This window comes from Ruegeria sp. CE6 (assembly GCF_056537485.1).
This window is the reverse complement of the sequence record NZ_JBQFRR010000001.1, coordinates 282,177-393,572: the sequence shown is the minus strand read 5'-3', so window position 1 is coordinate 393,572 and position 111,396 is coordinate 282,177. Positions and strand designations below refer to the sequence as shown.

Here is a 111,396-nt window from a genome sequence, read left to right as displayed (position 1 = left end):
CAGGAACGCATCACCTCGACCAAGTCGGGCTCGATCACGTCCGTGCAGGCCATTTATGTTCCTGCAGACGACCTTACCGACCCTGCGCCAGCAACCTCGTTTGCTCACTTGGACGCGACCACCGTTCTTAACCGTGCGATCTCGGAAAAGGGTATCTACCCGGCGGTTGACCCGCTCGACTCGACCTCGCGTCTGCTCGACCCGGCCATCGTTGGTGAAGAGCACTACAAGGTCGCAACCGACGTTCAGCAGATTCTCCAGCGCTACAAGTCGCTGCAGGACATCATCGCCATCCTCGGCATGGACGAACTGTCGGAAGAGGACAAACTGACCGTGGCACGTGCCCGTAAGATCGAGCGCTTCCTGTCGCAGCCGTTCGACGTGGCCGAAGTCTTCACCGGTTCGCCGGGCGTTCAGGTTCCTCTGGATGTGACCATCGCGTCGTTCAAAGCGGTTGTCGCTGGCGAATACGATCACCTGCCCGAAGCGGCCTTCCTGATGGTTGGCGGCATCGAAGAAGTGATCGCCAAAGCGGAGAAGATGGCCGCAGAAGCCGCCTAAGGAGTATCCCTGATGGCAAACACGATGCAATTCGACCTCGTCAGCCCCGAGCGGAGCCTTGCTTCGCTCGAGGCCACCGCGGTCCAGATTCCCGGCGCGGACGGGGACATGACGGCAATGCCCGATCATGCCCCCACAATTACAACTCTGCGCCCGGGCATCCTGAAGGTCGAAGCACCCCAAGGCTCCAGCGAATACCTGGTCACCGGTGGGTTTGCTCAGATCAATGGTGATGGCCTGTCGGTTCTGGCCGAAAAGGCCATTCCGGTTGCTGAAGTAACACGTTCGCATCTGGACGATCTGATCGCTGACGCCCGCGCCTCGCACGAGGCAGCCAAGGCCGGTGACGATCAGACCATCGTCGACGATGCTGCAAAGTTGCTGGCTGACATGGAAGCTCTAGGAACGCATATGAGCCTGTAAGGGTTCATGACATTCTGATCACTTGGAACGGCCCCGTATCCGCGGGGCCGTTTTTTTGTCGTGATTTTGCCATTCGCTGAAGTTAAGCTGCAGGAATTGAACAATAAAAGACGATATATGAAAAAGTTTCAAACCCATCCCATCGGCATTGATCAGGGCGAGGAGGTCTTGTTTTCCGATTTCGCCGATGGTGGCGTGATGTGGACTGGTGAGGGCCCGCGTGAGCGTCGCGTAAGCGTCCGTTTTTCAGAAGTGTTCCGCTCTGTGCCAATCATCCAGATAGGCGTGGTACTTTGGGATGTGGATACGTCTTCCGCTTTACGGGCTGAAGTTCAGGCCGAAGATATAACGCCGGAAGGATTCAATGCGGTGTTTCGCACCTGGTCCGATACGCGTATCGCCAGAATTCGGGTGAGTTGGACCGCAATTGGAGATGTTTCGCATGAAGACGATTGGGATATCTCGTGAAGCAGGCCTGTTCGTGACATAAGATTGCGCACCTTCGCGCGTCGTCCCATAAAGAAGACTGGCCATCCCAAATAGCGGCTAACGCAACCGGAGTATCTTATAGGTGTTTGCACGAGATCATATCGAATACGAGGCCCTGGACCTTCCGGATCGTATGGACTTGTCTGATGAAGAAATGCTGGCCGAAGCGCGAGCGTTCTACAACAAGATGAAACGCCGCCATACCGTGCGTGACTATTCGGACCGGCCCGTCGAGCGCACGGTCATCGAAGAGTGCATTCGCGCAGCCGGAACAGCGCCCTCAGGGGCCAATCATCAGCCCTGGCACTTTGTGGCCATCTCGAACCCTGAGATGAAACGCCGTATTCGGGAAGAGGCAGAAGCTGAGGAGCGCAGGTTTTATGAAGGCGGTGCCGGAGATGAATGGCTGAAGGCGCTTGAACCAATCGGGACTAACGATCAGAAGCCGCATCTGGAAGACGCACCGTGGCTGATAGTGATTTTCGCCCAACGTTGGGGTCATTTCGATGATGGAGATCGGTTCAAAAACTACTACGTGCCTGAAAGCACGGGAATTGCCACGGGCTTTTTGTTGACGGCGCTGCACCATGCAGGGCTGGTATCGCTGACCCACACACCCAACCCGATGAAATTCCTGAATAAACTGCTAAACCGCCCTGATCATGAAAAGCCTATTATGATCGTAGCTGTAGGCCATCCGCAAGACGACGCGAAGGTGCCAAAAGTTGCAAAGATGAAAAAGCCGTTGGAAGAAATCATGACGGTCGCCGAATAGGCAGGCCGTCATGAATTCAGACATTATCTATGGTAGTCAGCAGTTTTTCGATCAATCCATATGATAAAGTGACTCGTAGATCGGCGTCAGTGTCTTGTCTTCGAACAGCGATGATACACTTGTGCCGTTCCAAATGTTCAGGATCGCCTGCGTAAAGATCGGCGCGGTGGGTACGATGCGGATGTTGGCGGCCTTGTTGATCTCGGCCGTAGGCTGGATCGTGTCCGATAGGACCAGAGATTTCATCACCGAATTGGTCACACGTTCAACCGCCGGTCCACTCATGACACCGTGGGTGATGTAAGAGTGTACTTCCTTGGCGCCGTTATCCATCAGCACCTGGGCAGCTTTGCACAGAGTGCCAGCGGTATCGCAAATGTCATCGACGATCAGGCAGATTTTGTCTTTCACATCACCAATGACAGTCATCTCGGCCACTTCGCCTGCCTTCTCGCGGCGTTTGTCGACGATCGAAAGTGGTGCATTGATGCGTTTGGCCAGTTCGCGGGCGCGGGCCACACCGCCGACATCTGGCGAGACCACCATCAGGTCGTCCATCTGATCCTTGAATTGTTTCTTCACATCCAGGGCAAAGATCGGAGAGGCATAAAGGTTGTCCACCGGCATGTCGAAAAAGCCCTGAATCTGGGCTGCGTGCAGATCCATAGTTAGAATCCGTTCGATACCCGCACCAGTCAGCATGTTTGCCACCAGCTTGGCGCTGATTGGTGTGCGCGCCTTGGTGCGGCGGTCCTGACGGGCGTACCCGAAATACGGAATGACAGCGGTGATCCGGGCTGCGGATGAACGGCGCAGCGCATCTGCGATGATCAGCAGCTCCATCAGATTGTCATTGGCGGGGTTCGAGGTTGGTTGAACGATAAACATATCCTCACCGCGCACATTCTCGAAAACCTCGACGAAAATCTCTCCGTCGTTGAACCGTTCGACCCGAGCATCGACCAGCCCCTGGTCAACGCCGCGATGCAGGCTCATGCGACGTGCAATGGTTTCGGCAAGCGGAAGATTGGCGTTCCCAGCGATAAGCTTGGGTTCGTGAAGTGTCGGCATCGGCTGATTTTCCCCGGGCAGCAGTGGCAATGTGACAGATTCGTGATGTTGACACCGCTTAGCATGGGTCTACCGTCCCGCAAAGATAACGCAGCGGAGAAAGTGAACATGGCCCAGATTGACTACTTTTTTGCGACACTCTCGCCCTATTCCTATCTGGCGGGAATGCGCCTTGAAGAGATCGCGGCAAAACACGGTGCGACGATCAACTATAAACCTTTGGATATTGTTGCCCTGTTCGGCCGGACAGGTGGAACGCCACCAAAAGACCGACATATATCTCGCATCGAATACCGCGCGCAGGAATTGGTGCGCCAAGCGCGCAGTCTGGATATGCCGTTGAACCTGCAGCCTGCGCACTGGCCGACGAACATGGCACCGTCCTCTTACGCTGTGATCGCAGCAGTACAGGATGGATCAGGTGATGTGGGTAAACTTTGCCATTCCTTCTTGCGTGCCTGCTGGGCAGAAGAAAAGGACATCTCTGATGATGGCGTGATCCGGGATTGCCTGGAACAGGCAGGATTTAATCCAAATCTAGCTGATAGTGGCCTGTTGGTAGGTGCGGAAACCTACGCCGCAAATCTGGAAGAAGCCGTGGACCGGGGTGTTTTCGGGGCACCATTTTACATCACACCGGACGATCAGAGGTTCTGGGGACAGGACCGTCTTGATGATCTGGACAAGCATCTGGCTGAGATGAAATAGCCGGGGCAGGGAGGCACGGCTACAAGAGGTTCAGAAACCGATCGATCTGCTCGGTTCCGATGGACCAGTCACAGACAAGGCGGCAGGCCAGCATCTCGTCTTCGTCGTCACCGTCCAACGTATCGCCCCACAGGTGATAGACGGCGCCGGCCTCGTGCAGGCGCTTGTGTTGGCTGCGGGGAAAGCTTGCGAAAATCATGTTTGCCTGGGGTTCATGCAGGAATTCTGCCCCGACTGCCCGCAGACCATCCGCCAATCGCGCGCAATTGGCATTCGCTTTGCGAGCTGATTTCAGCCACAGGTCATCCTGCAGATAAGCAGCCATCTGGGCCGACAGATAACGGTGCTTGGAAAACAGGTGCGCCCCGCGCTTGCGCCGCAGCTCGAACTCCCAAGCTTTGCTTTCGTCGAAGAAGATTACGGCCTCGACACCCATCAGCCCGTTTTTGGTGCCGCCAAAGCTGACTGCGTCAACACCAGATTTCCACGTCATCTCTGCCGGTGAGCAATTCAAAGCGACCAGAGCGTTAGTGAAGCGTGCACCATCCATATGCACCGGCAACCCATACTTCTTGGCAACGCCACACAAGGCTTGAAGTTCGGCAAGCGAGTAAACCGAGCCACGCTCGGTCACCTGAGTGATCGAGACAGGCCCGCGCTGCGGACCATGCACGCCGCGGGTTTCTTCCCCCTCAATGGACTTGGTCAATGCTTCGGGGGTCATCTTGTCGCCACCCGGCACCAGAGTCAGTTTCGCGCCGGTGTAGAATTCGGGAGCATTGCACTCATCCTCATGGATATGAGCAACGGGTGAACAGAACACGGTTTCCCACGGCTTGCTCAGCGTTGCCAACGCCAGTGAATTAGCTGCCGTTCCCGTAGCGACCAGATAAACTGCCGCACCCGGTGCTTCGAAAATGCCGCGGATTTGGTCGCGCACTTCGTTCATCAAGGTGTCGGCGCCATAAGCCATCTGATAGCCCTGATTGGCTTCGGCCAATGCGGCCAGAACTTCGGGATGAACAGGCCCGGAATTATCAGAGGCAAAATGCATTAATTCGGCTCCTCGATGATGTAGTCTTCCCACTCTTCCATGGGCGTTTCGAATTCAGATACGGTTCGCCGCTGCACGGAGACTCCGGCGGTGTGAACGCTTTCAGGCGTACCTGATAGCAAAGGGTGCCAGTCGTAAAGCGGTTTGCCTTCCCAGAGCAGTCGATAGGCGCAAGTCTGGGGCAGCCAATAGGCATGGTTGTCGATGTTGTCGGGTGTCATGACGATGCATTCGGGCACGAATTGGTGGCGGATATCATATTGGGTGCACCGGCAAGTTTCGTCATCCAGCAGGCGACAGGCAACACAGGTCAATGCGACCTCGCCCGTATCTTCGTCTTCCAGCTTGTTCAGACAGCATTTTCCGCAACCATCGCACAGGGCCTCCCACTCACGCTGGTTCATCTTGCGCAGCGGCTTGCATTCCCAGAATCGGGGCGCGAGGCCAGCTCGATCGATTGGATCCGTAGTCATGTACTGGCCAGTATCTCTCTCGCGCGCGCGCAATCGGCATCCATCTGCGAGATCAACCCGTCGAGGCCGTCGAATGTCATTTCGAGCCGCAGATAGTCGACCAGACCAACGGACAGCGTGGCACCGTAAAGATCACCTGAGAAATTGAACAGAAATGTCTCGATGTTAGGAACCTCGCCTTGGAACATGGGCCGGGTCCCGACCGATGCCGCCCCGTGATAGCTGCCCTGATGCGGGCCATCCAGGACGTCGACCAAAACTGCATAAACGCCGAATCTTGGAGGGTGCAGTCCTTCGATCGACATATTGGCTGTCGGGTACCCCAACTCTCGTCCGCGTTGCTCGCCTCCGACGACCTCACCCTCAATCCGGTGCCAGTGCCCCAGCATTGTTGCCGCATCGCGCGGGCGCCCCTCTGACAGAGCTGTCCGGATCGCAGTCGACGAAACCACATTCTCGGTGCGCTCCAACAGGGGCGCGATGGTCACACCGAACCCCATCTCTTCGCCAAAGCGAACCAGGTCCTGAGGGTTACCGCTGCGCCCTTTGCCAAAACAAAAATCGGCACCCACGACAACATGAGAAAGCCCCAGACCATCGCATATGACATTCCTCGCAAAAGCTTCGGGCGTCATTCCCGCGAGCGTTGAATTAAAAGGCAGTTCATAAAGCTTCTGCACGCCGAGTTTTTCCAGCCGGTGCGCGCGCGCATTGCCGCGCATCAGACGAAAGGGCGGTGCCTCTGGGGAAAAATACTCTCGTGGATGCGGCTCAAATGTCATGACCCCCAGCGGCGCGTTCAATTCAGCATTGCGCGCCAACTCGATGACGGATTGATGGCCAAGATGAACACCGTCAAAGTTCCCGATGGCGACACTTGCGCCTCGGTCTTCTGGTTCAACAAACTGGAAGTCCCGGATGATATGCATGCGGCTTGCCTAGCGGGACTGCCCGTCAGGTTCAAGCCGCAGTTCGATTAAGGTGGATTATCAGTCGAACTTGCGGCTCGGAGCCAGCACCATGGCCTCACCCACCAACACTTTCTTTCCGTCAACTGCGCAGTGGCAATCCAGTTTCACCCGACGTTTGGCAAAATCGATATCGATCACCTTGACCTCGGCATAAACCATGTCGCCCGGACGCACCGGCGCCAGAAATTTAAGCGATTGTCCCATGTACACGGTTCCATGTCCGGGCAGCTGCTCTCCGATCACGGCAGAGATCAGGCCGGCGGTCAGCATGCCATGCGCAATACGTCCTTCGAATATCGTATCGCGGGCATAGTCATCATCCAGATGAACCGGATTCCGGTCGGTCGATACTTGAGCGAACATCTCGATATCTTCATCGGTCACGACTTTGCGCAAGTGCCGCGACATGCCCATTTCGATGTCTTCGATGCAAATCGTTCCGCGCGGAAGGTTGTCCAACATGCTGCCCTCATTCGAGATCGAAAGAGCAACAAAAGACCATCATCTGCCGCTCGTCGGCAACTTTATTACTTCGCAGTTGCAGAAAATCAAGTCTTTTTTGCTATCTCAGGCGACCAATCGAATAGGTTGGATTGATCTGTTCCTTCTCGTTATGAGCTTTCAACGCGTCTTCGTCTGGATGATGTGATGTTTTGGTTTCTGCGGCTGCCAAACCGCCGGTGATGAAGAGGGTATCAATGCCTTCCCCCATGCCTCCAGCGATATCTGTTTGCGGCCCGTCCCCTATGGCAAGTATTTCAGAATCCGACACATCAACCCCAATCGCCTGCAACCTGCGCCGGGCCAGATCGTAGATCGGCGGGTGTGGCTTACCGAAATATAGGCTTTCACCACCCATCTCCGTATAAAGTCGGGCCAAAGCACCTGCGCACCATTCGCGCGTTTCGCCTCGGTCCACCACGATGTCTGGATTGGCGCAGAGCAGTTTCATCCCTTTCTGCTTGGCATAAAGAAAGTCGGGCCGGTTCACATCCGGGTCCGCCATCGGGTCGAACGGGCCGCAACACACGATGCCTTCGGCCGCGTCCAGCGGAACGCGTTCAATATGGATCGGATGATCCAGCAGTTTCAGGGGTTCAAAAAAACCGGCATCCCGCTGCCATTCCCCCATGAAGTAGACTTTTTCGCCAATCGCCCCGCGAAACATCGCTGAACGCGCCGAATCACCGCTGGTTGCAATCGTGTCATAGGCATCCGCTGGCACATTGAATTGTAAAAGCTGCTCGGCAACCCCGGCCCGAGGCTTGGGGGAATTGGTTACAAGAACCACCGTGCCTCCGGCTTTGCGATAAGCTTGCAGTGCCGCGACGGCCTCGGGGTAGGCTGTGATCCCGTTGTGGACGCATCCCCACAAATCAACGAATAACGCTTTGTAGCGGTCAGAGATTTCAGCGAGTGAAGAAACGATCTGGGTCATGGCGCGCCTCGTGCAGCAGGGAATGCGAGATGTCAAAGCCTATGGCAGAGCGCGGGGGGATTGGCCAGAGGTGCAGCCCAAGGCGGAGCGACCGAAATCTGTTTCCCTTGTTCATCTGGCCAAAAATATCTCGGAGCGCGAGGCAGAGCCTCGCAAAAAAAAAGCGCCCGGTTTCGGGCGCCTTTGATGATCTAATTTCAAACCTTGAGGTTCGGAATGATCTGCTTTTTCCGGCTCATCACGCCGGGCAACACAACCGCGTCACCGTCCACGGTTGCGCCAAAGCTCTTCTCAGCGACGCTTTTCACCAGATCATTTGGAACCAATAGCGTCGCTTCTTCGTTCAAAATATCGACCACGAACAGCAACACCTGATCAACGCCGTCTTCCTTGGCCACATCAGCCATCGAGCTTACGATGCTGTCCTTGCGATCCAGCACGACACCGGGGGCAGTGGTTTCCAGAACCGAGACCCGGAACTTGGTGCCGTCGACTTCGTATTCTTTGCTGTCCATGCGGATCAGTTCGGCGTCCGAGAATGACGATACATCCGATTTTGCTGCAAACATGTCGGCGGCGTAGGCCGAGACATCCAGACCAAGTTCAGCCGCCAGTTTCTCAGCCACGGCGCGGTCGTGCGCGGTGGTTGTGGGTGAGCGGAATTCCAGTGTGTCCGACAGGATGCAGGTCAGCGCGGCACCTTTGATCGCGTCGGGCATCTTGGCGGCGTCGTCACCCATCAGGTCGACCATGATGGTTGCCGTGCAGGCCAGCGGGCGCACAGTGATGTCGATGGGGCCTTTGGTTTCAAGCCCGCCAACCAGTTTGTGGTGGTCGATTATGGCGCGGATATCGGCGCTGTTGATGCTGGCGGGCAGCTCGGCCGGATTGTTGGTGTCGACGATGACAACCGGTGCATCCTCGGCCACGTCCTCGATGATTTGCGGCTTGGGCAGGTCCCAACGCTCAAGCATAAAGGCGGCTTCGGTGTTGGGTTCGCCTAGCAAAACGGGCTGTGCCTGTTCACCTTTCACTTCGTTCAGATACCACGACCACAGGATTGGAGAGCCGGTGGAATCGGTGTCGGGAGATTTGTGGCCAAAAACTAGCGTTGTCATGTCTCGTGTCCTGAAGAATATGGATTTGCGCGCCTTATAGGGTGGTCAAACACGGTTGTCACCCGGAAGCAAACTTGCTGCGACCCTTGGTCTGAAAACCTAGAATTCAGCGCGTTCCAGTGTATATCCGGCTTGCTGTAGCTGGTTCAGTAAGCCGTAGTCGTTGCTCAGATGTCCGGCCCCGACAGCGATCACCGCGGTCTGATCCTTCAGGTCCAGAATCTTTTCCATCCAGTTGGCGTTGCGTTGCACCAGAAGCTGATCCTCGAACCCTTTCCATTCGGCGTTAAACTCTTCTGGTGTCATCCCTGAAGCTTCAAGTCCCTGAATTTTCGCAAGCTCAATGATCGCGGCGTGCTGCTCTTCGATATAGGCGTTCGCCATCGTGATCATTTGGTCGTCCCCGGCCTGCAGCGCCCCGGCCAGCCTGGTCAGTGAGGCCACTTGTTCCTCTAAAGAATGGCTGTCGAACATGGCGATCAGATCCTCGATCCGCTCTAGCGAATACTGGGGTATCCCGTGTTGTTCGGCCAGTTCCGTCAGGCGCGTGTCCATGCCGCGATCAAAGTCTGGGGTATTCATCAGGCAAGGCGGAATGCCCAACATCATGCCTAGAAACCAGGGGCGCATCTTGGCGGCCATCCAGGCGGGAATGCCACGCTCGGCCAGAGTCGCGGACAGCGCTGTCCAATCTTCTTCCGACATCAGGTCAATCAAAGTGGGGCCGGACGTAATCAGGACCGGGCTGAAATCATCGGCCAGATCTTTTTCGAACGCGTCCATTTCGTCCTGTGTGACCTCGAAGAAAAACGCGTCGGCCTGACTCAGAGCTGGCTCCAAGCGCTCGACCACGGGTGCCATGCGGGGGTCGCTGGTGTGGAGGGTGCCGATCAGGTGCAAGACGGTCCCGTCTTTTGTCGCGATCCAGTGGTTGCCCTCCGGAAACGGAATGTCACTGATTGTCTTCTCGAGATCAGCTTGACTTTCGGCCGACAGGTCAAGCCTAAGATCTCTCCCTTCGCAGGCCGCATGGGCGGTAATCGGAAGCAAAAGGCCGAGACAAAAGCTGAGCAAGCGCATATGGAACCTTCCGGAAATGGCGAATATGACCAAGACGTACTCCTGCCTTCTTGTAAGTTGCAATGTAGTTTGTCTTCAAACCGTGGCTGGCAATCCGCGCGAAACTACATAGCATAGCGTTATGAAGCTCGAGCAGGATCTCTATCCACCCATCAAAGCCTTGTTGGAACGTCAGGGATATACCGTGAAAGGTGAGGTTGGCGCCGCCGATATTGTTGCTCTGCGGGATGGGCAGGAGCCGGTGATCGTGGAACTCAAGCTGCGCTTCAGTCTCGCGCTGTTTCATCAGGCCATCACACGACTGAAAATAACCGATCAGGTCTATATTGGGGTCTGTAAACCAAAAGGCCGGGCAGCGAGACGGGCGTTGAAGGATAATCTGGCGCTGTGCCGCCGCCTGGGATTGGGCCTGATCACCGTGCGCTCTGATGGAGCGGTCGAGGTTCAATGCGATCCCGGCCCCTATGCGCCGCGCAAGGATAAGGTCAGGGCTAAGCGATTGCTGCGCGAGTTTGAAAGGTTGCAGGGCGATCCCAATGCGGGCGGTGCCACGCGTCATGGGATCGTAACGGCCTATCGGCAAGATGCGCTAAAATGCGCGGCCCATCTGGCAGAGAACGGAGCGGGCAAGGGGGCCGATGTCGCAAAGGCCACTGGCGTAAGTGCGGCGACACGTTTGATGTACGACAATCATTACGGCTGGTTCGAAAAAGTGGAAAAGGGCGTCTACGCGCTGTCTGAGGCAGGGCAAGAAGGTCTGAAACACTGGGCGTACAGCTGGGATCAGCCAGACTAGGTGCCTTGTTCTTGCCTGCTTATCGCGCCAGGCAAAAAAAATCTTTCACATATTGTTGACTCGCTTCCTGCAACTCCCTAGCTATGCGTCGTTATCACTCATGAGACCCGAGTGCTAACGCCTCGTCAGTCGGCGAGGGGAGGATAACAAACTTTGAGCCCAAGGAGCTGCAAAGATGGCATTGAAACCGCTTCATGACCGTGTGCTGGTTCGTCGCGTAGAAAGCGAAGAGAAAACCGCAGGCGGACTGATCATTCCCGACAGCGCAAAAGAAAAGCCCAGCGAAGGCGAAGTCGTTGCAACCGGCGAAGGCGCGCGCAAGGACAGCGGCGAACTGATCGCAATGGCTGTAAAAGCTGGCGACAAGATCCTGTTCGGCAAATGGTCGGGCACCGAGGTTCAGGTCAACGGCGAAGAGCTGCTGATGATGAAAGAAAGCGACATCATGGGGATCATCGAGTAAGCGTACCCGCTTTCTCTGATCTTCATTTCAACAGATATTCTCAAGGAGAGACAACATGTCTGCAAAGGACGTCAAGTTTGACACCGATGCCCGTAACCGCATGCTGGCCGGTGTAAATGTTCTGGCCGATGCTGTTAAAGTGACCCTGGGCCCGAAAGGCCGCAACGTGGTTCTGGACAAATCCTTTGGCGCGCCGCGCATCACCAAAGACGGTGTTTCGGTTGCCAAGGAAATCGAACTGGAAGACAAGTTCGAAAACATGGGCGCGCAGATGGTGAAAGAAGTCGCCAGCCGCACCAATGACGAAGCCGGCGACGGCACCACCACCGCAACCGTTCTAGCCCAAGCCATCGTTCGCGAAGGTCTGAAGCAGGTTGCTGCTGGCCTGAACCCGATGGACCTGAAGCGCGGCATCGACCTGGCAACTGCCAAGGTTGTCGAAGGCATCAAAGACGCTTCGCGTGAAGTCAAAGACTCGGCAGAAGTTGCTCAGGTTGGCACCATCTCGGCCAACGGCGAAGCCGAAATCGGCCAGCAGATCGCAGACGCGATGCAGAAGGTTGGCAACGAAGGCGTTATTACCGTCGAAGAAAACAAAGGTCTGGAAACCGAGACCGATGTTGTCGAAGGTATGCAGTTCGACCGTGGCTACCTGTCGCCTTACTTCGTCACCAACGCAGACAAGATGATCGCAGAACTCGACGACTGCATGATCCTGCTGCACGAAAAGAAACTGTCCTCGCTGCAGCCGATGGTTCCGCTGCTCGAGCAGGTGATCCAGTCGCAGAAGCCGCTGCTGATCATCGCGGAAGACGTTGAAGGCGAAGCGCTGGCGACCCTCGTGGTCAACAAACTGCGCGGCGGCCTGAAAATTGCTGCTGTCAAAGCACCGGGCTTCGGCGACCGCCGCAAAGCCATGCTGCAGGACATCGCGATCCTGACCGGTGGTCAGGTGATCTCCGAAGATCTGGGCATGAAGCTCGAGTCCGTCACCATGGACATGCTGGGCACCGCCAAGAAGATCGAGATCACCAAAGACGAAACCACCATCGTCGACGGTGCTGGCGAGAAAGCCGAGATCGAAGCACGTGTTGCTCAGATCCGCACTCAGATCGAAGAAACCTCGTCGGATTACGACCGTGAGAAGCTGCAAGAGCGCGTTGCCAAACTGGCAGGCGGTGTTGCCGTTATCCGCGTTGGCGGCATGACCGAAGTTGAAGTGAAAGAGCGTAAGGACCGTGTGGACGATGCTCTGAACGCAACCCGCGCTGCTGTACAAGAAGGCGTTGTTGTGGGCGGTGGTGTTGCTCTGGTTCAGGCCGGTAAAGCACTGGAAGCTCTGGAAGGTGCAAACGCCGACCAGAACGCAGGTATCAACATCGTTCGTAAGGCAATCGAAGCGCCTCTGCGCCAGATCGCCGAGAACGCTGGTGTCGACGGTGCGGTTGTTGCTGGCAAAGTTCGCGAAAGCGACGACGCAGCATTCGGCTTCAACGCTCAGACCGAAGAATATGGCGACATGTTCTCGTTCGGTGTGATCGACCCGGCCAAAGTTGTCCGTACCGCTCTGGAAGATGCGGCATCGGTTGCGGGCCTGCTGGTCACCACCGAAGCAATGGTTGCCGATAAGCCCGCCAAAGAAGGCGCGGCACCAGCCGGCGGCATGCCCGACATGGGCGGCATGGGCGGCATGATGTAAGCTGCTTAAGCCTTAGTGCTTAATAGCGGGGTCGCCTTTGGGCGGCCCCGGTTTTGTTTGGAATGTCTGTTGTGCATTCGTATCATTGGCGCTGGTAGGCTCTGGTCCGAGGAGGGTCGGGATTGGCTCGGCAATCGGGAATGTGAGTGTGCAAATCCCTTTGAAACGGCTATGCGGTTGATATGCGACTGTTTCTTCTGACCGCTTTAACCATGTGCGCCTTCGCCGCGAATTCGATCCTGAACCGCCTTGCTATCGACAGTGGCGCAAGTGATCCGGCGGGATTTGCCATCATCCGGGTTTTGGCTGGTGCCTTGGTTTTAACGGTATTGGTGGCGCTTAGGGGCGGCTCGATCCCTGTTTTGGATCGTCGACGTGTTGTTGGGGCCGGGTCACTGTCGCTTTATATGATCGGGTTTTCAGTAGCGTATCTGACGCTTGATGCCGGGCTTGGTGCGCTGATCCTGTTCGGGGTTGTGCAAATTACCATGTTTGCGATTGGTGCAATGACCGGTTCTGCACCCACGTTGAGACAGATATTGGGTGCCGGTATTGCGCTTGGTGGACTGGCGTTTGTTCTTTGGCCTGCTGGGACGGTTCAGGTCGACCCGACAGGGGCCGGCTTAATGACGGCTGCCGGGGTCGGGTGGGCCATATATTCCATCGCGGGCCGGTCCGAACCAGATGCATTGTCGGGAACTGCAGCAAATTTCATCATGGCGTTGCCCGTCACGGGATTTGCCCTGTTCCTGCTGGGAAGCAATTGGCAAATGTCTCCGCTTGGCTATGGGCTGGCTGCGCTTTCCGGAGGCGTCACGTCCGGTCTCGGCTATGCGCTATGGTACCGTGTCGTGCCACAGCTTTCACCGGCGGTGGCCGCGATCGTGCAACTCAGCGTTCCAGTTATCGCAATTGCTGCCGGGGTCATCCTGTTAGCCGAGACGGCAAGTCTAAGGCTTCTGCTCGGCGCCGGATTTGTACTCGGCGGCATCGCACTGGCGGTGCTGCGCCGGAACCGTGGCTAGGGGTTCCCTCGGCCTGGGTTAGGCCTTATCTGGCGTGTATGAAATTTCTTGCTGTTCTCCTCTTGTGCCTTATGCCTGCGGTGGCCAATGCGAAATGCGTGGTTCTTCTGCATGGCCTCGCGCGCACAGAGGCCTCGTTTACCGTCATGGAACAGCTTTTTCATGCGCATGGTTACACTGTGGTTCGTCCAGGTTACCCTTCGACAGACCTACCAATACCAGACCTCGCCAACCAGACTTTACCAGCTGCGTTCGCCGCCTGCGGAGAGGATACGGTTAACGTTGTAGCGCATTCGATGGGGGGCATTCTGCTGCGCTATTGGTTGCAGGACAACGACCCCGAGAATCTGGGACGCGTTGTCATGCTCGGACCTCCTAATCAGGGCAGCCAACTGGTAGACGAGCTTGGCGCCTGGGAGGTTTTCGGCTTTCTGAATGGCCCTGCAGGGCTTGCGTTGGGAACCGGACCAGAGGGTATTCCACGCCGCCTGCCGCCCGTGGAGTTCGATTTGGGGGTGATTGCAGGCGAGAACTCATTGAACCCATTGTTCTCGTCTCTGATCGATGGTCCAGATGACGGCAAGGTATCGATAGAGACCACAAAGGTTGAGGGTATGGCTGATCACATCGTCTTGCCGGTGACGCATACGTTCATGATGAACAACCCGCGGGTCATGGCGCAGACCCTGCATTTCATCGAATTCGGACAGTTCGATCCACAAATCACCTGGCTTGACGGGGTGATGGATATCATCGACCAGATCTGTCTTGGGGAAGATTGCTCGGAACCGGACTCGGAGCCCACTCAATGAACTCATTGGAACTGACATTGACCGGCGCGAATGTTCTGTTGCCCGGCGAAGGGGTGTCGCGTGCTGAACTGACGATCGCCGAAGGTACCATTCAATCCGATAGGGCAGGGCGGCAGATTGATTTGTCAGGATACCTCATCCTGCCTGGCATCATTGATTTGCATGGCGACGGTTTTGAACGTCACATCGCGCCCCGGCGCGGTGCCATGAAGCAGATGGCAGAGGGCATTTTATCGGTCGAGGCGGAACTGGCCGCGAATGGAATAACCACAGCTGTTCTGGCGCAGTTCCACAGTTGGGAAGGCGGCGTGCGCGGGCCCGAGTTTGCTGGTCAGGTTTTTGACGCCATCGCTGCGGTTCGGGATGATGTTGTAACCCAACTGATCCCTCAACTGCGCTTCGAAACCCATATGCTGGACGACTATGACGGGCTGCCCGAACGTATCGCGGATTGGCAGGTGCCTTATGTGGTTCTGAATGATCATCTACCTCATGACCGGCTGGCTGAGGGGCGAAAACCACCCCGCTTGACGGGGCAGGCACTGAAGGCGGGACGGAATCCCGAAGTGCATTTTGAGATGCTGAAGGCAATGCACAACCGCAGCGCCGAGGTGCCAGCAGCACTGGACAGCCTTTGCACTGTCCTTGCGAACCGAGGAATTCGGCTCGGCAGCCATGATGATACAACGCCGCAGGATCGTGCTGAGTGGCGCGAGCGCGGGGTGATGATCTCGGAATTTCCGGAAACGCTGGAAGCCGCCGAATGTGCCCGGGCGGGCGGAGATCACATCATCCTCGGCTCACCCAATGTTGTGCGGGGCGGCTCACATAAGGGAAATGCCAGCGCGGTGGATCTGATCTCGATGGGTTTGTGTGATGCATTGGCATCGGATTACCACTACCCCAGCCCGCGCCGCGCTGCGCTGATGTTGGTAAAATCTGGCCTGCTGGATATTGCGAGCGCCTGGGCGCTTGTCTCGTCCGGTCCCGCGCGGGTTTTAGGCCTGAAGGATCGCGGAACGTTACAGCCCGGATATCGTGCTGATCTGGTGATACTCGATGCGACAACCCACAAAGTCGCCGCCACACTATCAGGCGGGTGTGTCAGCTATATGTCCGGTAGTATCGCAACACGTTTCTTGAGCTGATCCCGGCTTCATCTGGCTAAAAATACCTCCGCCGGAGGCATCGCGCTTAAGCGCGATTACCTCATCGCGAAATCCGGTTGAAATGCCCCATCTTGCGGCCGGCCTTGACCTCGGCCTTGCCATAGAGATGCAGTGCTACGTCCCGTTCGCGTGAAAGCTCGGGTACGCGGTCCATGTCATGCCCGATCAAATTCTCCATCACGACGTCCGAGTGGCGCTGACCGTCGCCCAAAGGCCAACCGGCCACGGCGCGAATATGTTGTTCAAACTGATCCACGGCGCAGCCGTTCTGGGTCCAGTGACCCGAGTTATGAACGCGCGGCGCGATTTCATTCACGATCAATCCTTGTGGCGTCACAAACAATTCGACACCCATGACGCCGACATAATCCAGCGCGTTGAGAATGTTGGCGGCCAGCAATACCGCATCTGTCCGCTGCGCCGGAGACAGGCGTGCCGGTATTGTGGTCGTGTGCAGGATGCCATCGCGATGGACATTCTCTCCAGGATCGAAACAGGCAACTTGCCCGTCCAGACCGCGTGCTGCGATGACCGAAACCTCGTGGCTGAAGTCCACAAACCCTTCCAGTATGGACGGCGCGCCCGCCATATCGGCCAGTGCCGCCCCGGCATCTTCGGGTGCGCGCAGCCGGGCCTGACCTTTACCGTCATAGCCGAAGCGGCGGGTTTTCAGGATGGCGGGGGTGCCAATGTCATCAATTGCGGCGCGCAAGCTGTCCAAATCGGAGATGTCTGCAAAGGGCGCGGTTTGCAGGCCTAAGCCTTGTAGAAATGTCTTTTCGGTCAAGCGGTCCTGACTGACCCGCAACGCCTCTCGACCCGGGTGAATGGGGCGGTGTGCCTCAAGCAGATCCAGCGCCTGGGTGGGGATGTTTTCAAACTCGTAGGTGATCACGTCGACCGACTCAGCAAAGGCCTTCAATGCGTCGGCGTCATCATAGGCTGCGGTCGTGACCTGATTTGCAACTTGACCGGCCGGAGGATTTGCGCCCGGCTCGAATATGTTTGACTTGAACCCCAACCGTGCAGCCGCGATCGAGAGCATCCTGCCCAGTTGACCGCCCCCCAATATCCCGATTGTCGCACCGGGCGTAAGCATATCTGACATCGTCATGTCTCCAATCTCTTGCCAATCGCACTCAGTGCAGCACGCAAGGCATCATGCGCGCCCTCGGATTGCAAAACATCCGTCATCTGAAGGCTCAGTGTGCCCTCGGTCGCAAGCGCGTCACGCTCGGCTGCCAATTGGCCCGCATGCTCTTTGTGCATTGATGTCAGAAACCCTGACACAAGCTGCGTGGTGTAGAATTCGGCCCGGTCTTTGTCGCCGGTCTGATCAGCCAACCATTCGGTGCCTGTTGCCATAAGGTCCAGGATACCTGGCACCATGGCGCAGATGGCGAAGTGGGCGTTCAACGCGGCCTCATTGGCAACCTTGACCACAGGGTTTTCGGGTTCGAACAAATCAGCCAAAAGGCGATCGTTGCCGTAAGCGGCCAGCGGGCAACCCCCTGTCTGAAGGAACCCCAGCGGGATGGTTTGCACGAAATCCGATGCTGGCGCGCACAGGCTGGCAAGCTGCACCTCAGAGACGGCGGCCATCACCGAAACAATCTTCTGATCTGCGCGAAAGCTTAGCGGGGCCAGAACGTCCTCGGCCACATGGGGGCGCAAGCAGAGAAACACGATCTCGGACGCATCAATCACGTCTTGCGGAGTGCCAACTTGGACCCCAAGTTCGGCCTGCAGGGCCGAGGATACCTGGGCATTGCGTTCTGTGACGTGAAGATCATGACCTTTTGCGGCCATCAGCCGCGCGATTGGCGCAGCGATGTGGCCTGTGCCGATGAAACCGATACGGCTCATTGCTGAGGTTCTTCCGGGATCGAAGCAGAGAGGGCCTCGCGCCAGGCATCCAGCCGTTCCGCAAGCGCAGAATCCTGCAGCGCCAGAATGCCTGCGGCCATCAGACCCGCATTGGCCCCGCCGGCCGAACCGATAGCCATGGTCGCAACCGGAAAACCTTTGGGCATCTGCACAATGGAATAGAGCGAATCTACGCCCGACAACGCGCGGGTTTGCACCGGAACGCCAATCACGGGCACGCGTGTTTTCGACGCCATCATTCCGGGCAAATGCGCCGCGCCACCCGCGCCCGCGATAATGACCTGCAAGCCGCGCGACACGGCGGTTTTGCCATAATCCCAGAGGCGATCCGGCGTGCGGTGGGCCGAGACGATCCGCGCCTCATAAGCGATGCCCAATTCATCCAGAATATCGGCGGCCTCTTTCATCGTGGGCCAGTCCGACTGACTGCCCATGATGATCCCTACTTTCACATCGCTCATCCGCTTACGCCCCTGCCATCGGAAAGAGCGCGCACTATAGCCAAATCCGCATATGTGGCAATGCGGTACGCGCGTCTCAGGCGATGATATCGGGGGTCAATCTGTCTTCGATCAGACGGATGATGTCTTTCAGGCGCAGTTTCTGCTTTTTTAGCCGCTTGATCGTCAATTGGTCCGAGGTCCCCTTGGCCTGCAAGGCCTCGATCGCTTCGTCCAAATCACGGTGCTGGCGTCGAAAGACCTCTAATTCCACCCGTAGGACTTCATCGGTTTTCATCGAAAGATCGGTGGGTGCGTTCATGGACGACTCAGTGTTTCAAGTGGTGCTTCTAACACAAGATAGTGTGTCAGGGTTTATCCGGCCAGACCTTGTGGACATCCCTGTATCTTCCCATATTCTATATCACGCGGTTGCCGACATCGGGACCGCAGAATACGTCGCTTTGACAATGAAGGACGAAAATACGTGTCGAAACTTACCTTAGGCTCATACCCGCATCTTTTGGGGTTCGAGCAGTTGGAACGCCTTCTGGAACGGTCTGCAAAGGCCGGAAATGAAGGATACCCGCCCTATAATATCGAGCAGACCTCGGATTTTTCCTATCGCATCACCTTGGCGGTGGCCGGTTTCGCGGAAGAGGACCTGTCGATTACAATCGAGGATCGCCAGTTGGTGATCCGGGGCCGTCAGCGCGACGACAGCGAGGGGCGCATATTCCTGCACCGTGGCATCGCGGCGCGTCAATTCCAGCGCATGTTTGTGCTGGCTGACGGGGTCGAGGTGGGCGAGGCGATCATGGAAAACGGTCTGCTGCATGTGGACCTGACCCGCGCCGTGCCTGAAACCGTGGTTCAGACAATCAACATCAAGAAGGGGTAAGAGCAATGAATACACCGATTGAGATCAACGCCGAAGGCAATCGGATTGTCTATGTAAAGGCCGTTGATGTGGCAGACCTTCCGCAGGATCTGCGAGAGCAGGCAGGCGATCTGGATCAGCTGTATGCTGTCCACGATTCCGATGGGCAGCAATTGGCACTGGTTGCCGACCGCAAGCTGGCCTTTGTACTGGCACGCGAACATGACCTGTCCCCGGTGGCCGTTCACTAGGCCACCAAACATTCCGCCGAATTGACGTGACATTTTCTGCCTCAGCGGTGATCGTGCCGCTGATTGAAACGCAGGAGTGCGCGATGAGCTGGTATGATTTCGATTGGGTGGATGCGTTCAGCGATCAGGCCTTTGGTGGCAACGGCTGCGCAGTTGTGCATGAGGGTGCAGGGCTGTCGGACGCGGTTTGCATGGCATATGTGCGCGAGACTTCTCTGGTTGAATGCACTTTTACCGGGCCATCCGATATCGCTGATATCCGGGTCCGGTACTTCCTGGCCAGCCGGGAAATCCCATTTGCCGGGCACCCGACCATAGCAACCGTTGCAGCGATGCGATCACGGGGGTTGGTTCAGGGTGATGCTCTGACGCTTGAGACCGGAGCAGGGATTGTATCGATCAAACTGAATGGTGATGACATCGAAATGACGCAGGTCGCCCCGCAATTCGGCGATCATGTGCCCGCAGATCTGGTTGCCGCCGCCATCAGCCTGCCTGAAGAGGTGGTAATTTCTCCACCGCAGTTCGTTTCAACCGGTCTGCCCTTTTGCATTACGGTCCTGCGCGATCACGAGGCGCTGCGCGCTGCCAAGCTGGATGTTGCTTTGCTCAGTCATATTACCGAAAAGGCCGGTTTCTCGGGGTCGGACATGGCTGAACCGTTTCTTGTAACACTGAAAGGCGCAACGACTACGGGCGACACATTCTCGCGCCTGATGATGGCGCCCCCCAGCCCGCCCGAGGACCCGTTCACCGGATCGGCCACCGGTGCGATGGCGGCCTATCTCTGGAAACACGGACTGATGGACAAAGAGACATTCATCGCCGAACAGGGCCATGACATGGGCCGCCCCGGTCAGGCGACCGTGACACGCGTTGGACCTTCGGATGCGATGACGGGGATCAAAGTTGCCGGGCGCGGCCATGTCCTGATGCGCGGGCAGGTGAATTTGCCCGACTGAACCAGACCCGCACCTGCGAAAAAGGCCCTCAGAAATCTGAGGGCCTTTGATGTATTTTTTCGTCTTAAGTGATCAGGATGCTGCAATCAGCCCCATGCTTTCCAGTTTAAGCAGAACCTGATGTGCGCAGTTGTCAACCTCGACATTCTCGGTCTCGACGCGCAGCTCTGGGTCTTCAGGGGCGTCGTAAGGGTCGGAAATCCCCGTGAACTCTTTGATCTTGCCCTCACGTGCCAGTTTGTACAGACCCTTGCGGTCTCGGCGCTCGCATTCTTCAATGCTGGTCGCGACATGCACCTCGCAAAATGCACCGAATTGTTCGATCTCTTCACGCACAGCACGACGGGTAGTTGCGTAAGGCGCGATAGGAGCACAGATGGCAATACCGCCGTTCTTGGTTATCTCAGACGCGACATAACCGATGCGGCGGATGTTCAGATCGCGATGTTCCTTCGAAAAGCCCAGTTCCGAGGACAGGTTCTTACGCACGATATCCCCGTCCAGCAAGGTAACCGGACGATCCCCGGTCTCCATCAGCTTGACCATCAAGGCGTTGGCAATGGTGGATTTGCCCGAGCCTGAAAAACCGGTGAAAAATACGGTGAATCCCTGTTGCGAGCGCGGCGGGAAGCGGTTGCGCAGTTCCTGAACAACTTCGGGGAACGAAAACCAATCCGGAATCTCCAGCCCTTCGCGCAGACGGCGGCGCAGTTCAGTGCCCGAGATGTTGAGGATCGTGACGTTGTCCTTGTCCAGGATCTCGTCATTCGGCTCGTATTGCGCGCGTTCCTGCACATAGACCATATGTTTGAAATCGACCATCTCGACGCCGATCTCGTCCTGATATTTTCGGAACAAGTCTTGTGCATCATAGGGGCCGTAGAAATCCTCACCGGCAGAGTTTTTGCCTGGACCTGCGTGGTCACGACCGACGATGAAATGGGTGCAGCCGTGGTTTGCGCGGATCAACCCGTGCCAGACTGCCTCGCGCGGGCCAGCCATGCGCATCGCAAGGTTCAGCAGCGACATCGACGTAGTCGAGGCCGGATATTTATCCAACACGGCTTCGTAGCAACGCACGCGGGTGAAATGATCCACATCGCCCGGTTTGGTCATGCCAACCACGGGATGAATTAGCAAGTTGGCCTGTGCTTCTTTTGCAGCACGGAAGGTCAATTCCTGATGCGCACGGTGCAAAGGGTTACGGGTCTGGAACGCAACGATCCGGCGCCAGCCCACTTTGCGGAAATAGGCGCGTAGCTCGTTCGGCGTGTCGCGGCGGGCTTTGAAATCGTAATGCACGGGCTGCTGGATGCCAGTGACCGGGCCGCCCAGATAAACTTTGCCCGCTACATTGTGCAGGTAATTCACAGCCGGGTGCGCATCATCATCAGCGCCAAAGACCTTTTCCGCCTCACGCGCCTTGTCTGGTGTCCAGCGGTCGGTCACGGTCATGGTGCCGAGGATCACGCCTTCCTGATCGCGCAGGGCAATATCCTGGCCCAGCTCGATCGATGCGGCAAAATCCTCATCAACATCCAAGGTGATCGGCATTGGCCAAAGTGTTCCATCGGCGAGGCGCATGTTTTCGACCACGTTGTCATAGTCCGCTTCGCTCAGGAAACCTTTGAGCGGATTGAACCCGCCGTTCATAAGCAGTTCCAGATCGCAAATCTGCCGGGGCTTAAGATCCCAGCTGGTCAGATCAGCGGCTTCTATCTTGAGTTTCTGCGCAGACTCGTAGGAAACATACAGTTCGGAGATAGGGGCCAGATTGCTTAACATCGTCATCGGAAAACTCTTATCGCAGTTCTGTTGGCATTTGTTTCAAGGGTGTTTGCAGGGCATGTGCCTCGGCCTGAGGGTGAAGTCCATAGACTTGCAAAAACTAAGGATGAAATGCGTGGTTTTTTCTCGAAATGGAACGGTTTTCTGTTTTTTGTTTCAGGTTATTGAAAAAATCCCGCCGCTCAGGCTCATTAGGCGCATTCTCAGGCAATCTGTTCCAGTGGTGAGGTTTGCGACTCAAGGTCGGCTGCGTGCCTGACGGGCAGGGCGGGGACAGGTTCAGAGACACCGCGCAGGCTGAATTCCCGCAGATCGCGGGGATCACATTGTAATCCAGCCGCGTCCAAAACCTTGTCCGATACAAGGAGTTCGACCCCCAGTGCTTTGGTTTCAGCCTCCAAACGGCTGGCAACGTTTACAGCGTCTCCAATGATGGTGCGTGGCGCGTGTTTAGCCGCTCCGATTTCGCCCAGCACAAGATCACCAAGATGTAGACCCATACCAATGCGCACAGGTTGGCTGCCTTCTGCTTGGAGCTGCTGGTTGAAACGCTCCAATGCGTGTCCGATCCCGGCCGCTGCCCTCAGACCGGCACTTGCCGAACTTGCGGCGTTGGCTGTTTCGAACATCGCCAGCAACCCATCGCCCATGTATTTGTCGACAACCCCGCCTTGCGCCGTGATTGCTGGGACAATTGCGTCGAAGAAACGATTCAACAGAAACACGATATCATACGGCAATTGCCCGGTTGTGCGGGCGGTGAACCCGCGCATGTCCAGAAACAGAACCGCCAGTTGCCGTTCTTGCCCTTGGCTCGCATGCGCACGATCACGCGCGCCGTCGGGGCGGAAAACACGAAACACCGTGAGCGGATCGGACGGCCGCATCTGGCAGGCCAGGCGGGTTCCTTCTGGCGCGCTGATCGCTTTCAGACTGCGGGCCTCAACTTCGGTTGGCGGGTGCAACTGATCGGCACCATCTTCAACCACTACGCGACAGGTCGTGCAGCGCCCCTTGCCACCACACAGCGCGGTATGTGGGATGCCATTTGCGCGTGACATCTCCAAAAGGGTCATGCCTTTCTCCGACACAACTTCTGGACCGTTGACATAGCGCACCCGCACCGAATGCCGCCGCCGCCAAAGCTTGCGCCCGAGATAGACCAAGCCTGTTAGTGCAAGCGCGGCCCAGAAAACCCACTGCGTATAGTCTGTGACGGAAAACAAGGACTGAAACTCTTCTTGCGAAGGCCAGTTATAGTATTCGACATACTGTTCTCGCAGATCGGGGTCGGCAAAATCGGCCCAGATTCGCCGCCCCTCGGTCAGAAGGCCTGCGAAGGCGAAGCCCGGTACAAAGACGGCGAGACCGATCAGATATGGAACCATCGCGCGCCACCATGTGGTCAACCGTAACCACATATGTAGCCCTATACATCCGTGGACCCACACCAACAGAAGCAATAGACTTTGAAACCAGATCGCGGAGCTGGGCCACATCAGAATGATGATGTAACCCATTTCATCATTCACCCCGAAAATCTCATGCGCGTATCGGGTCTGAACCAGATGTGAGATAAGCTGCAGCGGGATCAACAATCCAAGAATAACCTGAAGCGCGACGCTGAAAGGCATTCTGAGCGTGCGGCGCTGCGCGAGTGAGACAAGCGCCAGTCCCATGTGCAGCAGCAATGCGCCATATATCACGATGCTGCCGATCTCATTACGGCTGACAGCTTTGCGTCCGCCCTGCATCCCGTGCAGCAAATCAGTGTGAAACAGACCAAGGCCGATATTGATGAAATGAAAGAACGCAAAGACAAACAGCACGAGCCCGCTTGCGATTCTGAGCCGGCTCATCCATCCGCCGCGCCAAAGAACGTTTTCCAAAAGCTCACCTGTTCTTCGCGTTACTATGGTTGATCCTGATACGGTGCCGGGCACCGGTCAAGATAGGCGCGGTCACCTTTCGTGGAACCAGTCGCAGGGGGCGCCTGCGGTTTGTATCATCTGGTGTTCTGCGTTGAACAACACCAGATGGCTCAGTTCAGGACGCGAGCGCGAACTGTATAACAGCCCATCCGCGCCGTATGTGCGGGCCTTGTCCGAAAATCGCCATGTTGGAGAGGGTATGCCGGTTGCCCGCATGTCTTGCCAGACGATCGAGGCAGAAGGTTACCCTCGCAAATCCAATACTTGCGCCTTGGATATCTTCAAGCGATGGATCGCCCGTGGAGGGTCGCACTGCGAGACATAGCGCCGAATGGCGATCGCGGCCCCTTCAGCGCTAAGCGACGCATAAAGCGCGAATTGGCCAGAATGATGAAACCGTCCTTCGGGGGCACGGGCCGATGATAGCGGGTCACCCGATTGGGTGCGGAACAGAATTCTCCAGACGAGGCCGGAGAAATCTGTGATCATCTTAGTCGTTCTCCGCCAAGAATCGTTCTGCATCCAGCGCGGCCATGCAGCCCATACCGGCACTTGTCACAGCCTGACGGTATACGTGGTCGGTCAGGTCTCCGGCAGCGAAAACTCCCGGAACCGAAGTTTGCGTTGTGCCCGGCTTGGTCACAACGTAGCCACCCATGTGGGTTTCCAGCGTATCTTTGACCAGCTCATTTGCCGGGGCGTGGCCGATAGCGACAAATACGCCTTTGCACGGAATCTCCGTGATTTCGCCGGTCTTTACATTCTTGACCTTGACGCCTTCCACACCCAGTGGGGCATCGGTTCCGATCACCTCATCCAGTTCGTGAAACCAAAGCGGCTCGATCTTTTCGTTCTTGAACAGCCGATCCTGAAGGATCTTTTCAGCTCGCAACTCATCGCGGCGGTGGATCAGAGTGACTTTGCTTGCGAAGTTGGTCAGGAACAGCGCTTCTTCCACGGCAGTATTTCCGCCGCCGATCACAACGATTTCCTGACCGCGATAGAAGAAGCCGTCACAGGTGGCACAGGCTGATACGCCAAACCCTTTAAATTTCTCTTCCGAGGGAATGCCTAACCACTTGGCTCGTGCGCCCGTTGCCAGAATCACCGCGTCAGCGGTGTAGACGGTGCCACTGTCGCCTTTGGCTGTGAAGGGACGCTTGCTTAGATCGAGATCGCTGATGATATCGCCGATCACTTCGCATCCCATTGCCTTGGCGTGATCCTGCATCCGAACCATCAGGTCTGGCCCCTGAACCTCGGTGTCACCCGGCCAGTTTTCCACCTCGGTTGTGGTGGTCAGTTGTCCACCGGGTTCGATACCCTGCACCAGGATCGGTTCCAACATGGCCCGGCTTGCATAAACGCCCGCGGTGTATCCTGCAGGTCCCGACCCGATGATCAGAACCTTGGTGTGTCGTGTTTCGGCCATGGTATCCTCACTCAAACTGCCTCGGCGGACGTGTTGTCCGGTGCGGATCGATATAGCGACCGCAGGGCAGGGCTTAAAGCCCCTTCATATTGCAGGTCCGTGATGTGCCTAATGATTGGCTTTGCGGCCAATTATGTATCTGAAATAACGAAAATTGCGTGGCTGTGAAATATTATTGCGCCTCCCGGGGCTGCTGATATAACAACTGAAAAACTCAGGAGCATTCGATGGTCACGACCCGGTTGGATGAAATCGACCGCAAAATTCTTGCGGAACTGCAGGCCGATGGCCGTATGACCAATGTTGAGCTTGCCAAGCGCGTAGGAATATCCGCTCCTCCTTGCCTGCGACGGGTGCGGACGCTGGAAGATTCGGGGTACATTCGCGGCTATCATGCCGAGGTGAACGCCCGCGAGCTTGGGTTCGAAGTGCAGGTCTTTGCCATGGTCGGACTTGAAAGTCAGGCTGAATCCGAACTCAGCGCCTTTGAAGACCGGTGTCGGGAATGGCCATTGGTTCGCGAATGCCACATGCTGAATGGCGAGGTTGATTTCATCCTGAAATGCGTCGCACCGGATCTCAGCAGTTTTCAGCAATTTCTGACAGGCGAGTTGCTGACCACGCCAAACGTGGCCAGCGTCAAGACTTCGCTTGTTATCCGAGGCGCAAAAGACGAGCCAGGCGTACCATTTGACGTACTGGAAGACCGGATGAACCGGACGGCCTGAACCTACCTCTTGTTTGATCCACAGGACAGGGTGGCAGCATCGCTGCCAGTGCAAGGGTTAAAACCCAACTCAGTAAAATCTGCATAATGCCCCACGCTTGCAGTAATAGTTAACCAGTTCACGCTGTCATAGCGTCAATTTCACCATCTCCGGCTCTTGGCAAGAGCAACGGCCCAAAATCATTCAACGATTCGATATGTGAGAATAGATTCAAATAGATCGAGCGCAAAGAGTGACTGATCATTCGGACTGCGTTGATGCCCGGATGATAGGTCTCGAATTGCAGGCCATCGACCCGAATCACGGAATGCCGGGCGACACAGATATGAAACAGCTCGACCGGAGTCGGCGGCAGCGTTTCAATGATACCCATTCCATCCTGAAACTCACTGACGGGTGTCAGCATGGGCTGCCCGCCGTTCAAATGACGCATGTGCGTAGGCGTACCCAGCAGACGTGCGGCGGGGCCCGTGATGACGCCCGACATCGGTTTTTGCATCCCGAACGTGTCGGCCATGATCCGTGTCAGCGGCCGGGTTCGCCCGCGCGTATCCTCGCGTCCGGGTATCAGCGTGACAGACCCTTTCCAAAGCACGGTTTCCGATGATCCGTCCTGAGTGAGGACATCATCACCCGGCAGCAGATCTTCGATCGCCATCTGGCCTTGCGGCGTCTCGACCAACGATCCGCGCGTGAACGCACAAAATGCATCTTCAAACATCGGCAAAGCTGGCGCGATATGGCGTGTCTGTGAAATATCCCCGTTTTTCAGCAGACTGCACACTTCATAGCGTCGAAGCTGTGCTTTTTGTTTTGTCGCGGGACGAGGCGCATCGCGCAATAGCGCTGACGTCTCGACCGCGTTTCTGGCAGCGCGGGCCAGAGAATTTGGAATAGTCATGGTATTCCGTCCCCTCTAAATTCCGTCCGACGGCTTGAACCCCCGTGCAATATCGCCGGACGACCTTGTTCTTTGTCTGTAATCAGATGGGTAAACACAGGCCGGTCGCCGCGAATGCACAGCGCCGCATCAGAAAACACCAGTGTTTTGGTCAAGTTCTTGACCCCCCAGACAAACTCGTAAACCGCAGGCTGCAATTGCCTGCACACACGCGCTCCGAACCCTGGTCGCAGTCCTGATTGCGACCCCACACACCGAACCGGAGCTTCATCCGGTATGCGTTTGCCCTCTGAGACCGGCAGCTGGTCTCTTGGGGTTGCTGTGTCAGCGTCGCGCCGCCAGACGGCGTGCAACTCTGACTGAGTGACTTGAAACCCGCTTCCAGGGCATTTCTGGTTCTTGATCCCTGACAGCCGCAAAAACGGCGCTGAGAAAGCGTGATTTCGATTTCATATCCATTGTCCTGCTTCGATAGGGCGGTCGCCCTGTTCCCGTTTATGAAGCCAATGTGACGCTGATTTGCGGCGCCTATAAGGCTGATCCGGGTTGAATTGAGGACAAATTGAAGGTTTCAGGTACCTCTTAGTTGCTTCCGCCCATGCCATGACGACCCCACTTGGGGTAACCGTCTGTGCATTGGCGAAAATTTGAGACGATTCTGACTCTGATAAACACAAGAAATGTGGCGGAAACTGGGCAAAGCTGCCTTAATCTGGGCCAGATTTACAACCTGATAGCGGAAATCAATCTGCCGTAGTCGGCCTCGTTGGCATGGGTCGATCGCCGGTAGGAATAAAACCTGTCGGGGTCGGAGTAGGTGCAGTGACGGACCCACTCGGCCTGGCCGATACCAGCTTCGCGCAGACGATGCAGGCCAAAGGCGGGCAGGTCGAAATGCATCCGGTCACCTTTGCCATTTGCAAAAAAACGCGCGTTCTCTGGCGTGTCAGCAAGGAAGTCGTCCAGAAACTCTGAGCCGACCTCGTAAGCGCGTTGTGAAATCGTGGGGCCGATTACGGCAACTGTGTTATCCCGGTTGGCTCCGAGCGCTTCCATCGCGTCCAGTGTTGATTCCAGCACACCGTCCAACGCGCCGCGCCAACCGGCATGTGCGGCCCCGATCACATTTGCGTCAGGATCCGCGAACAGCACCGGCTGACAATCAGCGGTTAATATTGTAAGCGCCAAACCCGGCGTTGATGTGACAACCGCGTCAGCTTTGGGTTTGTCACCCGTCATCGGCCCATCGACTGCAATCACGGTCGGTGAATGCACTTGATGCACACCGATCATCGCCTCAGGTGCCACTTCCATCGCGTCGGCGACGCGCCGACGGTTCAAAGCTACGGCCTCAGTCAAATCTGTCGACCCAGTTCCGCAGTTGAGTCCTTCGAAGATACCAGAAGATGCGCCACCGCGGCGGCTGAAGAACCCGTGTCGTACGGGGGACAGCATGTCTGAGGTAATGATTTCCAGTGTCATGGTTCCAGTCCCGGTGGCGGCGTGGCGTTTGGCGGATAAAGGCCCAGTACTTTGAACAGGTTTCCCATTTCGTCGGGGTGCGTCAACCGTCGATGTGCAGAGACCAGCGCCTCAAGCTGTGACCCGCTGAGAGGGGCGGCAAGCGATTGCGCGCGCGCGGTGATCCCGAGCCGTTCAAGAAACACCCCCTGCGGGGTCAGTTTTGTATATGCGCAGCCCGAAGCATGAGACGCCTTCGCCAAGACCTCAAAGTCGACATGTGTGGTCAGATCCGCCTGACCGGGCTGATCCAGGGGATCGACACGTTCATGCGCTTGCAACGCCTGCAATGTGTCGCCAAGCGAGCGCCAGTCACCATAATCGATGATCAGCGCGGCTCCGCCGTTGCGAGCGATCTGCCCGGCAACAGAGTACATAATGGAACTGGCAGCAGCGCACAGTTCTACCAGATCTCCGTCCTGCGTATCCTCGACACGTTCGCTGAGCGCAGCTTGTGCCGATTGCGCACCAAGACCGAACGCAAGCGATGCACCATTTTTGCCAACTAACCTCTCGCGCCAACCTTTGCCTTCGCGCAGGAACTGGCGGATGGGCAGGGCGTCAAAGAACTCGTTTGCCACCAGAAACAGAGGAAGATCTTCAAAATCAGAAATTGCCTCGATCCACTGAGGTTCATACCCTTGCAGTGCCTTGGCTTGTACGTCGCGCAAAACAGGTGAAGCTTCGAGCAATGCGATCTTGGCTGCTTTGTGAAAGCCAGGCACACTCTGAGTGGCGCGCAGGATGTCTGCCATCAGGGTGCCACGACCAGGGCCAAGCTCGGCCAGAACAAACTTTTCGGGTTTGCCTTGTACCAGCCAGCATTGCGCCAGACACAGTCCTATTAGCTCTCCGAACATCTGACTGATTTCAGGCGCTGTAATGAAATCGCCCTGAGCGCCCAGCGGATCGCGGGTTGTGTAGTATCCATGTTCCGGATGCATCAGACACTCGGTCATGTAGTCAGCGATGGTCATAGGGCCATCATTCTGGATGCGCAGGAGCAGACGATCCTTCAGGTTCATGATCTGCGTCGTGCCCGAAATGCCAACCAAAGGCCAAGTGCAATCATTGGTAGCGACAAGAGTTGCCCCATCGTCAATCCATATCCGCCAACATGCCACGCCAGCCCTAGCGGATTCCCGGGCGATACAAATTGCGCATCGGGTTGACGGAAGAATTCGACAAAAAACCGCGATGCGCCGTAGCCAGCCAGAAATACGCCCATAACCAGACCTGGTTTTTGAAACGCGCCGCGCCGGTAGGCCAGCCATATCAGAACCGCCCCGAGGATCAGACCCTCGAGTGCTGCCTCATACAGTTGCGAAGGGTGGCGAGCGCACATCCCTGCAATAACGCCGGGACAATCTTGGGCCGTGGTTCCGGGAAAGATCACCGCCCATGGCAATTCACTGGGTCGACCCCAAAGCTCGGCATTAGTGAAATTCGCCAATCGTCCCAGCAACAACCCGGGCGGCACTGTGTAGGCAACCAGATCACCCAGCGAAAGAATCGGTGTAGCGTGGCGCCTGCCGAACAGATACGTGGCGATCACCACGCCCAACAGGCCGCCATGGAAGGCCATGCCACCCTGCCAAACCATCAGAATTTCCAGTGGATACGCAAAATAATATGCGGGTTGATAGAAAAGGACGAACCCCAATCGACCACCAAGAATTACACCCAGTATGATCCAGGTGACCAAATCCTCAAGCTGATCGGGTTGCATCGGTGGTGTGTCATCAGCCCAAAGCACAGGCCGCCTAAGCGCCATCAGCGCCATGCGCCAAGCAATCAGGATGCCAACGATATAGGCCAGCGCATACCACCTGAGCGCAAACTCCATCCCGAACAGAGAGATCGAGAAAATTTCGGGTGACAGATCGGGGAAATTCAAAACAGCCTGCATGTGCGTCTCATTGCCCGGGGTTTGCGTGGCAAGTCAACCTTGAGCCCGGGCCAATCTTTACCCATATAGAGAGCAATCGCGAAATCGGAGAAAGCCCATGCAAACCCGTAACAAGATTCTGGACGATATGTCTCAACTGATGACCAATGCCATGGGTGTGGCGCAGGGGGCACGAGAAGAGGCCGAGAATGCGATGAAATCCATGATGGACCGCTGGCTGGCCGACCGGGATTTCGTAACCCGTGAAGAATTTGATGCTGTGCGTGCCATGGCGCAGAAAGCGCGCGAAGAGAACGGTGCACTTGAACAGCGAATTGCCGCGCTCGAGGCGAAGCTGGACAAGTAACGTCCGCAGGAATTTAAGATTTTGGGTAAAAGCATCCGCCGCGCAATCCGAACTTGGATTGTGCGGTGTCGTGCATTTTGCCGCTCTGCAGAAATTTATCAAGACAAAGCTGCATCCAACGCCAATATTTTGATCGGCGTTGCCAACTGTCCACAACTTATTGCTGTTATCCCCAATAAATAGGGTTGCCAGAGCTGTGCTCACATCGCACCATATTTAGTACAGGCAGACTGGGGAAGCCCGGCTTGTAGAGCAGGCAACTAGCGCTGGGGCGCTGCCAGCCCCAAAATGCTAGAGATTAGTGAGGTGGCATTATGGCCCTTTCCGAGCAGTATCTCGAAGAAGACCTTCATCCGATCGACATTGTTGAACATCTTGCAGAACATCACGACTGGGATTTTGACCGGATCGGGGATGATCAGATTGCCATGGCTGTCGAAGGACAGTGGCGCACATATTCGATAACTTTGGCCTGGTCGAATTACGATGAAACGCTCCGCATGGTGTGTTCCTTTGAGATGGAGCCTCCGGCCGAGCGCGAAACCGAGCTTTATGAGCTACTGAACAAGATGAATGATCAGTGTTGGGCCGGGGCGTTTACCTACTGGGCCAATCAGAAATTGATGGTCTATCGCTATGGCTTGGTGCTGGCCGGTGGTCAGACGGCCAGCCCGGAACAGATCGATACCATGATCACCGCAGCGGTACTGAGCGCCGAGCGCTATTACCCCGCGATCCAACTGGTGACCTGGGGAAACCGAGACCCCGAAGAGGCGATGCAAGTCGCCATTGCAGAGGCCTACGGCCGCGCGTAAAGCTTTGCCCCGAACCATAGGGGAGGGGCCAGCATGGATATCTCGCGAGTTGCGGAACAGGGGCTTGTGCTTCTGGGATGCGGCAAGATGGGCTCAGCGATGCTTGCAGGCTGGTTGGAACATGGCCTTCCTGCCGCATCGGTCTGGGTGATCGATCCATTTCCCTCGGATTGGCTGAAGGCGCAGGGCGTCAACATCAACACTCCTCTCCCCGATGCACCCGCAGTTGTACTCGTAGCGGTCAAACCACAGATGATGGGCGAAGCCCTGCCAGCCATTCAAGCGCTGGGCAATGGTGACAGTCTTTTCATATCGGTCGCAGCGGGTACATCGCTGGCCACTTTCGAGAACGTCATTGGGGCAGATACGCCGATCATCCGTGCGATGCCAAATACGCCTGCGGCGGTTCGGCAGGGGATCACGGCGCTGATTGGGAATGCCAACACCTCGGACGCGGATATCCTACTGGCTGAAGACCTGCTTTCGGCCATTGGTGAGACGGTTCGATTGGATGATGAGACGCAGATGGATGCCGTCACCGGGGTCAGCGGTTCGGGCCCGGCCTATGTATTCCACCTAATCGAAACACTGGCGCAAGCTGGCGAAGCGCATGGTCTGCCACCGGAACTGGCGATGAAGTTGGCCAAATCAACCGTCGCCGGGGCAGGGGCGTTGGCGATGGCCGCTGACGAACACCCCTCGCAATTGCGAGTTAACGTCACCTCTCCCAACGGCACCACTCAGGCCGCACTGGAGGTGTTGATGCATGAAGAAGAGGGTTTCCCAGACCTGCTACATCGTGCCGTCAAAGCTGCAACCGACCGATCCAAGGAGCTGTCTCGTGAGTGAGATTTCATTCGACGAATTTCTCAAAGTCGACATTCGTGTAGGTGAGGTGATACGCGCCGAGCCGTACCCGGAGGCCCGCAAGCCCGCGATCAAGCTGTGGGTCGATTTTGGCGATGAGATCGGTGAGCGCAAAACTTCAGCCCAGATCACCGCGCACTACGATCCGGCGACGCTGGTGGGCAAGCAGGTGATGGCCGTGGTCAACTTTCCCCCGCGCCAAATCGGTAAATTCATGTCCGAGGTTTTGGTGTTGGGTCTTCCTGACGAAAACGGTGAGATCGTGTTGATAGGCCCCGATGGCGCTGTGCCCATCGGTGGAAGGATGCATTGATGAAACTGCTGATTGCCCGACCGATGACTTCGGCTGTCCAAGTGCGCGCCCGTGCCGAATTCGATGTGGAATTCCGCAGTGAAACCACGCCTATGACGCATGAAGAAATGTTGCGGGCGCTGACTGAATTTGACGTCGTGGTCCCGACGTTGGGCGATCAGTTCGTGGCAGAGATCTTTGCTCAGGTGCCAGAGCCTCGCTGTAAACTGCTGGCAAATTTCGGCGTTGGTTACAATCATATCGACGTGGACGCCGCACATGCTGCCGGAGTCGCGGTTACCAACACGCCGGGTGCCGTCACCGATGCAACCGCCGATATTGCCATGACACTTTTGCTCACGACGGCCCGCCGTTCAGGTGAGGGGGAAAGGTTGGTCAGGTCAGGCCAGTGGCAGGGGTGGCATCCCACACAGATGCTGGGCCAACATGTGACCAGCAAAAAGGTGGGCATCATCGGAATGGGCCGCATAGGTCAGGCCATTGCCCGGAGGTGTCATTTCGGATTCGACATGACCGTTGCCTATCAATCACGCAGTCCAAAACAGCTGGACTTCCAAGCAGAGTACATCCCTGAACTCAATGCATTGGCTGCGGCAGTGGATTTTCTTGTCATAGCCGTCCCCGGAGGAGCTGAAACACGACACTTGGTCAACGCACAGATTTTGGCCTCGATGAAGCCCTCGGGCATTGTGATAAACATTGCGCGCGGTGAAGTTGTGGATGAAGCCGCCTTAATCCAAGCGCTTCATGCGGGTCAGATTGCTGGCGCTGGGCTGGATGTCTACGAGTTCGAGCCCAAGGTGCCGCAGGCCTTATGTGACATGGAAAATGTGACTCTGCTGCCCCACCTCGGCACCGCGACCGAAGTGGTACGCACCGATATGGGTCACATGGCGTTGGACAATGTCGCGGCGTTCGTGGCCGGGCGAACGTTACCCAACCCGGTTTAGGAACCCACCGCCTCGCGCCAGTGTTTGCGGCAGAGCGAGACATAAGTCTCGTTCCCGCCAATCTGGACCTGCGCCCCTTCGGTGATGGTGTTTCCGTTTTCATCCTGACGAATCACCATCGTCGCCTTGCGCCCGCATTCGCAGATGGTGCGTACTTCGCGCATCTCATCGGCCAGAGCCAACAATGCTGCCGACCCGGGGAATAGTTTACCCTGAAAATCCACCCGCAACCCGTAGGTCAACACTGGGACCTTCAGATCATCTACGGCGCGCGCAAGTTGCCAGACCTGCTCTTCCGAAAGAAACTGGGCTTCATCAATGAATACGCAGGCGATGCCCCCTTGTGTCAGGCGGTTTTCGATCATGGCAAACACATTGTCGTCGGGACGAAACATGTCCGCTCGTTCCGAGATTCCGATTCTTGATGCGATCCGCCCCTCACCGGCGCGTCCGTCAATGGCGGCTGTCATCAGGTAGGTATCCATGCCGCGTTCGCGATAGTTATGCGAGGCCTGCAGCAACACGGTCGATTTGCCCGCGTTCATAGTCGAATAGTTGAAATAGAGCTTTGCCATGCTGTGGGTCTAATTCGCATGTGATGCCTGGGCAAGCCGTCTCATGGGGGTAAATCGACGCCACCATCGCTACAGCTGAGGTTGAGCAAATGCTCTTGGGGATGGATTACCTCGCCTTCGCGACAGTGGCGTCGTCGGCCTACAAGTGGCCTATACAATGCAAGGCTAAAATCCTGCCCCGCATACACTCTTTACCGGCTCGAACGGCCGCCACTCACTCACAAAATCCCTGCATATCTGAGGGATAGTCAATTATTGCCATTTCAATTATGAATCGAATATGGGAAATTTCCCTACCCTTTCCCCCAGCATGGACAGGCAGAGGGGGCAGGGCGCAGGTAACAAGGGTAGCAAAATGGCAGATATCGGGGCCTATCTGAAAAAGCATACCGAAGCATTGGTTAAGGATGTCGGAATCGAAGCAGCGTGCGAGATCACCGGGAAATCCAAAGCCACGCTTGGCAGGTACTATTCAGACAACGCAGAACATTCTGACCGGTTCATGCCGGTGGATGCTGTTGCCCGGTTGGAAAACGCGGCTGCCTATCCGCACGTGACTGCGGCATTGGCGGATTTGAAGAATATCACGCTTTCTTACGATGGACGAAACTCGGACAGCCCACGTACGGGCGGGGTAAATTCCGATGTCATTGCGCTGAGCCAACGTTTTGCCATGCTGATGACGGAATACCAGTCGGCGATAGAAGATGGCATCATCACGGTGAACGAGGCGAAGCGGCTGCTGAAAGAAACCAGTATGCTGCAACAGGTTCTGATCGAAATGAAGCTGCATCTGGAAGAGGAAAGCGTCAGTTAAGGTGTCATGTCCCTGTACTGAATTGTTGTGAATGCGCAAAATAAAGGCGGCCCATGTGCCGCCTTTTTTGTTTGTCTGCCAGGCAGATTAATATTCAGCGTTCATCATTGTTGGCGTTCTTGCCGCGCCCGGGGCTTGCCCCCTCTGGTCCGTTGCCGCCACCGTTATTGCCTTTGGCACCGCCTTTGCCTGGCTTGTCACCACCGTCGTGGCCACCTTTACCACCGCCTTTGCCGGGCTTGTCACCACCGCCGTGACCGCCTTTACCACCGCCTTTGCCGGGCTTGTCACCACCGCCGTGACCGCCTTTGCCGCCGCCTTTGCCGGGTTTGTCACCTCCGCCGTGGCCACCTTTGCCACCGCCCTTACCGCCGCCATCGCCAGGACTGCTTCCACCATCACCCGGATCACCGTTGCCGCCGGAACTCCCGTCGCTGTTGCCTGAGCTACCGCCGCCGTTGCCCGAGCTTCCGTTTTCACTCGAGCCAACGGAATTGGAGGATGGATCTCTGCTGCGCTCTTCACCGGCATTGGTGTTGGAAATCGACGCAGTGGGCAGATCGCTCAACAACTGAGTCAGACCGGGGCATTGCGCCGAAGTGTTCTGCAGGATCGAAGCAAAATCAGAACGATTTTGCAGATGTGATACAAACCCTCGCGTTACCTGCGAACAGCTGCAGAGCGTGTCAAAATCGCCTTCATTGGCGGCAACACGCGCGGTGTTGACTGTACAGGTTTGCGGTTCTGCGATTGCCGCGCCGGTCGCCATGACCCCAATGAAAGGTGCGGCGACCAAGGCGGCCAGTCCAACGCGAGTATTATTTCCCATAACAGCGGGCTCCCATAACTACATCATTCGGATGCACAGGGCATCCGGGTTTCGATGTGTCGGTCAGAGATGAAGGAGCGGTTGAGCCCGTCTGAATAATTCTTGAGAAAGCGGTTTGGTCTTGCAGCGATTCCAGCAGCGCAGTTAAGGCGCGCGCTTATTGATGCCGTTTGACGATCACAGAACCCACCGAATACCCGGCCCCGAACGAGCAAATCAGGCCCACATCGCCCGCATCCAGATCGTCTGAGTGTTTCGAGAAGGCGATAATCGACCCGGCGGATGAGGTATTGGCGTAGTCCTGCAGAATGTTGGGTTGCTCACCCGGTTCAGGCTCGCGCCCTAGAACCTTCTTACCGATGAAGTCGTTCATCGTCTTGTTGGCCTGATGCAGCCAGAGGCGTTTTAGATCATCACTTCTGATGCCCTCTGCCTCCATGTGGTCGCTGATATGTTTGCTGACCATGGGCAGGACCTCTTTGAACACCTTGCGACCATTCTGCATGAACTGCATGTCGCGGCGATCCACCAGACCATCGGGGCGCGATCGGCGGAGGAAGCCGTTGTTGTTGCGGATATTGTTGGAAAACACAGTTGCGCACCGGGTCGAGACAATCTCGAAATGTGGGCCTTGAGCGTCTTCGATTCGCTCGATCAGCGTCGCGGTCGCGACATCGCCAAATATGAAATGGCAATCCCGGTCGCGCCACTCGAGATGACCCGAGCAGATCTCGGGGTTGACGACCAGCGCCGCCCGGACCGAGCCCGAGCGCACCATATCCGCCGCCGCCTGAATGCCGAATGTGGCCGAGGAACAGGCCACGTTCATGTCAAACCCGAATCCGCTGATCCCCAGTGCCTGCTGAATCTCGATCGCAATTGCAGGATAAGCACGTTCATGGTTCGAAGCGGCGCAGATCACCAAATCGACATCCTCGGCGCTGCGCCCCGCTTGTGCTAGCGCCTTAAGGCACGCATCCACCGCCATCTCGGTCATGATCCCAGGCTCGTCGTCGCTACGCTGGCGCAGCGCGGGATGCATGATCTCGGGGTTCAAAACACCGGTCTTGTCCATCACATACCGGTTTTCGATCCCTGAGGCCTTCAGGATGAACTCTTCCGAGGAATGCTGCATCGGTTCCATGTCGCCCGCTGCAATCGCATCCGCGTTTTCGACGTTCATCCGGTCGGCATAGGCATTGAACGCTTCCACCAATTCGGCGTTGGTGATGATGTTTTCTGGTGTATAGACACCAGTCCCGGTGATGGCAGGAGTGTACATGGCTGGCCCTGAGTTCATGATCTGCACAAAATGCAGTCCCTATTCGTATTGATCAAGATGTGTTGACCCAAGGGAATGTATCGCCTCTCGCTTCATAACTTGAATAGTTCAAAATTCGAAGTATATTTCGCCGCGACTCGCACGGAAAAGATTCATGTCAGACGATATCAGCATGCGGTTAGGACGCCTCAGCCCTGAGATTCAGGCGATGATGGGGGTCTACGCGCTTTATTGGAAACTGGAAGAGAGCTTTGACAGCATCGAAACAGACCTGAGCCATCAGGAATGCCACATGCTAATCAAGCTCGATGTGCCCAAACGTATGGGAGTGCTGGCCGCAGATATGTTGACAGTGCCGTCAACGATTACGGCGACCGCCGATGCACTTGAACTGGCGGGGCACCTGACCCGACAGCGTGATCCCGAAGACCGTCGCGCCTGGCTTTTGGTGCTGACCGAACAGGGCGAAGAGGCCCGCAATATGCTGGTGGCCGTGGCGGGTGAGCTTTTCCACAGCGCATCGGGTCTGAACACCGAAGAAACCGCCGAGTTCGCACGGCTGGCTCACAAAATCCGTGACAACATTCTGAAAACCGGAATTCCCGAGGGATTGACGAAATGAAACTCCTGACCTCTGTTTGCCTCGCACTGTCCTTGTTGACTGCGCCTGCCATGGCGCAAGAGCCCGCTAAGCCTGTGAAACTGATGCAGGTCAGCGAAACTTCACCCGGCTTTTCGCGCCAGTTCTTTGGGCGGATCGCCGCGCGCCAGACCGTTGATCTGGCGTTTCAGGTCGCGGGGCAGATCGTCGAGATGCCTGTGACCGAAGGTTTTGTGATCCCCAAGGGTGAACTGATTGCCCGTCTCGATCAGGAACCGTTCGAACTGCAGCGCGACCGGACGCGCTTGCAAAAAGATCAGGCGGATCGAACACTCGCCCGCCTGTCGCGTCTGCGTGGAACCGCAGCCAGCCAGGTTGCCGTCGATGATGCCGAAACAGCTGCGCAATTGGCTGCGATTGCTGTTCGAGATGCAGAATATGAACTGGAGCATGCGACGCTGACCGCTCCGTTCGACGCGCTGGTTTCAAGCCGTGCAGTTGAGGCGTTTACAACTGTTTCTGCGGGTACTCCGATCGTGCGGATTCACGATATGTCTGAACTGCGTATCGAGGTGGATGTGCCCGAAATCCTATTTCAGCGGTCCGGACAGCAGGACGACATCACGATTACTGCCAAGTTCCCTGTCAGCGATGAGATCTTTCCGCTGGAAATAAGGGAATTCGATGCTGAATCCTCAAGCGTGGGCCAGACCTTTCGCATCCAGTTCGGTTTGACACCGCCGGAGGGATTGCAGATTCTTCCCGGTTCCTCCGTAACCGTCACGGTGCAGGTGCAGGATGAACGCACCGGTATCATCATCCCGCCAACGGCTGTAGTTGCTGATGCCAGCGGCGCGCTGGGCGTTCTGGTCTTCTCGCCGGCTGGCGCCGACGAAGGCACCGTCCGCCGGGTTCCAGTGACTGTTGAACCTACGCAGAGCGGCGATGTCCGCGTGCTGACCGGCCTGACCGATGGCGAAGAAATCGTCGTCGCGGGTGGGGGTGCATTGACCAATGGTCAAACTGTCCGCCGCTTTGTCGGCTTCTCGAACTGAGGGCGGTTTCATGAGCATCGCACGCGCTTCGATCGACCGGCCTCTCTATACGTGGCTGTTCATCCTGATTGCCCTGTTCGGCGGCATTTGGGGTTTCACGTCGCTAGGTCGCCTTGAAGACCCGGCCTTCACCATCAAACAGGCGGTGATCGCCACGCAATATCCCGGTGCGACTGCCGAACAGGTGGCGCTGGAGGTTTCAGAACCGCTGGAATCTGCCATTCAGCAGATGGGCGAGGTGGATGTCATCACCTCGGTCAACCAGCCGGGACAGTCGCTGATCGAGGTTGAGATTAAATCCACCTATGACGGCAGTGAGTTGCCCGACATCTGGACCCGTCTGCGCGCCAAGGTGCGCGATGCAGCACGCGGTCTGCCTTCGGGCGTGGGTGCGCCTTATGTGAATGACGGGTTCGGGGATGTGTTCGGCCTGTTCTATGCCGTTACGGCAGAAGGGTTTTCTGACGCCGAGAAGCACGAACTGGCGACCTTCCTTCGCCGCGAATTGCTGACGGTAAGCGGTGTTGCAGATGTCGAGGTTCAGGGTTTGCCGGATGAGGCGATCTTTATTGAGCCGGACCTGTCGATCTCGGTCAATCAGAACGTTCCGCTGCAGGCGATCAACGAAGCTATCGCAAACGCGGACTCTGTCAACGCCTCGGGTTCGCTGCGATCCAATAGTGACCGCACCACGATCTTGACGGCCGAGGGCTCGGACAGCGTGTCGGCGATCGCCGGCCTGTCGGTTGGATCGCAGGGGCAGGTGATCAATCTGTTTGATATGTCAGATGTCTATCGCGGGCGGCAGAATGATCCCGATATCATGATCCGATTCAACGGCGCTGAAGCTTTCACGCTGGGTATCGCTGGGCTGGCCACTGAAAACATCGTCGAAGTCGGGCAGCGTGCAGATGCCAAACTGGCCGAACTGGATTCCGAAATCCCCTTTGGTGTCGAAATCCTGCCCATCTATCAGCAGCATGTTGTTGTCGATGAGGCCTCGAACGCCTTCCTGCTGAACCTCGCCATGTCAGTCAGCATCGTGGTTGCGGTTCTGGGCATTTTCATGGGCTGGCGCGCCGCAATTGTCGTTGGGTCCACCTTGTTGCTGACCGTTGTGGGTACTTTGCTCTTCATGTCGATGTTCTCGATCGAGATGGAACGGATCTCGCTGGGCGCTCTGATCATCGCCATGGGGATGCTGGTCGACAACGCCATCGTGGTGGCCGAAGGAATGCAGATTTCGATGTTGCGGGGAAAATCCTCGCGCGATGCTGCGGAAGAGGTTGCGTCAAAAACGCAGATCCCACTTCTGGGCGCGACGGTGATCGGGATCATGGCTTTCGCCGGGATTGGGCTCAGTCCTGACGCGACCGGGGAATTCCTGTTCTCGTTATTTGCCGTGATCGGCATTTCACTACTGCTGAGCTGGGTTCTGGCCATCACGGTGACACCTTTGCTTGGGCACTATTTCTTCAAGCAGGGCAAAGAGGGTGAGGTGGATGCCTATGGCAGCATCCTGTTCCGCGTCTACGGTGCAATCCTGAACTGGGCGCTTCGGTTCCGATGGCTGGTAGTGGCCGGGTTGATCGGGGTCACAGTCGTCTGTTTTGCGGGCTTTGGACTGATGAAACAGCAATTCTTCCCAAACTCGAACACGCCGTTGTTCTTCGTGCACTACAAGCTGCCACAAGGTACGCCGATCGCCCGCACGGCGGAAGATATGGCCGTATTCGAGGACTGGCTGGCCGAACGTGATGACGTCGTCTCGGTTGCCACATTCGTCGGGCAGGGTGCCACGCGGTTCATGTTGACCTACGCTGCCGAGAAGCCAAACCCAAGCTATGGACATATGATCATCCGCACCGAGGCTTTGGACGATATTCCTGTCTTGCAAGCCGATCTTGAGGAGTTCGGTTCAGCCCAGTTCCCCGAAGGCGAGTTCCGAACCAAACGCCTGATTTTTGGTCCCGGTGGCGGCGATCCAATCCAGGCTCGGTTCTCGGGTAGTGATCCGGTTGTTCTGCGTCAACTGGCCGAAGAAGCGGTACAGCGCATGTCAGCCGCATCTCCGAATGCGCTACATGTGCATCACGACTGGCGTGAGCAGGAATTGGCCGTGCAGCCGATCTATGCCACGGAGCGCGCCCAAACAGCAGGCGTATCGCGCGAAGACATTGCAGCTACGTTGCAGTTTTCGACCGATGGCATCACGGGCGGCGTTTTGCGCGAGCGCGACCGCCAGATCCCGATCATCTTGCGCCGTCCGGCGGATGGGGACTATTCGATCGTCGATCAGGTGGTTTACTCCGATCAGTCGGAACGTTTCGTTCCAATCGAGCAGATGGTGGATGGGTTCGAATACAAGGCGCTCAATACGCTGGTTCATCGCCGCGACCGGGTTTTGACCATCACCGTTGGCGCGGACATCCCCCCTGACATGACCGCCGCGCAGGTCCACTCCGAAGTACGCAGTGCCATTGAAGCGATGGAACTGCCGATCGGCTATCGTATGGAATGGGGGGGCGAGTTCGAGGATTCAGGCGACGCGCAGGCCAGCCTTGGGCGGCAGTTGCCGCTGAGCTTGCTGATTATGGTGTTGATTTCCGTATTGCTGTTCAATGCTATCCGGCAACCGGTCATCATCTGGCTATTGGTCCCGATGTCCGTAAATGGCGTGGTTATCGGTCTGCTTGGAACAGGCCTGCCCTTCACCTTCACAGCGCTGTTGGGGCTGTTAAGTCTGTCAGGGATGCTGATCAAGAACGGCATTGTACTGGTCGAAGAAATCGATCTGGTCCGCGCCACTGGCAAAGCCCTGCGTCCTGCGATTGTTGAAGCCTCTGTCTCGCGTCTGCGCCCGGTAATGTTGGCGGCGATCACGACGATTCTGGGTATGGCACCGCTTCTGACGGATGCGTTCTTTGTGTCCATGGCAGTCACAATCATGGGCGGTCTGGCCTTTGCCACGATCCTGACCATGGTTGCCGCACCTGTCTTCTACATGTTGTTTTTCAACCGTGAAGAAAAGCGACGTCTGGCTGCTGGTTGATCATCCGCCCGAATCCTCCTTTGGATCATAATGGTAATAAAAACAGGATAGCTTGTTGCCATCGGGGTCGCGCAGATAGGCCACATAGAATCCGGGCTCGTAATGGGGGCGGACGCCCGGTTTGCCTTCATCCGTGCCGCCGTTTTCCAGACCCGTGGCATGGAAATGCCGAACCTGATCGGCACTTCTGGCAGGAAAGGCGATCATCGTGCCATTGCCGGTACTGGCGGGGGCTCCATCAAAAGGTCTGCAGATCCAAAAGCCGGTCCCGCTGTCGGGGTCGGTACCCCATCCGGCCCAACCGTCGATCCATCCGGGCAGGCGTGGCTGACCAAGAACTGCGAAGATCGCATCATAAAAGCGGATGGCCCGAGGCAGGTCGTTGCTTCCGTATGTGGTGTAGAGGTCCATGAGCACTCCTTCCCCGCCCATCATGTGGGCGATGGGCAAGGAGGGGAAGAAAAAAGACCCCGGCCGAGGCCGGGGTCCATTCATTCATACCGTTGCCGGGGCTTAGCCCTGCAGCGATTTCACCTCAACATCGCCTTCGGCCTGCGCCTTGATCGCCAGCGCGGCGACATAGCTTGCTGCGGCTGTGGTGTAATAGGGGATCTTGTCATACAGCGCGATCGACCGGATTGATCGGCTGTCTTCCACCGCCTGTGCGCCTTCGGTCGAGTTCATGACCAGCTGCACGCCGCCGTCCTTCATCAGGTCGGTCACATCCGGGCGGCCTTCGTACACTTTGTTGACCACGCCGCACGGCACACTTTCTTCAGTCAGCCAGGCTTGTGTGCCGCGGGTCGCAACAAGCTCAAAGCCTTGCTCAACCAGAACACGCGCTGCTTCGAGCATATCCGGCCCTTTGTCAGCATCCTTGATCGAGATAAACGCACGACCTGCGCTGGGCAGCACCATACCGGCCCCCATTTGTGCTTTCAGGAAAGCGCGCGGGAAGTCGCGATCCCAGCCCATGACCTCTCCGGTCGAACGCATTTCAGGGCCCAGGATGGTGTCAACGCCGGGGAAGCGGGCGAAAGGCAAAACGGCTTCTTTCACCGAGAACCACGGCATGTCGGGATCGGCCAGCGTCATCTGGTCGGCGATTTTGGTGTCATCGACCGTTTTGTAAGGGGGGCGTTTCGGGAAATTCGCCAGTTTCTCGCCCGCCATCACCCGCGCCGCAATCGACGCAATCGCGCTGTCAGTGGCTTTGGCCACAAAAGGCACGGTGCGGCTGGCACGAGGGTTGACCTCAATCAGGTAAATCTCGTCATCCTTGATGGCGAACTGCACGTTCATCAGGCCGACGACATTCAGCGCCTTGGCCAGCTTGAACGCCTGATCCTTAATCTGTTCGATGATCTCTTTCGACAGCGAATAAGGCGGCAGCGAACAGGCCGAGTCGCCCGAGTGCACGCCGGCCTCTTCGATGTGCTGCATGATGCCTGCAACATGCACGTCGTTACCGTCGCACAGCGCGTCCACGTCCAGTTCGACCGCACCGGCCAGATAGCTGTCCAGAAGAACCGGGCTGTCGCCGGATACCACTACGGCCTCATTGATGTAGCGGCGTAGCTGATCCATATCGCGCACGATTTCCATCGCGCGGCCGCCCAGAACATAGGAGGGGCGGATGACCAGCGGGAAGCCGATATCTTCGGCAATCTCCAGCGCCTTTTCGTCGGTCGAGGCGATGCCGTTCTTGGGCTGCTTCAGGCCCAGTTCATTGACCAGCGCCTGGAAACGCTCACGATCTTCGGCGAGATCGATCGCGTCGGGCGTGGTACCGAGGATCGGGATACCTTCAGCCTCCAACGCATTGGCCAGTTTCAGCGGGGTCTGCCCGCCAAACTGAACGATCACTCCATGCAGCGTGCCGGCTTCCTGTTCCTTCGTAAGGATTTCCATGACGTGTTCGAAGGTCAGCGGCTCGAAATACAAACGGTCCGAGGTGTCATAGTCCGTTGAGACCGTTTCGGGGTTGCAGTTGACCATGATGGTCTCATATCCGGCTTCGGTCAGCGCGAAACAGGCGTGGCAGCAGCAGTAATCGAACTCGATGCCCTGGCCGATCCGGTTCGGACCACCACCAAGGATGACGACCTTTTTGCGGTCGCTTGGACGTGCCTCGCATTCGACCTCACCCATCATCGGGGCTTCGTAGGTCGAGTACATATAGGGGGTCTGCGCCTCGAACTCAGCCGCACAGGTGTCGATGCGTTTGAAGACGGCGTTCACACCCAGATTGCGGCGGGCGCGGCGGACGTTGTCTTCGTCACGGCCGGTCAGATTGCCCAGACGCGCGTCGGTGAATCCAAGCATTTTCAGTTTGCGGATACCGTCCTCGGTAACCGGCAGACCATCTTTGCGCACCTGACGCTCGGCCTCGATGATCTCGCGAATGCGGGCCAGGAACCACGGGTCGAACTTGGTGACGCCGAAAATCTCATCGTCGGTCAGGCCGTGACGCATGGCCTGCGCGATTGTGCGCAGACGATCGGGGGTCTGCTGGCTGATCGCCTTGATCACGGCGGCCTTGTCGTCGGCTTCTTCCCAGACTCCGACGTTCAGACCGGGAATTTCGATCTCATCAAAGCCTGTCAGACCCGACTCCATCGAGGCCAGAGCCTTTTGCATCGATTCGTGAATGGTGCGGCCGATGGACATGGCCTCACCCACCGACTTCATCGCGGTGGTCAGGTAGGGTTCGGAACCGGGGAATTTCTCAAAGGCAAATTTCGGGATCTTGGTGACAACATAGTCGATGGTCGGCTCGAACGAGGCCGGGGTGACCTTGGTGATGTCATTGTCTAGCTCGTCCAGCGTGTACCCAACGGCCAGTTTTGCGGCGATCTTGGCAATCGGGAATCCGGTCGCCTTCGAGGCCAGCGCAGAAGAGCGGGACACACGCGGGTTCATCTCGATCACGACCATACGACCATCAACCGGGTTGATCGCCCACTGCACATTTGACCCGCCGGTTTCCACGCCGATCTCGCGTAGCACCGCAATCGAGTGATTGCGCATGATCTGGTATTCTTTGTCGGTCAGCGTCAGGGCAGGGGCCACGGTGATCGAGTCACCGGTATGCACGCCCATCGGGTCGACGTTTTCGATGGAACACACGATGATGGCGTTGTCAGCGGTGTCACGCACCACCTCCATCTCGTATTCTTTCCAGCCCAGCAGGCTTTCGTCGATCAGGATCTGACCCACAGGTGAGGCATCCATGCCCGAGCGGCAAATATGGATATAATCCTCGCGGTTATATGCGACACCGCCGCCGGTGCCGCCCAGCGTAAAGGCGGGGCGGATGATGGCGGGCAGACCAACTGTTTCGAGGGTTTCAAGCGCCAGTGCCACACCGGCGTCGAGATCTTTCTTGCCGTTCTCATCCTTGGGGGCCGTCACGATCTCGGCCTTGGGGTTTTCGATGCCCAACCTATCCATCGCCTCGCGGAACAGGGCGCGGTCTTCGGCCATTTCGATCGCGTCTCGCTTGGCGCCGATCATCTCGACGTTGAACTTATCCAGCACGCCCATCTCTTCCAGCGCCAGCGAGGTGTTCAGGCCGGTCTGTCCGCCCATAGTGGGCAGTAGGGCATCGGGGCGTTCTTTTTCGATGATCTTGGCGACAACTTCGGGCGTGATCGGCTCGATATAGGTCGCATCGGCTAGCCCCGGGTCGGTCATGATCGTTGCAGGGTTCGAGTTCACCAGAATGACCCGATAGCCTTCCTCGCGCAGCGCCTTACATGCCTGAGCGCCGGAATAGTCGAACTCGCAGGCCTGACCGATAACAATGGGGCCTGCCCCGATGATCATGATCGACTGGATGTCGGTTCTTCTCGGCATGGCTTGGCCCCTTCAATTGTCCGCGAGTCAGGGCACCGCCCCAGCGCCCAAATTGTCCTGCGTTATAGGGACCGCGCGAAAAGGTGCAAGAGGTATCGGAAACGGGTTTGAAATTGCCGCTTTCCCCTCTTTCCCTTGGCGCGCTATTCTCTATACCGCGCAGCACGGCAAATGAGGATGCAATTGCGTATTCGTTTCGATCAAGGACCTGCCGGTCGCGGAACCCGGTTTGAGCGTCCGTTCCGGATTATCCGCGCGGATAACGCTGCGGAGGTGCCCCAGGCTCTGGCGGCGCTGGATCAGGCGCGCGCGGATGGGGCCTGGCTGGCAGGATACGCAAGTTATGAACTGGGCTACGTGCTGGAACCCCGTCTGGCAGACCGGCTGCCAGAAGGACGATGCCTGCCACTACTGTGTTTCGGTGTGTTTGACGCACCGGATCGCGTTGGACTGCCAAAGGCGTCGGGCAGTGTCACTGCGTTTCAGCCCCGCTGGGACGAGGCGCGATATACGCAGGCCTTTCGTACAGTGCATGAGGCGATTGGTGCGGGGGACATTTATCAGGCAAATCTGACCTTCCCAATTGATCTCGATGTAACCGGAGACAGCGTCGCGCTTTATGCGGCGCTTGCGGCTGGTCAACCCGTCGGCCACGGCGCCTTGGTTGAGCAGGAGGGGCTGCCTGATCTGCTGAGCCGCTCGCCCGAACTGTTTTTCCGAACCGACGCCGAGGGCCGGATCGAAACGCGCCCGATGAAGGGAACTCAACCGCGCAGCGAGGACCCGGTCGAAGACGAGCGTCGACGCGCTTTTCTGTCTTCGGATGAAAAGAACCGGGCCGAAAATCTGATGATCGTCGATCTGCTGCGCAACGATATTAGCCGGGTCGCGCTGGCCGGATCGGTGAAAGTACCCGAGCTGTTCAAGGTTGAGACCTATGCGACTGTCCATCAGATGGTCTCGCTTGTGCAGGCGCAGTTACACCTTGGCGTAGGCCTTTCTGATATTCTGACCGCCCTGTTCCCGTGCGGATCAATCACCGGAGCGCCAAAGATTCGCGCGATGGAGATCCTGTCCGAACTGGAACCTTGGCCTCGCGATGTTTATTGCGGAACCATCGGTTGGGCGGCCCCGGACGGTCGGTCGGAATTCAACGTGGCCATCCGGACCCTCATGGTTGAAGGTGGCAAGGCGACCCTTAACGTAGGCGGCGGGCTGGTCTGGGACAGCACCGCGCCATCGGAATATGAGGAGGCGCTATGGAAAGCCCGCTTCGCCCACCAACTGAGCCTGATTTCCGTCTGATCGAAACTTTGGCCTACAGGCCGGGGCAGGGGTTCGTCAGGCTTGATCGTCATTTGGCCCGCATGGCGCACACAGCACAGAAGTTCGGCATTGATTTTGACCGAACCGCCGCTTGGACGATTTTGGATGCGAGTTTGGGTGAGATTGCATTGCGCTGCCGTTTGACCTTGGACGCGGATGGCAAATTTGAACTGACGTCCGGAGAATTGACTGCCAATCCGCCCGTCTGGCGTGTGGATTTGGCCAAACAGAGACTATCATCATCGGATATCTGGCTGGGTTACAAAACGACCCGACGGGCCGTCTATGACATGGCGCGGGCAGGCTTGCCGCTGAGAGTTGATGAGCTTTTGTTTTTGAACGAACGGGATGAGCTTTGCGAGGGCACTATCACGAACCTGTTCCTGACCATGCCCGACGGCAGACGACTTACGCCCTCACTGCGATGCGGATTGCTTCCCGGGGTTTTGCGCGAGGAATTGTTGGATAATAAAGAAGTTACCGAATCCGTTCTGACCTTGACCGATCTAAAAAACGCGCAATCTATCCACTGTGGAAATTCCCTTCGGGGGCTGATCCGTGCGGAGCTTGTGGCACCTTGAGCAAAAATACCGAATGGGTGGAGACCCCTGTTACCAACTCACGCCTCAGGATTGAGTTTGTGCTCTTCTTTGTGGCGGTTCCCATAGCCATCGCGACATTGTTCCCGCCAAACTGGATGTTCCCCTCGCTTTTTGCGTTTACCGGACTGGGCATACTGCTGCTGCAGGATACGCCCGGTTTTTCCTGGGCGGAGCTTCGGTATGGCTGGCGAAACTGGTCGTGGACCGAAGTCTTTGCATTTACCCTGTTCATGGCTGCCTTCTGTTCCGCCCTGGTGCTGTGGGCGCGACCGGATGCAGCCTTTGTTTTGCTGCTGCATCGGCCAGAGATGTTGATATTCATCTGTATCGGCTACCCGTTGTTGTCCGCTCTGCCACAAGAGCTGCTTTTCCGCTCTCTCTTTTTCCGACGCTATCACGCGATCCTACCTGAAGGGCGGGCCGCATACCTTTTGAACGCTGGCCTGTTTTCGCTTGCGCACCTCATGTACTGGAGCTGGGTAGTAGCTATCATGACTTTCTTCGGAGGCCTCCTGTTCACCTGGGCCTACCGCAAGCGCGGATCATTCTTTTATGCAGTTCTTCTGCACGCAATTGCTGGTAATATTATCTTTGCGGCAGGGCTGGGCGTCTATTTCTACTCGGGCAACGTGCAAAGGCCGTTTTGACGGCGCGACCCGCCTTGACTTTCCATGCCTGACGGGGTGTATCGGCGCGACGAATTCTGCGCCCGAAGGGATATGATCCATGCACGCCTATCGCAGCCACACCTGCGCCGCTCTGACCGCCGCCAATGTCGGTGAAACCGTCCGCCTGTCCGGTTGGGTGCATCGTGTCCGAGATCACGGCGGCGTACTGTTCATCGACCTGCGCGACCATTTCGGTGTGACCCAGGTTTTGTGCGACGGCGATAGTGCGGCATTTGCTGAACTGGAAAAGGTACGGTCCGAGTGGTGCATCCGCATCGACGGCACTGTCAAAGCCCGCGACGCTGATCTCATTAACCCGAAATTGCCGACAGGCGAGATCGAGGTTTATGTGCGTGAGCTGGAGGTTCTTGGTGCTGCCGACGAATTGCCGTTGATGGTGTTCGGCGATCAGGAATACCCCGAGGAAACACGTCTGCGCTATCGCTACCTCGACCTAAGACGCGAGGCGATGCAGCAAAACATGACCCTTCGCTCGGACGTTGTCGCATCCATGCGCCGCCGGATGTGGGATCAGGGATTCCGTGAATATCAGACACCGATCATTACCGCATCGTCGCCCGAAGGCGCACGCGACTTTCTGGTCCCCTCGCGACTACATCCGGGCAAGTTCTACGCCCTACCGCAGGCCCCGCAGCAATTCAAACAGCTGATCATGGTGTCGGGCTTCGACAAATATTTCCAGATTGCACCCTGCTTCCGCGATGAAGACCCGCGTGCAGACCGATCGCCCACCGATTTCTATCAACTCGACCTAGAGATGTCGTTCGTCGAGCAGCAGGATGTGTTCGACACCATCCAGCCCGTGCTGACTGGTGTGTTCGAAGAGTTCGGGGGCGGGCGCAAGGTCGATCAGGAGTGGCCGCAGATTTCCTACAAGGACTCAGCCCTATGGTACGGCACCGACAAGCCTGACCTGCGGAACCCCATTAAGATGCAAGTGGTCTCTGACCACTTCCGCGGTTCTGGCTTCGCGATTTTCGCGAAGCTGTTGGAGCAGGAAGGCACCGAAATCCGCGCTATCCCAGCGCCGAGCGGTGGCAGCCGCAAATTCTGTGACCGTATGAACGCATTTGCCCAGAAAGAAGGTCTACCCGGCATGGGCTACATCTTCTGGCGTGATCAGGGCGAGGGTATGGAGGCCGCAGGTCCACTGGCCAAGAACATCGGCCCCGAACGCACCGAGGCGATCCGTCAGCAATTGGGTCTGGGCGTCGGTGATGCCGCGTTCTTCCTGGGTGGTAAGCCAAAAGCCTTTGAGAAGGTGGCCGGTAAGGCCCGTGACGTGATCGGAGATGAACTGAACCTCACCGAGAAAGACCGCTTTGCCTTTGCCTGGATCGTCGATTTCCCGATCTACGAGCAGGACGAAGAAACCGGTGCGATTGATTTCGAACACAACCCCTTCTCGATGCCGCAGGGCGGGATGGAAGCTTTGCAGGGCAACCCTCTGGACGTACGCGGGTATCAGTATGACCTGGCCTGCAACGGCTACGAGCTGGTGTCAGGTGCGATCCGGAATCATAAGCCTGAGATTATGTTGAAGGCCTTTGAACTGGCAGGGTACGGCGAAGACGAAGTCAAATCCCGCTTTGGCGCCTTGTTTAACGCCTTCCACTACGGCGCCCCGCCGCACGGCGGCTGTGCCGCAGGTATCGACCGGATCGTGATGCTATTGGCGGATGAGGCTAACATCCGCGAAGTCATGATGTTCCCGATGAACCAGCGCGCTGAAGACCTGATGATGGACGCGCCATCCGATCCGACCTCGGATCAGTTGATGGAACTGGGTCTCAGGATCATCCCGCAAGACTAAATCTAGCCGCCCGCCCTGAGCGGGCGGTTTACGTTTGGGGCAGTGCAATACAATCGGTGTATTCGCCGCGCCACGCAAATCCGAGTTGCGTGGTGGTCTCAAAACAAGCTCAACTCAATCCAGTGGATTTGCGGCATCCCGACGATTGCGGATGCTCTTGGCCGTCTGTCGTGTCAGGCGGTAGACCCAGATGCAAAGGATCGATGCGGTAATAAAGTAAGCGGTCAGCATCTCAGATCGCCTCTTGCCGTTCGAGCCGATCCTGAACCAGACCCGCAATCCGTGCAGCCTGGGCGGTGACCGGTGTCCCCCGCGCACGAGATTGGGCAAGGTCCCGGGCTGCTTCGGCAAGCACAATATCTTCGGCGTCTCGCGCAACGCTTTGCAGGAATTGTACCGCATAATCCAATGCGCGCTGATCAGTGGGGCCGGTAAGCACGTCGGCGATATGGGCCATGTCGTCCCGATAGGCCAGCGGATCGGGCTGAACGATGTTATCCCTGACGGAATCCAGACCTCCTGGGCGGCGATCTTCGGGCAGAAGTTCAAGTATCGAGGTCTGGAAATAAGCGACCGAGGTCAGGGGTTTGGCCAGAAACCCATCTGCACCTGCGCGTCTGGCGATAACCTGCATGCTGTCATCGCCAGACAGCCCGAGAATGACACCGATGCGGGGTACAGCGTGGGTCATTTCGGCTATCAGGTCAGCGCCGGACCCGTCTGGAAGACCCATATCGACGATCAGGACCGAGGGACGATAGATTTGCAGATGGCGCCGCGCTGATTTCAGACAATCCGCACGACGGATACGCGCACCGCTATGCAAGCACATCAATCGTATTGCATCGCATGCATAGCGGCTGTCTTCGACCACAAGGATTGTTTGGCCCAGCAGCGGTCGCATCTTGGTGGCCAGCGCTGGAGAGGCGAAAGGTCCCGAATCGTCCATGGCAGAACTCCTGTTTAGCAGATGCCTCACGCTAGGAACTTCTGGCTAATACAGGGTTAACGACGATTTGGCGCACTTGTCCTTTGGGTATACTGCCCCCATAACCGCTGCAACGCAGAAGGAAGGAGAGTCCCATGATTGGTCGCCTGAACCACGTAGCCATTGCTGTTCCCGACCTGGAGGCCGCATCGGCCCAGTATCGCAATGCGCTTGGCGCCAAAGTCGGCGCTCCACAGGATGAGCCGGATCATGGGGTCACCGTGGTCTTTATTGAACTACCCAACACCAAGATCGAATTGCTGTATCCGCTGGGTGAGAACAGCCCGATCAACGGGTTTCTGGAAAAGAACCCATCAGGCGGCATCCACCATGTCTGCTATGAGGTCGAGGATATCATCGCGGCCCGCGATCATCTGAAAGAGACCGGTGCGCGCGTTCTGGGATCGGGTGAACCCAAGATCGGAGCGCATGGCAAACCGGTGTTGTTCCTGCACCCGAAGGATTTCAACGGATGCCTCGTTGAGCTGGAGCAGGTCTGAAGTCGATGACCATTACCGCCGCTCTGGTTCTTTTTGCTGTAATTTGGTTTCTGACCTTGCTGATTGTTCTGCCTGTGCGCATCAAAACGCAGGGGGATCTTGGGGATATTGTTCCGGGCACTCATGCGGGTGCGCCGGAAGTCCATCACATGAAGAAGAAGCTGTGGATTACCACCGGGATATCGGTGGTGCTGTGGGCGATCATTGCCGGCATCATTATCTCCGGCGTAATCAGCGTGCGCGATTTCGATTGGCTGAACCAACTGGAACCGCGCGAGTAGCTCAGGTTCGGCTACCCGACAGACCGTGATAAATATGCGTGAAGGTCGCCGCTCCCAGGATCGGGATCAACAGGTTGACCAATGGAACAGAGAGCGGGACCGCCATAAGAATACCGGCGACCCAAATGGTTGTCGCGTGCTTCGCGCGCAGCTTTCGCGCCCCCTCGCGCCCCAGTCGGCGCATCGCAGCCAGGGTGAAATATTCTCTCCCCAAAAGAAACCCGTTCATACCCCAAAAGATAAACAACGCGAATGGCGTGAAGAGTGCATAGAGGATCAATGCCAACAGGTTGGCAACAATCAGTACACCCAGAAAACTGAGCGTATCCCTTAGCGCATCGCCAAAGGGGATGCGCTGAGCCGGCGGCAAACCGGGGTAATGCTTATCCTCAACCGCCTGTGCGACCTCATCCAGAAACATCGAGGTGATGGCTGACGCAACGGGGACCATCAGAAACACCGACAGCACCATCATCAGCAGGAATGATGACACGCTGAGCAGGTCGTTCAGCCATGTCACCTCACCCAGTATTGGCAAGGTGGCCTGATCGCCGACCAGCGCGTTGATCAGCCACAAAAATCCGGCATAGGCAGCCACCAACAACGCGAATGTCAGGCCAACACCCAACAGAAGTACCTTGCGGAATCTTGGGTCGCCGATCTGTCCCAGCGCCTGTAGAAACGACTGGATGATGATCATTCGGAAACCCATTGGGTTAGTGCCGCCACATTGGGGCGCGGTCGTTCGGGAGGGGTCGTACCTTCGGTTGCGATATGGATAAAGCCTGCAATCTTCTCGTTTTCGGCCAAGCCAAGCCCCTGTTCGCAAAACTCGCGATCATGCGATTGCCAGCCGGACAACCAATTGGCCCCCCAACCTGCGGCCAGCGCTGCGTTCAGCAGAGCCAGACATACCGCACCCGCTGAATAGGTCTGTTCAATTGCCGGTATCTTGTCAGAAGGTTTCTGCACCTCAATAACAGCAACCGCCAAATGGCCCATTTCGAATTGGCTGCGCGCCTTGGCGATATCTTCGGGCGATTTTTCCAAGGCGAGACCACAAGTTTCTGTAAGATCTGCAAGGCGTTGCATGGCCCCATGCTCGACAACAACAAAACGCCAGGGTTCCAGCTTTCCATGGTCCGGGCTGCGCGCTGCAGCAGTCAGCAGCGGCCTCAGCTCTTCCCGGGTCGGGGCCGGGGCTACCAGTGTTTTGGCCGGACGAGACCGGCGCGCGTGCAGAAAATCCAGCGCAGCTTGGTTCTTCAGGGTCATATGTTAACTTCCTTCACATGGCAGTCTGTATGTCGGAGGCATACTGTTCTCTTTCAAGGGCAAACTGCTCATCAAAAGGCGACAAATTCAATCTGAATTGCTGCTTGTGATCAGACGCAAGATCCAAAAGGAACCATTAGTCTTTGGTGCTCTCGGACTCACGTATCTGATAAACGCCCTCGGGCAAATCCAGCGCAGCGGCCAGATCGCGTACCTGCTCTGGTGACAGGGTAATCTTCTGGATCTGATCGGTCCGCGGGTCCAACTGCTCAAGCGTGACGCATTCAGCGAAGTTGTTGATGACGACATCCTCTTGCAAAGGCTTTGCGCCTTCGTCCACCAGCGTGATCACCGTCGAGTCGAATTCGTGTTCAATTGAAAACATATGTGCAGAGTGCAGGGCATAAGATCGCAATGCAACCCGTTGCAAGCTGTAATCGGCTGTGGCCCGGCCTTAAATGCCGCGCTATGCTTGTCTGCCGACAGAGTGACCGAAAGGAATGTGAATGCGCCGTCTTGCACTGTTGCTGGTGATGCTGTTGGCGGCTTGCGATATGTCGCCTGTTATCGCGATCCCGGCCGATCAATGGCAGCCATCGTCATCAGAACAAAAGGACAGGGCGCGCGTATTCGAGCAGGTCAGCCGGGCTGTCGGAACGACCGCAAGCCGGGAATGCCGCCGCCAATCGAGGACTGCCAATTGTGATTTTGTGATTTTGGTTGATCTCTCGGCAAAGGCCCCAGCGAATGCGTTTCAGACCTTGGACAAGGATGGGCGGCCGCTAGTCGTTTTTACACAGCCGATGATCGATGCAACGCAGAACGCGGACGAGATGGCCTTTGTCATGAGCCATGAGGCCGCCCACCATATTTTGGGTCACATCGCCCGGCAGGCCCAGAACGCCAAAGAGAGCGCGCGGATATTCGGTGAACTCGCGCGCAATCAGGGCGCGGACGATGCAGGTATTGAGCGCGCACAGGCGCTGGGCGCTGAGGTCGGGGTGCAGAACTACACGCGTGAGTTCGAATTGGAAGCGGATCGTCTGGGGACACAGATCACTTACGCGGCGGGGTATAACCCGCTGGTCGGGATGGCTTTCTTCCAACGCATTCCTGATCCGGGTGATCGTTTCCTTGCCACGCACCCTCCCAATGCCCAGCGGGTCGAAGTTGTGTTGCAAACGGCGCGGGAACTGGGATTACGGTAATGGTCAACTTAACCCGATTGGGTGTCGTTCTCAGTGATCGCGGGTCGAAATATGCTGTGACCGGCGCGGGGGTCACCAGTCGTGCTGATGTCGATGCGGTGCTGGCGGAACTGAAATCCGACAAGGCATATGCGAAGGCAACTCACAACACGTGGGCGGCCATCTTGCCAAACGGTGCGCTCAAGGCCGATGACGGAGAGTCTGGCGCGGCAATGGTCATTTTGCGGATGATGGAGCGGGCCGAGCTGACGGATCACGTAATCATCGTGACACGCTGGTACGGTGGCAAGAAGCTGGGCGGGGACCGCTTTCGCCGCGTGCAGGACGCCACGCGGGCCTATCTGGACCAGCTGGCAACCGGGCATTGACCTGAGTCAAGGGCACTGTGCGGGGCATGCGTTACTCTTTCCATAGAGTGAATGGAAAAGGAAACCGCATGTCTGATCGTGAAACGCTGCGACGTCACGCCGACCTTGTAGATCGGATGGCCACGACGCTGGGCGTAGATTTGCAAGAAGTTGCCATCGAAGGGGCCTTACAGTTCGACGAAATCTCGGACGCGGTATTGCGGTGCACGGAATGCCCGAATCCGGGCCATTGCAAGGCGTTTCTGGCCCAGAACCTGACAGCGCCCGACACACCTGAATACTGCCGCAATCACGAGCTGCTGAACAGGCTCAAGCCGTAACGCCAAAGGGGGGTACCGTGCCACGACTTGGACGGATCATGACCCATCTTCGCCTTGTATTGCGAATGGCACAGGCGACGGGAGTCGACCTTGCCACCGCACATCGCGACGGGCACCTGAGCCACCAGGAATGGGCAGATATGGTTCAGCTCTGCCGCGGGTGCGAATGGGCGCGGGCATGCCCAGACTGGTTGAACGAGAACGAAACGGCGGAAAGCGCGCCCTGCACCTGCCCAAACCGGCACAGGTTCGCCACCTTGAGGGTCAGCAAGCAAAGGTGATCAAATGGATCGAACATCACTGGGCGAGATCGAAAAACACTTTTGGCTGACACGCTCGGTCGCGCGATCCTTAGGGATTTCTCTGACCGAAGCAATGGCCGAAGGGAAACTGACACCTGCCGACTACGCTCAGATGGTGACCCGATGCCGGGGCGCAATATGCGACGAACGTTGTCAGATATGGCTTGCCGCACAACAAGGAATGGCTGAGAAAGCACCTGATTTTTGTGCCAATGCTCAGGTTTTGAACGACTTGACCTGACTTTCAGAGCTTATTGTGCGTTCCGTCGCACAACGGCGGATTGGCGCAGTGCTTGCAGCCACAGAAGAAGACCTTCTTGCTGGCATCAGCAGTATATTTTACGGGTTCAAACGACGTATCTTTGTGCGAACCATCGCAAAACGGTTGCCGCTTGGATTTGCCACAGGCGCACCAGAAATAGGTTTTTCCTTCGGTCACTTCGACCGGATAGGGCGATTTCTGGGCGATGATCGGGGCGTCTGACATGTGGCTACTCCGTCTTTGGCTGATGTCGAAGTCAAAGTTTAGGGCTCTTTGTCAAAAAAGGTAGACTGCGAATGTAAACCCGCCTTCCAGCGTGGTTTCGCCTTTATTCACGAATGCGTTATCGATTCGGTTGCCATATGAAATTCTTGGTCCTATTCTGATACCGGCCCCGAAAAACTGGGCAATATCAGAAAAGTAATAGAGGATTGATGGACATGAAACTGAAATTTGCTGCTATCTGCGCCACGGCCGTTGTATTGACTGCGTGCTCGCAGCAAGAGGAACCGACCCCGGTTTACATCCAGCCCGACTATGACAAGTTTGGTACACCCAGTTGCTCGGCAGGCTATGAACTGGCCACAACCGAAGCAGGCCAGACCGTATGTAACCCGGTCACCCAATAAGTATTAAGCAGGCGGTTCTGATCGCAGGGCCGCCTGCACACCTTTAAAAAGAACACCGCCCTCGAGGCGGTTTTTTCTTGCCTTTCTGCTGTGGGTCGCGGACGTCTTCTTGCAGGACGACTGATCGGAAACCCCATGCGCAAATTCTTTGACCACCTAAAGGATCGTACCCGCTGGAGCTGGCAGGGCCTGGCTGCAACCTGGCGGCAAGAGTATTCGTTTCGTGGGTGGGTTTGGGCCAACCTGATTTCGGCTTTATTGGCGCTTGCACTCCCTCTAGGTACGGCAGAACGGGCGCTGATCCTTGCTTTGGGCATTCTGGTCTTGGTGGCCGAGTTATTTAATACGGCCATCGAGCGTGCCGTCGATCACACCTCGACCGAGCACCACGCGTTGGCGGGGCAAGCCAAGGATGCAGCAAGTGCAGCGGTGGCGTTGTCTGCAGTCGCTGCCGGAGTGGCGTGGATCGTGATTTTGATCGGCTTGTTCTAGGGACAGACGCCTTTCGTTACGCCGAGGGGTGCAAACGCCCCCACAAGTCGTATTCTCCGGCTTCATCTACCTCGACCGTGACGATATCCCCGGGTTTCAGGCCTTCGAAGCCTTCGTCGATAAACAAGTTACCATCGATTTCTGGAGCATCGGCCTTGGTGCGGCAGGTCGCGGCCTCTTCATCCACCTCGTCTACGATGACATCGAGTTTTTGGCCAACCTTTGCTGCCAGCTTGGCCTCAGAAATGGCCTGAGCTTTCTCCATGAAACGCTCCCATCGCTCTTGCTTGACCTCGGCCGGGACATGATCCGGCAGGTCGTTCGAGCGGGCGCCATCGACATTTTCGTACTGGAAACAGCCGACACGATCCAACTGCGCTTCGTCCATCCAGTCCAGAAGCGTCTGGAACTCTGACTCGGTTTCTCCGGGGTAGCCGACGATGAACGTGGACCGCAAAGTGATATCCGGACAAATAGCGCGCCAGTTGGCAATCTCGTCCAGAGTTTTTGCCCCTGCGGCAGGGCGGGCCATGCGTTTCAGAACATCGGGATGCGCATGTTGGAATGGAATGTCGAGATACGGCAGCACATTGCTACCCGCATCTGCCATCAGCGGGATCAAATCGCGCACATGGGGGTAGGGATAGACGTAATGAAGCCTGACCCACGCATCGAATTGGCCGAGTTCCCGTGCCAGATCGGTGATATGGCTGCGCACCTCCCGATCTTTCCATGGGTTCACGTCATACTTACGATCCAGCCCATAGGCCGAGGTATCCTGTGAGATCACAAGCAGTTCGCGCACACCGCTGTCGACAAGTTTCTCAGCCTCGCGCAGCACTGCATGGGCCGGGCGGCTTGCGAGTTTACCGCGCATGTCGGGGATGATGCAAAACTTGCACTTATGATTACAGCCCTCGGAAATCTTGAGATAGCTATAGTGGCGCGGGGTAAGTTTGACGCCCGAAGCGGGCAGCAGATCGACATAAGGGTTTGGGTCGGGTGGTACGGCTGCATGTACTGCGTCCAGCACCTGTTCGTACTGATGCGGTCCTGTAACCGCCAGAATGCGCGGATGGTGTTCCCGGATATAGTCAGGCTCAGCCCCCAAACAGCCGGTCACAATGACCTTGCCGTTTTCAACCAATGCCTCGCCAATTGCGTCCAGCGACTCGGCCTTGGCGCTGTCCAGAAACCCGCAGGTATTCACAATAACGGCATCAGCACCCGTGTAGTCCGGCGAAATACCGTACCCCTCGGCCCGCAACCGGGTCAGGATACGTTCGCTGTCAACCAGCGCTTTTGGACAACCCAGCGACACCATTCCAAGGGTCGGTTGGCCACGGCGGGGCGTCTCGGCGATCCGGGCCTCTGGGGCTAGATCGGGGCGGAGGTTCGGTGGGTTCGTGCTCATGGCCGGGCATATAGAGGGGAAAGCTTCCCCTTGCAAATCCCGCCCGCTCGGGGCTGACTTGAAACAGAGCAGAAAGGCCGGAAAGGCAGACCCATGAAGTGGCTCATTCGTTTTCTATTTCTCATAGTTGCAGCCTTCGGGCTGGTCATTGGTGCCTTGCTGCTGATGCCAGGCGAAAAACTGGCGACAATACTTGCTGAACAAGTAAAGGCGCAAACAGGCCGCGATCTCGCGTTGACCGGTGACGTCAAACTGTCATTTTGGCCGGTATTGGGGATGGAAACCGGCCCTGTGACATTTGGCAATGCGCCTTGGGCCGGGCCGGAACCGATGCTTAGCGCCCAAAGCCTCGCGGTTGGGGTCGATGCCTCGGCGTTGTTGTCTGGGAATATCCGGATCAAACGGGTGTTGGCCGATAGCCCGGTTCTACGCCTTGAACGCGCCGATGGGCGCGGCAACTGGGAGCTGCATCAGCCAGGTAACTCCTCGCAAACGGGCGCTACGGCGCAAGCCGTTGAAAGCCGACCCATCACGCTCGAGCGGTTGGAACTGACCAATGCGCGCCTAATCTATCTTGAGAATGGCGCGGTTAGTATGGATTTTGCCGATGTCGATCTTTCGGCCCGCTGGCCTGACGTAACGGCCCCAATGGAAATGCAAGCCAGTATGTCCGTCCCCGGAGGCAGCGTCGCAGTGGACCTTACCATCCCCGACTTGCCCGCATTTTCCAGCGGCGCTGTCACGCCGTTGCAGCTGAGCCTAACCGCGCCTGGCGGAGATATTCAGTTCTCGGGCCGGGTGAATCTGGCCGGCGAAATGGATGGCAAGACGACGGTCACGGCCAAGGACACCCAAAGGATGCTGGCCGCGTTTGGTCAGGGAGGAGTCACCGTTCCGGAGGGACTAGGACAGGTCGCGAGCGTATCCGGGCAGATGACCTATACCCGGGACGGGCGGATTTCATTGCGCAACATGATCGCGGTTCTGGATCAAAACCGGCTTGAGGGCGAAGCTGATATCCAGATTTCAAATCCACCCCAGATGACTGCGCGTCTGAACGCAGGCGATCTCGACTTATCGAAGGTAAGCGGAGGCAACGCTTCTGACGGCACCTCAGATACGGAAGGGTGGTCAAAAGCCCCAATTGATGCGTCGTTTCTGGCGCTGGCAAATGGCAAGATCCGCTTGCAAGCCACCTCGATTGCGGTTCCGGGTATGACCTTTGGGAAAAGTGATCTCACACTCAGCCTTGATCGGTCGCGGGCTGTATTGCAGATGCACCCGGCCTCGCTGTTCTCGGGGCAATTGAATGGCCAGGTGGTCGCCAATAATCGCAACGGTCTGTCGGTTGGTGGAAATCTGAAAGCCGCCAATATCGATATCAACGAGGCGCTCGAAACGCTGGGGGATATCAAACGGCTTTCGGGCACCGGTTCAGGCAATCTTGAATTTCTGGGCGTCGGACAGAGCGAAGATCAGATCATGCGATCGCTCAGCGGCAAAGGAGATATCGAGGTCGGGCGGGGCGTTATCTCGGGGCTGGATCTTGACCGCCTTATGGGGCGGGGAAAGGGATCGGGTGGTACGACCGTATTCAACAGCCTTACGGCCAGCTTTACGATGAAGAATGGCGACTTGACCAACAAGGACCTGTTGATGCAGTTGGATAATTTCCGGGCGGACGGTACGGGCCGCATTGGCTTAGGAGCTCGCGATATCGATTATCTGTTTACACCAGTCGCCCTGCGCGCCAACTCAGGGCAGGGGATATCGGTACCCGTCCGAATTAAAGGTCCGTGGAGCGACCCGTCGATCAAGCCGGACCTAACCAAAGTCATTGAGGCGGCAGCCGAAGGCAAAGTTAAAGAACTGGAAGACGACGCAAAGAAGAAGGTTTTGGAAAAGGTTGGTAAAGAACTGGATACCACGGTGACGGATTCCGATCACATCGAAGACGCGCTGAAGAACAAGCTTGAGGATGAGGCCAAGAAAGGCCTGCTCAAGTTGTTTGGCGGGGATTGATCTAAGCGCGATAACAAAGGGCGCCGAAACGGGAGCCCTTCATTGTGTCATTTAGATTGTCTGATCGTATTCGCCCACGCCGGGTTCAGTTCGAATGACGGCGTCGATATCTGCGAAGATCGTGCGCATTTCATCCTCGCTTTCGCTGCTTTCGCAGACGACGACCAGATTGGGTGTATTGGATGACGCGCGAACGAGGCCCCAACTGCCATTATCCAAAATGACGCGGGCTCCATTGACGGTCACGACCTCTTTGATAGCCCGCCCCGCAAAGCGTTCGCCCGCATCGGCTTTGGCGACCAGTCTTTCGACCAAGCGCTGCAGGATTTCGTATTTCTCAGTATCCGCTGCGTAAGGAGACATGGTGGGTGTTGACCACGTCTTGGGCAGCGCCTTGCGCAGGTCCGACATGCTTTGATCCGGGTTACGGTCCATCAGTTTGCAGATTTCCACCGCCACGCGCATTCCGCAGTCGTATCCGCGCCCGACCGGTTCGGCCAAGAAATAGTGTCCCGATTTCTCAAACCCAGCCAGCGCACCGATTTCCTTGACGCGGCGCTTCATATGGCTATGGCCGGTTTTCCAGTAGTCGGCTTTGACCCCAAGCGCTTGCAACTCGGGATCGCTGGCGAACAGCCCAGTGGATTTCACATCGGCTACAAAGGTCGAACCTGGATGCAGCTTGGCCAGATCACGGGCCATGATGACGCCGACCTTATCGGCAAATATCTCTTCGCCTTCGTCATCCACAACACCGCAACGATCGCCATCCCCATCAAACCCTAGCGCCAGGTCCGCGCCGCTGGATTTGACTGTGTCGGCCATGTCATGCAGCATTTCCATGGCTTCCGGGTTCGGATTGTAATTGGGGAAGGTGTAATCCAGCCGTGTATGGCTGGGCACAACCTCAACCCCGATCCTTTCGAAAATCTCGGGTGCGAAGGCGGCGGCGGTGCCGTTGCCGGTGGCACAAACCACTTTCAGCGGACGCGACATTTTGAAGTCACCGACCAGATCATCGATATAGGCTTCCTTCACGCCATCGACGAATTCATATGACCCGCCCGGGCGTGCAACACCTTCCCCGTTCAGGACGATGTCGCGCAGTTCCGACATTTCGTCAGGGCCGTGGGTCAATGGGCGGTCAAAGCCCATTTTGACGCCGGTCCAACCGTTCGGGTTATGGCTTGCCGTGACCATCGCAACCGCCGGTACGTCCAGATGGAATTGCGCGAAATACGCCATCGGGCTGAGCGCTGGGCCGATATCTTTCACCTGAACACCCGCCTGCATAAGTCCAACGATCAGAGCGTTTTTGATCGACAGGGAATAATCGCGATAGTCATTTCCCACTGCAATCACGGGTTCGATCCCGCGTTTGAGCATCTGTGTGCCCAGACCCAAACCCAGGGCCGTCATGCCTGGCAGATTGATCTCATCGGGGTATTTCCACCGCGCGTCATATTCGCGAAAGCCCGTGGGCTTGATCATCGGATCGCGTAGAAAGCTCCAGGTGTTTGGGGTCACCTCAGGCAAAGGCTTGGTCATCACAAATCTCAATCGTTAAATCTGAATTGGGTTTTCTTTGGCCAGCGCATCAAATCGCATCAATGTGTCAACCAGATGGCCCATCTGATCCAAAGGGATCATGTTCGGCCCATCTGAGGGGGCGGTGTCGGGATCCTGATGGGTTTCTATGAAAACAGCCCCGACGCCTAGAGATACAGCAGCGCGCGCCATCACTGGCGCAAACTCACGCTGTCCACCCGAGGAACCACCTTGGCCGCCGGGCTGTTGCACCGAATGGGTCGCGTCCATGACGACCGGATATCCGGTTTGCGCCATCTGCGGCAGCGATCGCATGTCCGCGACCAGCGTATTGTAGCCAAACGAAGTTCCACGCTCGGTCAGCAGGATGTTCTGATTGCCGGTGCTTTCGATCTTAGTGACGATATTCGGCATTTCCCACGGGGCAAGAAACTGCCCTTTTTTTACGTTGACCGCTTTGCCGGTATTGCCCGCCGCCAGCAGCATGTCCGTCTGACGACACAGAAACGCAGGGATTTGCAGAATATCGACGGCCTCAGCCGCAATCGCGCATTGCGCTTCGGTATGGACATCGGTCAGTACCGGTATGCCCATGGTCTTGCGGATATCTTCCAGCACCTGCAGCCCGGAATCAATGCCCATGCCGCGCTTGCCGGACAGCGAGGTCCGGTTAGCTTTGTCATACGAGGCCTTGAACACATATTGCGCACCTGCGGCGTCGCATGCCTCTTTCATGGTGCCGGCGATCATTTGGGCGTGATCGGCGGTTTCAAGCTGGCAAGGGCCGGCAATGATGGTCAGCGGAAGGTCGTTGCCAACCGTCAGGTCGGCTATTTTTACATGTTTCATGAGTCTTACGAGGATACCTGTTCACGAAGGACCGACGCGGTAAGCGAGATCATCAGGTAGATACCAGCAAATAACAGGAATGCCAAAATCGTATTTTCGAACTTGCGCGGATAGCTGGGTTCCTGGCTGGCGACCGGGTTCACCGAGACGGTCAGATACCGCACTTTCCTATTGGCCTCGGTCCGCGTGGCTTCCATTTGCTGCATTGCAGTTTGCAGCATCATGTCACGCGCCGCCAGATCGGCCTGAGCCATCTGGATTCGCACGCTCAAACGCGCCAGAGAATTTTCGCCCGCTGATACGTCGAGCATCTCGGCATTCAACTCATCAAGGACCGCTTGCAGCCGCGCGATATCCGCCCGTGTACCATCCACCTTGGCCTGGTTGGGGCGCGTATTATCGAGTAGCGCGGCCAATTGTAGTTCTTTGTCCTGCAGCTCGAATTCGAACTGATCGATCCTTCCTCGCAGGCTGGCGATCACACTTTGCGGGTCCAGTATCGCACCTTGCAGCTGCAGTTCGATCAGGTCTTCCTGAGCCTGTCTGCGTGCCTCTTGCGCAGCCTCAAAACTCGCCAAGGCATCGCGCATCTGGTCTTCGCGTTTCAATTCAGTCAGACCATTGATGGTCTCTTCCGCGTAAGAGATAAGCCGCCTGGACAAATCGACCGCTATCTCGGGGCTCGGCGCTGCGACCTCCATTCGGATGACGCCGTCACTAGGATCATATCCGATTGTGATCATACGCTTATAAAGCTTGTAGGTTTCTTCAAGCGTCGCATCAGCCGGCAATCGTTGGATCGGGTCTATCCAATCCTGCCGAAAAAACTCAGTAAATCCGACATCACGCTCAAGCCGTTCCAATGCATCCTTGGATTCCAGAAATTCCTGAGTGGACACGGAATCCTGCGCTGTCGCAAACTGCGTGCCCGCCAGAAATCCACCGAACGAGGCACCGCCGCCATCCGCTTGCAGGATCGAAAACACCGAGTCGCTGGCATACATCGGCGTCGCCACGCGATAGAAATAGTAGCCCACGATGAACGTTGGAATGAATACGAACACCGTCAATCGTGCGAATAACCCGGCAAGCTTGCGGCGTCGGCGGCGGGCGATGTCTTTCTGAATCTGCCCGATTTCATATTCACGGCGTTCAGCCGGGCTGAGTTCCGGCCCCGGCAGGTTCTTCTGCGAGTCCCTGGTCGTTTGCGGCAGGTGAATCTTTATATTGTCTTGCGCGGCGTCATCACCAGTTGGCTTGCCTTTGTCGGGAGCTGCCAGATCAAGCAGGTTTGTGCGCTGAAACGGATCAATTCCTTTCTTTCGTAACAGCCGGACCGCATCGTAGTCAGACGTCGCCGCCAGCCCGTTCTTGTGCGCCAGACGCCGCGCGACGCGCAATTGCCTCCCTGTCAGACCTTCGCGTTTGATCGCATCCAACTCGTTGCCCGGTTGCTGAGTGTCGTCAGCCGAGTCTGTGCCTTGGGTCGCCTTTCGGATGCGCGAAATGGCGTCCGAGCGTGCCTCGGCAGTGCCAGAACCGCGTGCCGTGCGGTCGGGATTGTATTTCCTAGCCTTGGGTTTGGTAGTCATAGAGCTGCTTTGCCTCTTCCAAGGTTTCAAACATGTAAAGCTGGCCGTCTACCAATACCGCAGCCTGCCGCGCGAATTTTTCAAGAAGCGAAGGGTTGTGCGATACGATCACCAAGGTTGTCGTGCGCAGCTTCTCTTTCAGAATGTCGCCCGCCTTCTTGTTGAACTCAACATCGGTTGTCGAGGGCATCCCCTCGTCAATCAGATACATATCGAAATCCAGGGCCAGCATCAGTGCAAATGTAAACCGGGCCCGCATTCCGGACGAATAGGTTCCGAGCGGCTGGTCGAAATACTCACCCAAGTTGCACAGCCATTTGCAGTAGGCTTCGACATAGTCGGGATCCATGCCGTAGATCTTCGCGATATAGCGTGCGTTCTCCAGCGCGGACAGGCGCTTGGCCACACCTCCTGCAAAGCCCATGGGGAAGGATACGCGGCAGTCGCGCCGAATCACGCCTTCGTCGGGCTTTTCCAGCCCTGCCATCATGTTGATCAACGTGGTCTTGCCGGTTCCGTTCGGGGCCAGCACGCCAAGAGATGTTCCAAGCTCGACCCGGAACGAGACCCGATCCAGAATCACCTTGCGGCGGGTTCCGGTCCAGAAAGACTTGCTGACATTTTCGAATTCCAGCATGTGCGGCCTGCAGATCGCTCGGGGTTTTGACGGTTTGAGGATCGGTGTGCTACCGATCCATGTTGGCCACATTATGTCGAAATATGAAACAAATGATCAATGCGCATCCGCGTTCATGACATTGATGTGTTGCAAGGACGGTTTCATTGGCTCGAGGGTAGATGATGCCTATCTTCATCGATGAACATTGCAAAAGCCTGTTGATCCGATGAATTCGCTGATAGAGGACATCCAAGCCTGCCGTTTGTGTGCGGACAGGTTCGCGCAGACCGCGACTGCGCACCAGCCGCGCCCGGTGGTCTGGTTTCGCCCCGGTGCGCACATTTTGATCGCAGGTCAGGCACCGGGCGCGCGCGTCCATGCTTCAGGGAAGCCTTTCACCGACCCTTCGGGTGACCGGCTGCGGGATTGGCTGGGACTGGATGAGAACGCATTTTATGACCGTTCGCGCGTATCCATCGTGCCGATGGCGTTTTGCTTCCCCGGATACAATGAGCGAAAGGCCGACCTGCCTCCGCCGCCGATATGCGGGCGCACCTGGCATGACAAAGTGATGGCTAAGTTGGGAGAAGTACCGTTGACGATCCTCGTCGGGGGTCATGCCCATAAATACCATCTTGGCGTAAAAACACCGGTTACCGAGACCGTCAGCCTTTGGCGAGACCATGCGCCGCGCGTCTTTGCCTTGCCTCACCCGTCCTGGCGCAATACGGCTTGGCTGAAGAAAAACCCCTGGTTCGAGGCCGAGCTGTTGCCGGTGCTACAGAAACGGGTGCACGAGGTTCTGAATGACTGAAGCCACAGCTTTGGATGCTGCACATGCCGCCATGCAGGCGGCCCCGGAAGACGACAACGCTCGACTACGCTTTTTTGAAAGACTGGCCGATAGCGAGCTCTTTCTGATGCTCACCGAAGAAGCGAAGGATGAAAACATCTCGCCCGAGCTGTTCGATGTGGCGGATGGTCGTTTTGTTCTGGTGTTTGATCTTGAAGAACGACTGGCGGCATTTGCGGGTCGGCCGGTCCCCTATGTCGCTCTGTCGGGTCGTGTTCTTTCAGGGATGTTGTCGGGGCAGGGGGTCGGGCTGGGTCTGAACCTTGATGTTGCACCGTCGTCGATGTTGATCCCCGCTGAAGCGCTCGGTTGGTTGTCTGACACGCTGCAGCATGGTCCTAAGGAGGTGCAGCAGCGACTTGCCGAATTCTATCCGCCCTCCGGTCTGCCAGATGTTCTGTTGACCGCGCTTGATGCAAAGCTGGCGACGGCTGCAGGTCTGGCTGCGGCGGCGTTTCTGGTTGGGACAAAGACTGAAGATGGGGGGCAGGGCCATTTATTGGGTTTTGTTTCAGCGGTCGAAGGTGCGCAGCCAGCGCTTGCACGCGCCGTATCCGAGGCATTGACCTTTTCGGGGATCGAGGCCGGAGCGCTGGATGTTGGCTTTTTTGAAGTGCAGGATCCGGCTACTTCTGCCTTGGCAAAGGTTGGGCTGCGGTTCGATTTGCCCCAGCCTCAAGCGCCCAAAATGGAAAGGGCCGCGCCGGGCAGTGATCCCGAGCGGCCCCCAATATTGAAGTAGCGCAGGACGTTAGTCTGCCGCTTCCAGTTTATCCTGCGTGCGCGTCTCAAAATCGCTGGCGTCATGGCGTTCGTGCAACTGCGTATGCGGCTCTCCAAACGCACGATTGACCATCCGGCCGCGCTGAACGGCGGGGCGAGCATCGATGGTTTTGGCCCAACGCATCACGTTTTCATAGCTTTCGACATCCAGGAATTCTGCCGCATCATATAGACGGCCCAGAACAAGCTGCCCGTACCACGGCCAGATCGCCATGTCGGCGATGGTATAGTCCTGACCTGCAATATAAGGCTTATCGGCAAGTTCCAGTTCCAGCACATGCAACTGGCGTTTGGCCTCCATCGCGAAACGGTCGATCGGATATTGCCATTTCTCAGGCGCATAAGCGTAGAAGTGGCCAAAGCCACCGCCCAGATATGGCGCGCTGCCCATTTGCCAGAACAACCAGTTCATCACTTCTGTCCGCTCGGCACCGCTGGCGGGCAGAAACTCACCGAATTTCTCAGCGAGATGCAGCAAGATGGAGGCGCTCTCGAAAACGCGCACAGATGTTTCACCTGAATGATCCCACAGCGCCGGTATCTTAGAGTTAGGATTGGCCCCGACAAAGCCCGAGCTGAACTGATCACCTTCACCGATGTTGATCAGCCACGCATTGTATTCGGCCCCGGAATGGCCCAATGCCAAAAGCTCCTCCAGCATGACCGTAACCTTGACGCCGTTCGGGGTGGCGAGCGAATACAGTTGAAGCGGGTGCTTCCCGACCGGAAGATCCTTTTCGTGGGTCGCACCAGCTATGGGCCGGTTTATGTTGGCAAAGCGTCCTCCGCTTTCGCTGTCCCAAGTCCAGACCTTTGGGGGTGTGTAAGTGGATTGTTCGCTCATCTTTTGCCTTTCTGCATCATTTGGCCAAAACGCGCCGCCTCCACAGCTAATATTGCAAAACTCAAAGTCCAACCCCGGATGTGGCGAGATATTTGTAACATTGCACCTCGTTCACCTCACAAAACCCCTCTGGTTTTCACAGCGGCGCGAGGGGGTCTTCGCGCCGGGCCAAAATTACCTATTGTTTGACCAGACCCGCAGTTCGGGTGACCAGAAACCGTAAGGACATGAGGACCAATCACATGAAACGCTTTGCGCTGACCCTTGCCGCGACGATGGCTTTTGCCGTGCCCGCGTTCGCCGGAGAACAATATGTTGATGGCACCGGATTTGCCGTATCGGGATACGACGTTGTTGCTTACCGCAGCCTGGATCAGGTTCCTGTAGGCCAGTCGCAACCCGAGGCCGTTCGCGGTCGGGCCGACATCACCGCAGACTATAATGGTGTTACCTGGGCGTTTGCGACCGAAGAGAACCGTGACAAGTTTCTGGAAAACCCGGCCTTTTACGCACCGCAATATGATGGCCATTGTGCATACGGCGTGTCGAAAGGCGGCAAGGTTCCGGGCAACCCAAATCTGTGGCGTATCGTCGATGACAAGCTTTATCTGAACATCACTGATGTTGTTGTTGGTTTCTGGGAAGAGGATGTTCCGGCCAACATCGACCTGGCAGAAGGCAACTGGCCCGGAATCGAAGGGGATGCCGCTTCGACCAGCGTGATCCCGAAATTCACATCAGAAGGCCCGATTTCCAACTGATTCCGATGAATGAAAGAAAGCCCGGCCACTAAGGCCGGGCTTTTTTCGCTGGCGGGTTCTCTCACCCCGCCAACTCGAACATATCCCGCATGTGTTGATCCGCTTCGAACCGTATTGTTACACTCTTGGCACCGGGAAATTTTCTCTCGCGTATCGGGTCAGGAATGACAATCTCACCGGAGCCCGAGCCTTTGGACCGAAAGGTCAGAATCTCTGTTTCTGACTTGCGGTAGCCGGAAAGGACCGAGGTTGGCAATGCAACGCGGTTAGACCCTTCGCAGACTGACGATGCGACGAAGTAGGTAAGATCGCGCCCGAAGCATCCGATTGCATCAGGAACATGGTCCGAAGATTCGCGGGCGCTTTTGGCGGCGTCCGGTTCACCCAGTTCCGATAAATCCTTCAGCGCGCGTTCAGGTTTTAACAGATCGTGACAAGCTTTGATTTCATCTGCGGCCAGTTCGATTACGCGTTTCTTCAAACGAGGACGACGCGGTGTAGAAGAATCTAAACCGTTTTTGCGTGTCATCCCTTCTTTACGCAAAAAATCATAGGCTGATTTAGCATCCGAAAAACCGGAATAATCACCGTCGGTATGATCAGGATGATCGTGGAACGCGATTTTGCGCCAGGCTTCACGAATCTCGTTTGCGTTTGCATTTGGGGGCAGACCAAGAACCTGCAATGCTTCGGCCCGAGCCTGTACCTTGCTCACTGGCTTCATACTCAAAACACTCATTAAAACTACAACGGGGTCAGATTGCCATTGATCACATTTTTGTCAAATTTTTTCAGGAATTAGACTGAGGTAGGGCAACAGTTGACGGGTGCATATCGAGATTGTCGCCTGCGCAGCGGTTGTCGCAAATGAGCATGGCAGACGACTGCCACGCCCGGCGATACAGGGCAAACGCAAAAACTGTGGGATCAGGCGACGTTCTGCAATTCGGCCTGGGGTGTAATGCCCAGGGCAAAGCAGACATCCCGAGTAAGCTCAGGTCGGTTGAGCGTATAGAAATGCAGTTTGTCCACGCCGCCTTCTATCAGGTCCGAGCAGAGTTCGGTGCATAGCGCCGTCGCCAGAAGATCTTCGCGATCGTCCCGGATTGCTTTGTCAAATGCGTTCTCGATCCAGTCGGGAATGTGGGCGCCACAGCGTTTTGCAAAGTTACGCGCACCCTTCCAGTTCTCGATGGGAAGAATGCCCGGTACGATAGGCTTGTCGATCCCCGCTTTTTCGCAGGCATCGCGAAACCGGAAGAAGGTTTCAGCCTCGAAGAAGAATTGGGTCAACGCCTCGTCCGCGCCCGCATCCAGCTTGGCCTTTAACCAATCCACATCAGCGCGGGCATTGCTTGCTTCTGGATGTTTGTCCGGATAGGCGCCGACACGGATGCTGAACATCTCGGTCTCGGCCAGTGCAGAAATCAGTTCTACCGAGTTGGTGAAACCATCAGGGTGGGGGGCGAACCGGTCTTGACCTTTAGGGGGGTCGCCACGCAGGGCAACGATATCCTGAACGCCTGCGCGCGCGAATGTGTCTGCGATCTCAAGCGTCTCCTGACGCGAGGCATCGACACAGGTCAGATGCGCAGCAACAGGCAGCCCCGAGGATTTGTGCAAGGTTGCAACTGCATCACGCGTCAGCTCACGTGTTGTACCACCAGCACCATAGGTCACCGATACAAACCGTGGGTTCAGCGGCGCCAAGGTCTGAACCGTATCCCAAAGGCGAAACGAGGCCTCCAGAGTCTGCGGCGGGAAGAACTCGAATGAAATCTCAGGCTTGGTCATGTTGGCCTCGTAGCTGTCATTTATGCCCTTGTGCCATCAGATGCATTGTGAGACAAACTCATATTGTTCAACAACAACATGAGTTGCGTGAGTAATGCATATCGAATTTCGCCACTTACGGACGATCAAAGCTATCCACGAATGCGGTGGGCTTGCGCGTGCAGCTGATCAGCTAAACATCACGCAATCCGCACTAAGTCACCAGATCAAGGGGTTGGAAGATCAGGCCGGGGTCGAGCTGTTTTTACGTCGATCCAAGCCGATGAAGTTGTCGGCAGCTGGTTTGCGGCTGCTGCGTCTCGCTGAACAAATTCTGCCTCAGGTCGAGGCGATGCAGGATGAGTTTTCATCGCTGCGCGACGGTCGAACCGGTCGGATGCACATTGCGATCGAATGTCACGCTTGTTTCGAGTGGCTGTTTCCGGTGCTTGAAGCTTTCCGTAAATCCTGGTCAGACGTTGATGTGGATATCCGCCCGGGCCTTGCATTCGACGCATTGCCCGCCTTGCAGAAGGAAGAGGTTGATCTGGTGGTGTCCTCAGACCCCGAAGATCTGCCGGGTGTCGAATTTGTCGAACTCTTTGACTACCAGGCCGTATTTGTCGCGGCGTCTTCGCATCCATTGGCTGAAAAGCCCTTTATCGAAGCTGAAGATTTCAGAGGTCAGACACTGATAACCTATCCAGTCGAACGGACGCGTCTGGACGTGTTCAGCCAGTTACTCATCCCAGCGCGGGTCGAGCCGGCCACGATCCGGCAGGTTGAACTGACCGCCGTGATCCTGTTGCTGGTGGCGTCCAACCGGGGTATCTCGGTGCTGCCTGATTGGGTAGTGCGTGAAGTGAAGTACAGTTCCGACTACGTCACGCGCCCGCTTACCAAAGATGGGATTACCCGCAGGTTATATGCTGCGGTCCGCAGCGAAGACCTTGAAAAACCCTTTGTGCAAGAGTTGGTGAAACTGGCGCGCGCCGAGGCGCGTAAGCTTCAGACACAATAGCGCCGGACGCAGATCAGCCATGCGCATCATTCCTCTTGGCAAGGGCGCGTTGCCCCAGTATACGCGCGGCTTGACCGGACAGGAGCCTATGGAAAATGGTTGGCAGTGCAAATCTCAACATCATGATCAAGGCCGCGCGCAAGGCGGGGCGTTCTCTGGTCAAGGATTTTCGTGAAGTCGAGAACCTGCAGGTGTCGATGAAAGGTGCGGGCGACTTTGTGTCGAAGGCTGATATCGCGGCCGAAGCCATCCTGAAAGAGGAATTGCTGGGTGCCCGTCCGACCTATGGTTGGCTGGCCGAAGAGGGCGGCGCGATTGACGGTGAAGACCCGACTCGTCGCTGGATCGTCGACCCACTGGATGGGACCACCAACTTCCTGCACGGGCTGCCGCACTGGGCCGTTTCAATCGCGTTGGAACATAAGGGCAAGATCGTTTCGGGTGTGATCTATGACCCTGCCAAGGATGAGATGTTCTTTGCCGAAAAAGGCGAAGGTGCGTGGATGAACGACATGCGCATCCGTGTGTCGGGCCGCCATCGCATGATCGAGTCGATCTTCGCGACAGGTCTGCCATTCGGTGGCCGTTCGGACCTGCCTGCGACCTTGCAGGACCTGGCCCGTCTGATGCCTGCCTGTGCAGGTGTTCGTCGCTGGGGTGCTGCCGCGCTGGACATGGCCTATGTGGCCGCCGGTCGTTACGAAGGCTTTTGGGAGCGTCGCCTGAACGCCTGGGATCTGGCCGCAGGCATCATCATCGTGAAAGAGGCGGGCGGCTTTGTTCAGGCGCTGAACCCCGAAGGCAGCGTGCTTGAGGATGGCGAAGTGATCTGCGCCAATGAGCCGATCTTTGACAATTTCGCAAAGGTAATTCGGGGCTGATATTCAACCCCGGTCATTTGATCATGGTACGCGCGTCCGGTCCGGGCGCGCGTTTTGGTTTAGAAGTCGACCTCGATCGCGATCCCTTGCTGGACCGCCAGATCAACTGCCGCGCTGGCCACCGCAAGATCTTGCAGCCCCACGCCAGTACCGTCGAACACGGTCACCTCGGCCTCGGACACACGCCCGGGATGGGTCCCGTTAATGACCTCTCCGATCTGCCGGATATCGCCTTCGGCTTTCATTTCGGCAGCCACGGCATGCTGGCTTTCACCCAATGTCACGGCCTGCGCGACCTCGTCGGTAAAGACGCTTGCGCGCGCGATCAGGTCTGTGGCGACCTCTTGCTTACCGACGGTATCGGTGCCCATACATGCGATGTGTGTGCCGTCGGAGACGTGCTCGGACATCAGTGTTGGCGCGAAGGAGGAGGTGATGGTGATAATCACGTCCGCCTGCACCATGCCGGGCAGATCCACAGCTTCAAAAGGCAGCCCCGCTTCAGCCGCGACCTTTTCGAGATTTGGCAGCATTTCTGGATGCAAGTTCCAGCCTATGACTTTCTCAAAGTCCCGCTGTTCCAATGCCGCGCGCAATTGGAATGTCGCCTGATGCCCGGCGCCAACCATTCCGATCACCTTGGCATCCTTGCGTGCCAAATGGTTGATCGAAACCGACGAGGCTGCAGCCGTGCGCAGCGCGGTCAGCAGGTTGCCCCCAACGATGGCCCGAACGCGACCCGTATCTGGATCAAACAAAAACACGGTGGATTGGTGATTGATCAGCCCGTGCGTTTCCAGATTGTTTGGCCAATACCCGCCTGCTTTCAGGCCAAGGTTCATGCCTGCGCGATCAAACCCGCCCTTGAACCCATAGAGCGCATCCGCATGACCTATGGCCTCGCGCACGACCGGGAAGTTGTAGGCATCCCCAGCCGCCATCGCGGCAAACACCTGCTCAACCGCAGTATAGCTTTCCTGTCGGCCTAACAGAGCGCCGATTTCCTTTTCAGGAACGATGATCATCGCGTTTGTCTTTCTTTTTGATGGCATTAGAAAGGGCGGTGCTAAACGTCCGCCCCTGCATTCATCTGTAATTCAATAGGCCTTGCCACGGGCAGAGACCGGCCAAAGGGCTTCAACCTTGCCGCCGCGCACACCGACGTACCAGTCATGAACGTTGCAGGTCGGGTCACAGTGGCCGGGCACCAGCCGCAGCTTGTCGTTGACCTTCAGCACCCCATCCGGATCGCCAATCACCCCGTGTTCGTCCGAGCACTTCAGGTATTCCACATCGTCCCGCCCAAAGATGAAGGGCAGGCCGCTATCGACGGATTGCACCTTCAGACCCGCATCGCAGATTGCCTTGTCCGCTTTGGCGTGGCTCATCACGCTGGTCAGAATGAACAAGGCGTTTTCCCATTCACCCTGATCGATCCGTTGACCGTCCTTGTCCAGAATCCGACCGTAATCAGCATCCATGAAGGCATAAGAGCCGCACTGCAGCTCGTTATAAACGCCCGAGTTGCTTTCGAAATAATAAGACCCCGTACCGCCGCCTGAAACCAGCTCGCAGTCGATCCCTTCAGCCTTCAATCCGTCGACGGCATCCTTGACCATGGCGATTGCGGTATCCAGTTTTTCTTTGCGTGCCTCATACGTATCCAGATGCTGCATCGCGCCTTGATAGGCCTGAATGCCGGTAAATTTCAGGTTAGGGGCGGCCTCAACAGCCTTGGCGATTTCGATCACAGCGGGGGTCGTGGTGACACCACAGCGGCCCGCGCCGCAGTCGATCTCGACAAAAACCTCCAATTCAGTGCCATGCTTAGCGGCAGCAGCAGACAGGTCAGCGACGTTGTCCACATCGTCGACGCAAACGATTGTGCGTGCGCCAAGCTTCGGCAGGCGCGCCAGACGGTCAATCTTGACCGGGTCCCGCACTTGATTCGAGACCAGAATGTCTTTGATGCCTCCGCGCGCAAACACCTCGGCCTCGGAAACCTTTTGGCAGCAGACGCCGACTGCGCCGCCCAATTGTTCCTGCAGCTTCGCGACGTCTACGGATTTGTGCATCTTGCCATGCACCCGGTGCCGCATCCCATGTGCCTTGGCATAGTCGCCCATCTTCTTGATGTTACGCTCGAGCGCGTCCAGATCAAGGATCAGGCAAGGCGTCTGGATTTCGGATTCATCCATGCCGATCGCGGCAGGGATGTCATAGCCAACTTCGAATTGATCACTGTTCATCGGTTTGTTCATCCTGTTTCTCCTTACCCTTTCAGCCAGGGCAGCTTGTTCAGATCCACGTTGCCTCCGGTGATGATGACGCCGACGCGTTTGCCCCGGAAGGTGTCGGGGTTCTTGAGAATGGTGGCCAGCGGAACGGCCGAAGACGGCTCCATCACCACGCGCAAGTATTTCCAAGTGAGTTTCATTGCGTCGATGATCTCTTGCTCGGACGCGGTGAAGATGTCGGTCACATTGTTCGACACAAAGTGCCATGTGTTTTCCTTGAGCGGGACCAACAGCCCGTCCGCCACCGTTTTGGGGGCATCGTCCGCAATGATATGACCCGCTTTGAAGGAACGGTACGCATCGTCCGCCTGCTCAGGCTCAGCCGCATAGATCGCGGTTCCTGGTGCCAGGTTCGAAACCGTCAGACAGGTGCCTGAGACCATCCCGCCACCGCCGATTGGCGCGATCACTGCATCCAGGCCATCGGTCTGCTCAAGCAATTCAGCCGAACATGTGGCCTGACCAGTGATAACACGAGGGTCGTTGTACGGGTGCACGAACTCTCCGCCTGTTCGGGCCTGCACCTCGGTAAAGGTCGCTTCGCGGGACGACGTGGACGGTTCACATTCAGTGATCGTACCACCAAAGCGTCGTACCGCGTCTTTCTTGGCCTGCGGCGCGGTGCGCGGCATCACCACATTGCATGGAATGCCCCGGCGACCCGCCGCATATGACAGTGACAGGGCGTGGTTCCCGCTTGAGTGGGTGCAAACGCCCTTGGCCGCCATCTCATCGCTAAGGCCGAAGACTGCATTACTGGCACCGCGCACTTTGAATGCACCTGCTTCCTGAAAGTTCTCGCATTTGAAGAACAGCTGTGCGCCGGTCAATTCATTCAGATAGTCCGAGGTCATTACCGGTGTGCGTCGGATGTGCGGCCTGATCCTTTCATGCGCAGCTTGTACGTCGTCATACGTCAGGTCGGCGACGGGGATTTGATCCAACATGACTATCCTCCCTAAGCTGCGGCTTTTGCGTGGCTGGTTGAGCTGGCGCGATAGAATTCCTGCGCCGCAGCAACCCCGCTGCCAAGCTTCACCGGGTAGTTCAGATCGGCCATGGCCATCTCGACCGTGGCCAGCCCCGACAGGACCATAACATCGGTCAGGCTGCCCAAGTGGCCAATACGGAATGCTTTGCCATTCAACTCACCCAGACCAATGCCGAAGGATACCCCATAGGTGTTGAAGGCATGGTCAGTCAGTTCGTTGCTGTCGAAACCTTCGGGCACAAATATGGCGCTGACGGTATCCGAGTAGAGGTCAGGAGATTGTGCGACCAACCTCAGGCCCCAGGCCGTAGTCGCGTGGCGCACACCTTCGGCAAGGCGAGTGTGGCGGGCATACACATTGTCCAACCCTTCCTCGAACAGCATCTTCAGGCTTTCGCGCATGCCGTAGATCAGCTGCAGCGGCGGAGTATAGGGAAAGCCGCCAGACGCATTTGCCGACATCATATCACGGAAATCAAAGAAGGTGCGGGGCAGTTGGGCGGTATCCATTGCAGCCAGAGCCTTGGGGCTGACGCACAGGATCGCCATGCCGGTGGCCAGCATGAACCCCTTCTGCGACCCCGAGACCGCAATATCCACGCCCCACCGGTCAAACTCGAACGGCATTGAGGCCAGAGAGCTCACGCAATCCACAAACATCATGGCCGGGTGATGTGCCGCATCCATCGCATCGCGCACAGCGCTGATATCGGAACGCACACCTGTCGCGGTTTCGTTATGCGTCACCAATACGGCCTTGATTTCATGCGCTTTATCCGCGGACAGGATCGCCTCGAACCTGTCGGCTGGCGCGCCTGTTCCCCATGGGCATTCAACGATCTGAACGTCCAACCCGTGTCTTTCGCACAGATCGATCCAGCGATGGCTGAAGACGCCGTAGCGGGCGACAAGAACCTTGTCACCGGGGCTGAGCGTATTTGTAATCGCTGCCTCCCAACCGCCCGTTCCGCTGGCTGGAAAAGTGACGATCTGGCCTTCGGTGGTTCCAAAGACCTGTTTTGTATCCTCCAGTACCGGGGCGAAGGTTTCAACGAAGTCCGGGGCGCGGTGGTCTTGCGTCTGAACCTGCATGGCAAGGCGCAAACGATCAGGAATATTGGTTGGGCCTGGGATAAAGACCGGGTTTTGATGCGACATAACTCAATCCTCTGCTTTGGACCCAAGTGTCGCTTGAACGGTTGTGTGTTGCAATTTTCTTGAAAAATATTTTCATTTTATCCGTTAAATTGATAAGGTGCTGAAACGGATAGGAATTCAGTTTATCAAAATGATCTCGGAGAATTCCGGGCCAAAAAAATTGGTTCGGGTTTTCGGGGGAAAGTCCGAAAGCCAGGTGAGAAATGGAAACGCAAAAGCGACCGCGCGGCAGACCCAAATCGCTGTTTAAAGAAAGTTCGGCCGGGACCATGCAATCATTGGATCGGGCGCTGGGCGTACTTACCACCGTTGCCCGGCTAGAGCGCGTCGCGCTAAGCGATCTTGCCCGCGAGGTCGATGTACCGACGGCCACCACGCATCGCATTCTTGTGACACTGCAAAAACACGGATTCGTATCCTTTGATGAGGAACGGCAGGAATGGCTGGTCGGGATCGAAGCATATCGGACCGGTGCGTCTTTCCTGCGGCGCAACAGCGTTCTGGAAATCGGCAGGCCGATCCTGCGGCGTCTGATGCAAGACAGCGGTGAGACCGCAAATCTGGCCGTACCCGATGGAGCAGAGGTGGTCTTTGTCGGGCAGGTCGAAACTCAGAACCCCATCCGGGCCTTCTTTCCACCCGGTGCGCGGACGCCCATGTATGCGTCCGGTACAGGAAAGGCTATTCTCGCTGCGTTGAGCGAAGAGAGTTTAGGCAAAGTTCTGGGCCGGATTGATCCGGTTGCTTTCACTGAAAATACGCAGTTGCCCGCTTCGGGCCTGTATGCAGATCTGGCTGAAACTCGTACCCGAGGTTGGTCTTACGATCACGAAGAACGGTATGAAGGTATGTCTTGCATTGGTGCGGCCATCTTCAATGACAGGGCTGAGCCTTGCGCCGGTATCTCGGTATCCGGACCCACCGTAAGGTTCAGCCGTGAACGCGCGCCCGAGTTGGGCGATCTGGTTATGCGCGCGGCGCAAGAGATCACCCACCTGAGCGGCGGTAGGCTACCCAAGAGCTGACGCTTGATTATTTGCGCGGCACTCTGGGGATGCGTGATTGCGAGAGTTTGTACTTGTGTTCCGGATGCGGTGGATGGCCGTGGGTGCGGTTCCAGAACCCAGTCCCTCCGCGCCTGAGCCATAGGGGGATGCACAGGATCAAACCAACAAAGAACCCTCCGGTATGCGCCCAATAGGCAACGCCACCTTCATCGGGATTGCTGGAGAGGCTGCCAAGGAATTGCAGGCCCAGCCAGACACCCAGCATGATAAAGGCCGGGATAGTGAAGATCCGGATATAGACGATCAGAATCAGCAGGATATCTACGCGCGCTTTTGGGAAAAGCAGAAGATAGCCGCCCATGACACCAGCAATCGCTCCAGACGCGCCAATTGTTGGCACCACCGAATCCGGTGCCGAAATGACGTGAATCAGCCCCGCTCCGATTCCCGCCAGCAGATAGAACACGAGAAACAGCACATGCCCCATTTCGTCTTCGAGGTTATCGCCGAATATCCACAGAAACAGCATGTTTCCCGCCAGATGCATCCAGCCCCCATGCAGGAACATTGACGTCACGAGTGTCTCGAACCCATAGCCGTCAGTTATCCGGGCAGGAATGACCGCGTAGTCAATATAAAGCTGATTGATCAGCCGCGCATTCTCCATGACACCCACATAGCTGAGGAAGATCAGTATGTTCGCAGCCATAAGGGCATAAACAACAAACGGAGTACGCCCCGAAGGGTTATGGTCTCGGATCGGAAACATGGCGCGACGCTGGGCTTTTCGCCGCCCAGCGTCAAGGTCCGGTTATGCCGCACCTCCCAGAAGGGCGGCGTTGCCTCCGGCGGCGGTGGTGTCGACACAGACATGGCGTTCCCCCAGCACCCGAGCACGGTCGGGTTGCCCGGGGATCAGCGGGATGATCGGGCCATCGCGCCGGGCCAAATGCTGTTCGATCTGGCGGGCAGTGTCGTCGTCGCCCCACCACAGAACGCCCGAGAAACCGGTCAGGTTTTCAAGCCGGTGCAGATCCAGCATGCCCGTCATACGGATCGCTGGGCCGCCCAACGCTTTGACCGCATCCGCCTGAGCCTTGGCGGCCTCGACCCCCGGACCCATGCACAAAAGCGGCGCACGGGCATATTCGGTCAGGCGGTTTGATTCGCCGGTGGGACCGGGCAGAGATTGGGTGCTGGGCGTTGCAGGTTGCCCTTCGGGCGCACCTGGTTCAGCCGGACTGTCCCAGCGTCCCGAAGCATTCTGCCGATCAGGCGCGCAGAACCGTGCCATATAGTTCGGGCCGCCCGCCTTGGGGCCGGTGCCGGACAGACCTTCGCCGCCGAAGGGTTGCGAACCGACGATCGCGCCGATCTGGTTGCGGTTGACGTAGATATTACCGGCATGGATCGCCTCGGTCACATGCTGCACCCGGTCGTCGATACGCGTGTGCAGGCCGAAGGTCAGGCCGTAGCCCGTGGCATTGATATCCGCGATGACCTTGTCGATCTCTTGTGCCTTGAACCGGGCGACGTGCAGCACCGGGCCGAACACCTCGCGCTCTAGCGCCGAGATGCCGGGTATTTCGATCAGTGCCGGTGCGATGAATGTACCCTCGGGAGGCGTTGTCATCTCTTTCAGCACCCGTCCTTCGGCACGAGCGCGAGCCACGTGGTCCGCGATGGTTTGCCGGGCTTGCGCGTCAATGACCGGACCACAATCGGTCGAGATCAGCCAGGGATCATCCACCTGCAAAGCGTCCATCGCCCCTTGCAGCATGGTCAGAACGTCATCGGCAATATCCTCTTGCAGATAGAGGCAGCGCAGGGCCGAGCATCGCTGGCCTGCCGATTGGAACGCGCTTTCGATGATCGATTGCACAGCTTGTTCCGGCAACGCGGTGCTATCTACGATCATCGCATTCAGGCCGCCGGTCTCGGCGATCAATGGCGTGCCCGGACGCATATGCTGTGCCATGGCAGATCGGATTTTATGCGCGGTAGCGGTCGACCCGGTAAAGGCCACGCCCGAGACGCGTTCATCCGACGTCAACGCCGCGCCCACTTTCGGCCCACCCGGAAGCAGTTGCAGCGTATCGCGTGGAACACCTGCTTCGTGCATCAGCTGAACTGCGCGATGGGCGATCAGTGGCGTTTGCGGGGCAGGTGCCGCCAGCACGGCATTGCCAGTGGCCAACGCAGCCGATATCTGCCCGGTGAAGATCGCCAGAGGGAAGTTCCACGGGCTGATGCAGGTGAATATACCGGCGGGTTTGGCGGCAGGAATATTGGCGGCGTAGTAGCGCAGGAAATCAACCGCTTCGCGCAGCTCGGCAACTGCATCGGGCACAGATTTTCCGGCTTCGCGGGCGAGCAGGGCAAACAGCTCTCCAAAATGCGCTTCGTAGAGATCGGCTGCTTTATTTAGAATGTCAGCGCGCTTCTCGGCTGAGGCCTGCCATGGGCAAGCGCTGGCCAACGCCAGTTCCACGTCTTCGGGGCTGGCCGCAGCAACCGAACCGGGGCGATCCTGCGGTTGCGCAGGATTGATCACGGGAGTGTCTGCCAAAGGCTGTGCATCATCCGACAATAAGGGGCGGGCGTACCAATGATGGGCGCGGAAGGCGTCGCGTGCGATGTCAATCTGGTCCAGCGTCGGCGTATGGTGCAGATCAAAGCCTTTCGAGTTTGGGCGTTCCGGTGCGAACAACTCAGGCCCGGTTGGCAGCGGTTTGCCGGGTGTTTGAACGGCCACGAACGGATCTGCGGCAACGGTTTCTGGGGCGACTTCCTCATCAACGATCTGATTGACGAACGAGGAATTTGCCCCGTTTTCCAGAAGGCGACGTACCAGATAGGCCAACAGATCCCGATGCGCGCCGACCGGAGCATAGATACGGCAGCGCGAGGTCCGCTTGTTGCGCACGATCTGATGCAGGGTCTCACCCATCCCGTGCAGGCGCTGGAATTCGAATGGCTGGCCGTCCGCCATATGTAGGATGGCGCTGACCGTATGGGCGTTATGCGTGGCAAATTGCGGATAGATACGGTCGGTCATTCCCAGCAGTTTGCGGGCGTTGGCGATATAGGACACATCCGTCGCCGCCTTATCGGTGAAGACCGGAAAACCATCGACGCCCTCGACTTGCGCGCGCTTGATCTCGGTATCCCAATAAGCGCCCTTGACCAGCCGCACCATCAGCTTGCGGTCGTGCCGCTGGGCCATCTCGTAGAGCGTATCCAGCACCAACCCGGCGCGTGGGCCGTAGGCTTGCACAACGATGCCGAACCCGTCCCAACCGGCCAGTGCAGGCTCTGCCATAACTTCTTCGATCACCTGTAGCGAGAGCGACAGGCGATCGGCCTCTTCCGCGTCAACGTTCAGCCCCATGCCCGCCGCCTTGGCCAGCAAAGCCAGCGCGCGCAGCCGGGGCACCAGTTCGTCCATCACCCGTTGTTCTTGTGCCAGCTCATAACGGGAGTGCAGGGCCGACAGCTTGACCGAGATGCCCGGATTTTCGCGAATGTCTTTATGGGTGCAGGCCTCGGCAATAGCGGCGATCGCGCGCGAGTAAGACAGGTGATAGCGGGCAGCATCGGCCTCGGTCCGTGCCGCCTCGCCCAGCATGTCGTACGAGTAGGTATAGCCCTTATCTTCCATTCCTTTGGCGCGCTTCATGGCGGATTGAATGGTTTCGCCCAAAACGAACTGACGTCCCATTTCTTTCATTGCACGACCAACGGCGGTGCGGATCACCGGTTCACCCAGCCGCTTGATGGCCCCGCGCAGCGCGCCGACGGGCGAGGATTTGTCTTCGTCCAGAACCCGGCCTGTCAGCATCAACGCCCATGTCGACGCGTTCACCAGTGACGAGGATGATTGTCCCAGATGTTTTCCCCAATCTGACGGGGCGATCTTGTCTTCGATCAGTGCGTCAATGGTATCCGCATCTGGCACACGCAACAGCGCCTCGGCCAAACACATAAGCGCAACGCCTTCATCTGTGGATAGGCCGTATTCAGCCAGAAACACTTCCATCATGCCAGGCGACGTGCTTGAGCGGATGTCGCGCACCAGCTGTGCTGCAGCCTCGCAAATGGCCGTTCGGTCGGCCTCTGACAGCTTGGCCTGAGAGATCAGCGCGTCCAGTACAGTGGACTGGTCGGCATAAGTCTGAGTGTCGATTTTGGTGCGTAGGCTGTGTGACATGTGTACTCCGGGGCTTTTGCCTAATATAACCGCCTACAGTCAGGAGAAAGGACCGAATTTTCTCGAATTCTGGTCGAATTGACTGAAATATAGGAGCCTGATCATGCAAAACGACTTGTCCAGCCTTGATCGCTTTGACCGTGCGATCCTTACGGCATTAGCTGAAGATGGCCGCATCTCAGTGACGGACCTTGCGCGCAGGATCGGCTTGTCAAAATCGCCGACACAGGCGCGGCTCAAGCGGCTTGAGGCTGACGGGATCATCACAGGCTATCGCGCCATGTTGGACCCGATCCGTCTGGGCCTTGACCATGTGGCCTTTGTCGAGGTGCGTCTCACAGATACTCGTGAAAAAGCACTGGCCGAGTTCAATGCAGCGGTGCGCAGAGTTGCTGAGATTGAACAGGCTCATATGATCGCGTCCAACTTTGACTATCTGCTTAAAATCCGGACCCGATCGATGACAGAATACCGCACGGTGCTAGCCGAGAAAATCTCATCCCTGCCGCATGTTGCCAACACCTCCACCTTCGTTGCGATGGAGGCGGTGAAAGAAACCGGGTTGCTGGCTCCGCTATAAAGCAGTTGACCTAAACGCCTGATGGATCAGGTTAGAGAGGATGAAAAACGTACTTATCGTTGCCATACTCGCTGGTTCTGCCGCTCAGGCTTCTGCAGATTGCCCGGTTGCGCCGGATCATATTTCTGGCGTCGACGCCCTGATTGCGCAAGCCCAAACCGCGTCGTCTGAGCGCGAGGCGCGGGGCATTTCGGGGCGGATGTGGCAACTCTGGACCGATGCGCCGGACGCCCGATCTCAAATCCTGTTGGATCGCGGGATGTCTCTGCGCGAGTCTTGGGATTTGACCGGTGCGTTGGCCGAGTTTGACGCTCTGGTCGCTTATTGCCCGGATTATGCCGAGGGGTACAATCAACGGGCATTCGTCAACTATTTGCAGCAGGATTACGGTGCGGCCCTGATCGATCTGGATCGGGCCATTGAGCTGTCCCCGAACCATGTAGCGGCGCTTAGCGGGCGGGCATTATCGCTGTTGGGTCTCAAGCGGCTGGACGAAGCGCGAACGGCGCTGAACCATGCACTCGAACTGAACCCGTGGCTTTCAGAGCGTGCCTTGCTTGCGCCGGGCGGGCTGCTTGATCCACCGGGTGAGGATATTTGAATTGAGACGAAAAAGCGCCCCGGAACCGAAGTTCAGGAGCGCTTTTGATGCAAGGACTTGATTAGCCGACCAGCCCGTTGTCGGTGCGTTTGATCGCAATCACCGACGAACGCGGCGTACCGCCATCGGGCCAATTGCTGCCCGGATGCTGGATGCCAACAAACATGGTGCGCAGGTCGGTCGACCAGGCCAGACCGGTGACTTCACAGCCATTCGGGCCGGTCATGAAGCGCACAATCTCCCCGGTCACGGGATCGCCAACTAGCATCTGGTTATTGCCGTTTCCTGCGAATTCTTCCTCGTTGTCATCATTCCCGTCTGTCTGAATCCAGACCAGACCAGTCGAATCGATGGCCATGCCGTCGGGTGAGTTGAACAGGTTGCCTTCGTTCACATTTGCCGATCCGCCACGGTTATCCGAATGAACAGTTGGGTTTCCGGCCATGACATAGAGATCCCAATCAAAGCCAGTGGCCGCGTGATCTTCATCCGCTGGACGCCAGCGCACGATCTGGCCGTATTTGTTGGCCTCGCGCGGGTTAGGGCCGTTGACTGCAGTGTCATCACCCCCAGCATTTGGCTTAACTCCACGGTTCTTGTTGTTGGTCAGGCAGCAATATGCCTCGACCGCAACAGGGCTTGAGGCCACCCATTCCGGGCGGTCCATTGTGGTGCCGCCCGCAGCCGATGCGGCCATACGGGTAAAGATCAGAATTTCGGCCGCGTCCATGCCGGTTGTTTCCGGCGTCAGCGTCAGCCATTCGCCGCTCATGTCGTCATTGAACTTGGCGACATATAGCGTGCCGTCATTCAACAAGCCCTGAGTGTCGACACCGGGCGCATAGGCCGCGTTCGAGACGAACCTGTAAAGATACTCGCCACGTTCATCGTCGCCCATATAGACCACAACACGACCGTCCGCAGCCAGCGCGACCTCAGCATTTTCATGCTTGAAGCGACCAAGGCCGGTGTGCTTGACCGGAGTGCTGTCGGGTTTGGTCGGGTCGATTTCAACGATCCAGCCTGCGCGGTGCGGCTCATTGGGGTTTTTCGAGGTGTCGAAGCGGGGGTCAAACAGTTCGTAACCGTTCCAGCTTTCAGCCTTGATGCCATAGCGTTTCATGCCGTCCGCGACCTTCTGATCGTAGCTGGCGTTTTTGTCGGACGAACCAAAGTAGCCGTTGAAATTTTCTTCGCAGGTCAGGTAGGTGCCCCACGGTGTCTTGCCGGAACCACAGTTGTTCATGGTGCCCAGCGACGCGGTGCCTGTCGGATCGGCCTCGGTCTTCAGTAGGTCATGACCGGCGGCGGGGCCGACGATCTTCATTGGAGTGTTGTGGTGGATTCGGCGGTTGAAGGGGCTGTCCTTCACCACAGACCAGCCCTCCGGGCTTTCCTTGATCTCCATCACGGTCACACCCTGAATGTTCTGCAATTTCAGAACGTCATCGGCACGGGTTGGAACACCTTCCTGCGCGGCAGGCAGGTTGATCTTGCGGTTCGGGTACTCGTGGTTGATCGCAATCAGCTCGTGACCCCGGAACGAGAATGTCTCCATCCCATCCGTATTCTCGCCAAAAACCTTGTCCGAGTTTTCAACCTTACCGCCATCGGTCAAATCGTATCCATCGGCCTCGGAAAACAGCGGATCGCCCCAGCGCATTAGCATCTTCCACTCATAACCTTCCGGAACGTGGACTGTCCCATCGGTCTGGGCGGGAATCGGCGTGAAGGCAAAGCGTTGTGCATCGACCGCCTGTGCTGAAGTTGAGCCCAACAAACCAGCGCCCATCGCCGCAGCGCCCGACCCAAATGCCACTACTCCTGACAGGAAACCCCGTCGCGAGATAGCGCTTTCAACCACGCGGTCGAAGTCGTGTTCATCCGGGCGGGGGAAGTGCAACTCATCCCAATCGTCGGCGGAAAGGGTGGTGAGATCGACGTCTGTCATGGATAGCTCCTGGCTGTCTGAATTGGGTTTTGGTGAACAGCGTATATTCACGTAACATGACAGTTTGTTTTCAAACCGCAGGTTGAGTTATTCTCCATTTCGAAAACATCAGTTCAAAACAGGTAGTTTTCAATTGCTCCGCTCAATTTGGGTTGGCTGAGAACACTTGATATCCGCCCTCGTTGGCAAAAATAAGATTGATATCCCAGCCCGCAGTCTTGAAACTGTCTTCGATACGTCGCCAAAACGGTCGATCCAGAACAATGATGTAATCAATCTTACGTTCCCGCCCCAACACATCAAATGCTCGCCATCGTTCTTTACCATTCGAGGGGGCAGTGAATTCCTCGTGAAATTTGATCGCGGAAGGCGACTTCAAGCCGACAAGATCAACGAACCGAATGTTTTGATTCGAGACTGTTGAGGCGATCTTCCAGGGTATAAAGCCTGCGTCGTGAACACCTACTACAGAATTCGACGGTAAATTCTCAGTCATCCATTCCGCTGTAATAAGACGCTCTTCGCTACCCGATTTCCATTGTATGGTGTAGACTGGCCAACTGCTTGTCGCAAAAGCGTATACCGACAGGAGGGCACCGATCACAAAGACCGGGGCCGAAGAAACTTGACGCGCCGTCAGGACCGCTGTCCAAGATGCAATTGCAATTGGTAGCAACGGATACAGGTAGCGGAAATCGTTGTGATACAGAGCACCCGGTAGTTTCAGAGCTGATGAGAGCACAAAAATTCCGAAAAAAGCTAAGGCAACCCAGCCTCCCCTAAGGAATGGTGCGAAGACCAAGCCCGAGAAAACCACAAGCAGATTGGTCTCGACCACGGCGCGCAGAGCGACCATCAGTCGACTAGAGAAAACTTCTCCTTTCTCTGCAAAAAACGCCTCTTTCGCGCCGGCAGTATCAGGCCAAACACTGCCTAGAATCAGAACGCTCACAAGTGCCAAGATTATGTAGGCGGATGCGGAAATGAAAAAAATCTTGACGCAGTACGCGTAGTTGATCGGCTTCACGACGATGATAGAAATGAACAAGAGAGCAGAAAGAACGTAAAACTCCGGTCTGATAAAAGGCATTATGCCAATCAATATCGATAGCGCGACGTGGCGATTGGTTTGGCGTAGAAAAAAGGCCCAAGTGATGGCTGCCATTGCCATACCAGTCTCTAGGCCATTCATAAGGTGGAGCCACGCGAATCCTAATAAGAGACCCGCAATCGACCCAGATGCTGCAACAATCCGAGAGCCTGACACGGAACACAGTAACAACCATAACCCAATCATATATGCGCCGGCGCTTAGAACGCTCAAGGCCAAGCTGGCCTCTGGTGTAGTGGTGAATTGCGATAAAAAGGCCAGCACGAGAAAATGAACCAAGCTACTTGCGCCGGTCGGACCATCATTGCCGTAAAGATCTGAGCGCCCCGAAAGAAACAGATCCACGTTTCCGATTGTTATATAGGCATCATCCAAAGGCATCCATACGGGCGACTGCTGCGAGAGTGTCAACACGATCAGGCAAGTGAACACTAAGGCTGGGATAAGCATGCATAGTGTTTCTCTCCAGTGTGAGTTAGATGCCGGAATCAAGTTACTTCCCTTGCGTTTGGTGGTGACCCAGATCTGTTTTCCATCGCTAATTAACGACCATTGAATTGCCACGACTTCCCTTTTTGCCGCCCATCTGAAAATTTCTTGAAGATCGTGTCATTGATGTCGTGCGCCGTATCTGAGGCTGAAAACACAACTTCGCGCTTGACGATGGTTGGTACATAAAATAATCAGCGCAAGCACTGAGCGGGTATAGCTTAATGGTAAAGCCCCTGCCTTCCAAGCAGGCTATGTCGGTTCGATTCCGTCTACCCGCTCCAACTCAGCCCCTCCATCTCTAACATTCCGGTCGAATGCGTCAAAAGGCCCGGATCGTGCCCCGAATTGCGCCCAAAGCTTGACCCCATTGTCCCACGCCGCCATGAAACGTTGATTGACGCCTGATAAGGGCTGCGACCAGAATACAAGGGCCAGATATGGCAAGAACACGCTCCGCCAATCCAGCAAATGCACAAGCGCCCGGCGCCTACGATGAACGGGCTAGGTCTAAAAAAATTGGCGTGCTGCGGTCATTGTGGCCGTTTATGAAGCCCTATCGACTGCTGATGATCGGCGCGACTCTGGCGTTGATCCTGACGGCCAGCATGACGCTGACATTGCCCTTGGCTGTGCGGCGTGTGGTCGACAATTTCCGCATCGAAGATGGTGATTTGCTTGAATGGTACTTTCTGGCCGCCCTCGGTATAGCCGGGATTCTCGCCGTGGGTACGGGTATTCGCTATGCTTTGGTGACCCGGTTGGGTGAACGTGTGGTGGCCGATATCCGAAAGGCGGTTTTTGACCGCGTGATCGGGATGAGCCCCGAGTTTTACGAGCGCATCATGACCGGCGAAGTTCTGAGCCGGATCACCACCGACACAACGCTGATCCAATCGGTGCTGGGATCGTCTGTGTCCATCGCGCTCCGCAATCTTTTGATGTTCGTCGGCGGACTGGTGCTGATGCTGCTGACATCGGCTAAGCTGACTGGGATGGTGTTGCTACTGATTCCGCTGGTGGTTGTGCCAATATTGGTACTGGGCCGCAGGTTACGGGTGATCAGCCGGGAAAATCAGGACTGGATTGCGGCGTCCTCTGGAAATGCCGGCGAGGCGTTGGGTGCGGTGCAAACCGTGCAGGCTTTTACTCATGAGGACGCCAGCAGGACGCAGTTCGGAGAGATGACAGAAACTTCGTACGAAGTTTCTCTGCGTCGGATCCAGACCCGTGCGATTCTGACCGTCATTGTGATCTTTCTCGTCTTCTCGGGCATCGTTGGCGTGCTGTGGATGGGTGCGAATGATGTGCGTAACGGGGTTATGACCGAGGGCGTGCTGATCCAGTTTGTGATCTATTCGATCATCATGGCGGGTTCAGTCGCCGCGTTGTCCGAAATCTGGAGCGAGTTGCAGCGCGCTGCAGGTGCGACGGAGCGTTTGGTCGAGCTGCTGAACGCTGAGGATACCGTCAATGATCCGTCGCAGGCCAAGGATTTGCCTGTGCCCGTACGCGGAGAGATACGTTTCGACGATGTGACATTCCACTATCCCGCGCGCCCGGACGTTGTCGCGCTGGATCATTTGTCACTGCAGATTAAACCTGGGGAGACAGTGGCCTTTGTTGGCCCGTCTGGTGCGGGCAAGACAACAGTCATCCAGATGATTCAGCGGTTCTATGATCCCGATGCGGGACAGGTCAGTCTTGATGGGCTCGACCTGCGCGAGTTGAACCGTGACGACTTCCGTCAGCACATCGCGCTGGTCCCGCAAGACCCCGTGATCTTTGCCGCTTCGGCGCGCGAGAATATCCGCTTTGGCCGTCTGGACGCCTCAGATGCCGAAGTCGAGTCCGCCGCCCGAGCCGCCGCCGCGCATGAGTTCATCTCGGCTTTGCCCGAAGGGTATGACAGCTTTGTGGGCGAACGGGGCGTAATGCTGTCGGGTGGTCAGAAGCAACGTATCGCCATCGCACGTGCCATCCTGCGCGACGCACCGGTGCTGCTGCTGGACGAGGCGACCTCGGCTTTGGACGCAGAAAGCGAACGTGCGGTGCAGGGTGCGGTTGATAACATGAGGGCAGGGCGCACCACTCTGATCGTGGCGCACCGTCTGGCGACCGTTAAGAAGGCAGACCGGATTGTCGTGCTGGAAGCCGGGCGCATTGTGGCGCAGGGTACCCATAACGATCTGGTGGCGCAGGACGGTTTGTATGCCCGCCTCGCACGCTTGCAGTTCACCGACGGGGTGGCTGCAGAATAAAGTGACGCTCCGGCACATCTCGTTTCGCCGTAGCGTCATTCTACATATTCCCGGACCTGATCGCTAAGCCCTTGCTTGCGCATGGTGTGTTTTGCTTCCATCTTGGAGGTGACAAACAAGCCTGTGCGCGACACGGGAGACAGATCAGGGGAGGAGCCACATGGCCTTTGTGGGATTGGAAGACAAGGCGCGCATCGAGCAGGAGATGGCGTGGGAAGATCGGGACGTACCCGTCACCTTCCATCAACTGTTGTCGCGGACGGCGGGCAAGTTCCCGAACCATAAAGCGATCAGCTTTCAGTTGTTGTCCGGCCCGAGCGACAAGGCCGAGACGCTGACATGGTCCGAGCTGCTGGGCAAAGTCAATCAGGCCGCCAACCTATTCCGTTCCCTTGGCATCGGAGAAAACGATGTGGTGGCCTATGTGCTGCCCAACTGCAACGAGACGCTGGTCACCATGATGGGCGGTGCGGTGGCCGGGATCGTGAACCCGATCAACCCGTTGCTGGAGCCAGAGCAGATCGCGGCGATCCTGCGTGAGACCAAGGCCAAGGTTGTCGTCACCCTGAAATCCTTTCCCAAAACCGATGTGGCCCAAAAGGTTGAAGAGGCTGTGCGTCACGCTCCGGGCGTCAACACGATCCTTGAGATCGACCTGAACCGCTATCTGACGCCGCCAAAATCCTGGCTTGTACCATTCCTGCGTCCAAAGATGGGCGACAAGGAAAAGTTGGCCCATGCGGACTACAAGAACTTCATTGATGAGCTGAACAAGCAGCCTAAGACGCTGAACTTTGAGGACAGCCAGGAAGATCGCGTGGCGTGCTATTTCCACACGGGCGGCACCACGGGCATGCCGAAAGTGGCGCAGCACAAATACTCGGGCCTTATCTACAATGGCTGGTTGGGCAATACACTGCTGTTTGACGAGAACGACGTCATCATGTGCCCACTGCCGATGTTCCATGTCTTTGCGGTGCATGTCATCGTGATGGCGGCGGTGTCGTCTGGTGCACATGTGGTATTCCCGACGCCTGCCGGGTATCGCGGTGATGGCGTATTCGACAATTTCTGGAAACTGATCGAACGCTGGAAGGTTTCGTTCATCATCACAGTGCCGACAGCGATTTCAGCCAAAATGCAGCGACCTGTGGATGCGGATATATCCAGCGTTAAAACAGCATTTTCGGGATCAGCTCCGTTGCCGGTCGAACTGTTCCGTCGGTTTGAAGAAGCGACCGGCGTTACTATCGTCGAGGGCTACGGCCTGACCGAGGCCACTTGTCTGGTGTCATGCAACCCCGTGGATGGGGAAAAGAAGATCGGCTCGATCGGTATCCCGTTCCCTTATACGGATGTCAAAATCCTGCAGGACGGGCCGGATGGACCAACCGAGTGCGGCGTAGATCAGATCGGTGAAATTTGCATCTCGAACCCCGGCGTATACGCGGGAAATACTTATACCGAAACCGACAAGAATACGAACCTCTATCATTTCAACAAATACCTGCGCACGGGCGATCTGGGACGGTTTGATGAGGACGGCTATCTGTGGATCACCGGTCGCGCGAAGGACCTGATCATTCGCGGCGGACACAATATCGATCCCGCAGAAATCGAAGAGGCCTTGCTGGGCCATGATGCCGTCGCCTTTGCAGGGGCCATCGGTCAGCCCGATGCGCATTCGGGTGAGGTGCCTTGCGCCTTTGTTGAACTGGTCGAGGGGGCCTCGGTCACTGAACAGGAGCTGATGGACTATTGCAAGGTTCACGTCCACGAACGTGCAGCACAGCCCAAGCATATGACCATTCTGGATGAATTGCCGAAAACCGCCGTTGGCAAGGTTTTCAAACCCGAACTGCGCAAGCAGGCCATCACTCGCATCTACAACGGTGCTTTGGACGCCGCAGGCATTGAAGCGCGGGTTGTTTCGGTAATCGATGACAAGAAGCGAGGTCTTATCGCGCAGCTTGACGCGAATGGGTCTTCCGAAGACGATGTCTCAAAAGTGCTGGGTTCGTTTACCCGGCCATGGGAGTGGTCTGAATAATTCGGAGGAACAATGGACTATGAACGTCTGATCGACGAGGAGACCTGGGGTTTCATCCGGCGCACGGCCGAGAGCTATCCGGATGATACAGTAGAGATGTCCATTGCTGACCAACGCCGGGTCTATGACGCGATGTGTCAGGACTTCCGCCAGCCGCGCCCACCTGGCATCGAGGTGCGCGACAGGTCCGCCGATGGCGTACCTGTTCGCATCTATAGTGCCGGTGACCCCACCCGGACCGTCATCTATATACATGGTGGTGGGTTCGTCGTCGGGGGCTTGGATAGCCACGATGATGTCTGTGCGGAACTCTGCGCCCAGACGGGCTATCGGATCGTTTCGGTCGACTATCGGTTGTGCCCTGAGCATGTGCACCCGGCGCAGTTTCAGGATAGCTGGACCGCCACGAACTGGGTGGTTCAGGAATACGGAGAGCCGATCGTGCTGGCCGGTGACAGCGCGGGTGGCAATCTGGCAGCAGCCGTTTCGCACCATGGTCGGGGGCGGTTGGAAAATGTGCTGGGGCAGGTCCTCATATATCCCGGCTTAGGCGGAGATATGTCGCAGGGGTCGTATATCGAACATGCCAATGCCCCGCTGCTGACATTGGACGATATCCGGTTTTATGAGACTGTTCGGTATCAAGGGACCACGCCCCAGAACGATCCTACCTATGCACCGTTGTATGACGTCGATTTCTCGGGGCTACCGCCGACGGTGGTGGTGACCGCCGATTGCGATCCGCTGCGCGATGACGGGCAAGCTTACTGTGACCGGATCACAGCCGCAGGTGGGCAAGCACATTGCATCAACGAGGCCGGTTTGGTCCACGGATACCTGCGCGCCCGAACATCGGTCAGGCGCGCCGCTGACAGCTTTGAGCGGATTTCCGTGGCGATTGAGGCTTTGGGGCAGGGGATTTGGTCCTACGACTGAACCGCGTCAGGTCAGGAACGGCTTGGCTTTCATCGTATCCGCCACCGGTGCGCCCATGCGCTGAAGTATGGTTGGTGCAAGCTGTAGCTGGTCTATCACGGTATCGGGATCAGGGCCTTTGGCCTCTCCAAAGTAGTAAAGCGCTGTTTCCTGCTGCAACGGGCTGCGACCACCGTGATGGCCGCGTTCGTCCTGACCATGATCAGCCGTCACGATGACGTCATAACCCAACTGCTGCCAACGCGGAATGAATGGGGCCAGCATTTCGTCCATGACGAAACAGGCATGGTCCATCTCGGCGCAATCGTGGAAGAAACGATGCCCCATGCTGTCCAGTGTGCAAGTGTGCAGGATGCCATAATCCAGTCCGAAGCGCAGACACAGGTTGGTGAGCGAGGCAAACAGATCGACATCGCTTGGCGTCATCTGGTTGGCGTTGCCATATCCCGTCATTGAATGAAAGCGACCATGGTTGATTGTCAGGTTGTCGGGCTCGTCATATTCAACATCGCGGACGTAGTCGAACGGGTGGCGATTGAAGAATTGAGACCAATAGCTGTGGGTGACCGCGCCGGTTACACCTCCTGCCTCACGCACCTGACTGAACACATCCTTATGGCTTAGTCGGAAGACGTTGCCGTTGCCTGTACAGCCATGCTCTTGCGGTGTGACGCCGGTATGGATCGACGCATAGCAACTGGCAGAGGTCGAAGGCAGTACAGAGCGGAGTTTCCAAACCCGGGCAGCACCGCTGTCGACCCATCCTTCAAGATTGCCAAACAGTCGACGAAAGTTGCGCCAGGGGACGCCGTCGAGGATGATCAAAAGCAGTTTGCGGTCCATGTTCCGGCCCTTGTTTCTGAGTATTCGTTCCGGCGAACCTATGAGATTCGTCCGGCTATGGCTGCGCATTTGCGCCCCAAATAGCAAAATCCCGACGTCTGCTTGTGTTCACAGCGCCGGGAATTTGAATGGTCTTCGGTGTTTCTATGAGAAGGGCGCGGATCAGTTCCCCGCGCTCTCCATTTTGCGGTGAGCGACAACCTCTTCCAGCCAGCCAAGATGCATCTCAGGCACCGAGCTAAGCAGCAAGTCTGTATAGTCGTCGAATGGAGGGCTTAGCACCTGGCTCTTGGGACCGTAGCGAACCACCCGACCCTGGTACATCACCGCGATACTATCGCTGATCGCACGGACTGTCGCCAGATCGTGGGTGATGAACAGGTATGCCACATCCTCGATCTTTTGCAGATCCAGCAGAAGCTTGAGGATACCGTCCGCGACCAGCGGGTCGAGCGCCGAGGTGACCTCATCACAGATGATCATCTTTGGCTTGGCCGCCAGCGATCGCGCGATACAGACACGCTGTTTTTGACCACCCGACAGTTCCGCCGGATAACGATCGATGAACTTCTCGCCCAGTTCGATCTCATCCAGCAGCTCAACGATCCGCTTGCGTTTCTCGGCGCCGCGCATGTTGAAGTAGAACTCGAGTGGGCGTCCGATAATCGTACCGACGGTCTGACGCGGGTTCATTGCCACGTCGGCCATCTGGTAGATCATTTGCAGCTCGCGCAGGTCTTCACGCGTGCGGCCTTTCAGATCAGAGCTGAGCTTGCGGCCCGCAAAGGTAATCACACCATCGCGGGGCGGAAGAAGCCCGGTGATGACCCGTGCCAGCGTAGACTTGCCCGACCCGGATTCACCCACAACCGCCAGTGTCTGCCCCGGATGAAGCTCGACGTTGACATTATGCAGCACGTCGAAGTTCAAGCCTTTGTAGCGCGCGGTGATACCATCGACGCTCAGCACGGGTTCAGGAGTTGGTTTTTTCTCTTCGTGTTCGATTGAGCGGACCGAAACCAGCGCCTGTGTGTACTCTTCTTGCGGGCGGTTGATGATCTGATCGGTATTTCCGTATTCGACCGTATCGCCCATACGCAGCACCATGATGTCATCACTGACCTGGGCCACAACTGCCAGATCATGGGTGATATACAAGGCGGCAACGCCCGAGTCGCGAATGGCGTCTTTGATGGCCATCAGCACATCGATTTGGGTAGTCACGTCCAGTGCCGTGGTAGGTTCGTCAAAAACCACCAGATCAGGCTCGGGGCAAAGCGCCAGCGCCGTCATGCAGCGCTGCAGCTGTCCGCCCGAAACCTGGTGCGGGTAACGATCACCGATATTGTCAGGGTCGGGCAGACCCAGCTTGGCAAAAAGCTCACGCGCGCGGGCTTCAGCTTCTTTGCGCGAAAACTTCTTCTGCTCAACTGCGGCCTCGACCACTTGATCCATGATCTTCTTTGCGGGGTTGAACGATGCGGCGGCGGATTGGGAAACATATGTTACCTCACCACCGCGCAGTTTGCGGATATCCCCATGAGATGTCTTGAGGATATCACGCCCGTTTACCCAAACCTCGCCCCCGGTGATTTTTACACCGCCACGGCCATATGCCATCGAGGCCAGACCGATGGTAGATTTGCCAGCCCCGGATTCGCCGATCAGACCCAGCACCTTGCCAGGAGCGAGGTCAAAGCTGACCCCGTGCACGATCTCGATGTCATGGGGCTTTTCACCCGGCGGATAGACGGTCGCGCCGATTTTGAGGTCGCGGACCTTGAGAAGGATATCACTCATCCCCGGCCTCCTTTCAACGATGTGGTACGATTCAGGACCCAGTCAGCCACCAGGTTGACCGAGATGGCCAGCGTCGCAATGGCCACAGCGGGATAAAGCGCTGCGCCGATGCCATAGACGATGCCATCCTTGTTTTCCTTCACGATACCGCCCCAGTCAGCCAGCGGTGGCTGGACGCCCAGTCCCAGGAACGACAGGGTCGAGATGAACAGAACCATGAAGATGAACCGTAGCCCGAATTCGGCCACAAGTGGCGACAGCGCATTGGGCAGGATTTCCCTGAAGATGATCCAGGCGCGCCCTTCGCCGCGCAGCTTGGCGGCTTCAACATAGTCCATCACGTTGATGTCCACCGCTACGGATCGCGATAGACGATACGGGCGAGTGGCATCCAATAAGCCCATAACAAGGATCAGGATCGGGACGGTCACCGGAACGATGGCCAGAATGACCAGTGCCAGGATCAGAGTCGGGATTGACATGATCAGATCCACCGTACGGCTGAGCGCCTGATCAGCCCATCCGCCCAGTACAGCAGCCAGCAAGCCCAACGACGTACCGGTCAGAAAGCTGAGCAGCGTCGCCGCTGCCGCGATGAAGATTGTCGTGCGCCCGCCATAGATCATGCGGGTCAGCAGATCGCGACCGATATTGTCAGTGCCTAGCAGATGTTCGGGGCTGCTCGGCTCCCAGACGTCGCCGACGACTTCTGCCATTCCATAGGGTGCAATCAACGGGGCGGCGATCGCCACAAAGAAATAGGCGAAGGTGAAGATAAGGCCAATCAGAGCCGAAAGAGGAATGTTCTTTATCATTTCGGATGCCTCAGTCTTGGGTTGGCAAGGATCGACACGATATCTGCAACCATGTTCAGACCGATATAAACGGCCGCAAACACCACGCCGCAGGCCAGAACAACCGGCACATCACGTTTGGTCACGGCATCCACAAGGTATTGCCCCATACCTGGATAGACGAACACAACCTCGACCACGACAACACCCACGACCAGATAGGCCAGGTTCAGCATGACGACGTTCACGATCGGTGAAATCGCGTTGGGAAAGGCATGGCGGGCAATAACCTGAAATGTGCTGAGGCCTTTCAATTCAGCGGTTTCGATATAGGCCGATTGCATGAGGTTCAGAATGGCCGCGCGCGTCATGCGCATCATCTGTGCCAGCACGACCAGCGTCAGAACAAAGGCAGGTAGCGCGATTGCATTCAACTTTTGTCCAAACGACATAGAATCATTGATCATCGCAAGCGACGAGAACCATCCCAATTTCACTGAGATATAGTAGATCACCACATAACCGATCAGAAATTCGGGGATCGAAACCGTCGTCAGGGTGATGGCTGAAATCAGTTTGTCGGGCCAGCGATTGCGGAACCGCACGGCAAGCAGCCCCAGAAAGATTGCAAGCGGTACGGAAACTATTGCTGCCACGCAAGCCAGGAACAGAGTGTTCCCAAGGCGTTTTCCAATACTCTCGGAGATATCAAGTTTGTTGGTCAGAGATTGACCCAGGTCACCCTGAAGTATGCCGCCCAACCACTCGAAATAGCGTGTAAGGGCAGGGCGGTTCAGGCCCATTTCTTCGCGTAGGTTTGCCAAGGCCTCTGGAGTTGCGGACTGCCCCAGGACGGCTTGCGCGGCGTCTCCAGGTAGGGCTTCGGTTAGGCCGAAAATCAGGGCCGAAGCGCCGAGCAGCAAAAGGAGTCCCAGCGCCAGGCGCTGGGAAACCAATTTGATGATGGGATGCATTATCCGTAGCCCGTTTTAGACGAACCACATTTTGCGGGATATGTTGCCGTTCATCATCTCTTGCGTCGGGTCAGATTCCCATCCATCCAGCTGGTTGCTGACGCCTTCGACAAAGTCGTTGAACATCGGGCAGATCAGGCCGCCTTCGTTGCGGACCATTTGACCCATCTGGCTGTAGATGGCTTTGCGTTTCTCAGGGTCGAGTTCCGCCTTTGCCGCGAACAATAAGTCGTCAAACGCCTGAACCTTAAACCTCGTGTCATTCCAGTCTGCGGTCGACAGATATGCAGTCGAGTACATCTGGTCCTGAACCGGACGGCCGCCCCAGTAAGACGCACAGAAGGGTTGAACGTTCCAAACCTCGGACCAGTAGCCATCATTGGGCTCACGCTTGATTTCAAGCGGAATTCCAGCCTGTGCAGCAGTCTGCTGGAACAGAGCAGCAGCATCTACAGCACCTGGGAACGCACCATCGGCAACGCGCAAAATAATCGGAGAGCCATCATGTCCAGATTTCTTATAGTGCTCTGCAGCCTTTTCAACGCTGAATTCGCGCTGTTCGATGGTTTCATCAAACAATGGATAGGCTGAATTGATCGGCATATCATTCCCGATCGAGCCATAGCCGCGCAGAACTTTGTCAACCAATTCCGCGCGGTTGATGGCGTACTTCAGTGCGGTGCGCAGTTCATTGTTATCAAACGGAGCCGTGTCGCAATGCATGATGAAGACATAGTGACCGCGACCAGCGGTTGAATGCACCGTCAGGTTAGGCGCACGGCCCAACAGGTCGGCAACTTTGGGTTCAACGCGGTTGACGGCGTGGACCTGTCCGGACTGCAGTGCAGCGGTCCGTGCCGTCGCATCGTTGATCACAACAACTTCTACGCTGTCAAAATTGCCGAAATCGCTGTTCCAGTGGTTTTCGTTCTTGGTGAACAAGTGGCGGACGCCGGGTTCGTCCACTTCTAGTTTGTACGGGCCGGTGCCGATACCTGCCGCCGGATTATCCATGCCGCCATCGGGCTGAATGATGAGGTGATAGTCGGCCATCAGATACGGCAGGTCGGCGTTCGGCTCGGTCAGTGTGACCTGGAAATTATCTCCATCGGCCTTCATCGACTCGATGCCTTTCATGATGCCCAAGGCACCTGATTTGGAATCTTCGTTCGAGTGGCGCTGCATAGTTTTCAGCACGTCTTCGCTGGTCATGGTCTTGCCGTTGTGGAACTCGACCCCTTGACGCAGCTTGAACGTCCAAACTTTGGCGTCTGCACTTCCTTCGACGCTTTCAGCAAGGCGCGGTTCGATGGTTCCGTCGGGCGCCACTTCGACCAGTTGGTCGCCGAACTGCTTGCCGTTCTGGAACGGGACTGAGCTTGCGTAGGTTGCCGGATCAAGTGAGTTGGTTGATTCACCACCCTGCAAACCGAATTTCAGATCGCCGCCCTTTTTTGGACCAGCGGCACGTGCGGCATCGGCAAACATAGTGCTTGCCATTGCGGCCGAGACACCCAGTGCCGCTGCTTTACCCATGAATTCACGGCGGGTCAGCTTTCCAGCTGTGACCTGCTTTGACATGTGAGTGAGTTGTTCGTTCATCCAGATTTCTCCCAGTTGATAGGATGTTCAGCCCGTTGGTGGGCTTTTTATTGACGCATGAGTCAACTTAGGTGCAATTCAGGGCAGCGGGCAAGTGCAAATCTCTTGAAATAATGGGGAGGTTCCGCCTTTGATCGCGCCAGATGATCTTGTTATGAGCCTTTGGAAATCCAAAACCCCTTATTCCTAACTACTTACTCTGACCTGAACAAATTATCCGATAGTTGCCTGGTCAGTTTTGCATGAACTTTCGTTCCACAGATCAAACGCCATTCCGGCCTTTAAGTGATTCTATCTGGTGGGTTTTTCGGATGGGCGGAGTCAGGGTCTAGGATCAGTTTTTTATTGCAACAATCAGATCCATTACGTTTGTTCCTGTGGGTCCCGTGACCAACAGTGCCCCCGCCTTGTCGAGGAAACTGCCGCTATCTGCATTGTCCAGATACGCTTGCGCCTTATCAGACCAAGTGTCACCGGTAATGATGGCGCCTGCTGCATCTGTTGGCCCGTCGGTGCCATCTGTTCCTCCGACGATGACGGTCAAATCAGATTGCCCTGCGATTTCGCGCGCAAGTGCCAGAGCAAGGGCCTGATTACGCCCACCGCGCCCTGGCGCATCAGGTAGGACCACGGTTGGTTCGCCGCCAAATACCATGGCGCCCTTGGGCATATTTCGCAGCCGATCTCCTAATTTAGCTGCAACCGAGAGATAGTCATCGTGCATCGCTTCTTCGTTGTCGAGGACCTTGATGCCTGAGTTCTCAGCCGCAAATGCTGCGGCGTCGCGCGCGTGTGCATTTGATGCGATTATAGCGGTGTGGGCAGAAAACTCCGGTTCGTCGTGCAATGACCCGATACCGGAGCCAATAACACCCAGATCATCGCCCGGGACGTCCGAGATCGCCAGAACGGTCACGCTTTTCCCCGAGAATGCCGACAACAAACCGCCGCCCTTGATCCGGGACAGCTTGCGCCGTTCCGTGTTCATTGCGCCGATGTCGAGGCCTTCACTCAGCAGTCTTTGGTTGAGGGCCTCAAGATCATCCAATGTCGCACCGGGCACGAGGTCCTCGGCAAGCGAAGAAGCCCCTCCCGAAACTAGCAGAAGCAGCTTGCTGTTGGGTTTCATCGCCTCAACCGTTTCGCGCAATGCCTGCCCACCCTTCAGACTGCGGGCATCGGGAACCGGGTGTGCAGCTTCAATCACCACAATGTGCTTAGGCAGGTCGTGGCCATGGCCATCCTTGGTAACCACCAGAGTGGGCACTGGGCCAAATCGTTCGACGGCGGCACGGGCCATGGCCCCTGCGGCTTTTCCAACGGCCAATATCTGATCTGGGGCTTCGATCGCCTGAGTGGCCTCCAGCGTTGCGCGATATCCATCAACCGCCGCCACACCTGCGCGCCAAATGTCCTGTGCCTTTTGCGAACTCTGCATCAGCTTTCCATCCAAATCGTGACTGGTCCGTCATTGACCAACTCTACCGCCATGTCAGCTCCGAACGCACCTGTCTCAACCGGAATGCCCCGCGATGAAAGGTTGTGTACAAACGCCTCGTAGAGGTGTTCGCCCTCAGCCGCCGGGGCGGCCCCGGAAAACCCAGGCCTGTTTCCACGCGATGTGTCAGCTGCCAAGGTGAACTGGCTGACCACCAGGGCCGAGCCCTCAATGTCCAATATCGACCGGTTCATCTTTCCCGCGTCGTCCTTGAAGATACGGAGCTTTGCGATCTTTTCAGCCAATTGATCAGCTTGTTTCTCTCCATCCCCCTGCATCGCACAAACCAGAATCATCAATCCGGGGCCCGATCGCCCGATGACTGTTCCATCGACTTTGACCGAGGCACTGGAAATTCTTTGAAGTAAGGCGCGCATCTGCAGGTCCTGTGTTTTATTGCTATTCGTGCCAATCGATCACTTCATCCAGCGCGGCACGTTCCGTTCTGAACGCGTTCGCCGGGTGATCCATATCCGCATATCCGAACGAAATCGCGCACAGAATCAAGCGATCTTCTGATATCCCGAAATAACGGTGAAGAAATGCGCCATGGGCCGCTACCGCTGCCTGCGGGATACAAGCCACACCCAGGGCCTGCGCCGTCAGTGAAAATGCGGTCACGAAGCCACCACAATCCATCGCGCCGTAAGGGCCCAGTTCAGCCGGGCTGGACAGTATGGCGCAATGTGGGGCGCCGAACAGAGCATAGTTTTTCATCATCTGTTGCGCCGAAGCCCTGCGATCACCTTTTTCGATACCAACCGCTTTGTAGAGGGCCCAGCCACAGGCGCGACGGCGCTCTTGATAAACACCGGAATAGCCGGTTGGAAAGGGTAGGTCCGGAGCAGGCGCAACGTGCGAGGCTTCGTGTTGCAACGCGTCTCGAAACTGGTCTGTCTCGGCCCCGCTGGTGATCACGATCTGCCAGGGTTGCGCGTTGCACCAGCTTGGAACACGCGCAGCGCTGGCGACGATCTGTTCAATCTGTTCGCGCGGCACCAGGTCCGTGCGAAAGGCACGGCAAGAAAAACGATCGGCCAAGAGCGCGTTCAGAGCGTCAAGGTGCAATTCAACATCTCCTTTCAGGCATGCCGAGGAGTAGGTTCCATGAGCGTGCTCTGCTTATCAGCGTTATTGCTGTCCAGTTGCCACCAGATACCCGACGCCGGCCGCAACGAGAAGGCCCAGAACCACGGCGATCGTAATCTTGATTGCGGACCAGGGACGCTCACCCTGAACGCGGCCGGTCCGGCCATTGACCACAAAACGATAGGTCTGGCCGCGGTATTTGTAGGCCGCCATCCAAACCGGCAAAAGGATGTGTTTGAATGTGACATCTCGCACTTCGGTGTCGACAGCGTGAATGCGCTGACGATCGCCTCCGATATCGAAGCGCACGTCACGCTCGATCACCCGTGCCATATGTGCGCGGGCCTCTTGATAACCTTCTCGCAGTTCGACCGTGTATGCCTCGGCGCGGAAACCGGCCAGATATTCCGGCTGATACGGTTCAAGCGCAGGCAAGTCCCATGGTTCCAGCGCGTCCGTATAGGATTTGGGCAGCGATTGAGACGCCAAAACCAGAACATCGTCAAAGAACCGTGCGACCCGTCCGGATTTTGGAGTCCAGCGTACTTTGGGAACCTGTTGCTGCACACGCTTTCCATCGCGCATCACAGTGCGAGTTTCGTAATACACCACACCGCGTTCCCCACGATAACTCGACTTGGTATCAGCGTCGAAGGTCCAATACGGGACATAAATGCCCTGCATCTTGCGTCCCTTTCGGGCGTATTCCTTCAACCCGTTGGGTGCAAACCACAGTCGGCCCAGCCAATCCCCCATTGCCTTGTGGGCCGAGCGTTCATCCAGTGCAAAGGGCAACACTCCTCGAGGTTTGATATGGCGGCTAACGCCTGTATCGGTCACTACCGGAGTGGCACAGAACGGGCACTCCGCAGCATGGGTGTTCGGATCAAACTCAACCTGAGCCGCGCAGTTCGGACAGGTCAGAACACGGGTTTCTTCAATCTCGCTGTCAGGCAAGCGATCCGCGATGGCGGCGTCGAAATCCAGCTCTCGCAGACTCGCACCACCCCATGGGCCAGCACCGATCGATCTGGTGTTGCCACAATGATCGCAAGTCAGCGTTCCGTCACCGGGATTGAACCGATAATCCGCCCCGCATTGGTCGCAGGGGAAACGGTGTTCGTCTTTCGCCATGACAGAACCTCGAAATCAGGTTACCAAATGTCAGATCACGCGCCCGGAGGCGGCGGAGGCAGGATCGTGAACAGCTGTGCCAGTTCCTGCACGTCGCCTGCCTTCTTCCAACCGTCCTGACCGGCAGTCCAGACGTGGGTATCACGCGTGATTTCACCATCGGTTGCCATACGACCCATCTTGGCCTTGGAGAACGGCCCGCTGGTCTGGCCATCCACCGCGATATGCCACACGTGCTCGACGGGTGGCGGGGGTGGCGGTGCCGAAGGCGCTGAGGCTTGCGGGGCAGCGGGGGCGGAACCGCCCCAAGGGCCGCTCGGCTGACCCGCTGCCATATTCGACATCTGCTGCGCCATCGCCATGCCCATTCCCATGCCAAGACCCGCTCCCATGCCGCCACCCTGGCCAGGGTTGTTGGCTGCCGCAGTCATCGCTTCGGCTGCGGAATACTGCGTGAACTTGCCCAGATCGCCCGCCAACCCCATCGATGTGCGTTTGTCCAGCGCGGCCTCGACCGCTGGTGGCAGCGAGATGTTCTCGATGTAGAACTCGGGCATGCTCAAACCATACCCGTCCAGCACCGGTGACACCTCGGCGGCAATCAGTTTGCCCAGATCGGCAGTGTTCGCCGCCATATCGAGAACTGGAATGCCCGAGCCTGCGATGACGCGGCTGAATTCCTGCACGATGATGTTTCTGATCTGAAAGCTGATCTCGTCCATGGTGAATTCACCATCGGTGCCTACGATCTCTACTAGGAATTTCGCCGGGTCCTTGACCCGCACTGTATAGGTGCCGAAGGCCCGGATGCGTGTTGGTCCAAACTCGGGATCGCGCAGCATGATCGGGTTCTTGGTGCCCCATTTCAGGTCATTGAACCGGGTCGTGTTAACGAAGTAAATTTCAGACTTGAACGGAGACTGAAAGCCGTGATCCCAATGCTGCAGCGTCGTCATGATCGGCATGTTGTTTGTCTCAAGCATGTAGAGACCTGGGGTGAAGACATCCGCCAACTGCCCCTCATGCACAAAGACCGCCGCTTGACCTTCGCGCACGGTCAGCTTGGCGCCGTATTTGATCTCGTGTCCTTCACGCTCGAACCGCCAGACCATGGTGTCGCGGGTATCGTCGACCCAGTGGATGACATCTATGAATTCACCGGTCAGAAAATCAAAAATTCCCATTGGATTTCTCCTGTCTTCGGGGTCAGAGCGACTGCCCCATCAATTCGCGTGCAATGATACGGACCACTGGCCGCGCTTCGTCAGCTGTCATGCCTGGCTTGAGGCGCGGGTCGTATAGAATGGTTAGTAGTTTTTCATCATGGCTTGTGAGCAGGGCGAACTCGTCGTCATCGTTGAAGATTGATGGCCGGGCAGACGGGCTGTCATTCGGCAGCCCCAATCCCTGAGCGATCTCTTCGTGGACGCAACTCAGGCGCACCAGATCGGGATGTTCCGCCCGGATCAGGGCAACAGCCCGGGTATATGTCTGTGGCGCGCTGTTCGACGCCGAAGCGAATACAAAGCAATAGAAAGAGCGTGGCAGTTTGTCGAAGAGGTCAAGTTGTGCCTGCCCTATGCCCGGGATCAGTTGTCGCAGCCGGGCTTGCACATAAGCGGTATCATCTTCACCCGCCACGAAGACGTGGAAATTTGCATTCCGGGTGGTGGTTGAGACCGGGTGTCCAGTGAGCCGCGACAAGCGGTTGGCGTAGGCGTCAATTCGGGCGGCCTCTTGCTGGCGGACTTCAGGTGCAACCGATGGACCAAACTCGGGCTTTATGCGAACCGGCGACGACCAGCGACTAAGCTGTCGGCTGGTGCGACTGCTGCCGCTGGCAACGGCTTGCCCCGGATATTCATTATAAAACGCTATGGTCTCAAAGTTCCGAGCCAGATCATCGGCATCATAGGGCGTATCAGGGCCACCGCCATCGGTTCTCAGCAACCCGCGCGTCAGCAGGTTATTTTGTACGCTTTCATAGTATCGCGCGAGATCAAGGCTCGCTGGTGAGGGCGCTTGATATGCATTGCTCAGGCCTTGCGGCTGGGCAGGTTGAGGTTCAGGAGCGATCGTCGTCGTCAATGCCTCATCGCAGCCAGCAAATGCCAGCAGCGACAAGCCCAATACTGCAATCTTAGCGCGATGAAATGGCCGCACGCCCGCTGTTTCCATTATCCGGGAACAGCCGTTCCGGCATTGTCGCCGATCCCGTCCTGTCGCGCCTTGGCCGAGGCGAGCGTATCGCGCAATTCGGCCTCCATCTTCTTCAGTTCTTCCTCGGCTGCGGCGCGTTTGGCCTTGCCTTCGTCTGCAATGGCGAGGCTTTCGTTGATGGTGCCGATCAGGTCTGCATTGGCTTGTTTGACGGCTTCGATATCGAAGACGCCACGCTCCATCTCTTCGCGGATCATTTTGTTGGATTCGCGCAAGTTGGCGGCGTTCGAGGTCAGTAATTCATTGGTCAGATCATTGGCATCACGTACGGCAGCGGCGGCCTCGGCACTGCGCTGTATGGTGACAGCTTGTGCCAGCTGGGTTTCCCAGAGCGGTACTGTGTTGACGAGGGTCGAGTTGATCTTGGTCACCAGCGACTTGTCATTTTCCTGCACCAGACGGATGGAGGGCAGCGATTGCATCGTCACCTGACGGGTAAGCTTCAGGTCGTGGACCCGGCGTTCCAGATCATCGCGCGCAGCACGCAAGTCGCGCAATTCCTGCGCCTTCATCACCTGTTGGTCTTCGGGCGCGGCCTGAACTTCGGCCTCTTTTTCAGGAATGTCGTGGCTGTCCAGTTCGGTCAGCTTCTCCTCTCCCGCTGCGATGTAAAGTGCGAGTTCGTCGTAGAACTCCAGCGTTTTTTCGTACAGCAGATCCAAAGACTTGATATCTTTCAGCAGTGTATGCTCATGCCCCAGAAGATCATCAGTGATCCGGTCGATCTGGCTTTGAACGTCTTCATACTGCGCTGTGAACTTGGCAAAGGGTGCAGCGCGGCCCAGCAGTTTTTCCCACCAACTACGTTCGCGACGCACATCCAGTTCGCTGACTGAAAACCCCCGGATCGTTGTTACGATGTTGCGAAGGCTGTCGCCCGCCGGGCCCACATCCTTATTGCGTACATCGGCCAGCATGGCCTGACTGATCTCCTGCAGTTCCGCCTGTGCGGATGATCCGAACGAGACGATCGAGTTTGTGTCGCCCATATCGATCTCACCCATCCGCTTGCGGATTTCAGCGCCAACCGGTTCGTCGGCCTCTTCCAGCGGGACAATCTCGGCCTGCGGCTCGGGGAGGGCGACCGCGGTGACTTCCTGCACCAGCGTTTCAGCCTCGACTGCCTTGTTCTTGATCTCATCGGACATGGGGTAATCCTCGCTTACATAAAAGCCGGTCAGTCCAACCGGACGCCTTCGCGCTGCAGCCGGTCGCGCAGCACATCAATTTCAACCGTCAGATCACTGCGGTCATCCAATAGCATCTTTCGCGTCCGCGCCGCGAAATTCTGTTCCAAATCGTCCAGCAGAGCCGAATAATCCGCCAGCGCCTGCGCATCGCGGGTACGGGCATAGACGTCCGAAAACTTCACCGTCGCATCGCGTGCGCCTTGCAAATAAACCGTCAGGTATTTCCGGGCACCGGCCAGATCGCGCGGGTCTTCCTCGACCGTGCGAAACAGGTCGCGGGCTGTATCCTGAAAGCGCTCGACCCGCGCTTCGATCCGGCGGTCACCTGCGCGTTTTATTGCATCTGTCATTTGGGTCAGATGGGTTTCGGCGTCCTCGACCACGCGTGCGACACGGTCCTGCTGGAAGGTGTCGACACCCTCCATTCCTTTGTCCTTCATTGGGTCGAGGCCGAAGGAAACCGAATGTAGAACCGTTGCAGCGGCGCCAAACAGGATGGGGGCCAGCAGGCTTACCTGTGATGCTGTTTCGGCGTCCAGAAATTCGGTCCGGTATGAGGCTAGCGCCGCCCCCAAACCGGTCAGAACGCTGGAAAACATCTTGCGGGGAAACGCAGGTCTGCGTGCGGTGCGGCGGGCGTTGTAAGCGGATTCGGCCCTTAAACCTTCGCGCAGCAGAAACGCGGCAGCGGTCAGTAGCCCTGCCGCAACCAGGCCGATGGTCATTCCGATCGCGCCATCGTTCAGAGACAGAAACACCAGTGGTATCGCCGGGACAAACAGGATGTTCGCGCGTGCACCTGCCGGTTCGACACGGGCACCATCGAATTGGCCACGCGATGGCTGATCCTGCGAGGAAACATCGCCTTCTGGGCTGAATTTGCCGCCGTACCGTTTGGCCATTTCGCTACAGGCCCCCCAACAGACCGGTGCAGACGCCGAACAACAGCACCAACAGGGCCGCATAGGCCAATTTTTGTACTCCGGTCCCGGACATAGCGCCCCCCAACTGTGACCATCAGGGAAAATTTAGGCGATACGAGGGCTTGGCGCTAGGGGGAAGGTTGAATAACCCGTGTCACTTGCGAGGTTTCTTGCCGATTGCTGGTCTTTTGCGCTGCGGTCGAGCAGGGCGTTTGGCCGGGGGTATTCCGCTATCCTCAGCATCCAGCCCCAGTTGGTCGCGCATGACACGGCGGCGGATTTCTTCAACCTCGCCGGGTTTCAGGTTGCCCAGTTGGAATGGGCCGTAAGAAACCCGCAAAAGCCTGTTCACCACATAACCGATATCTTCGATAGCGCGGCGGATTTCGCGATTCTTGCCTTCGCGCAGGCCGATGGTCAGCCAAGCGTTCGCGCCCTGTTGACGGTCCAGTGTCACGGTCATGGGCTGAAACCGTTCACCATCGATTACCAGGCCTTTGCGCAGCGGTTCGAAATCCTCGTCTTTGGGGCGTCCATTTACCCGCACCCGGTATTTGCGCAGCCATCCAGTTGAGGGCAGTTCCAGCTTGCGCTTGATGCCGCCATCATTAGTCAGCAGTAGCAATCCTTCCGAGTTCAGATCGAGTCGCCCGACGCTCATGACCCGGGGCATATCCTCGGGCAGGTCGTCAAAAATCGTCTTGCGGCCTTTTTCGTCACGCGCCGTCGTCACCAGTCCTGGTGGCTTGTGATAGAGCCACAGGCGCGAGGGCTCGGGTTCGGAGACCGGTTTGCCATCGACGGTAATCCTGTCCTTGGCGGTTACGTTCAGCGCAGGGCTGTTGATCGCCTTGCCATTCACGGTCACACGTCCGGCTTCGATCATGCGTTCAGCTTCGCGGCGCGAGGCGACACCGGCGCGGGCCAGCACTTTGGCGATCCGGTCGCCGGGAGGAGGGGTATTGGTCATCCTCCGGCCATAACCCATCCCGGCGGCTTGCGAAAGACGGGTTTCTGAGGCAGTCAGAGGCATGAAGTTCAGATCCCACATGAAACAGGCGCTGGAACAGGCACAGGCGGCAGCAGACCGAGGTGAAGTGCCGGTCGGCGCGGTGATCGTCGCGCCCGACGGGCAGGTGGTGGCCGCAGATGGGAACCGCACCCGCGAGTTGAATGACCCCACTGCCCATGCTGAGATTCTGGCTCTGCGCGCCGCATGTGCCGCGGCCGGGTCCGAGCGTTTACCCGATCATGACCTTTACGTAACCCTTGAGCCTTGTGCCATGTGCGCCGCAGCGCTGGCCGCAGCCCGCATCCGGCGCATCTACTACGGCGCTTCCGATCCGAAATCTGGCGGTGTCGCACATGGCGCGCGGGTGTTTTCGCACCCACAGGCCCACCATCGACCCGAAGTCTATGACGGCATTGCCGCCGAAGAGGCTGCCGCGCTGCTGAAACGCTTCTTCGCGACGCAGCGCGGTTAAGTTTTTACGACCATCTCACGTGGGATATCAGCCAGAGGCTTGCCCCCATCTGACGTCACCACAAAGCTTTCGGTAATCGCCAGTCCCCAGTCTGGGGTCCAGAGGCCGGGCATTAGGTGAAAGGTCATATTCTCTTGCAATTCCGTCGTGTCACCGGGTCGCAGGCTCATGGTGCGCTCGCCCCAGTCGGGCGGATAGCTGAGCCCGATGGGATAGCCGGTGCGGTTGGCTTTGACATACCCCGCGCGGGCGAAACTGTCATAGACACAAGCCGCGACCTCTTCGCAGGTGATGCCAGGGCGTGCGGCGGTCATTGTGTCGTCGATAGCGATTAGAACGGCGGCTTCGGCCCGGCGGATATCATCCGGGGGATCACCCAGAAAAAGGCTGCGACTGGCGGGGCAGTGATAGCGTCGATAGCAGCCTGAGATTTCGAAATAGGTCGCCTCATCCCGCGCCAGAGGTCGGTCGTTCCAAGTAATGTGCGAGGCAGAAGCCTCACGACCGGAGGGTGCAATCGGCACGATAGCAGGGTAATCTCCGGCTAGGCCGGGCAGTCCGGCGATGCCTGCCGCCTGCACTTCGGCGACAAGTTGGTTTTTGGGCAATCCTTCGCGATATGCGTCACGCAGAACACCGTGCATATGTGCGGTCAGCTGACCCGCCTTGCGCATCATTGCGATCTCGGCATCGCTTTTTACGGCGCGCTTCCAATTCACAAGCCCTGTGGCATCAATCAATGTACCGAAGGCGCGTTCGAGGATGCGGTGACTGGCGGCTGAGTAATAATAGTTATCCATCTCCACGCCGATACCAGAGGTCCAGCCGCGATCCCGCAACGCAAGGACGAGCGCGTCGACCGGATGGTGGTCCGGGTGTTGCACATGCTCTTCGGGCCAGTCCAGCAGGTCCATCTGGTCCAGCCAGGTGGTCTGCGCAGCCCCCGCCTTGTCCTGCGTTCTGCCCCACCAAAGGGGCGATCCGCTGGCGGGCAGGATGACCATCTGCGGTACGTAAAAGCTCCAACCGTCATAACCGGTGAGCCACGCCATGTTCGATGGGTCCGTGATCAACAAGGTCTCGATACCCTGTTGATCCATCGCAGAACGGGTCTTGTGAATGCGGTCAGCGTATTCCTGCGCGCTGAAATCCGACGCGGGCATCAGAGAGAAATCGCCTGCATGACCTCGGGCTCGATTACATCGACACCGGGTAACCCGTCAGCCAATTCCTGAGCCGATTGCGCGAGAATCGGAAAGGTCTTGTAATGGCACGGGATCACTGTCTTGAAATTGAAATACCGCTTGGCAGCATAGGCAGTGCCCTTCATGTCCATGGTAAAGTGGCCGCCTGCCGAAAGGATGCCGATATCGGGTTTGTAATAATCACCCATCCACTCCATGTCGGCCATAATGTCGGTATCGCCAGAGAAATAGAGCATACGGTCCTCGGACGCGATCATATAGCCGACCTCGGTTCCACCCGTGCGAAGACCATCAGGCGTCGAGAAGGTCGAGCTGTGCGACGCAGGCACCATCGTTAATTTGACACCGTTTAGGTCAACAGTGCCACCCTTGTTGAATCCGACCGTTTCAATACCTTCAGCCTCGGCCCAGTAGCCCATCAGGTCGTATTGCCCGACCACGGGCACGTTTAGATGTTTGGCCAGCGGCAGCACATCGACGACATGATCGAAATGAGTATGAGTCAGCAGGATATGCGTCGCGCCCGCAACGGCTGCGTCATGCTGATCTTCGGGCAAAGACGGGTTGCCCGTCAGCCAGGGATCGATCAATAGAACTTGTCCTGCTGTTTCGATGCGAAAGCTGCCATGTCCCAGCCAAATGATATCCATAGAGAATCCTCCCATTTTCCGCTTGGAGTTAGCCTAGCATCGGCTATGTAAAAATCTATGGATTGGACGCAGTATGTTGATGGATATTGTGAGAGGCTCTCACCCGCGTATTGGGCCGAGCCGATAAACGCGATTACCAATGCGGCCTTTCTTATTGCTGCATTTGTGATGTGGCAAAGGGCGCGCGGGCGGGGCGCACCTTTGGCGATGGCTTTGGTTGTCATATTGGCGATGATCGGAATTGGCAGCTATCTGTTCCATACCCATGCGCAGGTTTGGGCGGCGATCTTGGATGTGACGCCAATTCTGCTGTACATCCTCGTTTACATCTACGCAGTGAATCGCGATGTCTGGCGGCTGAGCAACAGATACGCGCTGGGTTTGACCGCGCTGTTCTTTCCATACGTGGCGCTGACGATCCCGCTATTCCAGTTGGTGCCTGGGCTTGGTGGCTCGGCGGCATACGCCCCAGTTCCTCTATTGATTCTGATTTATGCGGTCCTGTTGCGCCGGAAAGCCCCGGACACTGCGCGTGGGCTGACAATAGGAGCAACTGTCCTGATCACCTCGATCACCTTTCGATCACTGGACACTCCAATTTGCGGGTATCTGCCAACGGGGACGCATTTTATGTGGCACATTCTGAATGCAGTTATGCTGGGCTGGATGATTGAGGTTTATCTGCGGGCGATCCGAAATCCACCTGCCGGAGCTGCGGTGGCTGCAGGATCAGGACATTGATCAGAACCACCGAAGCATCATCCTGATTGGTTAATCCCTGAACGCAGCAGCCAAAGCCTCGGGCAGATCAAATTCAGCCAATACGCGCGCGCGGCCTTCGGCTGACATCTTGAAAGCCGTTTTTTTAACAATGCGCTGGATTTTTTCGGCGGAGTGCTTGGCGGCAAAAGGTTCAAAGTACCATTTCAGAAAAACGAAACAGATCACGTCCTCAAGCGCCTGTACCTCGGCATTGCGCTTGATCCCCTGTTTGCGCAGCATTTGCCCGACGGCTTCTATATCGTCCGCACCATATTCAGCCTGTTCCATGAATCTTTGCACAACGTCAGCGTGATATACGCCTTGCGCCTTCCTCCAGGCCAGATACCCTGCACGTCCTTCGGGGTATTCAGTGCGCTTTAGCTTCCAGCGTTCGACATGCTGACCACGTGCGGCGATCTGTAAAGCATCCGACGCATCGGGAAATAGCCGATCCAGCTCGGTGCTCATGCGTTGGCCATAAAGCAGCTCGACCGGCTGGCCGTCCTCCATATTAGGGTCTTGCGCATTTGCTGCGTCAATTGCGTCCAGAACGGTTTGCTTGCGTGTGCTCATTCTCTGCTCCGTTAGCTCGCCTGAACTGCACCTGACGGGTGGTTCGGCGTTTGGTCCAAGACCATGCTAACGAGTTGTTGGAATGGGTGCAGCAGTCAATTGTAAAAAGCGCCGGATCGGGAGGGGGCATACCGATCCGGCGCGCAGGTCAGGGTTATTTGCCTGCCTGGGTGTGGTCCCTCGTCACGGGCTCCGAAACAGGCGCGGGGAAGCTAAGGTTTCGGGTCAGATTGTTCATATCGATACCCAAAGCCAGGGCGGGCGAGGTCAGAACCAGAGCGGACAATATGAAGGCGGGAAGAAGGGTTTTCATGAGGTGTCTCCGATTTCTCGTTGCGTCACGATATTGAGGTGAACTGTTCGGTTCATTTTTTCAATGGCAAAACTGAACTAATCGGTTTACTTATTTGCATATCAGCCATTCAAATATGCATGGCAGCTGGCGATATTGGGTCTGAATCCGCGTCTGCCGCCTGTCGCTCTTGCGAGTGTTGCGGCAGGCAGGTAAACGCCCCCTAACGTAGATGAGGGTTTCCGATGTCGATTGACCAAAGCACCGCCGCCAAGGTGGCCAAACTGGCCCGGATCAAGGTCGAGGATGATGCGCTGCCTGCGCTGGCGTCCGAGTTCAACAATATCCTCGGGTTTATCGAGCAACTGAACGAAGTGGATGTCGAAGGCGTCGAGCCGATGGTCTCGGTCGAGCCGATGCGCCTGAAGCGTCGTCAGGACGTGGTCACCGATGGAAACCAGCAGGACAAGGTCCTATCCAACGCCCCCGATGCGCGCGAAGGGTTCTTCGCTGTTCCAAAAGTTGTGGAGTAAGTCATGAGCGAACTGAACAAACTGGGCCTGGCCGAGGCCCGCGATGCGCTGCGTGCCA

At 56.9% G+C, this 111,396-nt stretch carries 117 protein-coding genes, 1 tRNA gene and 1 pseudogene (2 of these 119 running past the window's edge); 54 read left to right on the top strand and 65 right to left on the bottom strand.

What is annotated here, in order from left to right; genetic code table 11:
• The 4 genes from atpD to ACR0DK_RS01900 form a co-directional block, all read left to right on the top strand.
• A protein-coding gene (gene atpD, locus ACR0DK_RS01915) for a F0F1 ATP synthase subunit beta (protein ID WP_039537698.1) crosses the window boundary here: on the top strand, positions 1-561 show its end. 864 nt of this gene lie to the left of the window's left edge; 561 of the gene's 1,425 nt are visible here — the last part of the coding sequence; the start codon falls outside the window, past its left edge; the stop codon is at positions 559-561.
• 12 nt (positions 562-573) lie between these two features.
• Positions 574-984, top strand: a complete 411-nt coding sequence (locus ACR0DK_RS01910) for a F0F1 ATP synthase subunit epsilon (RefSeq protein ID WP_170420547.1) — start codon at positions 574-576, stop codon at positions 982-984.
• 117 nt (positions 985-1,101) lie between these two features.
• On the top strand, positions 1,102-1,452 hold the full coding sequence (locus ACR0DK_RS01905) for an H-type lectin domain-containing protein (RefSeq protein WP_170594556.1): 351 nt from the start codon (positions 1,102-1,104) through the stop codon (positions 1,450-1,452).
• 103 nt (positions 1,453-1,555) lie between these two features.
• Entirely contained in the window at positions 1,556-2,248 is a 693-nt protein-coding gene (locus ACR0DK_RS01900; protein WP_170564154.1) for a nitroreductase family protein, read from the top strand.
• A gap of 51 nt (positions 2,249-2,299) precedes the next feature.
• Here ACR0DK_RS01900 and ACR0DK_RS01895 read toward each other — a convergent pair whose 3' ends face one another.
• Positions 2,300-3,319, bottom strand: a complete 1,020-nt coding sequence (locus tag ACR0DK_RS01895; RefSeq protein ID WP_170392433.1) for a ribose-phosphate pyrophosphokinase — start codon at positions 3,317-3,319, stop codon at positions 2,300-2,302.
• A gap of 108 nt (positions 3,320-3,427) precedes the next feature.
• Between ACR0DK_RS01895 and ACR0DK_RS01890 the strand changes: the two genes are divergently transcribed.
• The gene (locus tag ACR0DK_RS01890) at positions 3,428-4,027 is read left to right on the top strand and encodes a DsbA family protein (RefSeq protein WP_480734637.1); all 600 of its coding nucleotides are present in this window, start codon (positions 3,428-3,430) and stop codon (positions 4,025-4,027) included.
• A gap of 19 nt (positions 4,028-4,046) precedes the next feature.
• On the opposite strand, the gene ACR0DK_RS01885 is transcribed toward ACR0DK_RS01890, so the two are convergent.
• From ACR0DK_RS01885 to ACR0DK_RS01855, 7 genes are all read right to left on the bottom strand, one after another.
• Positions 4,047-5,081, bottom strand: a complete 1,035-nt coding sequence (locus ACR0DK_RS01885; RefSeq protein WP_170636075.1) for a threonine aldolase family protein — start codon at positions 5,079-5,081, stop codon at positions 4,047-4,049.
• The gene (locus tag ACR0DK_RS01880) at positions 5,081-5,554 is read right to left on the bottom strand and encodes a YcgN family cysteine cluster protein (protein ID WP_170392426.1); all 474 of its coding nucleotides are present in this window, start codon (positions 5,552-5,554) and stop codon (positions 5,081-5,083) included. The genes ACR0DK_RS01885 and ACR0DK_RS01880 overlap by 1 nt, the downstream gene beginning before the upstream one ends.
• The gene (locus tag ACR0DK_RS01875; protein WP_480734635.1) at positions 5,551-6,483 is read right to left on the bottom strand and encodes a bifunctional riboflavin kinase/FAD synthetase; all 933 of its coding nucleotides are present in this window, start codon (positions 6,481-6,483) and stop codon (positions 5,551-5,553) included. Before ACR0DK_RS01875 ends, ACR0DK_RS01880 begins: the two co-directional genes overlap by 4 nt.
• Before the next feature lie 60 nt (positions 6,484-6,543).
• Entirely contained in the window at positions 6,544-6,987 is a 444-nt protein-coding gene (locus ACR0DK_RS01870) for a MaoC family dehydratase (RefSeq protein WP_074736482.1), read from the bottom strand.
• Positions 6,988-7,087: 100 nt separating this feature from the next.
• Positions 7,088-7,963 (bottom strand): TIGR01459 family HAD-type hydrolase, encoded by an 876-nt coding sequence (locus ACR0DK_RS01865; RefSeq protein ID WP_480734634.1) that lies wholly within the window; start codon positions 7,961-7,963, stop codon positions 7,088-7,090.
• 197 nt (positions 7,964-8,160) lie between these two features.
• Entirely contained in the window at positions 8,161-9,081 is a 921-nt protein-coding gene (locus ACR0DK_RS01860) for a manganese-dependent inorganic pyrophosphatase (RefSeq protein WP_170420563.1), read from the bottom strand.
• A 99-nt stretch (positions 9,082-9,180) separates the two neighbouring features.
• A complete protein-coding gene (locus tag ACR0DK_RS01855) occupies positions 9,181-10,161 on the bottom strand; it encodes a TraB/GumN family protein (protein WP_480734633.1) in 981 nt (326 codons plus the stop codon).
• A 121-nt stretch (positions 10,162-10,282) separates the two neighbouring features.
• Here ACR0DK_RS01855 and ACR0DK_RS01850 point away from each other — a divergent pair, with 121 nt between their 5' ends.
• The 6 genes from ACR0DK_RS01850 (at position 10,283) to ACR0DK_RS01825 (ending at position 16,104) form a co-directional block, all read left to right on the top strand.
• A complete protein-coding gene (locus tag ACR0DK_RS01850) occupies positions 10,283-10,957 on the top strand; it encodes a DUF2161 family putative PD-(D/E)XK-type phosphodiesterase (RefSeq protein WP_170594561.1) in 675 nt (224 codons plus the stop codon).
• 175 nt (positions 10,958-11,132) lie between these two features.
• Positions 11,133-11,420: a co-chaperone GroES gene (groES, locus tag ACR0DK_RS01845; RefSeq protein ID WP_010441779.1), complete on the top strand. Its 288-nt coding sequence runs from the start codon at positions 11,133-11,135 to the stop codon at positions 11,418-11,420.
• 55 nt (positions 11,421-11,475) lie between these two features.
• Positions 11,476-13,119 carry a chaperonin GroEL gene (gene groL / locus ACR0DK_RS01840; protein WP_223116848.1) on the top strand — a complete coding sequence of 548 codons (1,644 nt, stop codon included), beginning with the start codon at positions 11,476-11,478 and terminating at the stop codon, positions 13,117-13,119.
• A 182-nt stretch (positions 13,120-13,301) separates the two neighbouring features.
• Positions 13,302-14,144: a DMT family transporter gene (locus tag ACR0DK_RS01835; protein ID WP_480734631.1), complete on the top strand. Its 843-nt coding sequence runs from the start codon at positions 13,302-13,304 to the stop codon at positions 14,142-14,144.
• Positions 14,145-14,182: 38 nt separating this feature from the next.
• Positions 14,183-14,956: an alpha/beta fold hydrolase gene (locus ACR0DK_RS01830; RefSeq protein ID WP_170401841.1), complete on the top strand. Its 774-nt coding sequence runs from the start codon at positions 14,183-14,185 to the stop codon at positions 14,954-14,956.
• Positions 14,953-16,104, top strand: a complete 1,152-nt coding sequence (locus ACR0DK_RS01825; RefSeq protein WP_170401837.1) for an alpha-D-ribose 1-methylphosphonate 5-triphosphate diphosphatase — start codon at positions 14,953-14,955, stop codon at positions 16,102-16,104. Before ACR0DK_RS01830 ends, ACR0DK_RS01825 begins: the two co-directional genes overlap by 4 nt.
• A 61-nt stretch (positions 16,105-16,165) precedes the next feature.
• Here ACR0DK_RS01825 and ACR0DK_RS01820 read toward each other — a convergent pair whose 3' ends face one another.
• From ACR0DK_RS01820 to ACR0DK_RS01805, 4 genes are all read right to left on the bottom strand, one after another.
• Positions 16,166-17,233 carry a 5-(carboxyamino)imidazole ribonucleotide synthase gene (locus ACR0DK_RS01820; protein ID WP_480734630.1) on the bottom strand — a complete coding sequence of 356 codons (1,068 nt, stop codon included), beginning with the start codon at positions 17,231-17,233 and terminating at the stop codon, positions 16,166-16,168.
• A gap of 2 nt (positions 17,234-17,235) precedes the next feature.
• Complete coding sequence (locus ACR0DK_RS01815; protein WP_480734629.1) at positions 17,236-17,991, bottom strand: NAD(P)-binding domain-containing protein; 756 nt, start codon at positions 17,989-17,991, stop codon at positions 17,236-17,238.
• Positions 17,988-18,473, bottom strand: coding sequence for a 5-(carboxyamino)imidazole ribonucleotide mutase (purE, locus tag ACR0DK_RS01810; RefSeq protein WP_170594571.1), 486 nt, complete (start codon positions 18,471-18,473; stop codon positions 17,988-17,990). Before purE ends, ACR0DK_RS01815 begins: the two co-directional genes overlap by 4 nt.
• 76 nt (positions 18,474-18,549) lie before the next feature.
• A complete protein-coding gene (locus ACR0DK_RS01805; RefSeq protein ID WP_010441787.1) occupies positions 18,550-18,774 on the bottom strand; it encodes a YdcH family protein in 225 nt (74 codons plus the stop codon).
• A 165-nt stretch (positions 18,775-18,939) separates the two neighbouring features.
• Between ACR0DK_RS01805 and ACR0DK_RS01800 the strand changes: the two genes are divergently transcribed.
• The 3 genes from ACR0DK_RS01800 to ACR0DK_RS01790 all read left to right on the top strand — a co-directional run bounded on the left by ACR0DK_RS01800 (position 18,940) and on the right by ACR0DK_RS01790 (position 20,545).
• Complete coding sequence (locus tag ACR0DK_RS01800; RefSeq protein ID WP_010441788.1) at positions 18,940-19,353, top strand: Hsp20 family protein; 414 nt, start codon at positions 18,940-18,942, stop codon at positions 19,351-19,353.
• A 5-nt stretch (positions 19,354-19,358) separates the two neighbouring features.
• Positions 19,359-19,583, top strand: a complete 225-nt coding sequence (locus ACR0DK_RS01795; RefSeq protein ID WP_170392397.1) for a DUF1150 family protein — start codon at positions 19,359-19,361, stop codon at positions 19,581-19,583.
• Between the two features lie 83 nt (positions 19,584-19,666).
• Positions 19,667-20,545, top strand: coding sequence for a PhzF family phenazine biosynthesis protein (locus ACR0DK_RS01790; protein ID WP_480592007.1), 879 nt, complete (start codon positions 19,667-19,669; stop codon positions 20,543-20,545).
• Between the two features lie 72 nt (positions 20,546-20,617).
• Here ACR0DK_RS01790 and ACR0DK_RS01785 read toward each other — a convergent pair whose 3' ends face one another.
• The 4 genes and pseudogenes from ACR0DK_RS01785 to trxB form a co-directional block, all read right to left on the bottom strand.
• Positions 20,618-22,336 (bottom strand): bifunctional sulfate adenylyltransferase/adenylylsulfate kinase, encoded by a 1,719-nt coding sequence (locus ACR0DK_RS01785; RefSeq protein WP_170801983.1) that lies wholly within the window; start codon positions 22,334-22,336, stop codon positions 20,618-20,620.
• Between the two features lie 200 nt (positions 22,337-22,536).
• Positions 22,537-24,192, bottom strand: coding sequence for an adenylate/guanylate cyclase domain-containing protein (locus ACR0DK_RS01780; protein WP_480734626.1), 1,656 nt, complete (start codon positions 24,190-24,192; stop codon positions 22,537-22,539).
• A gap of 102 nt (positions 24,193-24,294) precedes the next feature.
• A pseudogene (locus ACR0DK_RS01775) lies at positions 24,295-24,753 on the bottom strand (RES family NAD+ phosphorylase).
• A gap of 1 nt (position 24,754) precedes the next feature.
• Complete coding sequence (gene trxB / locus ACR0DK_RS01770) at positions 24,755-25,696, bottom strand: thioredoxin-disulfide reductase (RefSeq protein WP_170818829.1); 942 nt, start codon at positions 25,694-25,696, stop codon at positions 24,755-24,757.
• 227 nt (positions 25,697-25,923) lie between these two features.
• Between trxB and ACR0DK_RS01765 the strand changes: the two genes are divergently transcribed.
• Positions 25,924-26,424 (top strand): Lrp/AsnC family transcriptional regulator, encoded by a 501-nt coding sequence (locus ACR0DK_RS01765; protein ID WP_170392385.1) that lies wholly within the window; start codon positions 25,924-25,926, stop codon positions 26,422-26,424.
• A 118-nt stretch (positions 26,425-26,542) separates the two neighbouring features.
• Here ACR0DK_RS01765 and ACR0DK_RS01760 read toward each other — a convergent pair whose 3' ends face one another.
• From ACR0DK_RS01760 to lgt, 4 genes are all read right to left on the bottom strand, one after another.
• A complete protein-coding gene (locus ACR0DK_RS01760; RefSeq protein WP_170392383.1) occupies positions 26,543-27,325 on the bottom strand; it encodes a Hint domain-containing protein in 783 nt (260 codons plus the stop codon).
• A gap of 723 nt (positions 27,326-28,048) precedes the next feature.
• A complete protein-coding gene (gene pgeF / locus ACR0DK_RS01755; RefSeq protein ID WP_170401812.1) occupies positions 28,049-28,807 on the bottom strand; it encodes a peptidoglycan editing factor PgeF in 759 nt (252 codons plus the stop codon).
• Positions 28,804-29,871, bottom strand: coding sequence for a class I SAM-dependent methyltransferase (locus tag ACR0DK_RS01750; RefSeq protein ID WP_480734625.1), 1,068 nt, complete (start codon positions 29,869-29,871; stop codon positions 28,804-28,806). Before ACR0DK_RS01750 ends, pgeF begins: the two co-directional genes overlap by 4 nt.
• Positions 29,868-30,755 (bottom strand): prolipoprotein diacylglyceryl transferase, encoded by an 888-nt coding sequence (lgt, locus tag ACR0DK_RS01745; RefSeq protein WP_480734624.1) that lies wholly within the window; start codon positions 30,753-30,755, stop codon positions 29,868-29,870. Before lgt ends, ACR0DK_RS01750 begins: the two co-directional genes overlap by 4 nt.
• A 97-nt stretch (positions 30,756-30,852) precedes the next feature.
• On the opposite strand from lgt, the gene ACR0DK_RS01740 reads away from it, so the two are divergent.
• The 5 genes from ACR0DK_RS01740 (at position 30,853) to ACR0DK_RS01720 (ending at position 34,046) form a co-directional block, all read left to right on the top strand.
• Positions 30,853-31,101, top strand: coding sequence for an accessory factor UbiK family protein (locus ACR0DK_RS01740; protein WP_170512483.1), 249 nt, complete (start codon positions 30,853-30,855; stop codon positions 31,099-31,101).
• A 314-nt stretch (positions 31,102-31,415) separates the two neighbouring features.
• A complete protein-coding gene (locus tag ACR0DK_RS01735) occupies positions 31,416-31,916 on the top strand; it encodes a type III secretion system chaperone family protein (RefSeq protein ID WP_010441802.1) in 501 nt (166 codons plus the stop codon).
• A gap of 33 nt (positions 31,917-31,949) precedes the next feature.
• The gene (gene proC / locus ACR0DK_RS01730; RefSeq protein WP_480734623.1) at positions 31,950-32,765 is read left to right on the top strand and encodes a pyrroline-5-carboxylate reductase; all 816 of its coding nucleotides are present in this window, start codon (positions 31,950-31,952) and stop codon (positions 32,763-32,765) included.
• Positions 32,758-33,096 (top strand): tRNA-binding protein, encoded by a 339-nt coding sequence (locus tag ACR0DK_RS01725; protein WP_170392371.1) that lies wholly within the window; start codon positions 32,758-32,760, stop codon positions 33,094-33,096. The genes proC and ACR0DK_RS01725 overlap by 8 nt, the downstream gene beginning before the upstream one ends.
• Positions 33,096-34,046, top strand: coding sequence for a 2-hydroxyacid dehydrogenase (locus ACR0DK_RS01720; RefSeq protein WP_480734622.1), 951 nt, complete (start codon positions 33,096-33,098; stop codon positions 34,044-34,046). The genes ACR0DK_RS01725 and ACR0DK_RS01720 overlap by 1 nt, the downstream gene beginning before the upstream one ends.
• On the opposite strand, the gene ACR0DK_RS01715 is transcribed toward ACR0DK_RS01720, so the two are convergent.
• A complete protein-coding gene (locus ACR0DK_RS01715; protein ID WP_170512522.1) occupies positions 34,043-34,621 on the bottom strand; it encodes a thymidine kinase in 579 nt (192 codons plus the stop codon). The two genes, ACR0DK_RS01720 and ACR0DK_RS01715, sit on opposite strands and share 4 nt — an antisense overlap.
• A 355-nt stretch (positions 34,622-34,976) precedes the next feature.
• Between ACR0DK_RS01715 and ACR0DK_RS01710 the strand changes: the two genes are divergently transcribed.
• Positions 34,977-35,438: a hypothetical protein gene (locus ACR0DK_RS01710; protein ID WP_170392365.1), complete on the top strand. Its 462-nt coding sequence runs from the start codon at positions 34,977-34,979 to the stop codon at positions 35,436-35,438.
• Between the two features lie 94 nt (positions 35,439-35,532).
• Here the strand turns inward: ACR0DK_RS01710 and ACR0DK_RS01705 are convergent, their stop codons facing one another.
• Complete coding sequence (locus ACR0DK_RS01705) at positions 35,533-36,267, bottom strand: hypothetical protein (RefSeq protein ID WP_170512520.1); 735 nt, start codon at positions 36,265-36,267, stop codon at positions 35,533-35,535.
• A 157-nt stretch (positions 36,268-36,424) separates the two neighbouring features.
• Positions 36,425-37,549 (bottom strand): beta-ketoacyl-ACP synthase III, encoded by a 1,125-nt coding sequence (locus ACR0DK_RS01700; protein WP_480734621.1) that lies wholly within the window; start codon positions 37,547-37,549, stop codon positions 36,425-36,427.
• A 154-nt stretch (positions 37,550-37,703) separates the two neighbouring features.
• On the opposite strand from ACR0DK_RS01700, the gene ACR0DK_RS01695 reads away from it, so the two are divergent.
• From ACR0DK_RS01695 to ACR0DK_RS01685, 3 genes are read left to right on the top strand one after another with little or no spacing between them, the layout of a single operon-like run.
• The gene (locus ACR0DK_RS01695; RefSeq protein WP_170420601.1) at positions 37,704-38,171 is read left to right on the top strand and encodes a MarR family winged helix-turn-helix transcriptional regulator; all 468 of its coding nucleotides are present in this window, start codon (positions 37,704-37,706) and stop codon (positions 38,169-38,171) included.
• Complete coding sequence (locus tag ACR0DK_RS01690; RefSeq protein WP_223116841.1) at positions 38,168-39,205, top strand: efflux RND transporter periplasmic adaptor subunit; 1,038 nt, start codon at positions 38,168-38,170, stop codon at positions 39,203-39,205. The genes ACR0DK_RS01695 and ACR0DK_RS01690 overlap by 4 nt, the downstream gene beginning before the upstream one ends.
• Positions 39,206-39,215: 10 nt before the next feature.
• The gene (locus ACR0DK_RS01685) at positions 39,216-42,257 is read left to right on the top strand and encodes an efflux RND transporter permease subunit (protein WP_480734620.1); all 3,042 of its coding nucleotides are present in this window, start codon (positions 39,216-39,218) and stop codon (positions 42,255-42,257) included.
• On the opposite strand, the gene ACR0DK_RS01680 is transcribed toward ACR0DK_RS01685, so the two are convergent.
• Positions 42,258-42,668, bottom strand: coding sequence for a VOC family protein (locus tag ACR0DK_RS01680; protein ID WP_170512511.1), 411 nt, complete (start codon positions 42,666-42,668; stop codon positions 42,258-42,260).
• A gap of 102 nt (positions 42,669-42,770) precedes the next feature.
• Entirely contained in the window at positions 42,771-46,115 is a 3,345-nt protein-coding gene (carB, locus tag ACR0DK_RS01675) for a carbamoyl-phosphate synthase large subunit (protein ID WP_480734619.1), read from the bottom strand.
• A gap of 177 nt (positions 46,116-46,292) precedes the next feature.
• Here carB and ACR0DK_RS01670 point away from each other — a divergent pair, with 177 nt between their 5' ends.
• The 4 genes from ACR0DK_RS01670 to aspS all read left to right on the top strand — a co-directional run bounded on the left by ACR0DK_RS01670 (position 46,293) and on the right by aspS (position 50,545).
• Positions 46,293-47,420 carry an aminodeoxychorismate synthase component I gene (locus ACR0DK_RS01670; protein ID WP_480735675.1) on the top strand — a complete coding sequence of 376 codons (1,128 nt, stop codon included), beginning with the start codon at positions 46,293-46,295 and terminating at the stop codon, positions 47,418-47,420.
• Positions 47,375-48,022 (top strand): aminotransferase class IV family protein, encoded by a 648-nt coding sequence (locus tag ACR0DK_RS01665; RefSeq protein ID WP_170564077.1) that lies wholly within the window; start codon positions 47,375-47,377, stop codon positions 48,020-48,022. Before ACR0DK_RS01670 ends, ACR0DK_RS01665 begins: the two co-directional genes overlap by 46 nt.
• Entirely contained in the window at positions 48,019-48,690 is a 672-nt protein-coding gene (locus tag ACR0DK_RS01660; RefSeq protein WP_170801969.1) for a CPBP family glutamic-type intramembrane protease, read from the top strand. The genes ACR0DK_RS01665 and ACR0DK_RS01660 overlap by 4 nt, the downstream gene beginning before the upstream one ends.
• A gap of 79 nt (positions 48,691-48,769) precedes the next feature.
• Complete coding sequence (gene aspS / locus ACR0DK_RS01655; RefSeq protein ID WP_170392347.1) at positions 48,770-50,545, top strand: aspartate--tRNA ligase; 1,776 nt, start codon at positions 48,770-48,772, stop codon at positions 50,543-50,545.
• A gap of 232 nt (positions 50,546-50,777) precedes the next feature.
• On the opposite strand, the gene ACR0DK_RS01650 is transcribed toward aspS, so the two are convergent.
• Positions 50,778-51,494, bottom strand: coding sequence for a response regulator (locus ACR0DK_RS01650; protein WP_480734618.1), 717 nt, complete (start codon positions 51,492-51,494; stop codon positions 50,778-50,780).
• Between the two features lie 134 nt (positions 51,495-51,628).
• On the opposite strand from ACR0DK_RS01650, the gene mce reads away from it, so the two are divergent.
• Both mce and ACR0DK_RS01640 read left to right on the top strand, forming a co-directional pair.
• On the top strand, positions 51,629-52,033 hold the full coding sequence (mce, locus tag ACR0DK_RS01645; RefSeq protein ID WP_010441821.1) for a methylmalonyl-CoA epimerase: 405 nt from the start codon (positions 51,629-51,631) through the stop codon (positions 52,031-52,033).
• A gap of 5 nt (positions 52,034-52,038) precedes the next feature.
• Complete coding sequence (locus tag ACR0DK_RS01640) at positions 52,039-52,314, top strand: DUF1467 family protein (protein WP_170392343.1); 276 nt, start codon at positions 52,039-52,041, stop codon at positions 52,312-52,314.
• 1 nt (position 52,315) lies between these two features.
• Here ACR0DK_RS01640 and ACR0DK_RS01635 read toward each other — a convergent pair whose 3' ends face one another.
• From ACR0DK_RS01635 to ACR0DK_RS01625, 3 genes are all read right to left on the bottom strand, one after another.
• A complete protein-coding gene (locus ACR0DK_RS01635; RefSeq protein WP_170401754.1) occupies positions 52,316-53,014 on the bottom strand; it encodes an EI24 domain-containing protein in 699 nt (232 codons plus the stop codon).
• A complete protein-coding gene (locus ACR0DK_RS01630; RefSeq protein ID WP_480734617.1) occupies positions 53,011-53,589 on the bottom strand; it encodes a nitroreductase family protein in 579 nt (192 codons plus the stop codon). The genes ACR0DK_RS01635 and ACR0DK_RS01630 overlap by 4 nt, the downstream gene beginning before the upstream one ends.
• A 136-nt stretch (positions 53,590-53,725) precedes the next feature.
• Positions 53,726-53,974 (bottom strand): hypothetical protein, encoded by a 249-nt coding sequence (locus ACR0DK_RS01625; RefSeq protein ID WP_170392337.1) that lies wholly within the window; start codon positions 53,972-53,974, stop codon positions 53,726-53,728.
• 121 nt (positions 53,975-54,095) lie between these two features.
• On the opposite strand from ACR0DK_RS01625, the gene ACR0DK_RS01620 reads away from it, so the two are divergent.
• From ACR0DK_RS01620 to ACR0DK_RS01600, 5 genes are all read left to right on the top strand, one after another.
• Complete coding sequence (locus tag ACR0DK_RS01620; RefSeq protein ID WP_480734616.1) at positions 54,096-54,797, top strand: M48 family metallopeptidase; 702 nt, start codon at positions 54,096-54,098, stop codon at positions 54,795-54,797.
• Positions 54,797-55,165: a YigZ family protein gene (locus ACR0DK_RS01615; protein WP_170392333.1), complete on the top strand. Its 369-nt coding sequence runs from the start codon at positions 54,797-54,799 to the stop codon at positions 55,163-55,165. Before ACR0DK_RS01620 ends, ACR0DK_RS01615 begins: the two co-directional genes overlap by 1 nt.
• A 68-nt stretch (positions 55,166-55,233) precedes the next feature.
• The gene (locus tag ACR0DK_RS01610; protein ID WP_480734615.1) at positions 55,234-55,485 is read left to right on the top strand and encodes a DUF6455 family protein; all 252 of its coding nucleotides are present in this window, start codon (positions 55,234-55,236) and stop codon (positions 55,483-55,485) included.
• Positions 55,486-55,502: 17 nt separating this feature from the next.
• Positions 55,503-55,766, top strand: coding sequence for a DUF6455 family protein (locus ACR0DK_RS01605; protein WP_480734614.1), 264 nt, complete (start codon positions 55,503-55,505; stop codon positions 55,764-55,766).
• 4 nt (positions 55,767-55,770) lie between these two features.
• Positions 55,771-56,028: a DUF6455 family protein gene (locus tag ACR0DK_RS01600; protein WP_170512454.1), complete on the top strand. Its 258-nt coding sequence runs from the start codon at positions 55,771-55,773 to the stop codon at positions 56,026-56,028.
• Between the two features lie 3 nt (positions 56,029-56,031).
• Here ACR0DK_RS01600 and ACR0DK_RS01595 read toward each other — a convergent pair whose 3' ends face one another.
• Positions 56,032-56,274: a CDGSH iron-sulfur domain-containing protein gene (locus ACR0DK_RS01595; protein WP_170401738.1), complete on the bottom strand. Its 243-nt coding sequence runs from the start codon at positions 56,272-56,274 to the stop codon at positions 56,032-56,034.
• Between the two features lie 215 nt (positions 56,275-56,489).
• On the opposite strand from ACR0DK_RS01595, the gene ACR0DK_RS01590 reads away from it, so the two are divergent.
• Positions 56,490-56,678 (top strand): hypothetical protein, encoded by a 189-nt coding sequence (locus tag ACR0DK_RS01590; RefSeq protein WP_255611743.1) that lies wholly within the window; start codon positions 56,490-56,492, stop codon positions 56,676-56,678.
• A 135-nt stretch (positions 56,679-56,813) separates the two neighbouring features.
• Positions 56,814-57,170: a diacylglycerol kinase gene (locus ACR0DK_RS01585; RefSeq protein ID WP_170420629.1), complete on the top strand. Its 357-nt coding sequence runs from the start codon at positions 56,814-56,816 to the stop codon at positions 57,168-57,170.
• A gap of 16 nt (positions 57,171-57,186) precedes the next feature.
• Here the strand turns inward: ACR0DK_RS01585 and rimO are convergent, their stop codons facing one another.
• Entirely contained in the window at positions 57,187-58,584 is a 1,398-nt protein-coding gene (gene rimO / locus ACR0DK_RS01580) for a 30S ribosomal protein S12 methylthiotransferase RimO (protein ID WP_223116836.1), read from the bottom strand.
• Positions 58,585-58,677: 93 nt separating this feature from the next.
• On the opposite strand from rimO, the gene ACR0DK_RS01575 reads away from it, so the two are divergent.
• On the top strand, positions 58,678-60,606 hold the full coding sequence (locus ACR0DK_RS01575; protein ID WP_170647865.1) for an AsmA family protein: 1,929 nt from the start codon (positions 58,678-58,680) through the stop codon (positions 60,604-60,606).
• A 51-nt stretch (positions 60,607-60,657) separates the two neighbouring features.
• Here ACR0DK_RS01575 and ACR0DK_RS01570 read toward each other — a convergent pair whose 3' ends face one another.
• The 4 genes from ACR0DK_RS01570 to ACR0DK_RS01555 are packed head-to-tail and all read right to left on the bottom strand — an operon-like array spanning position 60,658 to position 65,232.
• Complete coding sequence (locus ACR0DK_RS01570; protein ID WP_480734613.1) at positions 60,658-62,154, bottom strand: phosphomannomutase/phosphoglucomutase; 1,497 nt, start codon at positions 62,152-62,154, stop codon at positions 60,658-60,660.
• A gap of 15 nt (positions 62,155-62,169) precedes the next feature.
• Entirely contained in the window at positions 62,170-63,003 is an 834-nt protein-coding gene (gene kdsA / locus ACR0DK_RS01565) for a 3-deoxy-8-phosphooctulonate synthase (RefSeq protein ID WP_170564054.1), read from the bottom strand.
• A gap of 5 nt (positions 63,004-63,008) precedes the next feature.
• Positions 63,009-64,595, bottom strand: coding sequence for a capsule biosynthesis protein (locus tag ACR0DK_RS01560; RefSeq protein WP_170512443.1), 1,587 nt, complete (start codon positions 64,593-64,595; stop codon positions 63,009-63,011).
• Positions 64,573-65,232: an ABC transporter ATP-binding protein gene (locus tag ACR0DK_RS01555; protein WP_170392311.1), complete on the bottom strand. Its 660-nt coding sequence runs from the start codon at positions 65,230-65,232 to the stop codon at positions 64,573-64,575. Before ACR0DK_RS01555 ends, ACR0DK_RS01560 begins: the two co-directional genes overlap by 23 nt.
• Positions 65,233-65,440: 208 nt before the next feature.
• Here ACR0DK_RS01555 and ACR0DK_RS01550 point away from each other — a divergent pair, with 208 nt between their 5' ends.
• Positions 65,441-66,028: a uracil-DNA glycosylase family protein gene (locus ACR0DK_RS01550; RefSeq protein ID WP_480734612.1), complete on the top strand. Its 588-nt coding sequence runs from the start codon at positions 65,441-65,443 to the stop codon at positions 66,026-66,028.
• Entirely contained in the window at positions 66,021-66,809 is a 789-nt protein-coding gene (locus tag ACR0DK_RS01545) for an SseB family protein (RefSeq protein ID WP_480734611.1), read from the top strand. Before ACR0DK_RS01550 ends, ACR0DK_RS01545 begins: the two co-directional genes overlap by 8 nt.
• A gap of 9 nt (positions 66,810-66,818) precedes the next feature.
• Here ACR0DK_RS01545 and yghU read toward each other — a convergent pair whose 3' ends face one another.
• Positions 66,819-67,694 carry a glutathione-dependent disulfide-bond oxidoreductase gene (gene yghU / locus ACR0DK_RS01540; RefSeq protein WP_480562415.1) on the bottom strand — a complete coding sequence of 292 codons (876 nt, stop codon included), beginning with the start codon at positions 67,692-67,694 and terminating at the stop codon, positions 66,819-66,821.
• A 242-nt stretch (positions 67,695-67,936) separates the two neighbouring features.
• On the opposite strand from yghU, the gene ACR0DK_RS01535 reads away from it, so the two are divergent.
• Positions 67,937-68,455, top strand: a complete 519-nt coding sequence (locus tag ACR0DK_RS01535) for a YHS domain-containing (seleno)protein (protein ID WP_170392303.1) — start codon at positions 67,937-67,939, stop codon at positions 68,453-68,455.
• A gap of 61 nt (positions 68,456-68,516) precedes the next feature.
• On the opposite strand, the gene ACR0DK_RS01530 is transcribed toward ACR0DK_RS01535, so the two are convergent.
• Positions 68,517-69,179 carry a J domain-containing protein gene (locus ACR0DK_RS01530; protein ID WP_170401705.1) on the bottom strand — a complete coding sequence of 221 codons (663 nt, stop codon included), beginning with the start codon at positions 69,177-69,179 and terminating at the stop codon, positions 68,517-68,519.
• 203 nt (positions 69,180-69,382) lie between these two features.
• Positions 69,383-70,249, bottom strand: a complete 867-nt coding sequence (metF, locus tag ACR0DK_RS01525; RefSeq protein ID WP_170661853.1) for a methylenetetrahydrofolate reductase [NAD(P)H] — start codon at positions 70,247-70,249, stop codon at positions 69,383-69,385.
• Positions 70,250-70,343: 94 nt separating this feature from the next.
• Between metF and ACR0DK_RS01520 the strand changes: the two genes are divergently transcribed.
• Positions 70,344-71,249 (top strand): LysR family transcriptional regulator, encoded by a 906-nt coding sequence (locus tag ACR0DK_RS01520; RefSeq protein WP_170512437.1) that lies wholly within the window; start codon positions 70,344-70,346, stop codon positions 71,247-71,249.
• Between the two features lie 95 nt (positions 71,250-71,344).
• Positions 71,345-72,130, top strand: coding sequence for an inositol monophosphatase family protein (locus tag ACR0DK_RS01515; protein WP_170392295.1), 786 nt, complete (start codon positions 71,345-71,347; stop codon positions 72,128-72,130).
• Positions 72,131-72,189: 59 nt separating this feature from the next.
• Here ACR0DK_RS01515 and bhcD read toward each other — a convergent pair whose 3' ends face one another.
• The 4 genes from bhcD to bhcA form a co-directional block, all read right to left on the bottom strand.
• Positions 72,190-73,155: an iminosuccinate reductase BhcD gene (gene bhcD, locus ACR0DK_RS01510; protein ID WP_480734610.1), complete on the bottom strand. Its 966-nt coding sequence runs from the start codon at positions 73,153-73,155 to the stop codon at positions 72,190-72,192.
• 72 nt (positions 73,156-73,227) lie between these two features.
• A complete protein-coding gene (gene bhcC / locus ACR0DK_RS01505; protein ID WP_480734609.1) occupies positions 73,228-74,391 on the bottom strand; it encodes a 3-hydroxy-D-aspartate aldolase BhcC in 1,164 nt (387 codons plus the stop codon).
• A gap of 11 nt (positions 74,392-74,402) precedes the next feature.
• A complete protein-coding gene (gene bhcB / locus ACR0DK_RS01500) occupies positions 74,403-75,374 on the bottom strand; it encodes a beta-hydroxyaspartate dehydratase BhcB (RefSeq protein ID WP_480734608.1) in 972 nt (323 codons plus the stop codon).
• An 11-nt stretch (positions 75,375-75,385) separates the two neighbouring features.
• The gene (gene bhcA / locus ACR0DK_RS01495; RefSeq protein WP_480734607.1) at positions 75,386-76,576 is read right to left on the bottom strand and encodes an L-aspartate--glyoxylate aminotransferase BhcA; all 1,191 of its coding nucleotides are present in this window, start codon (positions 76,574-76,576) and stop codon (positions 75,386-75,388) included.
• A 203-nt stretch (positions 76,577-76,779) separates the two neighbouring features.
• Between bhcA and ACR0DK_RS01490 the strand changes: the two genes are divergently transcribed.
• Complete coding sequence (locus tag ACR0DK_RS01490; RefSeq protein WP_170401678.1) at positions 76,780-77,601, top strand: IclR family transcriptional regulator; 822 nt, start codon at positions 76,780-76,782, stop codon at positions 77,599-77,601.
• A gap of 7 nt (positions 77,602-77,608) precedes the next feature.
• Here the strand turns inward: ACR0DK_RS01490 and ACR0DK_RS01485 are convergent, their stop codons facing one another.
• On the bottom strand, positions 77,609-78,352 hold the full coding sequence (locus ACR0DK_RS01485; protein ID WP_170392282.1) for a rhomboid family intramembrane serine protease: 744 nt from the start codon (positions 78,350-78,352) through the stop codon (positions 77,609-77,611).
• Positions 78,353-78,394: 42 nt separating this feature from the next.
• Positions 78,395-81,793 carry a bifunctional proline dehydrogenase/L-glutamate gamma-semialdehyde dehydrogenase PutA gene (putA, locus tag ACR0DK_RS01480; protein ID WP_480734606.1) on the bottom strand — a complete coding sequence of 1,133 codons (3,399 nt, stop codon included), beginning with the start codon at positions 81,791-81,793 and terminating at the stop codon, positions 78,395-78,397.
• A gap of 103 nt (positions 81,794-81,896) precedes the next feature.
• Between putA and ACR0DK_RS01475 the strand changes: the two genes are divergently transcribed.
• Positions 81,897-82,373, top strand: a complete 477-nt coding sequence (locus ACR0DK_RS01475) for a winged helix-turn-helix transcriptional regulator (protein WP_170401672.1) — start codon at positions 81,897-81,899, stop codon at positions 82,371-82,373.
• A 40-nt stretch (positions 82,374-82,413) separates the two neighbouring features.
• Positions 82,414-82,974, top strand: coding sequence for a tetratricopeptide repeat protein (locus ACR0DK_RS01470; protein WP_480734605.1), 561 nt, complete (start codon positions 82,414-82,416; stop codon positions 82,972-82,974).
• Between the two features lie 61 nt (positions 82,975-83,035).
• Here ACR0DK_RS01470 and ACR0DK_RS01465 read toward each other — a convergent pair whose 3' ends face one another.
• Positions 83,036-84,925, bottom strand: a complete 1,890-nt coding sequence (locus tag ACR0DK_RS01465) for a PhoX family protein (protein WP_480734604.1) — start codon at positions 84,923-84,925, stop codon at positions 83,036-83,038.
• 142 nt (positions 84,926-85,067) lie between these two features.
• Positions 85,068-86,600, bottom strand: a complete 1,533-nt coding sequence (locus tag ACR0DK_RS01460) for a hypothetical protein (protein ID WP_480734603.1) — start codon at positions 86,598-86,600, stop codon at positions 85,068-85,070.
• Positions 86,601-86,735: 135 nt separating this feature from the next.
• Here ACR0DK_RS01460 and ACR0DK_RS01455 point away from each other — a divergent pair.
• Positions 86,736-86,809 (top strand) — tRNA-Gly (locus ACR0DK_RS01455).
• On the opposite strand, the gene ACR0DK_RS01450 is transcribed toward ACR0DK_RS01455, so the two are convergent.
• Complete coding sequence (locus ACR0DK_RS01450) at positions 86,778-86,972, bottom strand: hypothetical protein (protein ID WP_170392271.1); 195 nt, start codon at positions 86,970-86,972, stop codon at positions 86,778-86,780. The genes ACR0DK_RS01455 and ACR0DK_RS01450 overlap by 32 nt on opposite strands.
• Between ACR0DK_RS01450 and ACR0DK_RS01445 the strand changes: the two genes are divergently transcribed.
• From ACR0DK_RS01445 to ACR0DK_RS01435, 3 genes are all read left to right on the top strand, one after another.
• Positions 86,966-88,786: an ABC transporter transmembrane domain-containing protein gene (locus ACR0DK_RS01445; protein WP_170392269.1), complete on the top strand. Its 1,821-nt coding sequence runs from the start codon at positions 86,966-86,968 to the stop codon at positions 88,784-88,786. The two genes, ACR0DK_RS01450 and ACR0DK_RS01445, sit on opposite strands and share 7 nt — an antisense overlap.
• A 160-nt stretch (positions 88,787-88,946) precedes the next feature.
• Positions 88,947-90,836 carry an acyl-CoA synthetase gene (locus ACR0DK_RS01440; RefSeq protein ID WP_480734602.1) on the top strand — a complete coding sequence of 630 codons (1,890 nt, stop codon included), beginning with the start codon at positions 88,947-88,949 and terminating at the stop codon, positions 90,834-90,836.
• A gap of 12 nt (positions 90,837-90,848) precedes the next feature.
• Positions 90,849-91,772, top strand: a complete 924-nt coding sequence (locus ACR0DK_RS01435) for an alpha/beta hydrolase (protein WP_223116820.1) — start codon at positions 90,849-90,851, stop codon at positions 91,770-91,772.
• Positions 91,773-91,778: 6 nt separating this feature from the next.
• Here ACR0DK_RS01435 and ACR0DK_RS01430 read toward each other — a convergent pair whose 3' ends face one another.
• The 14 genes from ACR0DK_RS01430 to ACR0DK_RS01365 all read right to left on the bottom strand — a co-directional run bounded on the left by ACR0DK_RS01430 (position 91,779) and on the right by ACR0DK_RS01365 (position 106,890).
• On the bottom strand, positions 91,779-92,615 hold the full coding sequence (locus ACR0DK_RS01430; RefSeq protein WP_223116819.1) for an alkaline phosphatase family protein: 837 nt from the start codon (positions 92,613-92,615) through the stop codon (positions 91,779-91,781).
• Positions 92,616-92,777: 162 nt separating this feature from the next.
• Positions 92,778-94,415 (bottom strand): ABC transporter ATP-binding protein, encoded by a 1,638-nt coding sequence (locus tag ACR0DK_RS01425; protein ID WP_480734601.1) that lies wholly within the window; start codon positions 94,413-94,415, stop codon positions 92,778-92,780.
• The gene (locus ACR0DK_RS01420; protein ID WP_170402849.1) at positions 94,412-95,227 is read right to left on the bottom strand and encodes an ABC transporter permease; all 816 of its coding nucleotides are present in this window, start codon (positions 95,225-95,227) and stop codon (positions 94,412-94,414) included. The genes ACR0DK_RS01425 and ACR0DK_RS01420 overlap by 4 nt, the downstream gene beginning before the upstream one ends.
• Positions 95,227-96,183 carry an ABC transporter permease gene (locus ACR0DK_RS01415; RefSeq protein ID WP_170392259.1) on the bottom strand — a complete coding sequence of 319 codons (957 nt, stop codon included), beginning with the start codon at positions 96,181-96,183 and terminating at the stop codon, positions 95,227-95,229. Before ACR0DK_RS01415 ends, ACR0DK_RS01420 begins: the two co-directional genes overlap by 1 nt.
• Positions 96,184-96,198: 15 nt before the next feature.
• Positions 96,199-97,785: an ABC transporter substrate-binding protein gene (locus tag ACR0DK_RS01410; RefSeq protein WP_170392257.1), complete on the bottom strand. Its 1,587-nt coding sequence runs from the start codon at positions 97,783-97,785 to the stop codon at positions 96,199-96,201.
• A gap of 334 nt (positions 97,786-98,119) precedes the next feature.
• The gene (locus ACR0DK_RS01405) at positions 98,120-99,223 is read right to left on the bottom strand and encodes a glycerate kinase type-2 family protein (protein WP_480734600.1); all 1,104 of its coding nucleotides are present in this window, start codon (positions 99,221-99,223) and stop codon (positions 98,120-98,122) included.
• Entirely contained in the window at positions 99,223-99,660 is a 438-nt protein-coding gene (dtd, locus tag ACR0DK_RS01400; protein WP_170594645.1) for a D-aminoacyl-tRNA deacylase, read from the bottom strand. The genes ACR0DK_RS01405 and dtd overlap by 1 nt, the downstream gene beginning before the upstream one ends.
• Before the next feature lie 22 nt (positions 99,661-99,682).
• On the bottom strand, positions 99,683-100,351 hold the full coding sequence (locus tag ACR0DK_RS01395) for a nitroreductase (protein ID WP_480734599.1): 669 nt from the start codon (positions 100,349-100,351) through the stop codon (positions 99,683-99,685).
• 63 nt (positions 100,352-100,414) lie between these two features.
• A complete protein-coding gene (locus ACR0DK_RS01390; RefSeq protein WP_480734598.1) occupies positions 100,415-101,506 on the bottom strand; it encodes a TFIIB-type zinc finger domain-containing protein in 1,092 nt (363 codons plus the stop codon).
• A 35-nt stretch (positions 101,507-101,541) separates the two neighbouring features.
• Entirely contained in the window at positions 101,542-102,690 is a 1,149-nt protein-coding gene (locus tag ACR0DK_RS01385; RefSeq protein WP_480586753.1) for an SPFH domain-containing protein, read from the bottom strand.
• 22 nt (positions 102,691-102,712) lie between these two features.
• A complete protein-coding gene (locus ACR0DK_RS01380; protein WP_170609448.1) occupies positions 102,713-103,684 on the bottom strand; it encodes a DUF2927 domain-containing protein in 972 nt (323 codons plus the stop codon).
• Positions 103,684-104,874, bottom strand: coding sequence for a toxic anion resistance protein (locus ACR0DK_RS01375; RefSeq protein WP_170392243.1), 1,191 nt, complete (start codon positions 104,872-104,874; stop codon positions 103,684-103,686). The genes ACR0DK_RS01380 and ACR0DK_RS01375 overlap by 1 nt, the downstream gene beginning before the upstream one ends.
• 29 nt (positions 104,875-104,903) lie before the next feature.
• Positions 104,904-105,818 carry a 5-bromo-4-chloroindolyl phosphate hydrolysis family protein gene (locus tag ACR0DK_RS01370; protein ID WP_170392241.1) on the bottom strand — a complete coding sequence of 305 codons (915 nt, stop codon included), beginning with the start codon at positions 105,816-105,818 and terminating at the stop codon, positions 104,904-104,906.
• A gap of 175 nt (positions 105,819-105,993) precedes the next feature.
• Complete coding sequence (locus tag ACR0DK_RS01365; protein ID WP_480734597.1) at positions 105,994-106,890, bottom strand: pseudouridine synthase; 897 nt, start codon at positions 106,888-106,890, stop codon at positions 105,994-105,996.
• Between ACR0DK_RS01365 and ACR0DK_RS01360 the strand changes: the two genes are divergently transcribed.
• Positions 106,871-107,323 (top strand): nucleoside deaminase, encoded by a 453-nt coding sequence (locus ACR0DK_RS01360; RefSeq protein WP_170392237.1) that lies wholly within the window; start codon positions 106,871-106,873, stop codon positions 107,321-107,323. The genes ACR0DK_RS01365 and ACR0DK_RS01360 overlap by 20 nt on opposite strands.
• On the opposite strand, the gene ACR0DK_RS01355 is transcribed toward ACR0DK_RS01360, so the two are convergent.
• Complete coding sequence (locus ACR0DK_RS01355) at positions 107,320-108,486, bottom strand: M24 family metallopeptidase (protein WP_480734596.1); 1,167 nt, start codon at positions 108,484-108,486, stop codon at positions 107,320-107,322. The two genes, ACR0DK_RS01360 and ACR0DK_RS01355, sit on opposite strands and share 4 nt — an antisense overlap.
• The gene (locus ACR0DK_RS01350) at positions 108,486-109,178 is read right to left on the bottom strand and encodes a metal-dependent hydrolase (protein ID WP_170392232.1); all 693 of its coding nucleotides are present in this window, start codon (positions 109,176-109,178) and stop codon (positions 108,486-108,488) included. Before ACR0DK_RS01350 ends, ACR0DK_RS01355 begins: the two co-directional genes overlap by 1 nt.
• 57 nt (positions 109,179-109,235) lie before the next feature.
• Here ACR0DK_RS01350 and ACR0DK_RS01345 point away from each other — a divergent pair, with 57 nt between their 5' ends.
• Positions 109,236-109,919: a ceramidase domain-containing protein gene (locus ACR0DK_RS01345; RefSeq protein WP_170401615.1), complete on the top strand. Its 684-nt coding sequence runs from the start codon at positions 109,236-109,238 to the stop codon at positions 109,917-109,919.
• Positions 109,920-109,949: 30 nt separating this feature from the next.
• On the opposite strand, the gene ACR0DK_RS01340 is transcribed toward ACR0DK_RS01345, so the two are convergent.
• Together ACR0DK_RS01340 and ACR0DK_RS01335 are read right to left on the bottom strand one after the other, a co-directional pair.
• A complete protein-coding gene (locus ACR0DK_RS01340) occupies positions 109,950-110,513 on the bottom strand; it encodes a DUF4202 domain-containing protein (protein ID WP_480734595.1) in 564 nt (187 codons plus the stop codon).
• Between the two features lie 154 nt (positions 110,514-110,667).
• Positions 110,668-110,826, bottom strand: a complete 159-nt coding sequence (locus ACR0DK_RS01335; RefSeq protein ID WP_170401611.1) for a hypothetical protein — start codon at positions 110,824-110,826, stop codon at positions 110,668-110,670.
• 224 nt (positions 110,827-111,050) lie between these two features.
• Here ACR0DK_RS01335 and gatC point away from each other — a divergent pair, with 224 nt between their 5' ends.
• Both gatC and gatA read left to right on the top strand, forming a co-directional pair.
• Positions 111,051-111,338: an Asp-tRNA(Asn)/Glu-tRNA(Gln) amidotransferase subunit GatC gene (gene gatC, locus ACR0DK_RS01330; protein ID WP_170392224.1), complete on the top strand. Its 288-nt coding sequence runs from the start codon at positions 111,051-111,053 to the stop codon at positions 111,336-111,338.
• Positions 111,339-111,341: 3 nt separating this feature from the next.
• A protein-coding gene (gene gatA, locus ACR0DK_RS01325) for an Asp-tRNA(Asn)/Glu-tRNA(Gln) amidotransferase subunit GatA (protein ID WP_480734594.1) crosses the window boundary here: on the top strand, positions 111,342-111,396 show its 5' end (the start). Its footprint extends 1,433 nt past the window's final position; the window shows 55 of its 1,488 coding nt (coding positions 1-55); the start codon lies at positions 111,342-111,344; its stop codon lies off the right edge, out of view.

Coding starts and splice junctions, on each gene's coding strand:
- ACR0DK_RS01700 (WP_480734621.1), bottom strand. CDS start 37,549: ATGTACACTCCTGCCATCACCGGGACTGGTGTCTATACACCAGAAAAC.
- putA (WP_480734606.1), bottom strand. CDS start 81,793: ATGTCACACAGCCTACGCACCAAAATCGACACTCAGACTTATGCCGAC.
- ACR0DK_RS01685 (WP_480734620.1), top strand. CDS start 39,216: ATGAGCATCGCACGCGCTTCGATCGACCGGCCTCTCTATACGTGGCTG.
- ACR0DK_RS01715 (WP_170512522.1), bottom strand. CDS start 34,621: ATGGCAAAGCTCTATTTCAACTATTCGACTATGAACGCGGGCAAATCG.
- ACR0DK_RS01560 (WP_170512443.1), bottom strand. CDS start 64,595: ATGACTACCAAACCCAAGGCTAGGAAATACAATCCCGACCGCACGGCA.
- ACR0DK_RS01785 (WP_170801983.1), bottom strand. CDS start 22,336: ATGACGATGTTAAGCAATCTGGCCCCTATCTCCGAACTGTATGTTTCC.
- ACR0DK_RS01815 (WP_480734629.1), bottom strand. CDS start 17,991: ATGAGCCGTATCGGTTTCATCGGCACAGGCCACATCGCTGCGCCAATC.
- ACR0DK_RS01365 (WP_480734597.1), bottom strand. CDS start 106,890: ATGTGGGATCTGAACTTCATGCCTCTGACTGCCTCAGAAACCCGTCTT.
- yghU (WP_480562415.1), bottom strand. CDS start 67,694: ATGAGCGAACAATCCACTTACACACCCCCAAAGGTCTGGACTTGGGAC.
- ACR0DK_RS01760 (WP_170392383.1), bottom strand. CDS start 27,325: ATGACTATTCCAAATTCTCTGGCCCGCGCTGCCAGAAACGCGGTCGAG.
- rimO (WP_223116836.1), bottom strand. CDS start 58,584: ATGAGCACGAACCCACCGAACCTCCGCCCCGATCTAGCCCCAGAGGCC.
- ACR0DK_RS01795 (WP_170392397.1), top strand. CDS start 19,359: ATGAATACACCGATTGAGATCAACGCCGAAGGCAATCGGATTGTCTAT.
- ACR0DK_RS01855 (WP_480734633.1), bottom strand. CDS start 10,161: ATGCGCTTGCTCAGCTTTTGTCTCGGCCTTTTGCTTCCGATTACCGCC.
- ACR0DK_RS01535 (WP_170392303.1), top strand. CDS start 67,937: ATGAAACGCTTTGCGCTGACCCTTGCCGCGACGATGGCTTTTGCCGTG.
- bhcB (WP_480734608.1), bottom strand. CDS start 75,374: ATGTTGGATCAAATCCCCGTCGCCGACCTGACGTATGACGACGTACAA.
- ACR0DK_RS01600 (WP_170512454.1), top strand. CDS start 55,771: ATGGATCGAACATCACTGGGCGAGATCGAAAAACACTTTTGGCTGACA.
- purE (WP_170594571.1), bottom strand. CDS start 18,473: ATGAGCGATGTGAAAGTAGGGATCATCATGGGCAGTCAGTCGGACTGG.
- carB (WP_480734619.1), bottom strand. CDS start 46,115: ATGCCGAGAAGAACCGACATCCAGTCGATCATGATCATCGGGGCAGGC.
- ACR0DK_RS01825 (WP_170401837.1), top strand. CDS start 14,953: ATGAACTCATTGGAACTGACATTGACCGGCGCGAATGTTCTGTTGCCC.
- lgt (WP_480734624.1), bottom strand. CDS start 30,755: ATGCAGGCTGTTTTGAATTTCCCCGATCTGTCACCCGAAATTTTCTCG.
- ACR0DK_RS01440 (WP_480734602.1), top strand. CDS start 88,947: ATGGCCTTTGTGGGATTGGAAGACAAGGCGCGCATCGAGCAGGAGATG.
- ACR0DK_RS01410 (WP_170392257.1), bottom strand. CDS start 97,785: ATGAACGAACAACTCACTCACATGTCAAAGCAGGTCACAGCTGGAAAG.
- ACR0DK_RS01530 (WP_170401705.1), bottom strand. CDS start 69,179: ATGAAGCCAGTGAGCAAGGTACAGGCTCGGGCCGAAGCATTGCAGGTT.
- ACR0DK_RS01740 (WP_170512483.1), top strand. CDS start 30,853: ATGCAAACCCGTAACAAGATTCTGGACGATATGTCTCAACTGATGACC.
- ACR0DK_RS01380 (WP_170609448.1), bottom strand. CDS start 103,684: ATGGAAACAGCGGGCGTGCGGCCATTTCATCGCGCTAAGATTGCAGTA.
- ACR0DK_RS01765 (WP_170392385.1), top strand. CDS start 25,924: ATGGTCACGACCCGGTTGGATGAAATCGACCGCAAAATTCTTGCGGAA.
- metF (WP_170661853.1), bottom strand. CDS start 70,249: ATGACCAAGCCTGAGATTTCATTCGAGTTCTTCCCGCCGCAGACTCTG.
- ACR0DK_RS01875 (WP_480734635.1), bottom strand. CDS start 6,483: ATGCATATCATCCGGGACTTCCAGTTTGTTGAACCAGAAGACCGAGGC.
- ACR0DK_RS01805 (WP_010441787.1), bottom strand. CDS start 18,774: ATGAACGCACCCACCGATCTTTCGATGAAAACCGATGAAGTCCTACGG.
- ACR0DK_RS01475 (WP_170401672.1), top strand. CDS start 81,897: ATGCAAAACGACTTGTCCAGCCTTGATCGCTTTGACCGTGCGATCCTT.
- ACR0DK_RS01865 (WP_480734634.1), bottom strand. CDS start 7,963: ATGACCCAGATCGTTTCTTCACTCGCTGAAATCTCTGACCGCTACAAA.
- ACR0DK_RS01425 (WP_480734601.1), bottom strand. CDS start 94,415: ATGAGTGATATCCTTCTCAAGGTCCGCGACCTCAAAATCGGCGCGACC.
- ACR0DK_RS01610 (WP_480734615.1), top strand. CDS start 55,234: ATGTCTGATCGTGAAACGCTGCGACGTCACGCCGACCTTGTAGATCGG.
- ACR0DK_RS01435 (WP_223116820.1), top strand. CDS start 90,849: ATGGACTATGAACGTCTGATCGACGAGGAGACCTGGGGTTTCATCCGG.
- ACR0DK_RS01735 (WP_010441802.1), top strand. CDS start 31,416: ATGGCCCTTTCCGAGCAGTATCTCGAAGAAGACCTTCATCCGATCGAC.
- bhcD (WP_480734610.1), bottom strand. CDS start 73,155: ATGATCATCGTTCCTGAAAAGGAAATCGGCGCTCTGTTAGGCCGACAG.
- pgeF (WP_170401812.1), bottom strand. CDS start 28,807: ATGACACTGGAAATCATTACCTCAGACATGCTGTCCCCCGTACGACAC.
- aspS (WP_170392347.1), top strand. CDS start 48,770: ATGCACGCCTATCGCAGCCACACCTGCGCCGCTCTGACCGCCGCCAAT.
- ACR0DK_RS01585 (WP_170420629.1), top strand. CDS start 56,814: ATGCGCAAATTCTTTGACCACCTAAAGGATCGTACCCGCTGGAGCTGG.
- ACR0DK_RS01415 (WP_170392259.1), bottom strand. CDS start 96,183: ATGCATCCCATCATCAAATTGGTTTCCCAGCGCCTGGCGCTGGGACTC.
- ACR0DK_RS01355 (WP_480734596.1), bottom strand. CDS start 108,486: ATGCCCGCGTCGGATTTCAGCGCGCAGGAATACGCTGACCGCATTCAC.
- ACR0DK_RS01350 (WP_170392232.1), bottom strand. CDS start 109,178: ATGGATATCATTTGGCTGGGACATGGCAGCTTTCGCATCGAAACAGCA.
- ACR0DK_RS01630 (WP_480734617.1), bottom strand. CDS start 53,589: ATGACCCTGAAGAACCAAGCTGCGCTGGATTTTCTGCACGCGCGCCGG.
- ACR0DK_RS01385 (WP_480586753.1), bottom strand. CDS start 102,690: ATGGGAATTTTTGATTTTCTGACCGGTGAATTCATAGATGTCATCCAC.
- ACR0DK_RS01555 (WP_170392311.1), bottom strand. CDS start 65,232: ATGCTGGAATTCGAAAATGTCAGCAAGTCTTTCTGGACCGGAACCCGC.
- ACR0DK_RS01710 (WP_170392365.1), top strand. CDS start 34,977: ATGGCAGATATCGGGGCCTATCTGAAAAAGCATACCGAAGCATTGGTT.
- ACR0DK_RS01860 (WP_170420563.1), bottom strand. CDS start 9,081: ATGACAACGCTAGTTTTTGGCCACAAATCTCCCGACACCGATTCCACC.
- ACR0DK_RS01520 (WP_170512437.1), top strand. CDS start 70,344: ATGCATATCGAATTTCGCCACTTACGGACGATCAAAGCTATCCACGAA.
- ACR0DK_RS01360 (WP_170392237.1), top strand. CDS start 106,871: ATGAAGTTCAGATCCCACATGAAACAGGCGCTGGAACAGGCACAGGCG.
- ACR0DK_RS01595 (WP_170401738.1), bottom strand. CDS start 56,274: ATGTCAGACGCCCCGATCATCGCCCAGAAATCGCCCTATCCGGTCGAA.
- ACR0DK_RS01650 (WP_480734618.1), bottom strand. CDS start 51,494: ATGGACGATTCGGGACCTTTCGCCTCTCCAGCGCTGGCCACCAAGATG.
- ACR0DK_RS01695 (WP_170420601.1), top strand. CDS start 37,704: ATGTCAGACGATATCAGCATGCGGTTAGGACGCCTCAGCCCTGAGATT.
- ACR0DK_RS01465 (WP_480734604.1), bottom strand. CDS start 84,925: ATGACAGACGTCGATCTCACCACCCTTTCCGCCGACGATTGGGATGAG.
- ACR0DK_RS01680 (WP_170512511.1), bottom strand. CDS start 42,668: ATGGACCTCTACACCACATACGGAAGCAACGACCTGCCTCGGGCCATC.
- dtd (WP_170594645.1), bottom strand. CDS start 99,660: ATGCGCGCCTTACTTCAAAGAATTTCCAGTGCCTCGGTCAAAGTCGAT.
- ACR0DK_RS01490 (WP_170401678.1), top strand. CDS start 76,780: ATGGAAACGCAAAAGCGACCGCGCGGCAGACCCAAATCGCTGTTTAAA.
- ACR0DK_RS01790 (WP_480592007.1), top strand. CDS start 19,667: ATGAGCTGGTATGATTTCGATTGGGTGGATGCGTTCAGCGATCAGGCC.
- ACR0DK_RS01345 (WP_170401615.1), top strand. CDS start 109,236: ATGGATTGGACGCAGTATGTTGATGGATATTGTGAGAGGCTCTCACCC.
- groES (WP_010441779.1), top strand. CDS start 11,133: ATGGCATTGAAACCGCTTCATGACCGTGTGCTGGTTCGTCGCGTAGAA.
- ACR0DK_RS01665 (WP_170564077.1), top strand. CDS start 47,375: ATGGAAAGCCCGCTTCGCCCACCAACTGAGCCTGATTTCCGTCTGATC.
- ACR0DK_RS01340 (WP_480734595.1), bottom strand. CDS start 110,513: ATGAGCACACGCAAGCAAACCGTTCTGGACGCAATTGACGCAGCAAAT.
- ACR0DK_RS01830 (WP_170401841.1), top strand. CDS start 14,183: ATGAAATTTCTTGCTGTTCTCCTCTTGTGCCTTATGCCTGCGGTGGCC.
- ACR0DK_RS01575 (WP_170647865.1), top strand. CDS start 58,678: ATGAAGTGGCTCATTCGTTTTCTATTTCTCATAGTTGCAGCCTTCGGG.
- ACR0DK_RS01705 (WP_170512520.1), bottom strand. CDS start 36,267: ATGGGAAATAATACTCGCGTTGGACTGGCCGCCTTGGTCGCCGCACCT.
- ACR0DK_RS01670 (WP_480735675.1), top strand. CDS start 46,293: ATGCAATTGCGTATTCGTTTCGATCAAGGACCTGCCGGTCGCGGAACC.
- ACR0DK_RS01405 (WP_480734600.1), bottom strand. CDS start 99,223: ATGCAGAGTTCGCAAAAGGCACAGGACATTTGGCGCGCAGGTGTGGCG.
- bhcC (WP_480734609.1), bottom strand. CDS start 74,391: ATGAACAAACCGATGAACAGTGATCAATTCGAAGTTGGCTATGACATC.
- ACR0DK_RS01335 (WP_170401611.1), bottom strand. CDS start 110,826: ATGAAAACCCTTCTTCCCGCCTTCATATTGTCCGCTCTGGTTCTGACC.
- ACR0DK_RS01445 (WP_170392269.1), top strand. CDS start 86,966: ATGGCAAGAACACGCTCCGCCAATCCAGCAAATGCACAAGCGCCCGGC.
- ACR0DK_RS01430 (WP_223116819.1), bottom strand. CDS start 92,615: ATGGACCGCAAACTGCTTTTGATCATCCTCGACGGCGTCCCCTGGCGC.
- kdsA (WP_170564054.1), bottom strand. CDS start 63,003: ATGAAACATGTAAAAATAGCCGACCTGACGGTTGGCAACGACCTTCCG.
- ACR0DK_RS01545 (WP_480734611.1), top strand. CDS start 66,021: ATGACTGAAGCCACAGCTTTGGATGCTGCACATGCCGCCATGCAGGCG.
- ACR0DK_RS01880 (WP_170392426.1), bottom strand. CDS start 5,554: ATGACTACGGATCCAATCGATCGAGCTGGCCTCGCGCCCCGATTCTGG.
- proC (WP_480734623.1), top strand. CDS start 31,950: ATGGATATCTCGCGAGTTGCGGAACAGGGGCTTGTGCTTCTGGGATGC.
- ACR0DK_RS01690 (WP_223116841.1), top strand. CDS start 38,168: ATGAAACTCCTGACCTCTGTTTGCCTCGCACTGTCCTTGTTGACTGCG.
- ACR0DK_RS01720 (WP_480734622.1), top strand. CDS start 33,096: ATGAAACTGCTGATTGCCCGACCGATGACTTCGGCTGTCCAAGTGCGC.
- ACR0DK_RS01870 (WP_074736482.1), bottom strand. CDS start 6,987: ATGTTGGACAACCTTCCGCGCGGAACGATTTGCATCGAAGACATCGAA.
- bhcA (WP_480734607.1), bottom strand. CDS start 76,576: ATGTCGCATCAAAACCCGGTCTTTATCCCAGGCCCAACCAATATTCCT.
- ACR0DK_RS01850 (WP_170594561.1), top strand. CDS start 10,283: ATGAAGCTCGAGCAGGATCTCTATCCACCCATCAAAGCCTTGTTGGAA.
- ACR0DK_RS01820 (WP_480734630.1), bottom strand. CDS start 17,233: ATGTCAGATATGCTTACGCCCGGTGCGACAATCGGGATATTGGGGGGC.
- ACR0DK_RS01780 (WP_480734626.1), bottom strand. CDS start 24,192: ATGAGCCGGCTCAGAATCGCAAGCGGGCTCGTGCTGTTTGTCTTTGCG.
- groL (WP_223116848.1), top strand. CDS start 11,476: ATGTCTGCAAAGGACGTCAAGTTTGACACCGATGCCCGTAACCGCATG.
- ACR0DK_RS01590 (WP_255611743.1), top strand. CDS start 56,490: ATGAAACTGAAATTTGCTGCTATCTGCGCCACGGCCGTTGTATTGACT.
- ACR0DK_RS01635 (WP_170401754.1), bottom strand. CDS start 53,014: ATGATCATCATCCAGTCGTTTCTACAGGCGCTGGGACAGATCGGCGAC.
- ACR0DK_RS01895 (WP_170392433.1), bottom strand. CDS start 3,319: ATGCCGACACTTCACGAACCCAAGCTTATCGCTGGGAACGCCAATCTT.
- ACR0DK_RS01470 (WP_480734605.1), top strand. CDS start 82,414: ATGAAAAACGTACTTATCGTTGCCATACTCGCTGGTTCTGCCGCTCAG.
- ACR0DK_RS01890 (WP_480734637.1), top strand. CDS start 3,428: ATGGCCCAGATTGACTACTTTTTTGCGACACTCTCGCCCTATTCCTAT.
- ACR0DK_RS01910 (WP_170420547.1), top strand. CDS start 574: ATGGCAAACACGATGCAATTCGACCTCGTCAGCCCCGAGCGGAGCCTT.
- ACR0DK_RS01370 (WP_170392241.1), bottom strand. CDS start 105,818: ATGGCCAAACGGTACGGCGGCAAATTCAGCCCAGAAGGCGATGTTTCC.
- ACR0DK_RS01375 (WP_170392243.1), bottom strand. CDS start 104,874: ATGTCCGATGAGATCAAGAACAAGGCAGTCGAGGCTGAAACGCTGGTG.
- ACR0DK_RS01615 (WP_170392333.1), top strand. CDS start 54,797: ATGGTCAACTTAACCCGATTGGGTGTCGTTCTCAGTGATCGCGGGTCG.
- ACR0DK_RS01620 (WP_480734616.1), top strand. CDS start 54,096: ATGCGCCGTCTTGCACTGTTGCTGGTGATGCTGTTGGCGGCTTGCGAT.
- ACR0DK_RS01390 (WP_480734598.1), bottom strand. CDS start 101,506: ATGGCGAAAGACGAACACCGTTTCCCCTGCGACCAATGCGGGGCGGAT.
- ACR0DK_RS01640 (WP_170392343.1), top strand. CDS start 52,039: ATGACCATTACCGCCGCTCTGGTTCTTTTTGCTGTAATTTGGTTTCTG.
- gatC (WP_170392224.1), top strand. CDS start 111,051: ATGTCGATTGACCAAAGCACCGCCGCCAAGGTGGCCAAACTGGCCCGG.
- ACR0DK_RS01570 (WP_480734613.1), bottom strand. CDS start 62,154: ATGACCAAGCCTTTGCCTGAGGTGACCCCAAACACCTGGAGCTTTCTA.
- ACR0DK_RS01515 (WP_170392295.1), top strand. CDS start 71,345: ATGGTTGGCAGTGCAAATCTCAACATCATGATCAAGGCCGCGCGCAAG.
- ACR0DK_RS01885 (WP_170636075.1), bottom strand. CDS start 5,081: ATGCATTTTGCCTCTGATAATTCCGGGCCTGTTCATCCCGAAGTTCTG.
- ACR0DK_RS01625 (WP_170392337.1), bottom strand. CDS start 53,974: ATGTTTTCAATTGAACACGAATTCGACTCGACGGTGATCACGCTGGTG.
- ACR0DK_RS01905 (WP_170594556.1), top strand. CDS start 1,102: ATGAAAAAGTTTCAAACCCATCCCATCGGCATTGATCAGGGCGAGGAG.
- ACR0DK_RS01835 (WP_480734631.1), top strand. CDS start 13,302: ATGCGACTGTTTCTTCTGACCGCTTTAACCATGTGCGCCTTCGCCGCG.
- mce (WP_010441821.1), top strand. CDS start 51,629: ATGATTGGTCGCCTGAACCACGTAGCCATTGCTGTTCCCGACCTGGAG.
- ACR0DK_RS01750 (WP_480734625.1), bottom strand. CDS start 29,871: ATGAACCTGAAGGATCGTCTGCTCCTGCGCATCCAGAATGATGGCCCT.
- trxB (WP_170818829.1), bottom strand. CDS start 25,696: ATGGCCGAAACACGACACACCAAGGTTCTGATCATCGGGTCGGGACCT.
- ACR0DK_RS01485 (WP_170392282.1), bottom strand. CDS start 78,352: ATGTTTCCGATCCGAGACCATAACCCTTCGGGGCGTACTCCGTTTGTT.
- ACR0DK_RS01550 (WP_480734612.1), top strand. CDS start 65,441: ATGAATTCGCTGATAGAGGACATCCAAGCCTGCCGTTTGTGTGCGGAC.